Genomic DNA, 115,343 nt, shown 5'->3' with positions numbered 1-115,343 from the left:
CCCTAGCTTTTTTAAAGCGTTCCGAAAAGAAGTCGTGCCTTATTTAAAACAGTATCCGGAAATTCGCATATGGCATGCTGGCTGTGCAACAGGGGAAGAAGTATATTCCATGGCTATTTTGCTAAAAGAAGAGGGACTAATTGATAGAACGGTCATTTACGCAACCGATATGAATGAGCATGTGTTAGAGAAGGCCAAAAAGGGCGCCTTCTCTATAAAAAAAATGCAGGCCTATACAACAAACTATATGCTTGCAGGAGGTAGTCATGCTTTTTCAGAATACTATAAAACAGACTATCAATATGCTTATTTTCATCCGGAACTATTAAAAAACATTATTTTTGCACAGCATAATTTAGTAACGGATCAATCGTTTAATGAATTTCACGTCATTATATGCCGCAATGTATTAATCTATTTTTCACCAGAATTACAAAGCCAAGTACATCATTTGTTTTATGATAGTCTTAGTGAAAATGGCTTTTTAGGCTTAGGAGATAAAGAAACACTTCGCTATGAAGAGATTATTTCGAAGTATAGAGAAGTAGTATGTGTTGAAAAGATTTATCAAAAAATAAATTAATAGGCTCGCTAAAAGCTAATAAAAAATCCGCTATACTTTCGTCGCAGACATTATGTTAACGTATGTCTACGACAAAGGTGTAAGCGGATTTTGTGCTTTACATTGTTATTTAAATAGCCTGTGCCTGAATCATTAATACACACATATCGTCGGATTGGTTTGCTTGTTTTTCTTTAGGAAGCAGATTATCAATAAGACTTTTTGTGTAATCCCATTTGCTAGAAGTGAGCGTTTGTAGATGTTTTTCGGACTCTATTTCACATGGCCCCATTGCCTCTAATACGCCATCTGTATATAACACGATTTGTATATCTTTTTCATACTTGATTAGTTGCTTTTGTACTTTTATTTCATCAAAAAAGCCGACAGCACAGCTTCCTTGATTTAACGGAACTAATGTTGTGTTATCAACAAGGGCGTACCCAGAAGGATGTCCAGCGTTTACGTATTCAACCGTTTTTTGTTCAGTATCAATCACTATGTAAATAGCTGTAAAGTAATGAATATTTTCTTCTTTCGTGTTTTGAAGAATGGCCATATAACGATTAAGTTCTTTTATAACCAATTCGGGTTCTACTAGCTGTTTAACAGCCTCCCTGAGAACGGACGAAATAAACATGCATACAAGTGCTGCAGAAATACCGTGGCCCATCATATCGAGCAAAATAACCGCATAGCGATGATCGTTAATTTTGTACCAATAGTACATATCCCCAGCTAAATTAGAAGAAGGTAGATAGGACACCTCGATTTGAATATGCTCTTCATGTATCGGTGCACTTAATAAACTGCGCTGTACATGTGTAGCTAAATCAAGTTCATATTGGATTTTCGCTTCATGCTCTGTATGCCAATCTAACTCGGCCTTTAGGCGAAGTGCAACACGAATTCTGGCAAGAAGCTCAGTCTTATTGATAGGTTTTGTAATATAATCAACCCCCCCAATATCGAGCGCTTCTGCAAGTTTGTTTTTATCTTCTAATGCCGTTACAAAAATAATTTGAATATCTTTTAATTTGTCATTTTGTTTAATGCGTTTACAAGCTTCTATCCCATCCATTTCAGGCATCATAATGTCTAATAGTATTAAATCTACCGAACTACCTGCGGGATTTTTAGCATCTAACTGAAGGTAATCAAAAAGCTCAAACGCCGATGAGAGAGAAACACAGTTATCATAACCTGCATTTTTTAAAATTTTTTCAATTACGAATAGATTGACTTGGTTGTCATCTACAAGAAGAATTGTCATAGTTTTTACTCCTTATTCTGCTTGAACATTGATGAAATGCAGATTATAAATTGTATTTAAAAATACGCTCACCTTCAATATTATACAAAACATTAAAGATTTACGGTGTTTTAACGATTTTAAGTTATATTGTACTAGGGAATGCGATTCTTTTTTATTAGAGAGGTCTAGGTGCTTCATAGGTGAAAGTGATTAATGAATAGTGAAAAAATGACAAAATAGAGAAAAAGTCTAAATTTATTATTATAACAAGGTATTGCCTTTATTGAACTTTTGCTTTTTTAAAACCACTATAAATATCAAATACACTTGCTCCAATGGTAATAACGATACAGATGAATAGTAGGCGATCTAGAGAAAACATCATTTTTGCTGAGGTCGTCTCCAAAATAGCCGCCATATAAGGAATCGCTGCACTATGAATTAAACTAGGTTGGTTCACCATAAAAATAACAATGCCAAAACATTGAAGGGCCGCACTTGTGATGGCAATGGGCATCGTCCATTTTCTAACCTTCCATTTATAAAGTGTTAAGACCATGCTGACTAGTAGCCAACATAAAATAATCGGTTTAAAGGATAACAGAATATCTTGGTTGAATAGGGGCATGACAAAGCGTAAGCCACTTCTATCATCCGATGAGTATATTCCTATAAGATTGGAAGCATTAAAATAAAAAAATGTAAAAAGTCCGAGCCCTAAAAGACTAAGGACAATATCACTGATTGGTATATGATTTTTTTGACGTACTATTAAATCTTCTGGTGTCCAGTCTTGGTTTTCTTTAATAAAGGGAAGATAAATTTTAGCTTTGTGATAACGTTCCATAATAATAAAAACAATCGTAACCCAGAACAGTACTTGGAATATGACTGCAAACAAGTTGGCAATGGTAATAGCCAATGCTTGAATAATAGTCATGACTAGACTTTCATCCCCTGGATAAAACCAAATACTTTTTACAAGGTGAACTATCAATGTAATAAGTATTGCCCAAGGAATAATTACTTTGATTGTCTGCAAGTAGGAACGGTATACTTGAGGGCCAATTAAATAATTCGGCCCATCTTGATAATTCAAAGCAAGCTGTGCAGGATCACCAAGTTTTAATAGTGCTTCTTTTACCTCTGATTCTGTATAATCAGCCGGTAACATTTCCTCAATTGTCGATTGTAGCTCATGTTTTATAGCATCTCGTTTATTTTTAGCAAGCTTTCTAATCACTTCATAAATATAGGCATTAATCAGATCCACCGTTGTCATCCTCCCTTAGTTATATAGCTCATAAAACGCATTAGATTTGGAATAAGCCTTGTCAATTATTAGTGGTGATGCATGCGCCATGCTCGAGATTTTATTGTGCTTACTTGTATCATACAGTATGTATTGCGTTGTGGTAATATATGTTATTAATAAGCGTTGTAATTAATGTAAATGCAAGCAGACCATTTTGACCAATAGGAGGGTGTAAATGCGAATTGTAAAGAAATTAATGCAGGAAGAAGAAATAGTAAAGTACGTAAATATTGTGATGGCAGCCTATCCCGGGGCAGTAGAAGCGACTCAACAAACACAAGAGCGATTAATATCAGTCTTTGCGCATAACATGAGCAATGAGCCATCTATTAATTATTATGGGTTATGGGAGGACGACAACTTATTGGGGTGTATGCGTATCCATGATTTTGAGATGAACCTATTTTCAAAAATAATCCCCATTGGTGGAGTTGGTCAAGTTGCTGTTGATTTATTACATAAAAAAGAGCGTGTGGCCAAACAACTAATCGATTATTTTTATGAAATTTTTTTAGAGAAAAATGTCCACATTGTTGCATTATATCCCTTTAGACCTGATTTCTATAAAAAGATGGGCTTTGGTTATGGACCGATCATGCATCAATATTTCATAGAACCTTCAAGTTTTCCGAAAGGGCCTACAAAACAGCATATTAAATATTGTAATGCACAACATCAACAACAACTGGCAGACTGTTATAACAGAATTGCACGTAAAAAGCATGGCATGTTTTTGAAAACAACATCCGAGTTATCCACTATTTTTAAAAACCCACAAAACTATATTATTGCAGTTGCAAAGGATGAAACTGTAGAAGGCTATGTAGTGTTTTCATTTAAAAGGCAAAGTGACAGCAATTTTATGCTAAATAATCTCGTGATAAAAGAATTTATATATGAAACACCAGAGGCTTTATTAGAGCTTAGTACGTTTATTAATAGTCAGGCAGATCAGGTGCAACGTATTGAATGGAATACGCAAGATAACAATATCCATTTCTTTTTAGGCGATGTCCGAAATGGCTCCAATCATTTAATTCCAAGTGTCTATCATGCAAGTTCGATTGCAGGTATAGGTTTAATGTATCGGATAATTAATATAAAAGGTTTCCTTCAGGAGCTAAAGACACATAATTTTAATAATAGCCATTTGACCGTTAAACTTACTGTTAGCGATTCGCTAATAGCAGAAAATAATCAGTCTTTTATGCTTAAGGTAGTAGAAGGCTATCTAGAGATACTCGAAATGGAGAGTTATGATGTAGAGATGCTCATTGATATAGCAGAGCTTTCTTCACTGATGATGGGTGTTGTCACGGTTCAAGAGTTATTTATGCTTGGTAAGGTCAAGCTAAGTGATAAACGTTATTTACAAGCATTGCACAAACTATTCTTTGTACATGAGAAACCAATGTGTATGACAGCATTTTAAAAATGGGAAGTGCACGATACTAATCTTTTTTTGTTAGTATCGACGAGCGAACAGGTCTTTCTAATGGGGTAATATTAATAATAAAATAGCTAATGATTAATATTAAAATAATGAGCGCATAGATTAAAGTGTTAATGGGATGATCGTGTTCAACGATAATCAATCGAATCATGGCTGTTATCCCTATATATATAAAGTATCTTAGTGGGAAATGGTAATCCTCTTTAAAATACTTAATAATCATCGTAATAAATTCAAAATACAAAAAGAAAATAAGTATATTGGCGAGGAAAAGTTTGTAATCACTAGTCCCTCCTACTAATAATATGTTTAGAAAATCTATTAGCTCTTTCATCAGTAGGAAAGCTAATATAAAGGCTAACAATACAAGGCATACATTGAGAAATAATTGTAAAGATTTGGGTACAGCTTTTACAAGTTGTAGATACGTGTTTTGCTTTTGACTCATGATATCCCTCCATTTTCTTATTTAACAATAATAATTATTTTATAGGATATGAAGAAAACATTAGAAAGAGAATAGTGACTGCCAAAATAATTGTTACTATTTCGTGTATTTTCAATATAACATGTCAACGTAAACGGGGAATACGCAATACTGTAAATTCCTGTATAGTATTGTAAAAGAAAGTTTTTAAAAAATTTTGGCGTTATGCTAAAATAGATGTGCATGAATATAAAATAAAAGGGGTTTTTTAAATGGCAAATGCAGCAAAAAATGATGCGAAAATTACACCTGAGCGTTTAGAAGAAGCGTTAGATGTTCGTGACCGTCTTATTATTGAATTACTAGTAAAAGTACTTGATGAAAAATTAATCATTGAACGTCCTGTATTACGTGAGCGCTTAGGAAACCTAGTTGAGCTTGCAGATCATGATGCAGAACTAAAAGAAACTTTACATGCAGTAATCAACAAGCTGTAAAAACTATTTAAACCAATACGTACTTTATTACGAGTATGTAAAACTGCAAGCTCCATCACTATGTATTTAGTGTAGGAGCTTGCTTTTTTTGTAGGCAACTTTGGCGATTACAAGTCAAAGCAGACATCAACCCCATCCGACGCATAGAACAAGATATAACTTTAAAAGTGGACAAGGTTGTTAGCCCAACTACTACTATGCATTATTCTAGATTAGAAGCAGGCACTAGTTGATGGTAGTGGAGGCGGTGACTCCTGCAGGAACAGCACATAGCGTAGACGCAACAAGCCCGCGCGACAGCGACGGTTGCGGTTTACGGTATGCCCGCGGAAAGCACCGCCATAGCAAAAAAGTGTTAGATTGATGGCAGTCAATCTAACACTTTTTCTTTTTAACCTATATGGGCTTATTGTTAATTTGTCGAGCGAATAAAACTTAGTAAACTTTATCGCCGTTAAAAATTGAATTTTTAACAATTACGTAATCTACATTACGAATAGCTTCTAGCTTAGTGCCACCTGCATAAGAAATAGAAGATTGAAGGTCTTGTTGCATTTCAGTTAATGTATCTTGTAGGCTACCTTTGTGTTCTACAAACATTTTTTTACCTTCAACATTTTTCTTTTCACCTTTTTGGAATTCAGAAGCAGAGCCGAAGTATTCTTTTACTAGTTTGCCATCGATTTCAATCGTTTGACCCGGTGATTCTTCGTGACCTGCAAATAAAGAGCCGATCATGACCATTGAAGCACCGAAACGTACAGATTTCGCAATATCGCCATTTGTACGAATACCACCATCAGCAATAATTGGCTTAGTTGCTGCTTTTGCGCACCAGCGTAGTGCAGCAAGCTGCCAACCACCTGTACCAAAGCCTGTTTTGATTTTTGTAATACAAACTTTACCTGGTCCAATACCAACCTTCGTTGCATCTGCACCAGCGTTTTCAAGTTCGCGTACAGCTTCAGGTGTACCGACATTACCAGCAATAACAAAGCTATTTGGTAAATGTTTTTTAATATGTTGAATCATACGAATGACAGCGTTTGAATGACCATGTGCAATATCAATTGTAATAAATTCAGGAACTAGATTAGCAGCTGCTAACTCTTCTACAAATGCATATTCCTCTTCTTTAACACCAACACTAATTGAAGCAATTAGGTTACGGCCTTGCATATCTTTAATGAATTGAATACGTGTTTCAGGATTAAAACGGTGCATGATATAGAAGTATCCGTTTTCAGCTAGTTTAGCTGCAATATTTTCATCAATAATAGTCTGCATATTAGCAGGAACTACAGGTAATTTAAATTTATGTCCACCTAAAGTAACAGATGTATCACATTGTGATCGACTTTCTACAATACATTTTGCGGGAATTAGTTGAATATCCTCATAGTCAAATACGTTATCCATTATATACACTCCTAAAATACGAATATTTTTAAATGTTTATTTTAAATTGTTCGCCATTTGGTAATTTACATGATTTTTAATGAAAAGTCAAAGATTTTATCAAAATAAATAAAAAATAAGCATGAGGAGACAGGAAAGTGACTAAAACTAAAGAATAATAATTTTCCTGAAAGTATAATATGTGGGCAATAACGTAAAGCTATACATGATTTGCTATGAATAAAACTAGCGTATCGTTCTGAATGTAACGTACAATATAATTGTTTCACAAACGGCGGAGGAGTGGTGTAAATGGCAGTAGAGGTGTATTTAATTTTTAATGGCAATTGTAGAGATGCAGTAGCATTTTATGAGCAAGTGTTTCATACGGAAAAAGCTGAAATTATGACATTTGGTGATGCACCGCGTGATCCAAATCATCCATTACCAGAAGGTACTGAAAATCTTGTGATGCATACGCGTTTATCAATTTTGGGGAGTACGGTAATGTTTTCAGATACATTCCCAGGCTCACCATATACAATTGGCAACAACGTAACTTTGGCTGTTGTGTCAGACGATGAAGCGCAACTGCGACAAGCATATGAGGGGCTTAAAGAAGGCGGTAAAGTAACAATGGAGCTACAAGAAACATTTTTTAGTAAATGTTACGGTGCTCTTACAGATAAGTTTGGGATTGAGTGGCAGATTAGCTATGAAGAAAAAGCGAAATAATAGAAAGAAGCACGATGAACAGAGGAACCCTTTGATCATCGTGCTTTTTTTAATATTTAAAACGACTGACAAAGTCTTGCAATTCGTCGGCCATATCGAGTAAAGCTTTGGCAGCTGACGTCATTTCCTGCATAGAAGACAATGTTTGTTCAGTTGAAGCAGCCACTTCCTCAGAAGCGGAGGCATTTAATTTTGCATGGTCAGATAGTTCAATCGCAGTAGCAGTCACTTCTTCTACTACGGCTGAAATTTCCTGGGCAGAAGCAGAAATACCTTCCATTTTCGGTGCAATATTACGCAAGCTTTCCGTAATACTAGCGAATTTTTCACTTGTATCTGCAGATAACAGTAAGCCTTCTTGCACATCTGAAGAAGCTTTAACCATTGTCTCAACAGATTTAGCAGTATCTTGTTGAATCCCTGAAATAAGTGAAGAAATTTGCTCAGCCGATTCATGTGATTGTTCAGCTAATTTTCTTACTTCATCAGCCACTACAGCGAAACCTTTGCCATGCTCACCCGCTCTAGCAGCCTCAATCGCAGCATTTAGGGCAAGTAAATTCGTTTGATCTGAAATAGCACTAATAATTTCTAAAATAGAACCAATTTCTTTTGTGCGATCATAAAGAGACTTAATCATTCTGTCTGATTCTGTAACGGATGCATTGATTGAATTCATCTGGTTGACCGTCCGCTCAACAGCTTGTCCACCTTCTTCTGCCTGCACAATTGCGTGGCTAGAAAGATCGGTAACTTGCATGGCGCTATCTGCTACCTCAACAATTCCTTGCGCGATTTCTTCAATAGAAATTGCATTTTGATCACTACCTGTTGTTTGTCTTTCCGCACTAATTGCAACTTGTTGCATCGCTTGTGCCACTTGTTCCGAAGAAGCGATATTTTGTTCTGCATTAGCGGATAAACCATGTGCGGATACTTGCACATGTTGTACACTTCGATCGACATTGCGAATAAGTTTTTTCAGATTAACTTTCATAGAAACGAAAGCCTCGCTAAGTTGACCGATTTCATCGTTTGAATGAATGTCGATAAATTCCGTTAAATCGCCTTCACTAATTGTAATCGCGCTATGTTTCAGTTGATTAATCGGATTGACAATAGATTTTATCATCATCAGCATAAACATCACGCCAATAATAATCGATACGACAATGATGATTAGGTTGATATTAAATGTTGAAGCTGCTGCTTTTGTTGCTTCAGCAGAGAACATTGTACCAACAATCTTCCAACCTGTAATGTCGTTGGTCATAAACTGTAGTTGTTTATCTTCTTCTACAATCGTGCCACTGTCTTGCTCATAGACTTTTGAAATATAACTTTCAGTAGCCTTAGAGCCACTTTCTTTATCATGTTGGGTAATATACGTTTCATTGTTATCCAAAAGGGAAGCAAAGCCTGTTTTTCCGATATGAATATCGTTTGTAATGTCACTTAGTGTAGATATATTAAGATCTAAACCGATGACGCCTGAACCATCTGGTAAAGCTTGTGTAATGGTAATAACCATGTGGCCTGAAGCCTGTGAAGTATAAGGAGCTGTTATCGCTACCTGTCCCTTATTATTTAAGGCTTGTGTATACCAAGGTCTTGTGCGAGGATCAAAATCTTTCGCATATTGTTGTACAGGCTCATCGACAATCTTCCCATCGCTAGTGCCGAGATAGACGAGCTCAACCTCTGGGTGCATATTTACGTATTCTTGTAAAAGTGATTTAAGTTCAGGCACTTTACTGTCTTGTAAATAGGAACGATTAATTTTTTTTGTGAAATATTGAATGTCTTCAATTTTTGGTTTAATAGTACCTGTAATATTCGTATCAAGCATTCGAATACTTTCGGTCGCACTTGCCTGCTGTTCCTTAGAAATTTGCTTCTCCGCACTTTGGTAAGAAATAATACCAATTAACAATGTTGGGATGAGAAGGATTGCTAAGAATGAAAAAATGAGCTTTTTTCGTAAACTTAGTTTTGTCACTTGTGTTATCCTCACTATAATATTATTATTCTATACATTTCCCGAGTAGGTAAATAATAGACGACTAGCTCATTTTAACAAAAATAAATTAAAAGTTAAGTCTTTTAGTTTTTATTTTTAGATAATTAACATAAATATAGTTCGTCACTAGATTTCACTGTAAAAGAAATATTACTAACAGACATATAAATTTATTATTTGTTGTATACTATTGTTCAAAAGAGGAGGGATTTTTCATGATTAAACAAATTGGACAAGTAATGTTATATGTAAACGATCAAGATGCAGCGGTCGCGTTTTGGACTGAAAAGATTGGCTTTGTGGTAGTGGCTGATACGACAGAGGAAGGAATGCGTTGGATTGAAATTGCGCCTACGAAAAATGCGCAAACATCATTCGTACTACACAATAAAGAAATGATTGCAAAAATGCAGCCTGAATTGAATTTAGGAACACCTTCTATTATGTTTTACGCCGATAACATAGCTGAGATGTATCAGGATTTCCAAACGAAAGGAATTAAGGTGGGTGATTTAGTATCGATGCCAATTGGTCAAGTGTTTAATTTTGCCGATCACGAAAACAATTACTTCGCTTTAGTTGAAAAGTAAAAAAGGGGACTTTTAAGCATCCCCTACTAAAATCCGTTTTACTTTTCACTAGAGGAAATGTACGCGGATTTTATTTATTTTTTAGTAAGCACGCAAAAAACTTTTTATGTTAAATCCTCGCCATAGATGGCTACAGTTTGACGGTCAACGACAAATTCTTGACCACTCCATTTTAAAATGTTTTCAACATACCCTAAACCATCCGCATGATATTTGCCCGCGATCTCCTGATAGGCTAATAGTTCATAGGTGCCATCGCGATCATAATCAACAGGATATAATCCACTAATAGGATCAACCCAGCCTTCTATCGGTTGCTTCAATGTACCATCTTTATTATAAATTTCAGCCAAATATTCAGGACCTTTATATTGTAAATCGATAATATATTGTTTTTTAGGGTTTGAGCTTTGAACAGATGCTTTGTAGTTGTTTAAGTAATTGACGGAGTAGGTATGTTTATTATTAAATGACTCGGTATCGAATATTGAACGCATTTTGCCGTTTATTGAGGAAAAGATTTCACCATTAATAATTCCACCACTACCACCAGTATCAGAAATAACAAGAATATCTTCTATATGATTTCCAGTAAAATCACCAAGGAAAATGGTTGGATTATAGCCGACGTTTTCCTTTAACCCAAGTTGTTCAAATTGTCGTGTTTGTCCGTAAAAAATAACGAGCGTTATGTTTTTCCATAGCGGGCTATCTGGTGTTTTCGTGCCCATTAAAAAAACTGTTTCAAACAAGCCATCACCATTAATATCTCCAAATTTTGTTTGAATAATTTGAGGAGTCATCTGTGTGATGTTTAAAGACGGATTTATAGAATTGGTCATTTATACACCTCTTTCTTAGTGTTAGCATATGTTTTGAATACAGCTTGGTGCATAAAGCAAGGCAAAAACTAATACCTATAATACTTACAAAAAAACTTGTAATTAGCCCATTGACAATTCATTATGTTGAAAGTATCATAATGTCAATGAATCAGAAAATTCAGTACGAAAGGTAATCTCGCTACGAATTGTAGGTAGAGATTTTTTTATACCATTAATTCTTAGTAAATATATATGTTTTATATAATTTAGGAAGAAGGAGATTTTTTTGAAAGAGTTATTTATTAAAACTGAACGCCAGCATTACTGGTTGGGGCAGCTTGCATCCATTGCAGATGCTATTAAGGCGGAAGCTGTAGAAGTCGATGAGCAATCGCGCTTCCCGTTTGAGGCACATAAACGACTATTGCAAATTGGCTATCCAAAACTAACATTGCCGAAACAATATGGCGGAGAGGGCTTGTCTGTTTACGATATGGTAGTCGTACAAGAAACACTTGCGAGTTATGATGAAAATGCCTCACTTGCGCTTGGATGGACACTGGGTGTTGTTGGGGAGATATATGACAAGAAACTCTGGGCAGAGGATATTCTCCAACAATTTGCACAAGAAGTACAAAAAGGCGCTATTATCAATCGCGCTGTCAGTGAAGTAGCAACTGGTAGTCCTACACGTGGAGGCCGCCCTGCTACAAATGCTATTTCGACAAAGGATGGTTGGTTATTGAATGGCCGTAAAATATTTACGACCGCATCACCTGTCCTCGATTATTTCTTAACTTCTGCATGGATTGAAGAAAAGGGGCAAATTGGCTTCTTCCTAATTCATAAAGATGTAGCGGGTCTTTCAATTGAAGAAAACTGGGAAATGTCTGCAATGCGAGGTACTAGCAGTCATGATCTAGTGTTAACAAATGTCTTAGTCCCGACAAATTATTTAGTAGAACTGCCGAATCATCCAAGCGGTGGCAAAATTAACGGCTGGATTTTACATATCCCTGCAACATACTTAGGGATTGCGCAGGCAGCAAGAGATTATGCACTGCATTTTGCTAATCATCATCAACCAAATAGCTTAAATGCGCCCATTAGTACATTGCCGAATGTACAGCAGTTACTAGGGGATATTGAATTAAAGCTGCATCAGGCACGTTTTGTACTTTATGGAGTAGCTGAGGCTTATGATGATCCAGCCAGACGCGACACTTTAACAAATGAAATGGCGGTTGCCAAGCATACGGTAACAAATATGGCGATTGATATTGTCGATAAGGCAATGCGTGTCGTTGGCGCAAAAAGTTTACAGCTTACGAATCCATTACAACGCTATTATCGCAATGTTCGTGCAGGGTTACATAACCCGCCAATGGATGATATGACAATAATAAAACTGGCGACAGCTGCGATTGAGCAGCAGAAATTATCAGAACTTTAATAATAAAATCACTTGTGATGAAGGGGAAATGACATATGTTTAAACATCAGAAAAGATTATTTCAATTGGCGGCATTAGGATTGGCTTCACTAGCTTTATTAGCAGGATGCAGCTCTGGTGAAGCAACGAAAAATGAAACAGAAGATGGGGTTAAAGTACGTACTGTAAAGGTTGCATACGATCAAGCATCGAAGCCAATTAGCTATATCGACGATAAAGGCAATGCAACTGGTTATGATGTAGAAGTAATGAAGCTAGTAGATGAATTATTACCAGAATATAAGTTTGAGTATGTTGGAACTACAAGCGACGATTTATTAATCGGTGTAGAGCAAGGAAAGTACCAAGTAGGTGTGAAAAATGCATTCTTTACACAAGAGCGTACAGAGAAGTTCATTTTCCCTAAAGAATTTTTAGGTTTAAGTAGTGCAGGTTTAGTGCTGCGTAAAGAAGATGAAGGTGTAAAATCATTAGCTGATTTTGCCACAAAAGGCTATTCCTTAGCGCCGATAGCAGCAAACAATGCGCAGTATACAATTATCGATGAGTACAACAAAGCTAATCCTAATAACCAAGTAAAATTACAAGCTGGCGATGCATTTACTGTCGATGTTGTGCAATGGGTTAACGAAGGACGCGTTGATGGCGGTGTGATGATTGAAGGTCCGTTTAAACAGCAAGTATTAGCCGATGATGGCGCTTATCATAATTTAAAAGATGAAGTTGTTTACAACGAATTTGCAGTAATTAAAACATGGCCATTGTTCAATAAAAAAGAACAAGAATTTGCAGATGCTTACGATAAAGCAATTGCCCAAATTAAAGAGCAAAAGAAAACAAGTGAATTAAGTAAAGAATTTTATGGCCGTGATTTATTTGAAGTGTTAGAAAACGTAAATCGATAATTTCCTAAAGGCTGCCTGAGTCGTGATACTCAGCAGTCTTTCTTAATAAACGGAGAATAAAGGCATTGTTTTATGGTTGCCTTTAGTAAAGATATTGATAAAGTTGGTGAGGAAAATGGAGAAGTATTTTGATGCATCGTACATTTGGAACGCTATTCCCTTATTATTGCCGTTTTTAAAAATAACTTTTTTAGTTGCCGGTTCTTCCATTGTATTAGGTACATTTTGTGGTTTGCTATTAGCTATTGCTAAATTAAGTTCAATACGAGTGTTACAAAAATTAGCGAATTTATATACGACGATTATGCGTTGTACACCTTCAATCGTCTTATTATTTCTTGTTTATTACGGGGTCCCTGCATTAGCAGAAAACTTTGGTGTAAATCTTCATGCGATTGAAACAGCTTTCTTCGTTATCGTAACGTTCACATTGCAGTTTGCAGCTATTATGTCTGAGGTCATTAGATCAGCGTATTTGGCGATTAACAAGGGACAGTATGAAGCGGCTGTCAGTGTAGGATTAACGCCATTCCAAGCGTACCGACGTATTATTTTCCCCCAAGCACTCGTTATTGCATTGCCGAACTTCGGTAATGGCATGATTGCGCTATTACAAGAGGGGGCATTAGCGTACACAATTGGTCTAATCGATATCGTCGGCAAAGCCAATTTAATTATTGCTAGTAATATTAATGCACATGCACTCGAAATATATATTGCACTGGCGCTTGTCTATTGGGTGCTATCGATTATTATTGAAAAATTCTTTGCTATGGTAGAAAAGTTTTTTGGCAAAGGGAAAAGAACATTAGAAACAACGTAAGGAGGCGTAATCATGAATTATCAGTTTTTAGTGGAGACCTTTTTTATAGCATTATCTGGTGTACCGATTGCACTCCTTGTAACAGTTGTTGCTTTGCTGGTTGCTCTGCCACTAGGTTTTTTATTAGCACTCACACGCATTAATAAAATTCCAGTTATTCATCAACTAGCAAAGGTATATGTATCCTTTGTTCGAGGTACACCGATTATTATTCAAATATTCATTATTTATAGTAGTATTCCACTCATCCTAAAAATGATTTTTGAAAAATACCATATTACCTATGATATTTATAAAATCAATCCAATCTGGTATGCGTTTATTGTCTTTGCTTTTAGTACGACGGCTATTTTAATCGAAGTCTTTCGCTCTGCACTCGGTACGATTGACAAGGGCCAGTTAGAGGCAGCGCATGCGGTCGGGTTATCGACATTTCAAGCCTATCGAAGAATTATTATTCCACAAGCTCTAGTCGTTGCGATGCCGAATATTTGTACAGCTACAGTGAACTTAATCAAAGCGACATCATTGGGATATGCCATGTCTTTACCAGAAATTACTTTGAAGGCGAAAGTGGCGGCCAATGTTGGCTACAATTATGTAGAAGCCTATCTTGATATTTTTATTGTCTATTTAATATTGTGCAGTACGGTAGAATACTTGTTTAAGCGATACGAAAAACATTTGAGCAAATACAAAATGGCACATGCCTAAGGGGTGTATCAACATGTTGAAAATCAAAAATATCCATAAATCATTTGGCAACAATGAAATTTTAAAAGGTGTCGACCTTTCGATTGATAAAGGAGATGTCGTAGTTATTTTAGGGCCGAGTGGCTCCGGTAAAACGACATTATTGCGTTGTATTAACTTTTTAGAAAAGGCTGATCAAGGGCATGCGACATTTGGGAATATTGATGTGGATTTTCAAAATGCCAAGAACAAGGATATCCATGCGATCCGACAACGCGTCGCTTTTGTCTTTCAAAATTACAATCTTTTTACGAATAAAACAGCATTAGAAAATGTTACAGAAGGGCTTATTATTGGGCGGAAAATAGCAAAAGCTGAAGCCATTGAAATCGGCAAAAAAGCACTCGATAAAGTGGGGTTATCCGAAAAATATGATGCTTATCCAAGTCAGTTATCAGGTGGCCAACAGCAGCGTGTTGGTATAGCTCGTGCCGTTGCTTTAAATCCCGATATTATTTTATTCGATGAACCGACCTCTGCGCTTGATCCAGAGTTGGTCGGGGAGGTGCTAGCAGTGATGAAAAACATTGCAAAGGAGGGCACGACAATGCTTGTTGTAACGCATGAGATGAGTTTTGCAAAAGATGTAGCAAACCGTGTGATCTTTATGGATGGTGGTGTTGTTGTGGAAGAGGGGAGTCCTCATGAAATTTTCGTTAGTCCAAAAGAGGAACGGACGAAGAAGTTTTTAAAACGTGTAACGCCAGAGGATTATACATTTTACATTTAGGGTGCATTGTGCTGACATGGCCTTTACATTATAGATAGTTAAGAAAATATTGCTAAGTTCATAGAGAAACTAGAAATCTGCTTTGACGTTGAAGGTCAAGCAGATTTTTATTATTTTCATATATTAAAAATGGGTAGATGGCACAGAATGTGGCAGTAAAAGTTAGTAGTATAAATGTATAAAAATACATATTTATACATTTTATCTATTGTTCATTTATGGTGATGAATGATTTGTATTTAGTTTTAAACAGGTGGATTGCCAAAATAATGAGCCAGTCATTTATTTTTTAAAATAATAGATTTTTAATAAAAATAAATTAATTTTTAAATGATAAAAAACATAAATAGGATGTTCATAGTACTCGAGCTTTATAGTATGTGGGGGAAGAATAATAGATAACTAGGTGATGCATAAGCAATATAATGACGAGATTATAGAAACTGAGCGTCAGAAGTAGGACAATTCTCTAATTGATTAATGTAGTAGATTTTCGCTGTAATGTGTATAAAAAATTTAATACTTTATAAAACAGAATTATCAAAAAATATTGACATTTAAGTTTTAATTTTTTATATTTTTACTAATATATTTCCGTTTATCGGAATATATTTCCGTTTAGCGGAAAAGGGGGTGGAGTAGATTTCTTGTCGCATGTAGCAAGTTTCTACTTTTGAAATGTTTATTTTACTAATGTAAAGGGGAGAGAGAATGGCAAATCTACAAGAAGAAAATAATAATGTTGAAGAGCCGAAAATGAAAGGTATTAATGCGTTCGTTCTAATGTTTATCATTATTTTAGTAATGAGCGCTCTTACCTATATAATTCCTGCGGGCCAGTATGATCGAGTAGAGAATAATGGACGGATGGTTGTGGATCCAGAATCATTTCACTATATTGATTCAAGTCCAGTCGGTTTTCTTCAAATATTTAATAGTGTCCATTTAGGATTGCTAGAAGGTGCCTCCATTATTTTATTTGTATTTCTATTTGGTGGAGCACTTGGTATTATGCAAAAAACAGGCGCAATTGATTCTTTTATTAAAGTAATGGCTTCTAAGTTTGGTAAGAAGGAGTACGTGTTAATTCCTATTCTTATATTAATCTTTGGTAGTTTAGGAACGTTAATTGGTTCTGCGGAGGATACGTTAGTTTATATTGCGATTATTATCCCGTTAACAATGGCGCTTGGAATGGACGCAATTACAGGATTTGCAATCGTAATGCTCGGGACATTAGCAACTGGATTTACATCTGGGATTACCAATCCGTTCAATATCGGGGTTGCCCAAACAATTGCTGAGTTACCAATGTATTCAGGCATGTCGTATCGAATTATCGTATTCTTTGTTTTTTATCTTTTAACGGTTATTTATATTATTAGGCATGCTAAAAAAGTTAAAAATGATCCTTCTAAAGGAATTTACGGTAAATTTAAGCCTGAAGAAAGTGTTGAAATAGACTTAAACTTTAAAATGAGTGGACGCCACTTTTTAGCATTGCTTGTCTTATTGGCGAATTTTGTCGCATTAATTGTTGGCGTTATTAAATTTCAATGGTATATCAGTGAAATTGGTGGCGTGTTCTTATTAAGTAGTATTATTATGTCGATTATTTGTAAAATGAGTCCGAATAAAATGGCTGAAGGCTTTATTTCAGGCGCTCGAGATATGGTTGAGGGTGCTTTAATTATCGGATTCGCACAAACGATTTTAGTTATTACAACAGCTGGTGGTTTAATTGATACGATATTACACTTCGTAGCGAATGCAGTAAGTGTACTACCAGCTTCTATAAATGCGGTAGGTATGTTCTTGCTACAACTGTGCTTGAATTTCTTGGTACCTTCTGGAAGTGGTCAAGCTGCCTTAACGATGCCAATTATGACACCGTTAGCAGACTTAATTGGTGTATCAAGACAAACAGCGGTATTGGCATTCCAGTTTGGAGACGGTATTTCAAACATGGTTATTCCTACAAGTGGTGTATTGTTAGCAGGTCTAGCAATCGCAGGTATTCCATTCTCTAAATGGTTTAAATGGGTGTTCCCATACTTCGCCATTCAAACAGGATTAGCTATAATTTTATTAATTATTGCTCACGTTATGAATTACGGGCCATTTTAACTAAGTAGAATGATAGGAGGATTTGCAAATGATAGAAACGAGCGAGTTAAAACAACAGGTTATTGCCTGGAGACAGCATTTACATATGCATCCAGAGTTATCACATCAAGAATATCAAACAGCGCAATATATTTATGATCAATTAATAACCTTCCCAAATTTAGAGGTGAAACGCTTAACTGAAACGAGTGTTTGTGCATTTTTGAAAGGGACAAAGATGGACGGTCAGGGTCATACGATTTTATTGCGGGCGGATATTGATGCGTTGCCAATTGAAGAAGAGACTGATTTGCCATTTAAATCAAAAAATCCAGGCGTCATGCATGCATGTGGGCATGATGCACACCCAGCTATGTTATTGGGGGCTGCAAAGGCATTAGCAGAGCGGGGAACAGACTTTAATGGTGAAATTCGCTTCGTGTTCCAACATGCAGAGGAAGTAACACCAGGGGGAGCTGCTCAACTTGTTTCTTTAGGTATAGCCGATAATGTAGATTATGCATTTGCCTTACATGTCAGCCCTGATTATCAAGTTGGTCAATTTGCCATGAAGGACGGAAAATTTACAGCTGCCGCAGATGATTTTGAAATTAAGCTTTATGGACGTGGTAGCCACGCATCTATGCCTGAAGTAGCCATTGATCCATTGTTAATTGGTTCTGAAATTGTTGTGGCATTACAAACGATTGTGTCGAGAAAAGTACCAAGCATCCATGCACCTGTCTTAACGGTAGCAAAATTCCATTGTGGTACAGCATTAAATATTATTGCCGATACAGCAGAGCTTGGTGGTACAATTCGTTCACTAGATGCGACAGTGCGTGTCGAGGTACGTCAGCATTTGGAGAAGATTGTAAATGGTATAGCGTCCATGCATGGAGCGACAGCGGAGATTAAGTGGGAGCTTGGCTGTCCTTCTGTAACAAATGATAAGGAGCTAACAGCTTTATCTCGCCGTATTGCCACTGATATTGTTGGAGTGGAGGGTGTGCAAGAATTGCCTGCACCAATGTTCGGCACAGAGGATTTTGCAGATTTTTCGGAGGCTGTCCCTTCTTCTATGCAGTTTATAGGGGTGCATAACGAAGATTTCGGGGAAGCTTATCCTTTACACCATCCTCGCTTTAAAATTGATGAGGATGCCCTTATTTACGGCGTACGCTATTTTGAAAATATCGCACGGACATTATGTCCATAAAAAGAACACCCGCCTTTGTTGGCGGGTGTTTTAGTTTTGTAGATGGTTCCTGCCGTCATTGATTTTCGCAACGTGTGGGCGCTTTCCACGGGCACATCGCTAGCCGCAACTCTCGCTAACGTGCGATCTGTTGCGTTCCGCCGAATTACAGTGGTGAGCTTCTAGCAGCGATAGATGTGGTATACCGGCGATTTTAGGTCCTCTATCGGCGATTGCCCTAGTTTCATTCGTAGGATGTAACCATGCATTTTGTGCTTTGCTTTATATAGAAGCGACTTTCAAAGTTCTTCACGTATATGGTTGATTGGAGCGAAGGGCTGGCGACTCCTGCGGGAACAGCACAGAACGTAAGTCGCAACAAGCGACGCGCCAGCGACGGTTGCGGCTTACGGTGTGCCCGCGGAAAGCGCCTCCCGCAGCGGAAATCAGTGGTAGTAGTCATCTGCAAAGAAAAACGCCCACCTAGTTAGGTGAGCGTTTTTCTCTTATTGCGTATTATTTTGTATAGTTATCGAAATAACCTTGAATGTAGATCATTGGTGTTCCTTTGTCGCCTGAGCCTGAAGTCAGGTCAGAAAGAGAACCGATTAAGTCTGTTAAGCGACGAGGTGTTGTACCTTGAGCGGCCATTTGACCAGTTAAGTCCTCATCTTTATTTTGAATATATTCAGAGATAGCGGCTTTTAATTCTTCTCCACGAAGATCAGCAAAGTCATTATCTGCTAAATATTTTAATTTTACTTCATTTGGTGTACCATCTAAGCCTGCTGTGAAGGCAGGAGATACAACTGGGTCAGCTAGCTCCCAAATTTTACCCACTGGATCTTTAAATGCGCCATCGCCATAAACCATTACTTCTACTGTTTTACCAGTCGCTTCTTTGATTTTTGCTTGGATGCCATCAACGATTGGTTGGCAAGTATGTGGGAATAGTTTTACACTTTCTTCAGTCGCTTTGTTTGAACCAAGTAGACCGTATTCAGCATTGAAGCCTGAACCATTTACAGATACAGCTAAAATGTTATCTAAAGAGAATACTTTTTCAGCACCGTTCGCTGTTAAGATACGTTTCGTACGGAAGCGAGTGTGAATATCACAAGTTAGAATGCTTTTTGTATAGTCTAAAATTGTTTTTGGGTTGTTTGAGAAGATAACTTCACAAGCAGCACCTTCAGCTTCGATTAACTCTTTGTAGTATTCGATATAATCCACACCTGTAAATGTGTGTTTTTTATAACCGAAATGTTCACGGAATTCAGCTTCCGTTAATGTATCAGTCCAAGGGTTGATGCCTTTAACATCTAGTTCATCGATATCAACTAAGTGGTTACCAACTTCATCAGATGGGTAGCTTAGCATTAAAACAACTTTCTTAACGCCTTTTGCAATACCACGTAAGCAGTTTGCGAAGCGATTACGGCTTAAAATTGGGAAAATAACACCAACTGTATCATCGCCAAATTTAGCAGCAACGTCCGCTGCAATATCATCGATTGAAGCATAGTTACCTTGCGCACGAGCAACAACAGATTCTGTTACTGTAACAATATCACGATCTTCAATTGAATAGCCTTCTACTTTAGCAGCGTTTAACACTGTATCGACAACGATTTGTTCGATGTTATCGCCTTCGTTAATGATTGGACCACGAAGACCTCTTACAACTGTACCAACTACACGTTCCAAAATAATCTCTCCTCATAAATAGCTATATGTTAATTTTTAATGATATGAATAAAATCAATATGATTTTACTATACGCTTAGTTAATGATATAAGTAAAATTAATAGTTCATATAATAGCTATAAGGAGTGCTTATATGATAGGGAAATTAGATTTATATCGTGTCTTTAGTGTTGTTGCTAAAAATAGTAGCTTCTCTAGGGCGGCTAAAGATTTATTTATGACTCAGCCAGCCGTTAGCCAAGCCATGATGCAATTGGAAAAAGAACTTGGTACACGACTTTTCAATCGTACACCTAAGGGCGTCACATTAACGACAGAGGGGAAGCTGCTGTATGAATATACAAACTCAGCATTAGGTCTTTTAGATGCTGGCGAGGAAAAGCTTCTGGAATTTAAAAACTTAACGACTGGTCAATTGAAAATAGGTGTAGGAGATACGATTTCGCGTTTCTTTTTAATGCCGTATCTCGAGGCTTTCCATACGATGTACCCAAATATTAAGCTACAGATGCTAAATGGTACGACTTCTGAAATTTGCAACTTCATTAAATCAGGTGAAGTGGATGTAGGGCTTTGTAATTTCCCGCTAGAAGATGTTAGCCTACAATTAACAGTGTGTACGCAAATACAGGATATTTTCGTATGCGGAGAGAAATATAAAACACTGCAATCAAAGAGCTTATGCTATGAAGATTTATTAAAGTTTCCACTTATTTTTCTAGAGAAAAAATCAAACTCACGAAACTATGTAGAAAATTATTTAATGACGCAAGGTATTCAAATTGCACCTGAGTTTGAACTGGGCTCACATGATCTCGTGCTTGAATTTGCCCGTAGTAATTTAGGGATAGCTTGTGTTACAAAAGAATTTTCAATGGACTATTTGCAGCGAGGACTTCTGTATGAGTTGCCCCTAACAGAGAGTATTCCTACACGAAGCATCGGTATGTGTTATTTAAAAAGCGTTCCATTGTCTCGGGCTGCTACGAAGTTTGTAGAAATTATTGAACGTAAACAGGCTAGGAAACCGATAAACCCTAGACCATTAAAATAAGCTTAGCGACTAAATAAAGTCTGCTAAGCTTTTTATGTTTCATTTTTCTTCGTAATAAATTCAATGAGCGCTTCTACATTGCGCTTATTTTTCATTGTAGGCGAGTGCAAATAAGAAAAAGTTCGCATAAAACGTTGCTCTACAAGCGGCAAAATGGCAATATCGCCATTCTTGATGTCCCTTTCAATAACACTGCCTGACAATAATGACAGACCAAGCCCTTCGATAACACTTTCTTTTACGCCCTGGTTGCTACTAATGGTTAGTAGGGAATGGACTTGAAGACCATTTGTTCGTAAAAGATGGTCTAAATAATTTCGTGTACCTGAGCCAACTTCGCGCGCCACCCATTTTTGTCGTTGTAGTTGTGAAATCGTAACAGATGAGCGCTTTGCAAGAGCGTGAGTGCATGCGCTAACAATAAATAATTCATCTTGCATAAATGGTGCAATAATGAGTTCGTTGTCATGTGCTTGCCCTTCAATAAGTCCAATATCTACTTGTAAGAGCTTCGTAATTTGAATAATTTCATCCGTATTGCCAATAATAACTTGAAGCTCTAATTGAGGAAATTGTTGTTGAAGTTTCGACAGAATGGATGGCAAAATATTTTCGCCAATCGTAAAGCTTGCACCAATAACGAGTGTCCCCTGTATGGAGTGATGATAAGCTAAAATATCTTCCTTTGCAGCATCCGCAATAGCCATTATTTGCTTCGCTCTCTTATATAAAATTTCACCCGTTGGTGTGATTTGCACAGCTTTTGGGGAGCGAATAAATAAAGTCGTATGAAACGCTTGTTCAAGGTTCTTTATATGCAGACTTACACTAGGTTGGGAAATATGTAAAATTTCTGAGGCTTTCGTAAAGTTTTTCACTTCAACTAATGTAACGAAAGTTTTTAATGCATCGTACTGCATCATACCACTCCTACTATTAGAAATATTAATGATAGTAATTATATATATGTATTTTACTAATGATTACCTTTTTTATAAAGTAATAATCATAAAGAATGAAAGAAGTGGACAGCATGGATCAACAACAAGGGATGAAAAAATTCCTGGCGCCCCCATTTATAAAGGGTATTATATTGACGTTGGGACTTGCCTTAGTGGCTAAGTATATTTCAACATTTCCTTTCTTCTCAATATTAGGGCAGCTAGTGATAGCCATTATTTTAGGTATGATTTGGAGAGCAACGTTTAGTGTACCAAGTGCATGGCAAACGGGTATATCCTTTTCCAGCAAAAAATTATTGCGATTAGGTATTATTTTTCTTGGGATGCGCTTGAATTTAGCGGATATTTATCACGCAGGGGCTAGTGTATTTCTTATTGCATTTATCAATTTAGTGTTTGCACTATTTGTCGTGTACGGCTTAACAAAAATGTTTCATGTCGATAAAAAGCTTGGCATTTTAACTGCGTGCGGCACAGCAATATGTGGAGCTGCGGCTGTCGTTGCAATTGCTCCTCAAATTAAAGCCAATGAAAAAGAAACAGCAGTAGGTGCTGCGATTGTCGCATTGCTTGGAACGGTATTTACACTTGTTTATACAGTGTTGTACTCCGTATTTGGCTTGGCACCAACGCAATATGGAATTTTTGCTGGAGGAACTTTGCATGAAATAGCGCACGTTATTGCGGCAGCATCAGCTGGTGGGGATGAAGCGGTAGATATGGCGGTCATCGTAAAATTAACGCGTGTAGCATTGCTAGTACCAGTAGCAATTATAATCGGTATTATGTATCAAAGAAGAGATAAAGAACAAGGAAATAAAGCATTTTCACTATCTATTATTCCTTGGTTTATTCTTGGGTTTTTAGTCATGAGCGGTATTAATTCCTTAGGTATTGTGCCACCAGCAGTTGCGCAAGCATTCGTGAACTGTGCATATATTCTCATTGCTATGGCAATGGCTGGCTTAGGATTAAACGTAGAAATTAAAACGTTTAAGCAATTGGGCATTAAAGCATTTGTCGCTGGACTGATCGGTTCGGTATGTTTATCAGTAGTGGGCTATATTTTAGTAGTCGTGTTCCAATAAATTGTGTGAGTGCCTGGCACTCGTTCTTCTTAAGCGTAGCAATCCACTGCGCATTTTTGCGGGTATAACGCACGATGATGCGCAGATTGTGGCGTCTTACATTACGACCGAGTCGCGATGAATTGTTACTTAGATAATTGTTTTGAGTATTCAGAATTGTTTGGGTGCCTGGCACTTTATATTGAAAAAACCATGCATATTTGTAGAAATATGCATGGTTTTTTAGATAGAATCAGAAGATAAATAGGTTTACAATTTGTTATTAATGTTGTGCTTCAATAGAAGAAGCTAACTCAGCAATAACAATTTTACTGCCGATAATTGGGCTATTCTCAGGTTTCGCGCCTTCAGAGCCAGGCTCAGGACGCTGATGAGCTGCCGCAAAAGCATCGCTATTACGCCAAGCTTGGAAATGTTCCTTCGATTCCCAGTACATATTGACGCTCATTTCGTCATATGTAGGATCATCAGTGGAGATGAGTACCTCTACTTTATGAAAGCCCTCGAATTGTTGTAGAGGACCTGGTTTCGTAAAGTTTGGTGCCATTTTCGCTGCGAAACCCGGCTTTACTTGAATACGATTTGTAACAATAATCATACTATTACCCCCTAATCATTTTAATTGATAATAAAAACTACAATCGAATGAATTATCAATGATTATCATTCGCAATCAATGATAAGTGTCACAGGAAGTCATTGTCAACAAAATTGCAAAGGAAAACGATAATTCACTAGAATCTATACTATTTTTATACCTATAAAATATAGCCAAAAGGTAGCTAGCGATTTTGTGTGACTTAATGTTACTCATATGTTGGCAATTATACATATGAGAGTTATAAAGAACTTGCTGACATGTTGTTGACATAAATAGAGACTATAATGAAAACCAAAAAAGCCGGGTCGGGGTGGGAAAGTCATGACAAAAATTTTAGTAGTGGAAGATGAGTTCGCAATTAGCCAAGTATTAAAAGTTTATTTGCAAAAAGTTGGCTATGAAGTTGTCCAGTGCTTTACTGGTGGTCGGGCGCTCGAGCTGTTTATGGAGCATCGACCCGATTTAGTGTTATTGGATATTATGTTACCTGAAAAAAATGGCTGGACGATTTTACGCGAAATTCGCAATGAAAGTACGTGTCCAGTTATTATGCTAACGGCTTTAGGGGATGTAAATTATCGCCTAGATGGTTTCGATCAAGGTGCAGATGATTATATCCCCAAACCATTTATAGCGGATGAAGTTGTGGCGCGTGTAAAAGCAGTTTTAAGACGGGCTGAAGGCAATCAGGATTCTCCATTAAAGAAGCGATTTGGTCAGCTAGAAATTGATACACAGGCGCATCAAGTTTTCCTTAATGGTCAAGAAATTGTGTTAACACCGCGAGATTTATCGGTGCTCTTATTTTTAGCAGAACATCCAAATCAAACATTTACGCGTGATCAACTGATTGAACATGTATGGGGATGGGAATATGACGGGAGCGATCGCGCTGTTGATTTAGCGGTTAAGCGATTGCGTAAAGCACTTATAGACTGGGATGAAGCAGAAGGAGAGATTAAAACTTTACGTGGATTGGGGTATCAATTAAGTGTTCAAAAAAAATAAGCGCATCTCCTTAGTCAATTATTGGACAAGCCGATATTTACTTACACTTTTTATAGGTCTAGCCATTATATCGTTTATTTCCGCTAGTTGGATTCGGCACACTGCGTTAGAGAATCGACTTGATTTAATGAATTTTATAGCGGAGGAGACCGTATACCGTTTGACAGATACAACGGGGACAAATAATGTCCCTACAGACGGATTACCAGGTTTTATTGGGAACCGTGAACGATTTAGTATGAGAGAAATAGATCCAATTTTATACCTAGTCGATGCAAAGGGGAATGTTTTAACAAGCAATCGGCCAATGCCACCGGGCAGTACTGAAAATGTTGCCGACCTATTAAATGATGAAGAAGGCACAAAAAAAATAGTGCTTATATCTGATGGTAAAAAGACGGTTAACTACGTGGTCAAAAAGAAAATTGAAAAAGATAATACGGTAGTCGGATGGTTACTTGTGTTGGAGAAAAAGGAAAATTTGACGAAAGTTCGACAAGAATATGGTCAACTCGCCTTACTTATTGGAGCGCTTGCTGTCCTTGGCTGGGGAGCTATATATTTTTTATCGAAACGCTTAGTGCGTCCTATTAAGCAGGTAGCTGAAGCTGCTAAGCAAGTACAAGAAGGCAACTACGCATTTGATATACCCCAAAATAATAAAGAACAAGAAGTATTTGAGTTGGTTACGTCTTTTAAAGAAATGGCTAACAAACTTGAACAACTAGAGAGAACCCGTACCGAGCTACTTGCAGGTGTGACGCACGAGCTAAAAACCCCCGTTACATCCATTAGTGGGCTATTACAGGCAGTAAGAGATGGGGTTGTAACAGGAAAAGATGCTGAGGAATTTATTCAAATGGCATTGCTGGAAACGACGAAAATGAAAACAATGGTTGGCGATTTATTAGCTTTTAATAGTTTCGCAGTGGACGCTATTCCTGTAAAGCTGGTAGCAGTAAATGTGAATCAACTAGTGCGCGATGCGGTAGCGCAATGGGAAGTATTAGATGATGAACAAAACGTCCGTTTGGAAGTACATTATCTTCCGGAGCCAGTCAGTGTGCAGGCTGATATTGTTCGCATACAGCAAGTTTTCACAAACCTTCTAACAAATGCAAAGCAAGCGATGCAGGAAGGGTGCGTGACCATTACATTAAAGCACAAGCAAGATCGAGTTATCATTGCAGTACAGGATACGGGCAACGGCATATCACAGGAAGATCAGGCATTTATTTTCGAACGATTTTATAGAGGTGAAAATAAAAAATACGCAGTACGAGGGTTGGGCTTAGGATTACCATTAAGCAAAATGATGGCTCAATCAATTGGTGGTGATTTACGTTTAGTTGAAAGCAATGCATCAGGAACATGCTTTGAAATAACATTATTAAAGGCTACTACGTTGTAACGGCGTGGTAGCTTTTTTGTTGTGTTTGCTAAGAGAGAGCGGTTTGTAAAGGCATTATGAAGTTTACTAGAGGTATTTGTAAAAATTTTTGAATGAATTGTAATGCTGACATCTGACTGACACATAAGGTCTATATAGTAAGGATTGTAAACGAGGAAATAAACGAAAGGATGTTATAGAAAATGACTATATATTCAAGGTTTATCAAGATAATTGCTGTTCCTGCTGCATTAGCGATGCTGTTAACGGGCTGTGGTGACAGTAATGATTATGTAGCAACAGTGGACGGCGAAAAGATTCTTCAGACAGAGCTAGATGAGGCATTACGCAGTCAATATGGTGCAGAGATGTTAAATACGCTGATCGACAATAAAATTATCGAGCTTGAGGCCAAGAAAGAAGATATTACGGTATCAGATGATGCGATTAAAGCGGAATATGCTGAACTCGTAGAATCATATGGCGGTGAAGATGCTTTACAAGAAACACTCGATGCAAATGGGCTAACTGAGGATAGTGTCAAAGATAATATTCGCATGTATTTACTGACGAAAAATGTTATAGCAAAAAGCATTGATATTTCTGATGAAGAATTAAAGCAATATTTCGAAGAAAATAAAGATGACTACGGTCAACAGGAACAAGTAGCCGCTAGCCATATTTTCCTTGAAGATGAAGCAACTGCAAAAGAAGTTGCAGCCAAGTTAAAAGCTGGTGAGGATTTTGCAGAGCTAGCAAAGACTTATTCCATTGATACTGACACAAGTGAAGACGGTGGTGATTTAGGTTATATTAGCCGAGGTCAGATGGATGAGCAGTTTGAAGAAGCCGCATTCGCTCTTGAAAAAGGGGAAGTAAGCGACATAGTACAGTCAGCAGAAGGCTATCACATTATTAAAGTAACAGGTAAAGTGCCTGCTGAAGAGGCTGTGTTTGAGGATGTCAAAGATGAAGTTTATGAAACAGTCTTAGAATCACGCATCAATGAAGAATATTCGACTTGGCTAACTGAGAAACAAGAGCAATATAAAATTACAAAGAAATAGTAGGAAGGAGAGTACAGCATGCCTAAACTAACATCTTTTAACCCAAATGGTCGCAAGGAAATTAAACAGGCAATCTCCTATCCAGACTATGCACTCTTAAAAAGTAAAGTTCAGCATTTGATGAAGCTAGATCACAACGCAGGTCCGGATGGGAAATATTTAATTCGCAGCACATATTTCGATAATTTTGCAAACAAAGTTTTAAATGAAAAAAAAGAAGGCTTTATTAATCGAGATAAATACCGGGTTCGGATTTATGGGAAATCGGCCGCTTTGGTGAATTTAGAGCGTAAAAGTAAGCGCAATAATTTAACGTTTAAAACAAAGTGTGTGATTTCACAAGCGGAGTACGAAAAAATGCGCATCGGGGATATTGATTGGATGGAAACTGATGACCGCTTGTTAATCCGGGAATTATTCCATGAGATGAAATATCACCAAATTAAGCCGACGACAGTAGTCGATTATGAGCGTGAGGCGTACATTTACCCTTACGGCAATGTACGTGTAACGTTCGATAGTAAAGTCCAGTCCAGTCTGCGCAATACAGATATGTTCAGTAAAAATCTGCCGATGGTGGATGTACTTGAACCGAACCTCGTAATTTTAGAAGTTAAATACGATGAATATTTGCCGGATATTATTAAATATTTACTACAATCAGTGGATACACGTGCTGAAGCCTATTCAAAATACCAGCTTAGTCGTATGCATGTATAAGAAGGAGAAATAAAAAATGGATAATATGAATTTTAGTGATATTTTTAAATCGAATTTTCTAGAGAAAACAACATCGTTTTCATTAACAGATTCTATCATTGGGCTAGTTGTTGCTTTCTTTGTTGGCTTATTTATTTATGCAGTATATAAGAAAACCTTTAATGGTGTGATTTATTCGCATTCGTTTAATATTTCGTTACTCATTATGACAATGGCTACATCGCTCGTTATTATGGGGATTAGTTCCAACGTCTTGTTGTCACTTGGTATGGTAGGTGCGTTATCAATCGTTCGTTTCCGTACACCTATTAAAGACCCTATGGATTTAGTGTATATTTTCTGGGCAATCGTGTCAGGTATTCTGTGTGGAGCAGGGTTCATCCCACTTGTCATTATTGGCGCAATTTTAATTGGTTTAGTGCTACTAGTATTAGTAAATAAAATTACAATTGAAAATCCTTACTTACTAATTGTCAAATTTGAAGAAGATATAGCTTGTGAAGAAGTGGAGCGTATCATTGCAGCACAGTCTAAAAAGTACGCTTTGAAATCTAAATCAATTATTCACAATGATGAAATCGAAACAACGTATGAAATTCGTGTGAAGCAAAATGATACAAAGTTTATGGACAATTTAACAAACGTACCTGGTGTAAAATCAGCAATTATGCTTAGCTACGATGGTAACTTCACAGCATAATGAAAGTAAACAATAGTTTTCTAACTACGAGCAAGAGAGGTGCAGTCAATGATTAAAAATCGAATTGTCTATACTAGTATGGCGATTCTCCTCCTACTCTTTGGCGTGATGGTTGCTGTGCTTCCAAGCTTAGGCATTGAAACGAAAAATACGGAATTTTCCTATGAGACGCTTGTGTTCAATCACAATAAAGTAACAACAGTTGATATTGAAATACCGCAAGAAGACTGGGAGGACATGCTAGAAAACGCTGCTGATGAGGAGCTAAAGCAAGCCGATGTTACGATTAACGGCAAAAAAATAGAAAATGTAGCGATTCGCACAAAAGGAAATTTATCGTTACGTTCTGTTGTAAATAGTGACTCTGATCGTTATAGCTTAAAAATTGATTTTGACTACTATGATGACAATCAAAGCTTATACGGCTTGAAGAAATTAAATTTAAACAATAATTACAGTGATTCAACGCTAATGCGCGAATATATTTCGTATGAGTTAATGGAAAAAATGGGCTTGCCGACACCTGCACATTCTTATATGTATGTAACAGTAAATGGAGAAGAACGTGGCTTATATTTAGGGGTAGAAGCGGTCGATGAAACATTTTTAGCCAATAATTACGGCTCCAATGATGGATTTTTATTTAAACCAGATGGTACAGGCAGTGATTTAAAATATATTAGTGATAATATTGCTGACTACACGGGCATTGGATTAAAAACGAATGAAGACAATATTGAGGACTCCAAGTTAATTGAAATGCTTGATGCTATTAATAACGGTGGAGATATCGAAAAATATATTGATGTCGATGAAATGCTGCGTTACTTTGCTGTCAATACAGCGCTAGTCAATCTAGATAGCTATCAGGGAAATATGAAGCACAACTACTATTTATATGAGAATAAAGGTGTGTTTTCTATTATACCGTGGGATTATAATATGTCATTCGGTGGCTTTGGTGCTGGCGGTGGAGGAATGGCTGGCGGTAATCCAAATCAAATGCGTGGCAATAGTGATAAGGATTTATCAGCAGGTGAGACAGAAGAGAATGCAAATACAGCAGCTACAAAGCAACCACAAGGTGGCAATGGTGTAGTTCCTCAAAATGGACAACTAAACAGTGAACAGCCACAAGGAGGCCCGTCGAACGAGGAACAAGCTCAAGAAGGGCGAACAAATGATGAGCAAGCTCCAGAGCGACAGTCAAATGATGAGCAGTCACAAGATGGAAAAATAAACGCCAATCGCAATAAAGGTGGCTTTAATATGGGGGGCGGAATGTCTGGAGATTTAATGGCAGATAGTGCAATTAACTTTAGCATCACGACACCTGTATCAGGGACAACTTTAGAAGAGCGCCCACTGTTAAATGCGTTACTGTCTAATGAAACGTATCGTGCAAAATATGAAAGTTATTTGGAAGAACTCGCAACGACTTATTTAACGGAAGATTATATCCAGTCGATTACGAACAATTTGGCAACGCTACTAACAAGCTATGAAGAAGCAGATCCAACAAAATTTTATACGACAGAGCAGTTTTTAGAAGGTGTGTCTGGAGACAATAGTCTGCCTGAATTTGCCAAAAAACGTTCTGAGTCAATTTTAAAGCAACTGTCAGGAGAACTTGTTGTAGAAACAAGTGCAACTACACAAGGTAATGCAGGAATGCCAAATGGCGATACAAATGGTGAAGCCAATGGAAACCCGATGCAAATGCCTGACAATTTTGATCCAAGTCAAATGCCAGAAGACTTTGATCCGAGTCAATTACCAGAAGACTTTGACCCATCGCAAATGCCTGAAGGTGGAATGGGCAATGGACAGGGCGAGGGAGCGAATGGTGGTCGGATGCAACGTCCAGATGGCATGGGTGGTCCTAACCAGGGCAATGGACAGACTGTACAACAAGCAGGAATCGATAAAAGTACAGTGCTAACGGCAACAGCTTCATTTTCATTTTTAGTAGCTGCACTGCTCTTCGTCTTTAGATTTAACCGTAGAGGACGTTAAAAAAAGTGCCAGGCACCGAAACAATTCTGAATGTTCGGATTTATGAAAAACACCCAATCCAAATCTTTTGGATTGGGTGTTTGCTTTTATCCATGCTAAAATAAAGCATTCTTTTTCCGAGGAGTACTTATATGATGAATGAACAACAATTTGATAAATTTTTGCACATTAATACGGTCGGAGAACAATATGGTTTTCCTAAACTGGCTCATTACCACCGCTATGAGCCAACCCCCTACGCTGGCTTAGAACAGTTATTTTCCCAATACGAAATGCCTGATAATCCAGTATTCATTGATATGGGTTGTGGAAAAGGGAGAGTCCCTATTTATATTCATCATAAATTTCATATACCGGCAATTGGCATAGAAATGGACGCAGGTTTTTATGCAGAGGCCGAGCATAATAAGGCGTGCTATTGTCGAAAAAATGGCTCCCAAGATGCCGTTTCATTTGTTCATACTATAGCAGAAAACTACAAAATAATGCCGTGTGATAATGTCTTTTTCTTTTTTAATCCGTTTTCCATTAATATATTTCGTACAGTCATTCATAATATATGGGAGTCCTTTGAGCAAAATATGCGTGATATTCACATTATTTTATATTATCCCCCATATGATTATTTGCAGTTTTTACATCATGGTACACCATTTGAGTTGATACATGAGGTCCATTTAGAAAATGAAACAAACATTAATGAACGTCTTTGTGTATTTGCTTTAAAAAAGGCTTAACTTTTATAGTGGGGTTGATTTTCGTTCAAGAAGCTCCCTTTCCGCAGGCACGGATTTAACTAATTTTTTCAGCACACGCTACAAAAATGGGTTTTCGGTTCGGGCTGCTGTGAGTTGGAGTGTCGCGTATTTCCCTCATCAATTCGAAAAGCAGACTGGCTGCAAAGTATGGTGAATCAAGGTTGATTGGTTAGTTATTCACTATAGTGCAATGCATAGAGCGTAAGTAGCTCTATGCTTTTTTTATGGCGTCATATCGCGCCAATGCCCGCGCTCTTGCCGTTTTATGATCAACAATTGGTAACGGATAGGTGTCACCTAATGTAATACCAGCCTGCTCTAATATAGCGGCAGGTGCTGTATGTGGGGCATGAATATATTTGGAAGGCAGGTGCGCTAATTCTGGTACCCATTTTTTTATATATGTACCATCGGAATCGAACTTCTCTCCTTGTAAGGAAGGATTGAAGATACGGAAATAAGGAGCGGAGTCGATACCAGTGCCGCTTACCCATTGCCAGCCCATGGCATTATTTGCGGCAGTAAAATCGAGCAATGTATACTCAAACCATGCATAACCCTCCTGCCATGGCTGTAGTAAATGTTTTACTAGAAATGATGCTGCTACCATTCTTACGCGATTATGCATATAGCCTGTTTCCCAAAGCTCGCGCATACCTGCATCAACAAGTGGATACCCTGTTTGGCCTTTTTTCCAGGCTTCAAGACGGTGTGCATTAGGCTCCCAATCAAAGTGCTGAAAATTACTGCGTAATGAGACAGTAGGGAATGTTGGATAATGCAACAGTTGATAGATTGAAAACTCTCGCCATATAAGTTGTCTTAAAAAGCTTTCAATTTGTTGACCGAATATAGCGTTGTCTTCCTCTTCCATTAACTCCTGACAAGTAGTCCATAAAGAACGAATGCTTATGTTACCTGCTGCAATAAAAGGAGACATTTTAGAGATTTTTTCTTTGGCAAGATCATCTCGCTTATCTTTGTAATCAAATACGTTGCTTTCGATGAAGAGCGTCCATTGCTCGATAGCTCCATCTTCTCCAGGCTGCCAATAGTTATTGAATTTATCATGCCAATTTCCATGTAATAGCTGTATTTGTGGCAATGCAAGTGAAGATACAGTCATAGGAAAGGCGGTTAACGTAGCAGGACATCCTAATGGTTTTCTAGCGAGTTCTTGTAAACAGCGTTTATAAAATGATGTGAAGATAGCATACGGTTTATTTTGCTGATTGAGAATAGCAGTCAGGTCAAATAATGTATCACCGTAAAACGTTTTGACTTCAATATCATGCGCTTGTAATAGCGTAGTTAGTCGTTCATCTTCAGCACGCTCACTTTGACTAAAACGCTCGTTAAAATAAACAGCATCAGCTTGTGTCTCTAATGCTAACCGAAGTACTTCGGCTATGACTTCGCCCTGTCGTAAAATAAGTGACATGTTATAGTTGTGCAGTGTAGTTTGTAAATTTTGTAGTGAATAGTACGTCCAATAATTTTGAGCCTTGTCATGTGCTTGTAATTGATGGTTATGAATATAGACAGGTAAAACGGCTCCCATATTAGCTGCATGCCATAGAGCAGGGTGATCTTCTAGACGTAAATCGTTGCGAAATAGCACAATTATTTTTTTAGACATATAGCATCATCCTTTTATAATTTAAAAATAAAATAGGTTAGATAAATAATATTTACTTTGGGAGGAACATATGAAAACACTCTTCAATCGCCAAGTAATCATAACGTCTTTCGTTGCAGGTTGTTTATTTGGAGTTCTTTTGAAAGCCGTTGAAAAGCTAACAGACAACCGAGTCTATACATTACTATTAAATGTCGATTATATACCGATTCTAAAAAATTTTCGCTTCCCGGAAATAATAGAATTCGCATTCCATCTCATCATCTCATGGTTTATAACAGCCATAGTATATGCTATTTGCAATAAGTATAAATGGAATCATGCAAAGTTAATGAGAAATAGTGTTTTACTCCAAATTTTTATAGCGTGTATGTTGTTTCCTACAACAATGTTCTCAAAACGGACGCCGATGATAAAGGATTTTTCAGCATTTGGTTGGTGGCTTGCGGGTCATATTGTCTATGGTGTGATGTTAGGTTTTCTGTTGAAAAAAAGAAAATAATGAGAAAGCAATTTTTGCACAATGGACATCGTTAGTTGAAGGTCGTGGAAATTGCCGTAGTAGCTTTCTATTCAATTTGTGTCAAATTAATAGATAATTCACAAATAACTAATTATACTGAAAAATCACTCTAGACTAAATATAAAGAATGTTTTACAATGTAAAAGGCTTAATTGAATATAATCTAGCTTCAAAAATAGATAGTTATAAATAATTATTTTTGCTATTGAGCATTGGCCTCAGATTGTTTATAATTATCAGAAATATCTAACATTTGAGAATTTTCAGGGGGAATTTAATTATGAAAGAGAACAACAAGCTTAAAAAGTTCGGTTCACTTCTAGTAGCTTCTTCACTTCTTGCAGGCGTACTTGCGGGCTGTGGCGCTGGAGACAGTGATACAAATTCAGGAGGCTCTTCATCAGATGGTGGTTCAAAAGGTGGAGATACAATTAAAATCGGTGCAAACCTGGAGCTTTCAGGTAACGTAGCTTCATACGGTTCTTCAATCGGTTTAGGTGCAGAGCTAGCGGTTAAGGAAATTAACGATGCTGGCGGTATTGATGGTAAAAAGATCGAGCTTATTAAAGTAGATAACAAATCAGAAAACTCAGAGGCAACTGCGGCAGCTATTAAACTAGCAACGCAAGATAAAGTAGTAGCGATGCTAGCTCCTGCAACTTCTGGTAATACAGTTGCTACAGTTCAAATTGCGAATGACAACAAAATTCCGATTGTAACTGGTTCTGGTACAGCGCCAAATATTACAGTAAATGATGATGGTAGCATTAATGAATATGCTTTCCGTACTTGTTTCATTGACCCATTCCAAGGGATTGTAGCAGCAAACTTCGCATCAGGTGAAATTGGTGCGAAAAACGTAGCTATTTTTGCGGATAATGCATCTGACTATGCAAAAGGTTTAGCAAAATCATTTAAAGATACAATCTCTAAAAGTGGTGGGAAAGTTGTAAAAGAGGAAGCTTATGTAGCGAAAGATACAGACTTCCGTACGCAATTAACAAACATTAAATCTGCTAACCCAGACTTCATCTTTATCCCTGGATATTATGAAGAAGTTGGCCTAATTGTAAAACAAGCGCGTGAAATGGGTATTACAGTACCACTAATGGGCGCTGATGGTTGGGATTCTCCAACTTTAATTGAGTTAGCTGGAGCTGATGCACTGAATAATACGTACATTACAAACCACTACTCTGCAGAAGACCCAGATCAAAAAATTCAAGACTTTGTAAAATCATTTAAAGCAGCAAATGGAGATAAAGCACCTGATGCATTTAACGCACTTGGTTACGATTCTATTTACTACATTGCAGATGCTATCAAACGTGCTGGCTCTACTGATGGAGAAGCAATTAAAAATGCTTTAGCTGAAACAAAAGATCTTTCTTTAGTAACAGGTACTTTCTCAGTTGATGAAAACCATAACCCAATTAAAACAGCAACAGTTCTTGAATTTAAAGACGGTAAACAAGTGTTCAACTCTAAAGTAAATCCTTAATTTTTAAGCAAGGGGGAGGCGGGCAACCCGTCTTCTCTTTTATTTTTTTAACAGACAACTAGACTAATAAAAAAAGCATAGATTCTAGCATAAGGAATCGGAAATAACTTTTAATGAGGGACACAAGTTTTTCTGCATTCAATTCAACTATGTAGAAATGGGTCCCGTTTTTGCATTCCTCAAAAAATAACAAAGGAGTGAACGCTCATGGAATGGATACAACAGCTTGTGAATGGTGTTTCACTAGGTAGTATCTACGCGTTAATAGCGTTAGGGTATACGATGGTATACGGGATTATTAAGCTCATTAACTTTGCCCACGGTGATGTTTTCATGATTGGGGCATTTATTGGCTTTTACGCTATTGCTAAATGGGAGTTAGGTTTCTTCCCAGCATTATTATTAGCAATGGCAGTTTGTGCAATTTTCGGTGTGTTAATTGAACGTATTGCCTATAAACGGTTACGTAATGCAACGCGTATTGCTGCGCTAATTACAGCAATCGGTGTATCGCTATTAATCGAGTATACGACGATTTTCTTCAGAGGAGCTCAGCCTGCAGCATATCCTGAAGTGATTAAAAATCGAACATTTGATGTTTTTGGTGTTCAAATTAGCAGTACGTCTATTTTAATTTTATCTGTCGCAATCGTACTGATGATTTTATTACAATTCATCGTACATAAAACAAAAATCGGTAAGGCGATGCGTGCGGTTTCACATGATGCGGATGCGGCGCGCCTAATGGGTATTAACGTAGATAATACCATTTCAGCAACGTTTGCAATTGGTTCAGCTTTAGCTGGTGCTGCCGGTGTAATCTTTGGTGTGTATTATACGAAAATCGACCCGTTAATGGGGGTTATTCCAGGGGTTAAAGCCTTTATCGCGGCAGTACTTGGTGGTATTGGTATTATTCCAGGTGCAATGGTTGGCGGTATGTTATTAGGTGTCGTGGAATCCATGGTAAGTGCACTTGGCTTCTCTTTATGGCGCGATGCAGCGGCATTTGTCATTTTAATTTTAATTTTGATTTTCAGACCATCGGGTATTTTCGGTAAAAACGCCCGCGAGAAAGTGTAGGTGAGCGGTAAGATGAAGAAGTCTAAAGTTTTCTGGGGCTACGCCATATTAGCGCTAGTCATCTATGTAGTTGTTCAGGCTCTTATTTCAATGGAAGTAATCGACTTGTATTATAAAAATATGTTAATCACGATGTGTATTAACATTATGCTAGCTGTCAGCTTACACATCGTTATCGGGATTACGGGCCAATTCTCCATAGGGCACGCCGGTTTCCTTGCGGTAGGTGCTTATATTTCAGCTATTATTACAACAAAACTATTGCTACCCTTCCCGCTAGCAATTTTCTTAGGGGCGCTTGCAGCAGCAGTAGCTGGTTTGATCGTAGGTATTCCAACATTACGCTTAAAAGGGGATTATTTAGCCATTGCAACACTTGGTTTCGCGGAGATTATTCGTATTGTCTTTTTAAATACGGATTATGTTGGTGGAGCAGCAGGGATGCAGGTTAAATATTTATCGAACTGGACATATGCATTCATTGGTGTAGTGCTAACAATTGTAGTGATTGCTAACTTTACAAATTCTCGTCATGGGCGTGCTTGTATTTCGATTCGAGAAGATGAAATTGCGGCGGACGCCATGGGTATTAATACAACTTTCTATAAAGTTGTAGCATTCGCGATTGGATCTTTCTTTGCCGGTCTTGCAGGGGCCATTTTTGCACATAACTTTTACATTATTCAGCCGACTACATTCGGTTTCTTAAAATCATTTGATATTTTAATTTACGTTGTTCTAGGGGGCTTAGGAAGTCTGTCGGGTTCTGTTATTGCCGCAGTATTTTTAACGCTAATTTCAACATACTTAGCGAACTTCCCAGAAACACGCATGATTATTTACAGTTTAGTGTTAATCATTGTTATGCTATACCGTCCAACAGGATTAATGGGGACAAAAGAAATTACGGACTTATTTAAGTTTGGTAAAAAAGGAGGTACAAAATAATGACTGGAAACCTTCTTATCAAAGTAGAGAATATGGGCATTCAATTCGGTGGTTTAAAGGCGGTACAGGGCGTGAATATGTACCTCAATCAAGGGGAGTTAGTAGGCTTGATTGGCCCAAATGGTGCAGGTAAAACAACAAGTTTTAACATGTTAACAGGGGTCTATACGCCAACTGAAGGAACGATTACCTTTGATGGTTTGAAAATTAATGGCCTTGCCCCTTATCAAGTAACACAAAAGGGCATTAGCCGTACGTTCCAAAACATTCGTCTCTTTAAAGAATTATCTGTTTTAGATAATGTAAAAGTTGCGAACCATTCGCTAGCTAAACATTCACTATGGTCATCTATTTTCCGTTTGCCGAGCCACTTTAAAGGTGAAGAAGCAATGGCGAAGCAATCAACGGAATTCTTAAAAATATTTGGCTTAGATATTTATAAGGACGAACTTGCAAAAAATTTACCGTACGGGATGCAACGCCGTCTGGAGATTGCACGTGCATTAGCTGCCAATCCGAAGCTTTTATTATTGGATGAACCAGCAGCAGGGATGAACCCGCAAGAAACGCACGATTTAATGGAATTAATTGCATTTATCCGTAAAGAATTTGGTTTAACGATTCTGTTAATTGAACACGATATGAGCTTAGTAATGGGAATTTGCGAACGAATTTACGTACTAGATCACGGACAATTGATTGCTGATGGGACACCAGAGGAAATTCGCAACAATCCAAAGGTAATTGAAGCTTACCTTGGTGAGGAGGTTATCAGCTAATGCTAAAAGTACAAAATATAGATGTATTCTACGGGAATATTCAAGCGTTAAAAGGCGTCTCTTTAGAAGTTAACGAGGGGGAAATTGTGACATTAATCGGTGCCAATGGTGCTGGTAAAAGTACATTATTAAAAACCTTGTCGGGCTTACTAAAACCTAAAGGGGGCATTATTGAATATGAAGGCTTCTCGATTGCAGGTAAGGCTGCCCAAACAATCGTAAAATCAGGTATTTCACATGTGCCAGAAGGACGTCGGGTATTTGCCAATATGTCGGTTGAGGAAAACCTTGAGCTTGGTGCCTACCTTCGTAACGATAAGGCGGGTATTAAAAAGGATATGGAGCATGTCTTTGAGTTATTCCCGCGGTTATTGGAGCGTCGTAAACAACAATCAGGTACTTTATCTGGTGGTGAGCAGCAAATGCTTGCAATGGGGCGTGCACTCATGGCAAAACCAAAGCTATTGTTAATGGATGAGCCGTCGATGGGGCTTGCACCGCTTATGGTAAAAAATATCTTTAATATTATCGAAAAGGTTAATAAAGAAGAAGGTACGACAGTCTTGCTTGTAGAGCAAAATGCCAATATGGCTTTATCTGTAGCTGACCGTGCATATGTGCTTGAAACGGGACGTATTGTGTTATCAGGTACTGCGAAAGAGTTGCAAGAAAGTGAACAAGTAAAGGCCGCTTATTTAGGCGGTTTATAATAGGAAAAAGGTGTCTCGCTCTTGATTCGAGATGCCTTTTTTTATGTTAAAGAATGGAGCAATAATAGATAGCAGTAGCGTTCGGCCTTTACTTTTTGGTAAGGTGGAAAAAAGGAGTGAAGTTAGATGCAATATTCTGCACAATATTTTATTGAAAAATTAGCTTTAGATCAACATCCCGAGGGTGGATACTATATATCTTCGTTTCGCTCAACGGAGGACATAGCCGTAAGGGAAGTAACAAGACCAATTTATACGAGCATTTATTTTTTACTACGCTCTCAAGATATTTCGCATTTGCATCGTTTAAAATCAGATGAACTCTGGTATTATCATGCGGGCAGTCCATTAACTGTGCATATGATTTACCCTGATGGTACATATGAAGCGAAAAAGTTAGGGTTAAATTTAGAGGCGGGTGAAGTACCACAAGTAGCCGTGCCGAAAGGGACAATTTTTGGCTCATCTGTTGATGATGACAACACATTCAGTTTGGTAGGATGTATGGTAGCACCTGGTTTTGATTTTGAGGACTTTGAGTTATTTACTCAAGCTGAGCTGTTAGCAGATTATCCACAGCACGAAGCGGTTATTCGTAAAATGGCTTACGAGACGATTGAATAGCAATAAAAGAAAAGGTGGTAGATTGACTGCGCACTCAATCTACCACTTTTATTGTTATTTGCTTCGACCTTCTATAATTGTTTGAGTGCCTGGCACTTAGACAGTTATTTTGCCGTGTATTGCAGTAGTTCGAATAGTTCTGTGCGCTCTTTATCTGTTAAATCGCGCCATTGCCCAACCTTTAAATTACCGAGTTTAATATTCATAATACGAACTCGTTGTAAACGTTTAACGGAGTAGCCTAATGCTGAACACATACGACGAATTTGTCGATTTAAGCCTTGTTCTAAAATAATTTTAAACACTTTGTCTGAAATTTTTTCAACATGACAAGGCAATGTGGTTGTATCTAAAATATCAACTCCGGCGCCCATTTTTTTAATAAATTGCTCTGTAATCGGCTGATCTACTTGGACGATATATTCTTTTTCATGATGGTTTTCTGCACGTAAAATTTTATTCACAATATCGCCATCATTTGTTAGTAGTAATAAGCCCTCTGATTCTTTATCGAGTCGACCTATGTGGAAAATACGCAGAGGATGATTGACAAAATCCACGACATTTCCTTTAACATGACGCTCTGTCGTACTTGTAATCCCTACTGGTTTATTTAAGGCAATATAAACGAGTTGCTCTTCTTTTTTTACCTCTTTGCCATCAACGCATACTAGGTCACCAGCTTCAACTTGGCTACCGACAGTCGCAAGCACGCCATTAATCGTTACTTTCCCTTCTTCTACCCATTTATCAGCACCGCGGCGTGAGACGATGCCAGTCTCACTTAAATATTTGTTAATTCTCATATTGTTCTCCTATACAGTTATGTTAGCTTAAGTATACCCTATCGTTGGAAATACAGTGTATTCTAGAAGCTTTTCTATTAAAAATAAATATTGTGAAATTTTATTTTTAAAAGTTGAAATAATTATTAATTTCTGACAATATATTGGGTAAGAGGGTTTCTATGAAAATATCGTTATTTCGATATGGAATGACGATTTTTCTAGATATTTTCTCATTATTTTGTGTAAAGGGGAGAAGTAAAATGGTTTATGCATTTCCAAACACTGAAGGATCAGTAGTTCAATTCAAAGAGAGATATGAAAATTACATTGGTGGAGAATGGACACCCCCAGTGAAAGGTCAATACTTTGATAATGTTACTCCTGTTACTGGACAAGTTTTTACACAAGCAGCGCGTTCCTCAGCAGAGGATATTGAACTTGCGCTTGATGCAGCACATGCAGCAAAGGATGCGTGGGGACAAACATCCGCTACAGAGCGTGCAAACATTTTACTTAAAATTGCGGACCGTATTGAACAAAACTTAGAAAAGTTAGCCGTTGCCGAAACATGGGATAACGGTAAAGCGGTTCGTGAAACATTAAATGCTGATATCCCTCTAGCAATTGATCATTTCCGTTATTTTGCAGGGGCTTTACGTGCACAAGAAGGCGCGCTAAGTCAAATTGATAATGATACAGTTGCTTATCATTTCCATGAGCCAATCGGGGTAGTTGGCCAAATCATCCCTTGGAACTTCCCAATATTAATGGCTGTTTGGAAACTAGCTCCTGCGCTTGCTGCTGGAAACTGTGTTGTATTAAAGCCAGCAGAGCAAACGCCAGTTTCTATTATGGTGCTAGTAGAGCTAATTGGTGATTTATTGCCACCAGGCGTACTTAATGTTGTGAATGGTTTCGGTTTAGAAGCAGGAAAACCGCTTGCATCTAACCCACGTATCGGCAAAATTGCCTTTACTGGTGAAACGACAACAGGCCGTTTAATTATGCAATATGCGTCACAAAATCTTATTCCAGTTACATTAGAATTGGGCGGAAAGTCTCCGAATATTTTCTTCGAAGATATTATGGATGAAGATGATGCCTTTTTAGATAAAGCAGTAGAAGGCTTTGTATTATTCGCCCTTAACCAAGGTGAAGTATGTACATGTCCATCACGAGCATTAATTCAAGAATCGATTTACGATAAGTTTATGGAGCGTGTGTTACAACGTGTTGAAGCGATTCAAGTTGGAAATCCACTTGATCCGAACACGATGATGGGTGCACAGGCATCAAGCGAGCAAATGGAAAAAATTCTGTCTTACTTAGATATCGGTAAGCAGGAAGGTGCTGAATGTCTAATTGGAGGCGAGAAAAATAATGTAGGGGCAGGCTTTGAAAATGGCTACTACGTTAAACCAACTGTCTTCAAAGGACATAATAAAATGCGCATTTTCCAAGAGGAAATTTTCGGGCCAGTTGTTGCTGTTACAACATTTAAAACAAAAGAAGAGGCATTAGAAATTGCCAACGACACATTATATGGATTAGGTTCAGGTATTTGGACACGTGATATGAATACAGCGTATCGTTTCGGTCGTGGTATTCAAGCAGGGCGTGTTTGGACAAACTGCTACCATGCCTACCCAGCACATGCGGCATTCGGTGGCTATAAAATGTCAGGAATCGGTCGTGAGACACATAAAATGATGCTATCGCATTACCAACAAACGAAAAACCTATTAGTGAGCTATAACGAAAATAAACTTGGTTTCTTCTAATCAGTGAGGAGGTGCTAACGCGTGGTTGAACGTGTTTTAGCAACGGAAGAAGCGCTGGCACTAATCGAATTATTGAAGGAAAAGCATGGACCGGTTATGTTTCATCAATCAGGTGGATGCTGTGATGGTTCCTCTCCGATGTGTTATCCTGACGGAGATCTAATATTAGGTGAGCAAGATGTCTGCTTAGGAAAAGTAGGGGACGCGCCATTTTATATGCATAAAAACCAATATGATTATTGGAAGCATACACAGATTATTTTAGACGTAGTGGACGGCAGAGGCGGTATGTTCTCTCTTGAAGGCGTAGAAGGTAACCGTTTTTTAACAAGGTCTAGAGCGTTTTCCACAGAAGAACTAAAAGAGTTGGGTTTAATTGAATAATTTAATGACAGCGGCAAAAGCTTCTTTTGTCGCTGTTTTTTATGCTAATTTTTCTGGAATAGAAGTTGTAAGTTTACGTTATTTGGGGAATTTCGCAATAACAAATAATGCTGTATTCGTTCTTGTAGGGTCTGGCTTAATAATAATTTTCTGATTGTCCGCTCAATCATAATATAGCCCCCATTCATCTTGGATACTATTAATTAAACCATATAAAACCTAATGACAAACATTAAATTATGTTTACTTTTTATGTTAATTATTACAAAGTGATTGAATCTTTTCGACATAAATTTACGTAAATTGTGGAAAGGAGTGTGTTGAAGATGGATATTGTTATAATTGAAAACCAATTTACACAAACGGTGGAGGCTGTATCGAAAGTTACAGGCTGGGCAGTTGATCGGAAAATTATCTTAGCTATTGCCAGCACATACGTTGCTACAGGCAAAGTGTTTGATGGGGAAAAATATAAAAATGTTGTTGAAGAAATGAAAAAACGTACATCCTGGATGTCACCATTGCGAACTTCAATAGGGTATAGCCTAGCGGCCAATATGATGGAGCAGGACGATACGGAGCAGGCAATAAAAACTTTGTTAAACAACGAAAAAATATTAAAAGAGGCTAATTTCAAAAGAGGCAACTTTAGCTTTATAGGTGCTCAATTTTTAACGGAAAATGAAAGTGAGAAGAGGGCGCATGCACAGACTGCACGTGCTTTGTATGAAGCTATACGTAAATACCATCGCTTCCTTACGTCATTCGACGATATCCCCTATACCGTGTTACTCAGTAGCCCTAATGATGATGTTGTCTTACGGGCGGAAACTATGAATCGCTATTATAAGGAATTGCGAACATATCAATTTGGCGCAGGCAATGAACTGCAGTGGTTATCACAAATACTAACTTTTTTATCGGCCGATTATGATAGCAATCTTGTAGCAAGCGTGGCGACTATCCGCGATTATTTAAAGAAACAAGATGTAAAAGTAAAATATATGCACTATCCATTGCTTGGGTTTTTAGCCATTCTCCAATTGAATAACGGCCAACTTCAGCAAATTGCTGATTTGTATCATGATTTAAAGGGTATGAAATTATTGAAGTGGCATCGTGAGTTTGTATTATTTATGGCTGTACAAATTATTATTTATGATTTGTCTAAAGTGCAACAATCATTGACAATGGCGATTATGTCTTCGATTGAGTTGCTTATTCAAGCACAACAAGCCATGATGCTATCCGCCGTTACTGCTGCAGCAGTAGCGTCAAATTCCAGCACTTCATGATAAACTAAATGGGAACAGATTATTTCGGAGGTGTATTTGAAGATGAACGAAACAAAGCTTTGGATAAATGGGCAATGGCAAGCAGCAAAAGAAACTTATGAATTAACATCACCCTACAACGGTGAGGTCATTGCAAAGGTTGCAAAGGCATCTGTTGCAGATGTTGAGCAAGCAATAGAAGGTGCCCAAGATGCCTTTCTTTCATTTAAAAAAACTACTGCCTACGAACGTGCCGAAATTTTATATAAAGTAGTCGACATTATGCGACGTCGAAAAGACGAATTGGCAGAAATTTTAGCGCGAGAAGCGGGCAAGCCTATTTCAGCGGGTTTGCCGGAAATCGAACGCACTATAGCCACTTATCAATTTGCAGCTGAAGGAGCTAAGCAGGTAAAAGGTGAGACGGTACCGATGGATGCTGCACCAGGTGCTGGTGATCGTATAGGTTGGACAAAACGTGAGCCATTAGGTGTTATTTCTGCGATTACACCGTTTAATTTTCCGTTTAATTTAGTTGCACATAAATTAGGGCCTGCCTTTGCGGTAGGCAATACAGTCGTGTTAAAGCCGGCAACACAAACACCACTCAGTGCCATTGTGATGGCGGAAATTTTTAAGGAAGCTGGGCTACCGGATGGCGCATTGCAAATCGTTACGGGTAGTGGTGGCGAATTAAGTGATACGCTCGTGACACATCCATTAGTGAAAAAAGTAACTTTTACTGGAAGCGGTAAAGTAGGATTGGGTATTAAAGAAAAAGTAGGTTTACGTAAAGTAACGTTAGAGCTTGGCTCGAATGCAGCGGTTATTGTTGAGCCATCGACACCAATTGATAAAATTATTGCGCGTTGTGTTAGCGGAGCTTTTAGCTTTGCGGGCCAAGTATGTATTTCATTACAACGAATTTATGTCCATGCCTCCATCGTAGATGCCTTTACAAAGGCATTTGTAGAACAAACAGAGAAACTTGTTGTCGGTGATCCACTCGATAAAAGTACTGATGTCAGTGCGATGATTAATCCACATGAAGTAACTCGCATTCGACAATGGATTGAAGAAGCAAAAACACAAGGTGCTGTTGTAGCGACGGGCGGAACCTTTACTGAACGTACATTGACGCCAACAGTGATGACAAATGTGACCGCGGATATGAAAGTCGTTTGTCAGGAAACATTCGCGCCAATCGTGTCAATTGTTTCATATGAAACATTAGACGACGCGATTCGACTAGTGAATGAGTCGGAACTTGGCTTAAATGCAGGGATTTTTACGAATATCTTACCTGATGCATTGCGAGCGGCAGATGAATTACAAGCGGGGGCTGTCATTATTAATGATATACCGACTTTCCGTGTGGATAATATGCCGTATGGTGGCGTGAAAATGAGCGGTTATGGTCGTGAAGGTATTAAATGGGCAATCGAGGAAATGACGGATATGAAGTTTATTACCATGAAAAAATCTTTCTAAATTTGCAACAATGCTTTTTCTACGATACGATGACGAAAGAACATGACATGAAGGGGAGTTACAAGAACTATGACAACCAATGCTGTACCAATGAGCCAATCGCGTACGGTTCAGACGCGTCTCGTATTACCACCGGATACTAATAATCATAATTCTATTTTTGGCGGAAGAGTGTTAGCTTATATTGATGAAATTGCTGCCGTTACTGCGATGAAGCATGCAAAGGGGCATGTTGTAACAGCTTCTATAGATTCAGTAGATTTTCTATCTGCAGCCCATGTAGGTGATATTCTTGAGATAGAAAGTATTGTGTCTTCCACAGGACATTCCTCTATGGAAGTTTATGTCCGTGTGATTTCTCGAAACATTGAAACAGGGGAAGAGAAATTAACAACGGAATCGTTTGTAACAATGGTTGCAGTGGATGATGACGGGAAACCTAAGGCTGTTCCGGCTATTTTCCCTGAAACGGATGCGGAAAAGCGACTGTTTGAAACAGGTCCGGCTCGACGAGAGTTTCGCAAGCAAAAACGTGCTTTGGCACATTAAATACAACAAGGAAATTGACACGATGCGGTCAATTTCCTTTTTCTTTGCGTTAAATATTTAATTCATTCACTACATTAATGAGTGAGTCGGATGATGAGGAAACGAGTGTAGCCCCTTCTGATAGCTCAGTAATTAATGTTGAAATGGCTGAAATATCTCTAGCGGTATTGACATATTGCTGTTGAATGCCTGAAACAGCATCCGCAATAGCATTGAATGATTTAGATAAATTTGTTTGTGTTTCAACGCTATGTTGGATCTTTTGATCAACGTTGGTAACAGAGCTCGCCATTGTTGTAATATTACTTTCTGTTTCTTTGATTAAGTGTGAGACGTTTTGCACAGCATTTTTTGTTTCCTCGGCAAGCTTGCGAACTTCCTCTGCTACGACCGCAAAGCCTTTACCATGTTCGCCAGCTCTAGCAGCTTCAATTGATGCATTAAGTGCTAATAAATTCGTTTGATCAGCAATACCTGTAACAAGCCCCACAATTTCAGAGATTTTTTGTGATGACGAACGTAGCTCATTCATCGTCACTTCAAGGCCATTAACACTTTGCAAAATAACGTGTATTAATTCATTTTGCTCTTGTAATTGCTGTTGCCCACGTTTTGATTTGTCTTGTGTATCTGCAACAAAATTCAAACCTTGTTTTGTTGCTACTGCAATATCATCCGTTTGAGAAGAAATCACTAATAGAGAAGCAGCTGTTTCCTCGCTTATGGCATTTAACTCTTCAGCCGTACTTTGAATTGTTGTAACAAGCGCATGTTTTGTTTGATCTGCAACGTGGCGAATACGATCTTCTTCTTTTTCATATGCCTCAATTACTAGCTGCTGTTCGAAGTTAATGATTTTGCAAAAGGCATTAATAGCACGTATTGCATCGTGCTTGGAAATATCTAAGTCATTCGCAAAGCTTGTAAAGGTCGACGTTAGTGATTGGAATGAAGCGATATACCATTTAGATTGGAGTCCAATTCGAACATGTGTCTCAGCAATAGCTTTTCTTTCTTTAATGTAAGCGTCATTAATATGACTCTCAAAAATATCACTTAAATGCTTATGTAATGTAACTTTTAAACGATCAATTTGTGATGTTCTGTTAATAATATCTAATAAATTTTGGCTCAAGCTAATGGCTGCATAAAATTGATCGACCATTTCAGGAATAACATCCTTAACTAAAGGTTGCAATTGTTTAATAATAGCTAAATCTTCAGTCGTTAAGTCTAATAACTGCAATTGTTTTTCAAGCTTTGGATAATTAGAAACATCTAATTGTACGTGTTGTGTAAATTGTTCAGGTGTTAATGTAATTGAATAACCATTCTTCTTAGTAAACCAACTCATTGTTGTCTGCTCCATTCTTTATAAATCCATAATAATGATTGAAATTGAAGACGCTTTGTGAATATTTTGTTAGGTTTGTAAATTTGGTGAATATATGGTATTTAGTCTATTCTACTATTTTTCGCAGTATATTTGGTTAAAAATTTCAGATATTTCTATATTTTTTTGTTTGTAACATGGAAAGTGGCCTATTGCGCTCGTTAAAACATCTTCATTTATAGACAAAGAGCTATTTGAATTTCATTTAGGAAACCTGTAAAATACGAACTGTTTAGTTTTACAAAATAATGTAGGTGAGAGAAAAATAGTATTGAGGAGGTATTGCATGGAAAAAAAGCGTTTTAAGTTTGTCATTCCTGTAATGGTAATTGTAGCAATTGGATCTGTTTATATGTTAACTAATTATTATGCAGAAGTACCCGACCTAAACCAATTATTTATAACGATTTGTGCAACACTTGTATCGGGTGTACTCGCATACTTTTTATTCCCACAACAAGGTGAAAATAAAGTGGATGATCGAGGACCATATTAAGAAAATCAACAAATTTAAAATCCGCGTTTGGCCTTCAGAGGACAAAGTACGAGTCGCAAATTTTGACCCTCGTACCTTTATTCCCCTCGCGAAGTCAGCGCGGATTTACTTTTGTTTTGATTGCGTATGTTACGGTTTAAATAATTTGAACCAGCCTTTTGATTTAAATAGAGCGAGCATAAATAGGACAAGCAATAGCATAATACCGAGGACGATAAAATAACTGTAGCGGCCATGGAGCTCGGGCATATTATCAAAATTCATGCCATACACACCCGCAATAAATGTTAAAGGAATAAAGATTGTGGAAACAATCGTTAACATCATCATAATGCCGTTCATACGACTAGAGGTCATAGCCATATAACTATCGCGCATATCTGCTGTTAGTTCACGATTAGATTCGACCATTTCAGTAAGCTTGTCTAAATGATCATGGATATCACCGAAATAGGCTCGTTCCGATTTCTTTAGGGCAAAGCGGAATGAGCTAAGTAACCGATATAGGAGATCGCGCATCGGTAAAATGGTGCGACGCAAATGGAGCAAATCGCTTCGGAATTCAAAAACAATTTGCATTGCATTGACATTACTTTGGTAAGTTAATTCATCTTCTAGAGCATTTAAATGATCTTCAATTTTATAAACAAGTGGGAAATAACTATCCACAATTTTATCAATGGTTTGATAGGTTAAGAATACGGTGCCTCTTTCCCAATATTTTGGTTGTTCTTCTAATAGTTTTTGTACTTCATCGATTTCGGGTGTTTCATTTTTATGAAATGTCACAATAAAATGATCGGCAAGGAAGATATTTAATTCCTCAGCTATTAGTGTTTCTTCATTGAATTTATGAATAACAAAGAAATGATAATCATCGTAAAAATCAAGTTTTGGTCGCTGTAAACGCATTAAGCAATCTTCAATCGCGAGTGGATGGAAATGAAAAAATGTATCGAGCAGTAGCTCTTCTTTAGTAGTGGGACAATTAAAATCTACCCAATACCATTCGAAATGGTTGTCTTTAATGTCTTCAAGTGGAAAGTCCTTTATTAATTGTTGATCTTTCGTCATGGCCATCGTGCGGATCACGGCATTCACCTCAAATCTATTTTATCTCATTGTAAGTGGCACGAAGTCTCTTCAGAGGAGATATTTTAACGGAAAGATCATTACGAATGTCTATCCTTACGCTTTATAGCATATCCAACCAGCAAAGAGTGTTGTTGCAAAAAACCTCGATGGCTGTGTAAAGCCTGCCTGTTGTAAAAGCGCAACAATATCCTCTTCACGCATAAACGACAGCGAGCGAATGGACTGCTCCATATTGGCTAAATCAGTAGCTGAAAGTTTTGTATGCTGTTGCCAATAAGCGCGCCATAGGTCAAATTGCAGCTCGGTTTCTACTGAATTCAGTTGTCCGTATTTAGAAACAAGGACAAATGGCGCTCCTGTTTTTAAATGGCTTGCAATGCCTTGTAATGTAGCTAGTTTCTCCTCATAGGATGCAATAAAATGAAGAACGAGTATACAGCTAGCCGCATCAAATTTTTTGTCTGGCATTGTTGCAGTTAGTATGGTTCCTTGTAGTAAAGATATATCATTAGATAATGGTTGAAGTCGATGTTCCGCAATTTCTAGCATTGCTTCAGAAGGATCGATACCGACAAAGGACCAATGAGGACGTTGTTCAGCTAATTGTAATATTTCATTGCCACTGCCAGAGCCAATCACTAAAAAATGTGCTTGCTCTTGTAATGCAGATTGATAAAAAGTTTTCGTTAGTCGAAGCATGGCATCGTAACTTGGCAAAGTTCGTCGAATGCCCTTTTCATATTCATTAGCAAGCGTGCTATTAAATTCCATACTGTCTCACGTACCTTTCAAATAAATTTTAAAAAACAAAAAACATTTGAAACTATTTAGCGTATAGTTCCGTAAATAGGAGTATTACTAATATAAAGACACACTACGAAGGAAGGTTCATATATATGGAAACAAAATGGTCTAAGGTCATCATACATGCCAGTGCGTTTTTTGCGCCATTTTTAGTGCCGATTTTATTTTTCATCTTTAGTTCAGATAAAGAAGTAAAAAGCATTTCATTGCAAGCTTTATTGTTCCAAATTGTGATGGGCGTATTAATTGTAATAGCAGGTATTCTCTCAGTTGTATTAATCGGATTACCGTTCTTACTATTATTCATCGCTATGGTATACATCGTACCAATTATCGGAATTGTCAAGGCTTTATCCGAAATGCCTTGGCGTTACCCAATTGTTGGTCGTTGGGTATAATTTTTAATGACGCAAGTCTATGCTAAAAGCATATGCTTGCGTTTTTTCTATAGGCAAAAAGGGTACATTATAGGCATGAACCACATTCAGCTCATTTGGCTGCCATATGTTAATAACTAATTCCCTTTTTTTCTTGAAATTACGCACAGGTGATTTTCAGCAGGAAAACTGCGAAAGAATGTGCTTTACACAAATCGGTGTGCGAAATAATTGCAATTATTTTCAAGCGTTTTGTATAATATACTCAAAGATAGTCAAAGATAGTCAAAGTCAGTGAGGTAAGCGAGGTGTATTCCTAAAGTGCGTAATATTTCAGACATCATAGAAGGCTACTTAAAGCAAGTACTTGAATTAGGTGGAGAAGGGCATATTGAAATTAAACGGAGTGAAATTGCCGATAAATTCCAATGTGTGCCCTCACAAATAAATTATGTAATTAACACACGATTTACAGCCGAGCGGGGTTACCTTGTTGAAAGTAAACGAGGTGGCGGTGGATATATTCGAATTTTACGTGTCCGTGCAAACTCACAAATTGATTTGATTGATGATGTGCTCCTGCAAATAGAAGGCGGAGCCTCGCAAACGGTTGCAGAAGGTGTAGTATATCGTTTAATTGATGAGCAGGTTATTTCAAAGCGAGAAGCGAAATTAATATTAGCAGCGGTTGACCGTTCAACCTTAGATTTGCAATTACCATTACGGGATAGCATTCGCGCCAAAATTTTGCGGGCGATGTTAACAACCATTAAATATGAAAAGCAAAAATAAAGAGGTGATGGAAATGATTTGCGAACATTGCAAACAGCGCAATGCGACAGTAACTGTGACACAAGTTCAAAATGGGCAAAAGGTGGAGCACCATTATTGCGATGTCTGTGCCTCACAGTTCCATCCGTTCCATGCAGAGTTTAAACAAGAGCCTGTATCGATTCAACAATTATTATCCAATTGGTTTGGCTCACCAACATGGCAAAAAGTTGGTGAAAAACAGCAAGCGCCACCTCAGCAACAAACATGTCCACAGTGTGGATTTACGTATAAGCGTTTTTTGAAAGAGGGTAAATTTGGTTGCCCTAGTTGTTATGACACGTTTAGCGAACATCTGCCAAAGCTGTTTAACCGAATCCAAGCGGGACCACAACATATAGGCAAAATGCCTGGTGCACGCAACAATGTTTTTGTTATAAAAAAACAAATTGAAGATATTCGGAAGCGTATGAAAGCCGCAGTAGACGATGAGCAATTTGAGGAAGCAGCAAAACTTCGGGATGAGGCAAAAGATCTTGAACAACAGCTACAATTCGAAGGTGGTGATGTGTCATGATGATTGAGTCGTTTATAGCGCGTGCTACACCTAGATGGATGGATATGGAGGATGATTATTCAGACATTGTCATTAGTACACGTATTCGCCTTGCGCGAAACTTAGATGGCTACCGTTTCCCTTTAGTGTTTTCGGAAAACGAGGCATTGCAAGTAGAGCAAGCTGTCACCCATGCCATCCAGGATAGCCAAAAGCTTCAAGAAAAATATTCATATTTCTCTATAAAAGATTTAACGCCGTTACAGCGCCAAATATTAGTAGAGAAACATTTGATTAGTCCGCAGCTGGCAAAAAAGGAGCAAGTCGGTTCCATGCTGCTATCGGAAGATGAATCAATTTGCATTATGGTGAACGAAGAAGACCATTTACGCATTCAATGTATGACGGCGAGCTTTCAACTTCAAAAGGCTTATGAGCAGGCAAATCATATCGATCGTGCCTTAGAAGGTGCTTTGCCTTACGCATTTCGTGATAACTTTGGTTATTTAACAAGTTGCCCAACCAATATTGGGACGGGATTGCGTGCCTCTGTTATGATGCATCTCCCAGCACTAACGCTGACAGGTCAGATGAACCAAATCATTAATGCTATGACACGTTTGGGCATGACCGTCAGGGGTATATATGGTGAAGGTAGTGAAAACTTAGGAAATATTTATCAAGTATCCAATCAGATTACGCTAGGAAAAACGGAAGAAGATATTTTAGCTGATATTCAAAGTGTGGCAGAAAAAATTATTCAAAAAGAACGCCAGGCAAGAAGCAAACTCATGGAAAAAGCACAACTTGCCTTAGAAGATCGTGTGTACAGAGCGTTAGGCACATTAACACACGCTCGCATTTTAACAAGTGATGAAGCTGCTACCTGCCTATCGAATGTCCGTTTAGGGGTAGATTTACAGTTGATTCATAATATTAAAGCAACCACTTTAAATGAGTGTGTTGTCAGCATGCAACCAGGATTTTTACAACACTATGCAGGAGAGGTTTTACCGCCTGCTGAGCGAGACAGAGTTCGAGCAAAAATGCTGCGTGAGGCATTATTTTTAGAAACGATGAGTAAGCCTATTATAGGGGGAAAAGGAGAGGATTCATATGATGTTTAATCGTTTTACACAACGCGCACAAAAAGTATTACAGCTTGCACAGGAAGAGGCAATTCGTTGGAAGCACGAATCAATAGGGACAGAGCACATTCTTTTAGGGCTTATTCGTGAAGGCGGTGGTATTGCTGCGAAAGCATTAGAAGCCATCGATATTAGCCCTCAAATGATTGAAGCAGGTATTGAAGAGTTAGTAGGAAAAGGCACGGAGGATGTAGGTCCAATCGTTCACTACACGCCTCGCGCCAAAAAAGTAATTGAACTATCAGTCGATGAGTCACGTAAATTAGGCCATTCTTATATTGGGACGGAACATTTACTATTAGCACTTATTCGTGAAGGTGAAGGAGTAGCAGCTCGCGTATTAAATAATGCAGGTGTAGGTTTAAATAAAGCCCGTCAGCAAGTTTTACTGTTGTTAGGTAACAATGACAATGCACAATCTGGACAACAGGCGACACAGGCTGCCAATACCCCAACTTTAGATAGCTTAGCGCGCGATTTAACACAAATTGCCCGTGAAGGTTCATTAGACCCTGTTATTGGTCGTAGTAAAGAAATTACACGTGTTATTGAAGTTCTATCACGTCGTACAAAAAATAACCCTGTGCTTATTGGTGAACCTGGTGTAGGTAAGACAGCTATTGCTGAAGGTTTAGCACAACAAATTATTAATAATGAAGTGCCAGAAATTTTACGCGACAAACGTGTAATGACGCTTGATATGGGAACAGTAGTAGCCGGTACAAAATACCGTGGTGAATTTGAGGACCGTTTGAAAAAAGTAATGGATGAAATTCGTCAGGCAGGCAATGTTATTTTATTCATTGATGAATTGCATACATTAATCGGTGCAGGTGGAGCAGAAGGTGCCATTGACGCTTCAAATATTTTAAAACCTTCTTTAGCACGTGGTGAATTGCAATGTATTGGTGCGACAACGTTAGATGAATACCGTAAATACATTGAAAAAGATGCCGCGTTAGAGCGCCGCTTCCAACCAATCCAAGTGGATGAGCCAACTGTTGAAGAAGCGATTCAAATTATTCATGGCTTACGTGATCGCTATGAGGCACATCACCGAGTGAAAATTACAGATGAAGCCATTGAGGCAGCTGCAAAAATGGGTGATCGTTATATTTCAGATCGCTTCTTACCGGATAAAGCCATCGACTTAATCGATGAGGCGGGTTCAAAAGTACGCTTACGTTCATTTGCTGTGCCACCAAACTTAAAGGCACTAGAAGATAAACTTGAAAATGTGCGCTCTGAAAAAAATGCAGCGGTGTCTGGTCAGGAATTTGAAAAAGCGGCATCGTTAAGAGACACAGAGCAAAAGCTGAAAGATGAAATTGAAACAACACGTAAAACATGGAAAGAAGAACAAGGCAAAGCTGAATCAAAAGTTACAGTAGATGATGTGGCAGCAGTTGTTTCCATGTGGACGGGAATTCCAGTAGCAAAAATTGCTCATGAAGAATCCGCGAAACTATTACATCTTGAAGAAGAATTACACAAGCGAGTTGTTGGGCAAGGGGAAGCGGTCGAAGCGATTTCTCGTGCGATTCGACGCGCAAGAGCAGGCTTAAAAGATCCTAAACGACCAATCGGTTCATTTATTTTCCTAGGTCCTACAGGGGTCGGTAAAACAGAACTTGCAAGAGCGCTAGCAGAAGTAATGTTCGGTGATGAGGATGCAATGATTCGCGTAGACATGTCGGAATATATGGAGAAACACTCAACTTCACGTTTAGTTGGTTCACCTCCTGGCTATGTAGGCTTTGATGATGGTGGTCAGCTAACAGAAAAAGTACGACGTAAACCATACTCTGTAGTGTTACTTGATGAAATTGAAAAAGCACATCCAGATGTTTTCAATATTTTACTGCAAGTGCTTGAAGATGGTCGTTTAACTGATTCTAAAGGTCGTGTCGTAGATTTCCGTAATACGGTTGTCATTATGACTTCGAACGTTGGTGCGGATGCACTAAAATATCAAAAAAATCTTGGCTTCAGCTTAGGAAGCTCAGAGTCGAAGCACAAAGATATGAAGGGTACAATGCTAGAAGAACTGAAAAAAGCATTCCGTCCTGAATTCCTTAACCGTATCGACGAAATGATTGTGTTCCATTCGTTAGAAAAAGAACACTTAAAAGAAATCATTTCGATGATGGCAAATACGTTAACAAAACGTCTACAAGAACAAGATATTACGTTAGAGTTAACAGATGCGGCGCTTAATAAAATTGCAGAGGAAGGCTATGATCCTCAATATGGTGCGCGTCCACTACGTCGTGCATTGCAAAAACAAGTGGAAGACCGTTTATCGGAAGAACTACTTAAAGGCAATGTGGAAAAAGGAAACCAAGTTGTCATCGATTATGTCAATGAAGACTTTGTCGTGAAGAAAAAAGAAGGCGTTTCGATTTCTAAGTAAGCAGTTAACATGTTGATTAGAGAAGACAGTGAGGCTTATAGTGCCAAGCTGTCTTTTTTTATGTAAAATAAATATAAGAACAAATATTCGAGGTGATACGATGGCGAAGAAAAAAACTAAATTTGTCTGTACAGTGTGTGGCTATGAATCTGCAAAGTGGATGGGGCGCTGTCCAGGATGTGGTGAGTGGAATAAGATGGTGGAAGAAGTCGAGGTCGTAGCGAAAGGACCGCGAGGAGCATTCCAACACTCTGCCACAGTCACGCAAAAGGCAATACCTATTATCCAAGTAGAAGCCGCTGAGGAGTCTCGTGTAGCTACCGAAATGGGTGAGCTCAATCGTGTATTAGGTGGCGGAATTGTCCCTGGCTCGCTTGTCTTAATTGGGGGAGACCCGGGGATCGGGAAATCTACGTTATTATTACAAGTATCTGCGTTACTTTCGAATAAAGGACATCGTGTGCTCTATATTTCAGGAGAGGAATCTATTCGACAAACGAAGCTACGTGCTGAACGTTTAGGTGTAATCTCACAAGAGCTTTATATTTATTCGGAAACCAATTTAGAATTATTAAACCAAACGATTGAAGATGTACAGCCGAAATTTGTTATCGTCGATTCTATCCAAACGGTGTTCCATCCAGAGGTGACGAGTGCACCTGGTAGTGTGTCGCAAGTACGTGAATGTACAGCGGAGCTTATGCGAATTGCTAAAACGAAAGGCATTGCCATTTTCTTAGTTGGACATGTAACGAAGGAAGGGCAAATTGCAGGGCCACGTATTTTAGAGCATATGGTGGATACAGTGCTGTATTTCGAAGGAGAACGTCATCATAATCACCGTATTTTACGGAGTCAGAAAAACCGTTTTGGTTCTACAAATGAAATTGCAATCTTTGAAATGCTTCAGGGAGGCTTAAAGGAAGTATTAAATCCGTCAGAGTTGTTTTTACAGGAACGTTCACAAGGTGCTGCCGGTTCGACCATTGTAGCATCGATGGAGGGGACGAGACCAATCTTAGTAGAAATTCAATCGCTCGTAACGCCAACAAGCTTTAATTATCCAAAACGTATGGCAACCGGCGTAGACCAAAATCGTGTGCAATTGCTAATGGCAGTGCTGGAAAAGCGAATGGGTCTCATGCTACAAGCACAAGATGCATATATTAAAGTTGCTGGTGGTGTAAAGCTTGATGAGCCTGCAATTGACCTAGCGGTGTTGACAAGTATCGTTTCTAGCTTTAAAGATCAGGCAGTGCGTGCCACAGACTGCTTTATTGGTGAAGTAGGTTTAACGGGTGAGGTCCGTCGTGTAACACGCATTGAACAACGTGTTATTGAGGCGGCAAAGCTAGGGTTTAAGCGAGCGTTTATCCCTGCCTCTAATATTGGCGGCTGGGATTTCCCACAAGGGATTGAAATTGTTGGTGTAGAAACAATTAAGGATGCATTGAATGGCTGTTTCAGAGAGTTATAATGAAGGCTATAGCGTGGAACGCTCGTTGCTTAATTTAAAGAAAACATTAGCTCTAGCTTAGTGCTTTCTGAAATGGATTCTAGAGGTAAGTGCATGTTAGGTAATATCCTAGCATGCATTTTTACTCATGGTGGTATCCATGAAAATTGCTTGAAATTGGATAACATTTTTTACGGGAATTATGCATCTCTTAAGGCTTCTATAACGTCCAATAAACTGCAATTAAAATAATAATGTTTTGATGGGCTGAAAAAAGATTTTCTACCGTAAAATATGTATAATCGAAAATAAGAATTGGAGGTGACAGTATGAAAAAATTTATTCAAATTGCTTTTTTACTGATTGGGGGAGCTTTAGGCCTGGTTTTCTTACCGCCATTATACGAATTGCTTCATTTATCATCTAATCCTTGGCTTGATAATCCTTATGTATCAGTTGCTTTAGGGGCGCTTTTACTATTTACATTATCATTTGCATTTTCCGACTATTTCGTTCGGCTTATTAGCTGGATGGAAGAGATGTTATTTAAAGTACCTGTTGGAGATTTATTATTTGGTACGCTTGGGCTAATTGTAGGACTTATCGTAGCCTACTTCCTAGGCTTTGCGATTGATAGCGTTCAAATTCGCGGTATTACAGAAGTGATTCCAATTATCCTGTCATTTGTATTTGGCTATTTGGGATTCCGTGTCGGCTTTAAAAAGCGTGATGAGTTACTACAGTTATTTACATTGCGCGGCCATAATGCGAAGAAAAAAGCGGCTGAAGGTATCGATGCTCCTGAAATTCGCGGCAGTTATAAATTGCTAGATACGAGTGTTATTATTGATGGACGTATTGCGGATATTTCGGAAACAGGCTTTATCGAAGGTGTCTTGGTCGTGCCGCAATTTGTACTAACGGAGCTACAACATATTGCAGATTCCTCAGATACATTAAAACGTACTAGAGGTCGTCGTGGTTTGGATATTTTGAAAAAACTACAAGATGAACGTATGACTAAAGTAGAGATTACCGATGAAGATTTTGAAGATGTGCAAGAAGTCGATTTAAAACTTGTGCGACTTGCTAAGAAAATGGGCAACCATACACAGATAGTAACGAATGACTTCAACTTAAACAAAGTTTGTGAGCTACATCAGGTGCAAGTGCTAAATATCAATGATTTGGCAAATGCGGTGAAGCCGGTTGTGATTCCAGGTGAAGATATGCAGGTTGTCGTCATTAAAGATGGTAAAGAGCATAACCAAGGTGTTGCTTATTTAGATGATGGCACGATGATTGTTGTAGAAGGCGGCCGTAGTTATATAGGACAGGCCATTACAGTAACCGTAACGAGCGTTCTCCAAACATCAGCAGGGCGTATGATTTTTGCTAAGCCAAAGGATGATTAGGAAGTGGGAAATGTGCAGTATGAAGTAGTGCTTCCGGCAGCAGGTAGCGGGAAGCGAATGGGAGCAGGACAAAATAAATTATTTTTAGAGCTTTTAGGGAAACCGATTTTAATACACACATTGGAAGTGTTTGAGCAAGATCAAAACTGCACAGGTATTTGGCTGGCGGTAAAGCCAGAGGAGCGTACGCTTATCCAAGAAATGCTTGTACACTATGGTATTTCGAAGGTCAAAGGGTTGCCTGATGGCGGAGCAGAGCGACAACATTCGGTTCACTCTTGCATGAAGGAAATGGAGCAAGTTGATATCGTTTTAGTGCATGATGCCGCGCGTCCGTTTATCACGCATGATATTATTGCCAACCTTGTGCAAAGTGCGCATAATTTCGGCGCTGCAATCGCAGGGGTTCGAGCAAAAGATACGATGAAAAAAGTACGGGATGGTATTATCGAAGAAACGGTCGATCGTGAAAGCCTATGGATGATTCAAACGCCGCAAGCTTTTCGCTTTGATTTAATTGTAGAAGCGGAAGATGTTGCTGAGAAAGTAGGCTTCCTTGGTACCGATGAGGCGATGCTGGTGGAGCGTCTTGGCCATGCAGTGCATATTGTAGAAAGCACCTATGAAAATGTTAAAATGACCACGAAGGAAGATTTACTTTTTGGCGAGGCCATTTTACGTCGCCGACTAACAGAAACTTTTTAACAATAACTTTGAAATCCCGTCAGTTACTAGTAGCTGATGGGATTTTTTTATCGAAATTGAACAAACTATTAATGCTTTAAGCTGAAAGCTATGTCCACCACAGATGATACGGACAGCTCAATTTCCTAGGAAATATGTTAAACTGTCTATAAATAGAAAATCATAAAGGCAGGTGAATGCTGTTACAATCATTTTCTGTTGTAACGGCAGTATTGTATGTTTCGAGTAGGACAAGGTTTTGACGTACATGCATTTGAGGAAGGGCGTCCACTTATTATAGGTGGTATTACCATTCCACATGAAAAGGGCTTAGTGGGGCATTCGGATGCCGATGTATTGTTACACACTGTAACTGATGCGGCGCTTGGCGCAATTGGTGAAGGTGATATTGGCCGCCATTTTCCAGACACAGATCCTGAATGGAAAGATGCCGATTCAGCAAAGTTACTAGAGTATATTTGGAAAATTGTTGAGGACAAAGGTTATGTGCTAGGTAATGTGGACTGTACCATTATGGCGCAACGTCCTAAAATGGCGCCTTATATTGAGCAAATGAGAAATCGTATTGCAGGGTTACTGCATGCAGATCCTTCACAAGTAAATGTCAAAGCGACAACTACTGAAAGACTGGGCTTTACTGGCCGTGAAGAAGGCATTGCATCGATGGCGACGATTTTATTGATAAAGAAATAAAAAATGGCGCGTGTCCAATTCCTAAGCACGCGCTACTTTTATTTCCTATACTACAGTGGTAAAATGAACAATTAAAAAGGTCGGAATTATATTCAGACGAACATTTTAGGAGGCATTTAATTATGACGAAAGAAGTTCGCGTTCGTTACGCGCCATCACCAACTGGATTCTTACATATTGGCGGTGCACGTACAGCGTTATTCAACTATTTATATGCAAAACATCATAACGGTAAATTTATCGTGCGTATTGAAGATACGGATATTGAGCGTAATGTAGAAGGTGGAGAAGCGTCTCAGCTAGATAACTTAAAATGGTTAGGTATCGACTATGACGAATCGATTGATATTGGTGGTCCGTATGCGCCTTATCGTCAAATGGAGCGCCTTGATATTTATAAAGAGCATGCTGAAAAATTATTACAACAAGGTACTGCCTATAAATGTTTCTGTTCTTCAGAAAAGTTAGAGGCATCACGCGAAGAACAAAAAGCTCGCGGCGTTGCAGCACCAACTTATGATGGAACTTGCCGTCATTTATCAGCAGAAGAAGTTGCGGCTAAAGAAGCGGCTGGCGAACAGTATACAATTCGTATGCGTGTGCCTGAAAACGTAACATATGAGTTTGAAGATTTAGTGCGTGGACAAGTATCGTTCGAATCAAAAGATGTAGGCGACTGGGTACTTGTAAAGGCAAATGGTATTCCAACATATAATTATGCGGTCGTTTTAGACGATCACTTTATGGAAATCTCTCACGTTTTCCGTGGTGAAGAGCATTTATCAAATACACCAAAACAAATGATGATTTTTGATGCTTTTGGTTGGGAATATCCACGCTTTGGACATATGACATTAATCATTAATGAAAACCGTAAAAAACTATCAAAACGTGATGAATCCATTATTCAATTCGTAACGCAATATAAAGACCTTGGTTACCTACCGGAAGCTATGTTTAATTTCTTCGCTTTACTAGGTTGGTCTCCTGAAGGCGAAGAAGAGATTTTCTCGAAAGAAGAATTTATTAAAATCTTCGATGAGAAACGTTTATCGAAATCACCATCTATGTTTGATAAGCAAAAGCTTACATGGATGAACAATCAATATATTAAAAAATTATCTTTAGAAGAAGTTGTGGCATTATCTTTACCACACTTACAAAAAGCTGGCTTATTACCAGAAGAGCTAACGGCAGAAGAACGTGCTTGGGCTACGGATTTAATCGCACTATATCATGAACAAATGAGCTTTGGTGCTGAAATCGTGGAACTATCTCGCCTATTCTTTAACGATCATCTTGAATATGATGAAGAAGCAAAAGCGGTTTTAGCTGGTGAGCAAGTACCAGAGGTAATGGCTGCATTTAAAGCACAACTTGAAAAGTTAGAAGAATTTACACCTGAAACGGTGAAAGCTGCTATTAAAGCTGTGCAAAAGGAAACAGGACATAAAGGTAAAAATTTATTTATGCCAATCCGTGTTGTTACGACTGGTGAAACGCACGGTCCAGAGTTACCGAATGCTATTTGTTTAATTGGTAAAGAGAAAACAATTGACCGTGTAGAAAAATTCGCGAAATAATAGAAATTCATTGACAAACAGTTTCATCGATGTAAAATGAATGTACATTGAGAAAGCGTTGATAAGGAGAAGTACGTGGCGCATGCTCTAAAGAGAGGACCATCACCGGCTGTAAGTGGTCTGAGCCAAGGCAAAACCGAAATGCACCTTTGAGCGTAGAGCTGAACATTGAGTAGGCTTTATCGGTTCGTTCCCGTTATAGGACGTCCAAAGTGGAAGGCTTATGCTTTCAATCAGAGTGGAACCGCGCAAATTTTCAGCGTCTCTGTCATTCCTTTATGGAGTGATAGGGGCGCTTTTTATTTTTTTATAGCTATTCAAGTATTACATGTAAGAGGGCAATCATTACTAGTAACAATAGGTTTGAAAGTGATTTTTGCGCGAGGTTTTTGTAGGCTATTCCAACACATAATGTATCGAAAAGGGGGAGTTTTGATGTTTAAAAGAATGAAGGAAGATGTAGAGACTATTTTTGAAAATGACCCAGCAGCACGCAGTGTACTTGAAGTTGTGTTAACATATTCAGGTCTACATGCTACATGGGCACATCGTATTGCGCATTGGTTTTTTAAAAGACGTTTTTATTTTATCGCACGCGTCATTTCGCAAGTGAGTCGCTTCTTTACAGGAATCGAAATACACCCTGGTGCTAAAATTGGTCGCCGCTTCTTCATTGACCATGGTATGGGTGTTGTTATAGGAGAAACATGTGAGATTGGTGATAATGTGACACTTTATCAAGGTGTGACACTTGGGGGCACAGGGAAAGAAAAAGGCAAGCGCCATCCGACATTACAAGATAATGTATTAGTTGCCACTGGAGCTAAAGTATTAGGTTCTATTACAATTGGTGAGAATAGTAAAATCGGTGCGGGATCAGTCGTATTAAAAGAAGTACCACCCAACGCAACGGTAGTAGGTATTCCGGGTAAAGTGGTGATGAAAGATGGTGTTCGTTTAGAGAAAAAACTAGACCACCAAAATATTCCTGACCCTGTGGAGGAACGCTGTCAAGGTTTCGAAAAGCAAATAGCGAAATTGCAAGAAGAAATCGGACGCTTACAAAAGGAGAGAGAAAGACAATGAGTATTCAAATTTTCAACTCATTAACAAGACAAAAGGAAACATTCGTACCGCTAGAAGAAGGAAAAGTTAAAATGTATGTTTGCGGTCCGACGGTTTATAACTATATTCATATCGGCAATTCACGTCCTGTAATTGTTTATGATACCGTACGACGCTATTTACAATATCAAGGCTACGATGTGAAATTTGTATCAAATTTCACGGATGTAGACGATAAAATTATTAAAGCAGCCAACGAGCTTGGTGAAGAAGTGCATGAACTGACAGATCGTTTTATCGCCGCTTATTTTGAAGATGTAACAGCCTTAGGATGCAAAAAGGCAGATGTTCATCCTCGAGTAACAGATCATATGGATGACATTATTGAATTTATTAAAGTGTTAATCGACAAAGGCTATGCATATGAATCAGCTGGTGATGTTTACTACCGCACGCGAAAATTTAATGGCTACGGTAAGCTGTCGCATCAATCAGTGGATGATTTAAAAATTGGTGCGCGTATTGAAGCGGGTGAGAAAAAAGATGATGCATTAGATTTTGCATTATGGAAAGCGGCAAAACCAGGTGAGATCTATTGGGAAAGTCCTTGGGGCAACGGTCGTCCAGGATGGCATATTGAATGCTCGGTCATGGCACGAGAGCATTTAGGTGATACAATTGATATACATGCAGGTGGTCAAGATTTAACATTCCCGCACCATGAAAATGAAATTGCGCAATCTGAAGCACATAACGATACAACGTTTGCGCGCTACTGGATGCATAATGGATATATTAATATAGATAATGAAAAAATGTCTAAATCCCTTGGTAATTTTGTGCTCGTCAACGATATTCGTCAACAGATTGATCCGCAAATTTTACGTTTCTTTATGTTATCTGTTCATTATCGTCACCCAATTAATTTTGCTAAAGATTTAGTGGATGCTGCCGCTACTGGTTTGGAGCGTATTCGTACGTCTTACAATAACGTTAAATATCGTTTATCTGCTACTACAAGTCTCGGTGATTGCTCAGAGGAATGGCTCCGTCAAATTGCTGCACAAAAAATGCAGTTTGAAGAAGCGATGAATGATGATTTCAATACAGCAAATGCTATATCAGTATTATTTGAACTTGCGCGTATTGCTAATATTTACTTAAATGAAACGAATACTGATGAGAAAGTATTATTAACTTTTGTTGAAACTTTTGAGGTGTTAGGTGACGTCTTAGGTATTGAATTTGCAAAAGAAGCAGAACTACTGGACGAAGAAGTCGAAGCACTTTTACAGGAACGCGTGGAAGCACGTAAAAATCGTGATTTTGCTCGCTCGGATGAAATTCGTGACCATTTACAAGCGCAAGGTATCATTTTAGAAGATACACGCCAAGGGACAAGATGGAAACGAGGGTAAGAAACTTGGATAAACTCCGAAATGAAGATGTTAAGCAATTAAATGCATTAGCGCTGGCATATATGGGAGATGCGGTTTTAGAACAAAAAGTACGTGAGTATTTGTTGCGTAGTGGACGTGTAAAACCGAATACACTCCATAGAGAAGCAACGCGTTATGTTTCAGCAAAGGCACAGTCTACAATTGTACATCGCATGATGGATGAACATTTTTTAACAGAGCAGGAATTGGCTGTGTTCCGACGAGGACGTAATGCTAAGTCCGGATCTGTTCCGAAAAATACCGATGTCCAAACATACCGGAATAGCTCCGGCTTTGAGGCAGTGCTTGGAAGTTTGTACTTACTTGGTGAATTAGAACGCGTTTATGCCATCATTGCATACGCCATTCAAATAATCGAGGAATTAAAAGGAGTGTCAAAATAATGGCAGAACAAAATGGTGAAATTATTGCCGGTAAAAACCCAGTGTTAGAAGCACTTCGTTCAGGCCGCGATATGAATAAAGTATGGATAGCAGAAGGTGTAAAAAAATCAGGGGTCAATGAACTGCTTGATTTAGCGCGTGAACGTGGCATCATTGTGCAATTTGTACCGAAGAAAAAGGTCGATCAATTATCAGATGCTAACCATCAAGGAATTGTTGCCTCTGTTGCAGCTTATAGCTATGCAGAGATAGATGATTTATTTGCTGCGGCGCAAAACAAACAAGAGGATCCATTTTTCCTAATTTTAGATGAATTAGAAGACCCGCATAATTTAGGATCGATTATGCGAACTGCAGATGCCATTGGTGTACATGGTATAATTATTCCAAAGCGTCGCTCAGTAAGTTTGACAGCAGTGGTGGCGAAGGCTTCGACAGGAGCGATTGAGCATGTACCTGTTGTGCGTGTTAATAACCTTGCCCAAACTGTCGATGAATTAAAAGAACGAGGCGTATGGATTGCTGGTACAGATGCCAAAGGTTCTGCTGATTATCGCAAGATGGATGCAACCTTACCACTTGCCATTATCATTGGCAGTGAAGGTAAAGGGATGGGGCGTTTATTAAAAGAGAAATGTGACTTTTTATATCATCTGCCTATGGTAGGGCATGTCACATCATTAAATGCTTCAGTAGCTGCCGCGCTTTTAATGTATGAAGTGTATCGTAAACGTCAAGAAGCGAATGCGTAACGATGAAAAACATTTTGCTTGTTGACGGCTATAATATGATTGGAGCTTGGAAAGAGCTACGTCCATTACGTGACACAAATTTTGAAGACGCACGTAAGCGTTTAATAGAGCTTATGGCTGAATATAAGGCGGCAATAGGTTGGCGCGTCATTGTAGTGTTTGACGCCCATCTTGTGCCGGGTGTGGAGCAATCTTATATAGAAAATGGTGTAGAAATCATTTATACAAGGAAAAATGAAACAGCAGATGAACGCATCGAGAAGATGACGCATGAGCTAAAGGCAAGACATGTACAAATTCACGTGGCGACTTCCGATATGGCAGAGCAAAGTGTTATTTTTGGTAATGGTGCGCTACGCAAATCGGCAAGAGAGCTTGAAATTGATATGAGCATTATACAACATAAAATTTCCCACGATGTAAAACGCAAGCAAGATAGCAAGCCACCTTCGCGCATTGAATTAAAGCCGGATGTGGCACTTGCCTTCGAAAAGTGGCGCCGTGGTTTAAAATGATACATTGACGCATATTTTCCAATTCCGTTATACTGTTCCTAATTATCTGTTGTAGCTGAGGTGATACCATGTTTAAAAATAGTATTGTACAAGTGACACAAGATTTTGAACGATTCAATGATGAAGAGCTTATTGAAATGGTGCATCAAGGTAATACAGATGCGTTAGATTTTTTAATTACAAAATATCGATTGTTAGTAAGGGCAAAGGCGAGATCTTATTTCTTAATTGGTGCTGATAAAGAAGATATTGTGCAAGAAGGTATGATTGGATTGTATAAAGCTGTTCGTGATTTTAAAGAGGACAAGCTAGCTTCTTTTCGTGCTTTTGCGGAGCTATGTATAACAAGACAAATCATAACCGCTATCAAAACAGCAACGAGGCAAAAACATATTCCGCTAAATTCCTATGTTTCATTAGATAAACCTATTTTTGATGAGGAATCGGATCGAACATTAATGGATGTGTTAACAGGCGCTATTATGGATGATCCAGAAGAGTTAATGATTCATAGAGAAGAGTTTGGCTATTTAGAAGAAAAAATGAGCGAGATTTTAAGTGAACTAGAGTTGCAAGTATTAGCTTTATACTTAGATGGCCAATCGTATCATGAAATTTCTGCTAAATTAAATCGCCATGTGAAATCAATTGACAATGCTTTGCAACGAGTGAAGCGGAAATTAGAGCGCCATTTAGTGCTTGAGGAAATGTCCTAGAGGGCACCTACCCTTGTTGACATTGACAATTTTAGGTGTTAGTCTTTAAAAGACAAAGTGCCGAAAAGGTGATTATAATGGCAAAGAAAGTCGTGCTAAATTGTGAAAAATGCGGATCGAGAAATTACACAGTTCCTGCTAAGGGAGATACTACTGTACGCCTCGAATTAAAGAAATATTGTTCGCATTGCAATGAACATACAGTGCATAAACAAACGCTATAAAATATTTTGTAAATAGACAGATATGATTGATTCGGAGGTTAGGCTAGAATGGGTAAGATTAAAAGTTTTTTCAGCGACGTAATGTCGGAAATGCGAAAAACTAGCTGGCCAAAAAGTAAAGAACTGACGAAATATACAGTCGTTGTAATTTCAACTGTAGTAATTATGGCTTTATTTTTTGTGTTAGTAGACTTAGGTATTTCATCATTATTCCGCTGGTACTTAGATTTATAATTTAGAAAAGAGCATGTTAATACTTTTGAAAATAGCCCGTCCTTTACAATAACGGGTTTTTTCGTTTGTTTTATGAAGTGAAGAGCAGTAAAATATTCACATTATGATAAGTGTGCTACTAGGAAAAGTATGTTAGTAGCAATAGATGACTATGCTAATTAGGTGTATATCATCGAGCTTTCGCTTGCTAAGGCGAAAGCTATGTTTTTCTTATGGGAAGTTTGTGAAAAGAATAAAGGATGCATTTTGCATATCGCGATCATTTTCACTTTTATTAGTAAGGGAGGGACGGACGAGTAGTCCTAGCAGTTATGGAGAAAAATTGGTATGTTGTTCATACGTATTCAGGGTATGAGAACCGTGTAAAAGCAAACCTAGAAAAACGTGTTGAAACAATGGGGATGCAAGATAAAATCTTCCGTGTGATCGTGCCTGAGCACGAGGAAACAGAAATGAAGGACGGCAAAAAGAAGACAATGATGCGTAAGGTCTTCCCTGGTTATGTTCTAGTTGAGCTAATTATGACAGATGATTCTTGGTATGTTGTCCGCAATACACCAGGTGTTACTGGATTTATTGGTTCATCAGGTGGCGGAGCGAAACCAACGCCTCTTTTACCAGAAGAAGCGGATCGTCTATTACAACAAATGGGCATGACTGATAAAATTGTGGAAATCGATATTACTGTTGGTGAAGCAGTTGAAGTATTAGAAGGACCATTTGCGCACTTCCAAGGACGTGTTGAAGAAATCGACGCCGAAAAAGGAAAGCTGAAAGTTTCTGTAGATATGTTTGGTCGCGAAACGATTATGGAGCTAGATTTTGAACAAATTCAAAAATTATAGTATTACATTCTAGTACCATATTACGTACGATTGAGCGTATATCGCAGATTTTGTTAATTACTACTTGCTTAAAAAAATTAAAAGTGGTATCATTTCAAAGGTCAGACTGTCATACTTCGGATGACGTCTGTAATGATAATTTTAATGTTATCGGCACTTAGCTGACAGACAGATATTGAGTGGGAGGGGCAACCCAATTACCACATCACGGACTTAAGGAGGTGTGTCTCGTGGCTAAAAAAGTTATTAAAGTTGTTAAACTTCAAATCCCTGCTGGTAAAGCAAACCCAGCTCCACCGGTTGGTCCTGCATTAGGTCAAGCAGGTGTGAACATCATGGGATTCTGTAAAGAATTCAATGCGCGTACTGCTGATCAAGCTGGTCTTATTATTCCAGTTGAAATTTCAGTATTCGAGGACCGTTCATTTACTTTCATTACGAAAACTCCACCTGCAGCAGTTTTACTTAAAGTAGCAGCTGGTATCCAATCTGGATCTGGTGAACCAAACCGTAAAAAAGTTGCAACGGTTAAACGTGATAAAGTTCGCGAAATCGCTGAAACTAAAATGCCAGACCTTAACGCTGCTTCAGTTGAAGCTGCTATGTTAATGGTTGAAGGTACTGCACGAAGCATGGGTATTGTTATCGAAGACTAATCCCAGTTACTTGATGTTTTTGTTTTTTGGAAGGTTGCGGAGTTTCTTTGTGAACGCGCAACCTTTATTCGTGGGAGGTAAAATCCGCTATAACCACAATCAAGGAGGAAATATATAATGGCTAAAAAAGGTAAAAAACTGCAAGATGCAGCTAAATTAATCGACCGTAACAACGTATACGGCGCACAAGAAGCAATCGAACTTGCTCAAAAAACTAGCACAGTAAACTTCGACGCTACTGTAGAAGTTGCTTTCCGTTTAGGAATCGATACTCGTAAAAACGATCAACAAATCCGTGGTGCAGTAGTACTACCAAACGGTACTGGTAAAACTCAACGCGTATTAGTATTCGCTAAAGGTGAAAAACTTAAAGAAGCAGAAGCTGCTGGCGCTGATTATGTAGGCGATGCAGAATACATCCAAAAAATCCAACAAGGTTGGTTTGACTTCGATGTAATCGTAGCAACTCCTGACATGATGGGTGAAGTTGGTAAACTTGGTCGTGTATTAGGACCTAAAGGTTTAATGCCAAACCCTAAAACAGGTACAGTTACATTTGACGTAACAAAAGCTATCGAAGAAATCAAAGCAGGTAAAGTAGAATACCGTGCTGATAAAGCTGGTATCATCCACGCTCCTATCGGTAAAGTTTCTTTCTCTACAGAAAAATTAGTAGAAAACTTCTTAACTGTATTTGACGTTGTTCAAAAAGCAAAACCTGCTGCAGCTAAAGGTACTTACATGAAATCTGTAAACGTTACAACTACAATGGGCCCAGCTATCAAAATTGATGCTGCTAACGTAGTAGTAAAGTAATTTTTATATAAATCGATTGACAGCTATCCGTATCTTTGGTAAGATGGATGCTGTTGTGAATCATCCATTTGTACCGTAGACAGTAGGAGTGACTTGTCACTTAATGATCCTACCGAGGACATCGGAATTCGGATTCTTATTTTAAAGATGATGACTTTCAGCCTCTGTGTCTATATGACTCAGAGGCTTTACTTTTGTCGGTATAAATGACCCATTCTAATAGGAGGTGTCATCATGAGCAAAGCAATCGAAAACAAACAATCACAAGTGCAAGAAATCACTGAAAAATTCCAAGGCGCTGCATCTGTAGTAGTAGTGGATTACCGTGGTCTTAACGTTGCACAAGTGACGGAACTTCGTAAACAACTTCGTGAAGCTGGTGTTGAGTTTAAAGTTTACAAAAACACTTTAACTCGTCGTGCTGCTGAAGCTGCTGGCGTTGAAGGAATCAATGAAGTATTAACTGGTCCTAACGCAATCGCGTTCTCATCTGAAGATGTTGTAGCTCCTGCTAAAATCATCAACGAGTTCGCTAAGAAAAACGAAGCTTTAGAAATTAAAGCGGGTATTATTGAAGGTACGATTTCTTCTGTTGAAGATGTTAAAGCACTTGCAGAACTTCCATCACGCGAAGGTCTTCTTTCAATGCTTTTATCTGTACTTCAAGCTCCAGTGCGCAACTTCGCACTTGCAACAAAAGCTGTTGCAGAACAAAAAGAAGAACAAGGCGCGTAATTCTTTACGTCGCATAACTTCCGCGGCTTGACCGCAAAAAAACTAAAACACATCCAATTAGGAGGAAATTATAATGAACAAAGAGCAAATCTTAGAAGCTATCAAAGCTATGACAGTTCTTGAATTAAACGATTTAGTAAAAGCTATCGAAGAAGAATTCGGTGTAACAGCTGCTGCTCCAGTAGCAGTAGTTGCTGGCGGTGCTGCTGCAGCTGAAGAAAAAACAGAATTCGACGTAGTATTAGCATCTGCTGGTGCAGAAAAAATTAAAGTAATCAAAGTGGTTCGCGAAATCACTGGTTTAGGTCTTAAAGAAGCTAAAGAAGTTGTAGATAACGCTCCTAAAGCTCTTAAAGAAGGCGTATCTAAAGATGAAGCTGAACAAATCAAAGCTAAACTTGAAGAAGTTGGCGCATCTGTAGAAGTTAAGTAATCTCGTATTACTTCTATACAAAAGGAAAGCTCGTCATTGTGGCGAGCTTTTTCTTCATTCTGAGGAGGCGTGAAAATGTCAGATCACTATTATACAAGTAAGCCTCAAACTGAAAGTAAACCTCGTCACTGGACGTTCAAGTTACTTGGGCATACGTTTTCCTTTGAAACGGATGCAGGTGTATTTAGTAAAAGCGAAGTAGATTTTGGATCCCGTGTATTAATAGATGCGTTTCAAATGCCGGATGTCGAGGGAGAGATTTTCGATGTAGGCTGTGGGTATGGACCAATCGGCTTATCTATTGCCAAAGCAAACCCTGAGCGTACCGTTTTAATGATGGATATTAATGAACGAGCAGTTGCGCTTTCTCAAAAAAATGCGCAAGTAAACGGTGTTCAAAATGTACGAATTTTTGTGAGTGACGGACTATCGAATGTTGATGATGAGGCGAAGGCAGCAGCTATTTTAACCAATCCTCCTATTCGTGCAGGAAAGGACACAGTTTTCCGCTTTTACGATGGTGCTTATAATAAACTAGTGACTTCTGGAGAGCTGTGGGTAGTCATTCAGAAAAAGCAAGGTGCGCCATCAACGGTTAGCTATTTAGAAGAAAAATTTTCTGAAGTCGATGTTGTGGAGAAGAAAAAAGGCTACTGGATAGTGCGTGCAAAAAAATAAATGAAATATGTATAAAATATTGACTTGACAAAACGGCTATGATAATATGATACAATGCAAAAATATTATTTTGAGGTCGTGTGCCCTTTTGGTATATGAATGATTTAATATGGGTATACTTGCCAAGATAAGTTTAGTTAACCGAAAATGAGATCTTTTTGAAGACTCGTTTTCTTTTTGTCTTTCGAAATCATACACTATTTGGATGATTTTGCAAAGACCTAATATCGCTTTATTGAGGGGTGAATGAGTTGACAGGTCAACTAGTTCAGTACGGACAACACCGCCAGCGTAGAAGCTTTGCGCGTATTAAAGAGGTGCTTGAGCTTCCAAATCTGATTGAGATTCAAACGGCGTCTTACGAGTGGTTCCTTGAAGAAGGTTTACGTGAAATGTTCCGTGACATTTCGCCGATCGAGGACTTTACAGGTAATCTTTCATTAGAATTCATCGATTATTCATTAGGTGATCCTAAGTATGATGTCGATGAGTGTAAAGAGCGAGATGTTACTTACGCAGCTCCATTACGTGTGAAAGTACGTCTTTACAACAAAGAAACAGACGAAGTGAAAGAACAAGATGTATTTATGGGTGACTTCCCATTAATGACAGAAACAGGTACGTTCATTATCAATGGTGCTGAACGTGTTATCGTTTCACAATTAGTTCGATCACCAAGTGTGTATTTCCATGATAAAACTGATAAAAACGGTAAAAAAGGCTTCGGTGCGACAGTAATTCCAAACCGTGGTGCTTGGTTAGAATATGAAACTGACGCGAAAGATGTAGTATACGTGCGTATTGATCGTACTCGTAAGCTACCAGTAACAGTGTTGCTTCGCGCATTAGGTTTCGGTTCAGATCAAGAAATTATCGATATTATCGGTGATAACGAGTATTTACGTAATACGCTAGAGAAAGATAACTCTGAAAGTACTGAAAAAGCACTTTTAGAAATCTATGAGCGTTTACGTCCAGGTGAGCCACCAACAGTAGAAAGTGCGAAAAGTTTATTATACTCTCGTTTCTTCGATGCTAAACGCTATGATTTAGCGAATGTTGGTCGTTACAAAATGAACAAAAAGCTTCACATTAAAAATCGTTTATTCAACCAAACGATTGCTGAGACGCTTGTTGATCCAGAAACAGGCGAAATTTTAGTAGAGAAGGGTACTGTACTTGATCGTCGTACTTTAGATAAGATTTTACCTTACCTAGAGGATTCTTCTAAAGGTATCGGCTTCCGCACTTTATCACAAGTTGGCGGCGTGCTAGAAGATGACGTAACAATCCAATCTATTAAAATTTATGCACCAAAAGATGAAGCGCAAAAAGAAATCAATGTAATTGGCAATGCCTACATTGACGAAGAAGTGAAGAATATTACGCCTGCTGATGTATTGTCTTCAGTAAGTTATTTCTTCAACCTACTTTACCAAGTAGGCGCAACAGATGATATTGACCATTTAGGTAACCGTCGTCTGCGTTCTGTTGGTGAATTATTACAAAATCAATTCCGTATCGGTTTATCTCGTATGGAACGTGTAGTACGTGAGCGTATGTCTATTAATGATACAGCCGCTATCGTACCACAACAATTAATCAATATTCGTCCAGTAATTGCGTCTATTAAAGAATTCTTTGGTAGTTCTCAATTATCTCAATTCATGGACCAAACAAACCCACTTGCAGAGTTAACGCATAAGCGTCGTCTATCTGCATTAGGGCCTGGTGGTTTAACGCGTGAACGCGCTGGTTTCGAAGTGCGTGACGTTCACTATTCTCACTATGGTCGTATGTGTCCAATTGAGACGCCTGAGGGACCGAACATTGGTTTAATTAACTCATTATCTTCATTCGCGAAGGTAAATAAATTCGGATTCATCGAAACACCATATCGTCGTATCGATCATGAAACTGGTCAAGTAACAGATCAAATTGATTACTTAACAGCTGATGAAGAAGATAACTACTATGTAGCACAAGCGAACTCTCCTTTAAATCCAGATGGAACATTCACTAACGATGAAGTTGTTGGTCGTTTCCGTGGAGATAACACTGTTTTCAGTAAAGCACAAATGGACTATATGGACGTATCACCGAAACAAGTAGTTTCTGCTGCGACTGCATGTATTCCTTTCTTAGAAAACGATGACTCTAACCGTGCACTTATGGGTGCAAACATGCAACGTCAAGCTGTTCCTCTTTTAAATCCAGAAGCTCCGTTTGTCGGTACTGGTATGGAACACGTAGATGCGCGTGACTCAGGTGCGGCTGTAGTAGCGAAATATGATGGAATTGTTGAACATGTTGAAGCTCGTTCAATCCACGTACGTCGCATTGAAACAGTTGACGGTAAAGAAGTTAAAGGCGATTTAACAAAATATAAATTACAAAAATTCATTCGTTCAAACCAAGGTACTTCATACAACCAACGTCCACTTGTAAAAGTTGGCGAACGTGTGAAACCTCGCGATATTTTAGCAGACGGTCCATCAATGGAAAATGGTGAGCTTGCATTAGGTCGTAACGTACTTGTTGCGTTCATGACTTGGAACGGGTTCAACTATGAGGATGCTGTTATCATGAGTGAACGCCTTGTAAAAGACGATGTATATACTTCAGTTCATATTGAAGAATACGAATCTGAATCTCGTGATACAAAATTAGGGCCTGAAGAAATTACACGCGACATTCCAAACGTAGGGGAAGATGCACTTCGTAACTTAGACGAACGTGGTATTATCCGTATCGGTGCGGAAGTACGTGATGGTGATATTCTTGTTGGTAAAGTAACGCCTAAAGGGGTTACGGAATTAACAGCTGAAGAGCGCTTATTACATGCAATCTTTGGTGAAAAGGCACGTGAAGTTCGTGATACTTCATTACGCGTACCACACGGTGCGGGTGGTATCATCCTTGACGTTAAAGTATTTAACCGTGAAGACGGCGATGAGTTACCACCAGGTGTTAACCAATTAGTTCGTGCTTACATTGTTCAAAAACGTAAAATCCGCGTAGGGGACAAAATGGCCGGACGACATGGTAACAAAGGGGTTATCTCTCGTATCTTACCGGAAGAGGATATGCCATTTATGCCAGATGGTACTCCTGTCGATATCATGTTAAACCCATTAGGTGTACCTTCTCGTATGAACATCGGACAAGTTTTAGAGCTACACTTAGGTATGGCTTCTCGCTACTTAGGTGTCCATATGGCAACGCCAGTATTTGATGGTGCCAACGAAGAAGACGTTTGGGAAACGATGGAAGAAGCAGGGATGAACCGTGACGGTAAAACAATCCTGTATGATGGACGTTCTGGTGAACCGTTCGATAACCGTGTATCTGTTGGTATCATGTACATGATCAAACTTGCACACATGGTTGACGATAAACTTCACGCTCGTTCAACTGGTCCTTACTCACTTGTTACGCAACAACCACTTGGTGGTAAAGCGCAGTTCGGTGGACAACGCTTTGGTGAGATGGAGGTATGGGCACTAGAAGCATATGGTGCGGCATACACACTTCAAGAAATTTTAACTGTTAAATCCGATGACGTGGTTGGTCGTGTGAAAACTTACGAAGCAATCGTTAAAGGGGAAAGCGTACCGGAGCCAGGCGTTCCAGAATCATTCAAAGTATTGATCAAAGAACTACAATCTCTTGGTATGGACGTTAAAATGTTAACAATCAATGATGAAGAAGTAGAGCTTCGCGATTTAGACGAAGAAGAAGATCTTCAACCAGCTGACGCACTTAATATTGCGCCACAGCCAGATACAGAAGAAGAGCCAGTAGAGTCTTTTGAATAATGGATAAGGTTAAGTTCACATTCGTGTGAATATGGTCAAACTTATTTTTCAAATTAGTCGGGCAGGATTTAACGCCCTGCCCGACTTTTCTTTACGAATGAAATCAATCTATTTGATCTTTTGTCGAAAATTTATTTTTGCAAACGATTGTCGAGCTGCGTAAAAGAGTCTTTATAAAGACCTATAACTAGAGGGAGGTAGGCTCCTTGATAGACGTTAATGAATTTGAATATATGAAAATTGGTTTAGCTTCTCCTGACAAGATTCGTTCTTGGTCATACGGTGAAGTAAAAAAACCAGAAACAATTAACTATCGTACATTAAAACCAGAAAAAGATGGTTTGTTCTGTGAACGTATTTTCGGTCCTACGAAAGACTGGGAATGTCACTGTGGTAAATACAAACGCGTGCGCTATAAAGGCGTAGTTTGTGACCGTTGTGGTGTTGAAGTAACACGTGCCAAAGTTCGTCGTGAACGTATGGGTCACATCGAATTAGCAGCGCCAGTTTCTCATATTTGGTACTTCAAAGGTATTCCAAGCCGTATGGGTCTTATTTTAGATATGTCTCCACGTGCTTTAGAAGAAGTAATTTACTTCGCATCGTACGTTGTCATCGAACCAGGTGCTACAAACTTAGAAAGCAAGCAATTACTTTCTGAAAAAGAGTACCGTGCATACCGTGAAAAATTCGGTAATACATTCGAAGCAGCGATGGGTGCTGAAGCAATTAAAAGACTTCTTGGTAAAATCGATCTTGAAGATGAAACGCATTCTTTAAAAGAAGAGTTAAAATCTGCACAAGGTCAACGCCGTACACGTGCGATTAAACGTCTTGAAGTGGTAGAATCGTTCCGTAACTCAGGTAACTCTCCAGAGTGGATGATTTTAGATGTACTGCCTGTTATTCCACCGGAGCTTCGTCCAATGGTTCAATTAGACGGTGGTCGTTTTGCAACATCTGACTTAAACGATTTATATCGTCGTGTAATCAACCGTAATAACCGTTTAAAACGTTTATTAGACCTTGGTGCACCAAGCATTATCGTTCAAAACGAAAAACGTATGTTACAAGAAGCAGTTGATGCATTAATTGATAACGGTCGTCGTGGTCGTCCAGTAACTGGACCAGGTAACCGTCCGTTAAAATCACTTTCACATATGTTAAAAGGGAAACAAGGTCGTTTCCGTCAAAACTTACTTGGTAAACGTGTTGACTATTCTGGTCGTTCCGTTATCGTAGTAGGTCCTAACTTAAAAATGTACCAATGCGGTCTACCGAAAGAAATGGCAATTGAGCTATTTAAACCTTTCGTTATGAAAGAGTTAGTAGAACGTGGTCTTGCACATAATATTAAATCTGCTAAACGTAAAATCGAACGTTTAAACAACGACGTATGGGACGTTTTAGAAGATGTTATTCGTGAGCATCCGGTATTATTAAACCGTGCACCAACGCTTCACCGTCTTGGTATCCAAGCATTTGAACCAACACTAGTTGAAGGTCGTGCAATCCGTCTTCACCCATTAGTATGTACAGCATACAACGCTGACTTCGATGGTGACCAAATGGCGGTTCACGTACCATTATCAGCAGAAGCGCAAGCTGAGGCTCGCCTATTAATGCTTGCTGCACAAAACATCCTAAACCCGAAAGATGGTAAACCAGTTGTTACACCATCTCAAGACATGGTATTAGGTAACTATTATTTAACGCTTGAACGTGAAAATGCACGCGGCGAAGGGTCTATTTTCTATGGACCGAACGAAGTGCTAATCGCATATGATACAGGTCATGTTCACTTGCATACTCGTATCGCGATTAAAGCAAGTTCACTAAATAACCCAACATTTACAGAAGAACAAAATAATATGTTCTTATTAACAACTGTTGGTAAAGTAATCTTTAACGAAATCTTGCCTGAATCATTCCCGTATATTAACGAACCGACTGATTTCAACTTAGAGCAAGAAACACCAGATAAATACTTCGCGAATTTAACAATTGACGAAGAAACGTTAGCAGAGCTTGAAGCAGATGCTGCTTACAGCCAATTAGATGAAAAAGGTAAAGTAGATGCACAACGTTCAGCAGTACTTCGCAAATATTTTGCATCAGTACCTGTTGTAAACCCATTCCGCAAGAAATTCTTAGGAAATATCATTGCAGAAGTGTTCAAACGTTTCCACATTACTGAAACATCTAAAATGCTAGACCGAATGAAAAACTTAGGTTTCAAATATTCTACTCGCGCTGGTATCACTGTTGGTGTATCTGACATCGTCGTATTACCAGACAAAGGTGATATTTTAGCAATAGCACAAGAGAAAGTAGATAAAGTTCAAGCGCAATTCCGTCGTGGTTTCATCACAGAAGAAGAGCGTTATGATCGTGTTATCTCTAGCTGGAGTGCAGCGAAAGATGAAATTCAAGCGAAACTGATGAAGTCTCTTGAGAAAACAAACCCAATCTTCATGATGTCTGACTCAGGTGCCCGTGGTAACGCATCTAACTTTACACAGTTAGCAGGTATGCGTGGTCTGATGGCCAACCCGGCTGGTCGTATTATCGAACTTCCAATCAAGTCTTCATTCCGTGAAGGTTTAACAGTATTGGAATACTTCATCTCAACACACGGTGCTCGTAAAGGTCTTGCCGATACAGCCCTAAAAACTGCCGACTCAGGTTACTTAACACGTCGTCTTGTAGACGTTGCACAAGATGTAATCGTTCGTGAAGATGATTGTGGAACTGACCGTGGCTTAACAATCGGTGCGTTAATGGAAGGTACAGAACTAATCGAAGCGTTAGACGAACGTATTGTTGGTCGTCATACGAAGAAAACGATTTTCCATCCAGAAACAGGCGATGTTATTTTAGAAAAAGACGGTTTAATCGATCAAGATATCGCTCGTATTATTACAGAAGCAGGTATCGAAGAAATTACAATCCGTTCTGCATTTACATGTAATACAAAACATGGTGTATGTAAAAAATGTTACGGCATGAACTTAGCAACTGGTGAAAAAGTTGAGGTTGGGGAAGCAGTTGGTATTATTGCGGCTCAATCAATCGGTGAACCAGGTACTCAGTTAACAATGCGTACATTCCATACAGGTGGGGTAGCCGGAGACGATATTACGCAAGGTCTTCCACGTATCCAAGAGATTTTCGAAGCACGTAATCCAAAAGGCCAATCTGTTATTTCTGAGATTGCTGGTACGGTTTCTGATATTACGGAAATTCGTGAAGGTCTAAAAGAAATTACAGTTCAAGGTGATGTAGAAACTCGTAAATACCAAGCACCGTATAATGCACGTCTAAAAGTTGTCGAAGGTGACGCAATTGAGCGTGGTCAAGTATTAACAGAAGGTTCTATCGATCCAAAACAATTATTAAAAGTAAAAGACGTTTCAACAGTTCAAGAATATTTACTAAAAGAAGTGCAAAAAGTATACCGTATGCAAGGGGTAGAAATTGGCGACAAACATATCGAAGTAATGGTACGCCAAATGCTTCGTAAAGTGCGCGTAATTGAAGCTGGTGATACAGAATTATTACCTGGTTCATTACTAGACATTCACCAATTCTCAGAGGCAAACGCAGATGCTGTGATGAACGGCAAAAACCCTGCAACTTGTCGCCCTGTAATTCTAGGTATTACAAAAGCTTCATTAGAAACTGAATCATTCTTATCTGCTGCATCATTCCAAGAAACAACTCGTGTGTTAACAGATGCTGCAATTAAAGGTAAGCGTGATGAACTTCTAGGATTAAAAGAGAACGTAATTATCGGTAAACTTGTTCCTGCAGGTACTGGTATGCAACGTTACCGTCAAATCCGCATTGAAAAAGATGAGCTTGATGCAGAAGATTTAGTTTCTGCTGAATAACTGAAATGAAAGCTCCGAAGAGATGACAAAAGTGCATCTCTTCGGACTTTTTAAAGATATTAGTTGACAGTGGAAATTGATAATGATAATATATTGAAGGTTGATAGTTAACTGTCTGAACTTCGGAGGATATGAAAATGTCTTATGATAAAGTAAAGGCTAGTCAAACAATCATTGGTACAAAGCAAGCAGTAAAAGCAATGCAAGCTGGTTTAGTGAAAGAGCTTTTCGTGGCACTTGATGCAGACAATTGGGTAACCGATTCGGCCATATCTTTCGCGAGAGAAATCGGTATACCAGTTATTCTTGTCGAGTCCAAAAAGGAACTAGGCAAAGCCTGTGGAATCCATGTTGGAGCTGCAGTAGTTGCTATTGCTGTAGATTAGTTTTTGTGTATAAAACACAAAGACTTTGTTTTTACCCAAAAAATGAACCACCTGGATGTGTGGTATTAACAAGGAATAAATGAAGGGAGGAAATACCGATGCCTACAATTAACCAATTAGTACGTAAGCCTCGTCAATCTAAAATCACGAAATCAAAATCACCAGCGTTAAACAAAGGATATAACTCATTTAAAAAATCTTTAACTGATGTTAAATCTCCACAAAAACGTGGTGTTTGTACTCGTGTAGGTACAATGACACCTCGTAAACCAAACTCAGCGTTACGTAAATACGCTCGTGTGCGTTTAACTAACCAAATTGAGGTTACAGCTTATATCCCAGGTGAAGGCCACAACTTACAAGAGCACAGTGTTGTTCTTATCCGTGGCGGACGCGTAAAAGACTTAGCGGGTGTTCGTTACCATATCGTACGTGGTGCTCTTGATACAGCTGGTGTAAACGGTCGTTTACAATCACGTTCTAAATACGGAACAAAACGCCCTAAAGAAAAAAAATAATTTAACACGTTAAGTGTTAATGCTTACTGAGTCTCATGTAGCTATCACTAATTTCTAATCATGCTAGCTGATTTGAAATAAGTGATGTCTACTAGAAGGCAAAGTTACTAAAATAAATCGATAATTATTCGAAAGGAGGAAAACACATGCCTCGTAAAGGTCCTGTTTCCAAACGTGACGTGTTACCAGATCCAATTTATAATTCAAAACTAGTAACTCGTTTAATCAATAAAATGATGGTTGATGGTAAAAGAGGTACTTCTCAAAAGATTTTATACGGTGCGTTCGAATTAGTTAAAGAACGTTCTGGTGAAAATCCAATTGAAGTATTCGAAGCTGCTCTAAACAACGTAATGCCAGTTCTTGAAGTACGCGCTCGCCGTGTGGGTGGTTCTAACTACCAAGTACCGGTTGAAGTACGTCCAGAACGTCGTACAACTTTAGGTCTTCGTTACCTAGTTAACTACTCTCGTCTTCGTGGTGAAAAAACTATGGAAGAGCGTTTAGCTAACGAAATTTTAGATGCTTCTAACAACACTGGTGCATCAGTTAAGAAACGTGAAGATATGCACAAAATGGCAGAAGCGAACAAAGCATTCGCTCACTACCGTTGGTAATCTAAACATAGCATAAGCCCAATATGGAAGGAGAAATACCTAATGAAACGCGAATTCTCTCTAGAGAATACTCGTAATATTGGGATCATGGCTCACATTGATGCTGGTAAAACAACAACAACTGAGCGTATCCTTTATTACACAGGTAAGATTCACAAAATCGGTGAAACTCATGAAGGCGCTTCTCAAATGGACTGGATGGAGCAAGAGCAAGAACGTGGTATCACTATCACTTCTGCTGCGACAACAGCTCAATGGGCAGGCCACCGTGTAAACATCATCGATACTCCTGGACACGTAGACTTCACTGTAGAAGTAGAGCGTTCTTTACGCGTACTTGACGGTGCTGTAACAGTTCTAGATGCTCAATCTGGTGTTGAGCCACAAACTGAAACTGTATGGCGTCAAGCTACAACTTACGGTGTTCCACGTATCGTATTCATTAACAAAATGGATAAAACAGGTGCAGATTTCTTGTATTCAGTAGGTACTCTACATGAACGTTTACAAGCAAACGCTCACCCAATCCAATTACCTATCGGAGCTGAAGATCAGTTCTCTGCTATCATTGACTTAGTTGAAATGAAAGCAACTTTCTACGGCGACGAAAAAGGTACTGCAGTAACTGAAGGTGAAATTCCTGAAGAACACCGCGAAATGGCTGAAGAATACCGTGAAAAATTAATCGATGCTGTTGCAAGTGTTGATGAAGAAATCATGGAAAAATATTTAGAAGGCGAAGAAATCACTGTAGCTGAGCTTAAAGCGGCTATCCGTCGTGCTACAATTGCAGTAGAATTCTACCCAGTAATCTGTGGTACAGCATTCAAACACAAAGGCGTACGCCCAATGTTAAATGCAGTTATCGATTACTTACCATCTCCAGTTGATGTACCAGCAATCAAAGGTACTTCAGTTGATGGTGACGAAGAGTTAGAACGTAAATCTTCTGATGAAGAGCCATTCTCAGCTCTTGCATTCAAAGTTATGACTGACCCATTCGTAGGTAAATTAACTTTCTTCCGTGTGTACTCTGGAACATTAGATGCAGGTTCATACGTACAAAACTCTTCTAAAGGTAAACGTGAACGTGTAGGTCGTATCCTACAAATGCACGCTAACTCTCGTGAAGAGATTTCTAAAGTATTCGCTGGGGATATCGCAGCAGCAGTAGGTCTTAAAGATACTACTACTGGTGATACACTTTGTGACGAGAAACACCTTGTGATTCTTGAATCAATGGAATTCCCTGAACCAGTAATTTCTCTTTCTGTAGAACCAAAATCAAAAGCTGACCAAGATAAAATGGGTCAAGCTTTACAAAAACTTCAAGAAGAGGATCCAACTTTCCGTGCTCACACTGACACAGAAACTGGACAAACAATCATCTCAGGTATGGGTGAGCTTCACCTTGATATCTTAGTTGACCGTATGCGCCGTGAATTTAAAGTAGAAGCTAACGTAGGTGCTCCAATGGTATCTTACCGTGAAACATTCCGTAGCTCTGCAAAAGTTCAAGGTAAATTCACTCGCCAATCTGGTGGTCGTGGACAATATGGTGACGTAACGATTGAGTTCTCTCCAAATGAAGAAGGTAAAGGCTTTGAATTCGAAAACGCTATCGTTGGTGGTGTAGTACCTCGTGAATACATTCCTGCAGTTGAAGCTGGTCTTCGTGACTCTCTTGACCGCGGTGTAGTAGCTGGTTACCCACTAATCGACATTAAAGCGAAATTAGTATTCGGTTCTTACCATGACGTTGACTCGAATGAGATGGCGTTCAAAATCGCAGCTTCTATGGCTCTTAAAGAAGCAGCAAAACAATGTGATGCTGTAATTTTAGAACCAATGATGAAAGTAGAAGTTGTAATTCCTGAAGAGTACCTTGGTGATATCATGGGTAACATTACATCTCGTCGCGGACGTGTTGAGGGTATGGATGCTCGCGGTAACTCTCAAGTTGTTCGTGCAATGGTTCCACTTTCGGAAATGTTTGGTTACGCAACAACTCTTCGTTCAGCAACACAAGGTCGCGGTGTATTCTCTATGACATTTGATCACTATGAAGAAGTACCAAAATCAATTGCTGCTGACATTATCAAAAAAAATAAAGGTGAATAATTGAATTTTCATCTTGCATAAAGTATAACTAATTTGTAAGCTATGATTGCAGGATAGAGGATGGGCCCGTTCTCTATCAGCATTCATTCTATAAATTTTAAAAATAAAACATACAATTTCGAGGAGGCAATCTCTAATGGCTAAAGAAAAATTTGACCGTTCAAAAACGCATGCTAACATTGGTACAATCGGACACGTTGACCATGGTAAAACAACTTTAACTGCTGCAATCGCTACAGTTCTTTCTAAAAAAATGGGTGGTACAGCTAAATCATACGCTGATATCGACAACGCTCCAGAAGAAAAAGAACGTGGTATCACAATCAACACTTCTCACGTTGAATATGAAACAGAAACTCGTCACTATGCACACGTTGACTGCCCAGGACACGCTGACTATGTTAAAAACATGATCACTGGTGCTGCACAAATGGACGGCGGTATCTTAGTAGTATCTGCTGCTGACGGCCCAATGCCACAAACTCGTGAACACATCCTTTTATCTCGTCAAGTAGGTGTTCCATACTTAGTAGTATTCATGAACAAATGTGATATGGTAGACGACGAAGAATTATTAGAATTAGTAGAAATGGAAATCCGTGACCTACTATCTGAATATGACTTCCCAGGCGACGATATTCCTGTAATCAAAGGTTCTGCTCTTAAAGCTCTTGAAGGCGAACCAGAATGGGAAGAAAAAATCGTTGAATTAATGGACGCTGTAGACTCTTACATCCCAACTCCAGAACGTCAAACTGACAAACCATTCATGATGCCAGTAGAGGACGTATTCTCTATCACTGGTCGTGGTACAGTTGCAACTGGCCGTGTTGAACGTGGTCAAGTTAAAGTTGGTGACGTAGTTGAGATCGTAGGTATCGCTGAAGAAGCTAAATCTACAACTGTAACTGGCGTTGAAATGTTCCGTAAATTATTAGACTACGCTGAAGCTGGTGACAACATCGGTGCATTACTTCGTGGTGTAGCTCGTGAAGATATCCAACGTGGTCAAGTATTAGCTAAACCAGGCTCAATCACTCCACACACAAACTTCAAAGCTGAAGTTTACGTTTTATCTAAAGAAGAGGGTGGCCGTCATACTCCATTCTTCTCTAACTACCGTCCTCAGTTCTACTTCCGTACAACTGACGTAACAGGTATCTGTAACTTACCAGAAGGCGTTGAAATGGTAATGCCTGGTGATAACATCGAAATGACAGTAGAACTTATCGCTCCAATCGCTCTTGAAGAAGGTACTAAATTCTCTATCCGTGAGGGTGGCCGTACTGTAGGCGCTGGTGTAGTAGCTACTATCCAAAAATAATTTTTAGCATATGCTAATTGTAAAACCAATCTGTAGGGACGCTTACAGATTGGTTTTTTATGTTAAAATAAAATGGTGAAGGGAGTGTATGCTAATGGAAATGAAGGTTTTGTTGATAGAAGATGATCCATCAATTTTTGCAATGATTCAGGAGCGTTTTGCGCAATGGACACTACAAGTAGTAGGACCTAGAGATTTTCAAAAGGTGATGGATGATTTTATAGGAGAGAAGCCTCAACTAGTATTAATTGATATTCAATTACCAGCCTATGATGGCTTCCATTGGTGCCGTGAAATACGCCATATTTCAAAGGTACCCATTCTCTTTCTATCCTCCCGCGATCATCCAATGGATATGGTGATGGCAATGCAAATGGGGGCGGATGATTTTATCCAAAAACCTTTCCATATGGAAGTATTACTTGCGAAAGTACAAGCCATTTTACGCCGTACCTATGACTATGTAGAAGAAGCAATGGATGTTATCCGCTTTAATGGAGCTGTAGTCGATTATGCACGTAGCGAGATTATGTTTAACGGGCAACTCGTATCATTAACTAAAAATGAATTGTTTATTTTGCGGATTCTATTGGAAAAAGCTAATCAAATCGTTTCAAGAGAAGATTTAATGAGGAAGTTATGGGATGACGAGCGATTCGTCAATGATAATACTTTGTCGGTCAATGTGAACCGTTTACGGACAAAGCTAGAGGATATTGGCTTACAAGAAGTCATTGTGACCAAAAAGGGACTTGGCTATATAGCCGTAACACAGGTGTCGTAAATGAAAATGCCATTATTGTTTTTAAGAGAACGGCTTGCTTGGATTGGCTTTTTTGTTTTCCTTATTCTTATCCTTAACGTTTTATTTTCTTTAGATGTTGGCTTAGTCGGTGTTTCTATTTGGTATTTAAATATCATTATGGTCGTTACGTTTACTTTATTTTTAATGTGGCGCTATATAAGAGAAATTGGTCAGTTGAGAGATTTCCTGGGAAATGTAGATAGTCAACTTGACGAACCCCACACTCGTAGTTTAGCATTATCACCATTTCAAGTGGCATATTACAAAAAAATTGAAGATGTCCTCTATGACAAGGATGCAGAATTAAATAATGCGAAGGTACAGCTGCAGGAATATTCAGATGAGCTCCTTGCTTGGGTACATGAAGTGAAGGCTCCGTTAACGACGATTAATTTAATGTTGGAGCATATTGAAGATCTAACTTTGCGAAGGAAACTCGAGGCGGAATGGTTGAGGCTTCATCTATTAGTTGATCAGCAATTACATCAAACACGCTTAGCTTCCATTGAAAAAGATAATTATTTAACAGAAATTGAGCTACGAACAGTTGTCTATAAAGAAATTCGGGCAATGCAAGCTTGGTGTTTAGAAAAGGATATTGGCTTCGACGTAGGAGAATTAACGGAAGTAGTCCTGACTGATACTAAATGGAGCGCGTTTATAGTAAGGCAACTGCTATCAAATGCTATAAAGTATAGTCCGAAAAACAGTGAGGTTTTTATTTTTACTGAAGTTGATGCATCAGGGGCAACAGTACTACATATTAAGGATAATGGTATAGGTATTCGTAAAGAGGATTTACCGCGAATTTTTCACAAGTCGTATACAGGCACAGCAGGGAGAGAATCTGCACAGTCAACAGGAATGGGCTTGTATTTAGCACAAAAAATTGCACACAAAATCGGCGTTCGTATTAGTGTACAATCTGTTGTAGATGAAGGCTCGATATTTACCCTGCGATTTCCTTTACAAAATGACTATACCAAGCTAACAGGTAGATGACGAAATTGTCACCTACCTTTTTATATTGTCATGTAAATCGCACGAAATGATTCGCTAGACAAGGTACACTTGTAGTATAGAAAGGGGCGTTACATGATGGCAGTGTTAATTGGACGTAAAGTAAAAAAAGTTTATGGAAAAAAGTCAACGGCGCAAGAGGTGCTGAAAGGTATAGATTTAGAAGTAAATGAAGGGGAATTTGTAGGCATTATGGGTCCGTCAGGCTCTGGCAAAACGACACTACTAAATGTTTTATGTTCTATAGATTTTGCAACGGAAGGAGTTATTGAAATAAATGGCCAAAGCTTACGTGGTATGAAGGAGAAGGCATTGGCGAATTTCCGACGTGAGCAGCTCGGATTCATATTCCAAGATTATAATCTATTGGACACATTGACGGTTAAAGAAAATATATTATTGCCGTTAGCGATTGGTATATTACCAAAAGCTGTGGCTGAAAGCCGTGTGAAGGAGCTAACCTATCTACTCGGTATTGCAGATATTTTAAATAAATATCCGAATGAAATATCAGGTGGTCAAAAGCAGCGAACATCTGCTGCTCGAGCGTTAATTACAAATCCATCGATGGTATTTGCCGATGAGCCAACAGGTGCACTTGATTCCAAATCAGCAACAGCACTGCTGAAAAATCTACAAAGTATTAATGAAACAAAAAAAGCGACGATTATGATGGTCACACATGATGCGGTGGCAGCAAGCTTCTGTACGCGTGTGCTGTTTTTAAAAGACGGGTTAATTTATAGTGAGCTGTATAAAGGTGATAAAACAAGACAGGCCTTTTTCCAAGAAATTATGCATACGCAAAGTGTGCTAGGCGGTGATGGTTATGAGTCTTAGTAAGCTTGTATTGCGAAGCATGAAGAAAAATATGAAGCATTATTATTTATACTTTTTCGCACTCATTTTTAGTGTGACACTCTATTTTTCTTTTGTGACATTAGAATATAATGGCGAAGTTTTCGATACTGTTCAAAAGAGTGGTACGGCGTCAGCCGGGTTTAAAGCTGCAACTTATATTTTGTACTTTATCATTTTATTTTTCGTGTTGTATGCAAACCATTTATTTATGAAACGTCGCAGTAAAGAAATTGGCTTATATCAGTTAATAGGTATGACAAAGGGCTTGATTGTACGATTACTGGCTTTAGAAAGCATGTTATTATTTGTAGGCGCTGTTTTGATAGGCATGCTCGTCGGCTTCTTTAGCTCGCGCCTAATCGCAATGATTTTATTACGTATACTTGAAAAAGAAACGCTTGTAACGATGACTTTCAGTACACAAGCATTAAAGCAATCCATGATCGTCTTTGCTATTTTATTAGTAGTAGTGTTAATACAAATGACGTGGATGATTCATCGTGTATCGCTTTTATCGTTATTTAGTGCGGCTAAGCAAGCTGATGAGCGAGTAAAACGATTTAGTCCACTACAAATGATTATTGGCTTTTTAGGGCTTGTCTCCATTGCTTATGGCTATTATGCTTCAACAAAACTGTTTGATATTAATACCGCAGGTAATCTATTTTTAAATATGATGATTATTTTAGCTACTACCATAGGTGGAACGTTCCTCGTTTTCCGTTTCTCCGTAGCGTTTATTATGAATACAGTGCGTTTAAAGAAAAATGGTCATTTATCTGTCCATGATGTCTTAGCCTTAACGCCCATTATGCATCGCATGAAAAGTAATGCTAAATCATTGACGCTTATTACCGTATTAACAGGTGTATCACTTGGCGTAACAACCTTATCATATATTTCGTATTATTCTTCAGCGGCGACAGCCTATAGCCAAGTACCTGGAGATTATATTTTACATGAAGATCAAGGTCAGGACTTTTTAATTAAGTTAAAGGACAATAATATAGCTTTTGACAAGGTAGAGTATCGCTTACAAGGTGTCACAGCTTCCATTGCCCAATTAATGGCTGATGCACATCAAGAAAGCCCTTTTGCGAATCTAGAAGGAACAATTTATACGATTCCGCTTTCGGATTATCAACAACGTTCACCACAAGCATCCATATCGGGTAACGATGTTATATTAACGAACTACGGTGGCTATATGGCTGAGATGTTTCCTTTAAAAAAAGATCGGGATTTAGTAGTATCGGCAGGTGAACTGCAAGAAACATTGCATGTGAAAGCGATTGTTGATGAAAGTATTATTGGTGGAACGATTACGGCTGGAGGTGGGGGACCGATTTTTGTAGTGTCAGATGCATTGTTTAACAAGCTATCTACGCAAGCAAAGCTTTTCCCTTGGCATAAACAAACTGCTATTACGCTAAAATCAAAGTCAGACCTTGCGCTAGCTGAGCAATTATATAAAGAATCAAGCGCAAATGTTGTATCCATTATAGATACAGATGGTACTAGCCAAAATTACAAAGTCGATTCTTTTGAAGCTGAGCGAAAAAATAATATTGAATCACTTGGCTTATCAATTTTTACAACTGCATTTTTAGGGTTAGCATTTTTAACGACTACAGGTAGCATTCTGTACTTCAAACAAATGTCTGAAGCAGAAGAGGAACGTGGAGCATATACGATTTTAAGAAAAATTGGCTTTTCAGAAAGAGATATTATGAAGGGTATCTTTATGAAACAAGCATTTAATTTCGGTGTGCCATTGTTGATTGGACTACTTCATAGTTATTTCGCGGTGAAATCTGGATGGTTTTTATTTGGGTCGGAGTTAGCTGCGCCATTATGGATTGCGATGTGCTGCTATATTGCGTTGTATGCTATTTTTGCAGTCTTGTCAGTTGGCTATTACAAAAAAGTGATCAGAGAATCACTATAGACATTTAAATAGGTAGAAACTCTAAACAGTGTGATCTTATATAGGTCATGCTGTTTTTTTGTAACGCCAAGGGATTGGTGGCAGTTTTTTGAAAACTATATAAACTGCTTGACTTTCGTTTATTAGAATATTAAAGTTTAACATATTAACAATCTAGTGTGTGAAAGTGAAGTGTCTTTATGAATGCGGTAATTGTGGCAGTAGCTGTCATGTTAATATTAAGTTTGCTTCGAATTAATGTAGTGCTTTCGCTAGTGTTAGGTGCCTTTGCTGGGGGCTTAACAAGCGGCATGGGGATTCAAGCGACTGTTGAATCATTTACAGAAGGATTGGGTGCAGGAGCTACTATCGCATTAAGCTACGGCTTACTTGGCGGCTTTGCTATAGCAATCTCCAAAACAGGAATACCGGAGCTCGTGATTTCTCGTATGCTGAACCTATTAAATAAAAATAGCTCAAGTAATAGGAGAGGCTTAGTAAAGGTATTAATATTCCTTCTTATATTTATGATGGCGATTTTCTCTCAAAATTTAATCCCCATCCATATTGCTTTTATTCCATTGCTAATACCACCTATTCTAAAGGTTTTAAATATGCTTGAAGTAGACCGAAGAATAATTGCTACATTAATTGCGGTCGGTTTAATTGGTACGTATAGTTTTGTGCCTGCTGGCTTCGGTGCGATCTTCCAAGAGATCGTGTCAACACAAGTAACAAATGCCGGAATGGTTGCCAAAGCAAGTGATGTGCCAGCAGCAATGGCGATTCCCATCTTCGGTATGCTCGTTGGTTTAGCTATAGCATTCTTTGTATATCGCAAGCCACGCAAATATCAACAAAATGATATTGAAACAACAACATTAAATATCAATGTAAGTAAACCGGTTATTATCGCTACAATAATAGCATTAATTGTGTCGTTAGTAGCGCAAATTGGGACAGATTCCATGATTGTCGGTGCATTTGCCGGCATTATGATAATGTATTTCACAGGGGCTCTCAAATGGCGAGAGGCAGATGAGATTCTATCAGAAGGTATGAAAATGATGGCGTTCATTGGCTTTGTCATGATTGCGGCAAATGGATTTGCATCGGTTATTAATGCAACGGGTGATGTTGATAGTTTAATTACAAACTCTTTATCGTTCCTGCAAGGCAATAAAAGCTTAGCAGTATTCATTATGTTAGTAATCGGTTTAATTGTCACAATGGGCATAGGTTCGTCATTTGCCACAGTACCAATTATCGCAACATTATTTGTTCCATTAGCACAAGGTTTAGGAATGAGCCCATTAGCTATACTTTGTTTAATCGGAACAGCAGGTGCCTTAGGTGATGCAGGGTCACCAGCTTCAGATTCAACGTTAGGGCCAACAGCTGGTTTAAACGTCGATGGTCAACATAATCATATTTGGGATACATGTGTGCCCACATTTACCTTTATCAATATTCCACTTGTTATTTTCGGTTGGATTGCATGTGTGTTCTTCCTATAACGTTAGTAAGCAGTTTCTAAATTTAGAGACTGCTTTTATAATGCAAAAGCAGCCACAGTAATTATTGAAAATGTCAGAAAACGTTGGTGTTATCAGGTTATGTGTTGCAAAATGTTTAGAAATTATATATACTAGTAAACGGCTTAAATAAGCGAGAAATATTAGTAGTAAAGAAAATCTACAACGTTTAAAAGAATTTAGCGAAAAGACTTGCTTATTCTTTTTTTATTGTATATAATGTTGAATGTTGGTCTTTGACTGCGATGAAACGAGAGGTTGCCGACACACCCGGCCGCTTTGCCATGGCGGTGCGTTGGAAAATTTTCGTGGAGAATGTCTAGAAAATAGGCGAGAAGGAGGGAAAATAATGGCAAAACAAAAGATTCGTATTCGTTTAAAAGCGTATGATCACCGTATTTTAGATCAGTCTGCTGAGAAAATTGTGGAGACTGCAAAACGTTCAGGTGCAAGTGTATCAGGTCCGATTCCACTTCCAACTGAGAAGTCTGTGTACACAATTCTACGTGCTGTTCACAAGTACAAAGATTCTCGTGAACAATTCGAGATGCGTACGCATAAACGTCTGATCGATATCGTTAACCCAACACCACAAACTGTTGATGCGTTAATGAAACTTGATTTACCATCTGGCGTTGATATCGAAATCAAACTTTAATGGTAAAAACAATATAACTTTTTAAAACTTACAGGAGGTGTGACAAATGGCTAAAGGAATCTTAGGTAGAAAAATTGGTATGACACAAGTTTTCGCTGAAAACGGAGATTTAATCCCGGTAACAGTTATCGAAGCTACTCCAAACGTAGTTCTTCAAAAGAAAACTGTTGAAACTGACGGCTACGAAGCAATCCAAGTTGGTTTCGAAGATAAGCGCGTTAAGCTTTCTAACAAACCAGAACAAGGTCACGTAGCAAAAGCGAATACTGCTCCTAAGCGCTTCATTCGTGAATTCCGCAACGTGAACGTTGGAGAATACGAAGTTGGTCAAGAAGTCAAAGTAGAAATTTTCGCAGAAGGCGATGTAATTGATGTAACAGGAGTTACTAAAGGTAAAGGTTTCCAAGGTGTTATTAAACGCCACGGACAATCTCGTGGTCCTATGGCCCACGGTTCTCGTTACCACCGTCGTCCTGGTTCAATGGGTCCAGTTGCTCCGAACCGCGTATTCAAACAAAAGAAATTACCTGGTCAAATGGGTGGCACAGTAGTTACAATCCAAAACTTAGAGATCGTTAAAGTTGATGCAGAGCGTAACCTACTACTTGTTAAAGGTAATGTTCCTGGTTCTAAAAAAGCTCTAGTTACAGTTAAAACTGCAATTAAAGCTAACTAATCACTTCAAGAAAGGAGGAAACAGGAATGACAAAAGTATCTGTACTTAGTCAAACAGGTGCTTCAGTTGGTGAAATCGAGTTAAACGAAGCGATCTTCGGAATCGAGCCAAATGAAGCAGTATTATTCGACGCAGTAGTTGCACAACGCGCTTCTCTACGTCAAGGTAATCATAAGGTTAAAAACCGTTCTGAAGTTGCTGGTGGTGGTCGTAAACCATGGCGTCAAAAAGGAACTGGTCGTGCTCGACAAGGTTCTATCCGTTCTCCACAATGGCGCGGCGGTGGTGTGGTATTTGGTCCAACTCCACGCAGCTATTCTTATAAATTACCTAAAAAAGTTCGTCGTTTAGCTCTTAAATCAGCTTTATCAGCTAAAGTTGTAGAACAAAACTTCTTAGTTCTTGATGCTCTTACACTAACAGCACCAAAAACAAAAGAATTCACAAAAATTCTTAAAGATCTTTCTTTAGAGAAAAAATCTTTATTCGTAACTGCTGACCTAGATGAAAACGTAGCATTATCTGCTCGTAACATCCCTGGTGTAACAGTTTTAACTGCAAACGGAATCAACGTTCTTGATCTATTAGGTCACGACAAAGTTGTATTCACTAAGTCTGCAGTAGAAAAAGTTGAGGAGGTGCTTGGATAATGGAAGCACGTGATATTTTAAAACGTCCGGTCATTACTGAGCGTTCTTCAGAACTTATGGCAGAGAAAAAGTATACTTTCGAAGTAGACACTCGCGCTAACAAAACTCAAGTAAAAGACGCTGTAGAAGAAATCTTTGGCGTAAACGTTGAGAAAGTAAACGTTCTTAACTACAAAGGTAAATTCAAACGCGTTGGCCGTTACGGTGGTTACACTAACAAACGTCGTAAAGCGATTGTTAAACTAACTGCGGACAGCAAAGACATCGAATTATTCGAAATGTAATCCTTTAGGGATTTATGATTTGAACAATCAAGAAGGAGGGAAACACAATGGCGATTAAAAAGTATAAACCTACCTCTAATGGTCGTCGTAATATGACGTCTTTAGACTTTGCGGAAATTACAACTAACAAGCCTGAGAAATCATTGCTTGAACCAACTAAACGCAAAGCTGGTCGTAACAACCAAGGTAAAATCACTGTTCGTCATCATGGTGGTGGTCATAAGAAGCAATACCGTGTCATCGATTTCAAACGTATTAAAGATGGCATTCCAGCGAAAGTTGCTACTATTGAATATGATCCAAACCGTTCTGCGAATATCGCATTAATCAACTACGCTGATGGAGCAAAAGCTTACATCTTAGCACCAAAAGGTCTAGAGGTTGGTCAAACAATCGTTTCTGGTCCAGATGCTGATATTAAAGTAGGTAACACATTACCATTAGCAAACATTCCAATGGGTACAACAATCCATAACATCGAGTTAAAACCTGGTAAAGGTGGACAATTAGTACGTTCTGCTGGTACTTCTGCGCAAGTACTTGGTCGTGAAGACAAATACGTAATCGTTCGTCTACAATCTGGTGAAGTACGTTTAGTTCTTGCTACTTGCCGCGCAACAATCGGTCAAGTTGGTAACGAACAACACGAACTAGTACACATCGGTAAAGCAGGTCGTAGCCGTTGGTTAGGTAAACGCCCAACTGTTCGTGGTTCTGTAATGAACCCTAACGATCACCCACACGGTGGTGGTGAAGGACGTTCTCCAATCGGACGTAAATCACCAATGACTCCTTGGGGTAAACCAGCTCTTGGTTACAAAACTCGTAACAAGAAAAACAAATCGGATAAATTCATCATCCGTAGTCGTAAAAAATAAAGTGGTTAAACTACGGTTCTATGGGAGAGCCGTGGTGGAATCACGGAGGGAGGTTCCTACATGGGTCGCAGTTTGAAAAAAGGACCTTTTGTCGATGACCACTTAATGAAAAAAGTGGAAGCGCAAGAGGCTTCTGAGAAGAAACAAGTTATTAAAACTTGGTCTCGCCGTTCTACAATCTTCCCGAACTTCATCGGACTAACAATTGCTGTATATGATGGACGTAAACATGTTCCTGTATACGTAACAGAAGATATGGTAGGCCACAAACTTGGTGAATTCGCGCCGACACGTACTTATAAAGGTCACGGTGCAGACGACAAGAAAACAAGACGCTAATTTTGAGAGGAGGTAAATCCTAATGACACAAGCTAAAGCTATCGCTCGCACAGTACGTATCGCTCCTCGTAAAGTTCGTCTAGTTGTAGACTTAATCCGAGGTAAGCAAGTAGGTGAGGCAGTTGCAATTTTACGTCATACTCCAAAAGCGGCGTCTCCAGTCGTTGAGAAAGTATTAAAATCTGCAGTTGCTAATGCTGAGCACAACTACGATCTTGACATCAACTCTTTAGTAGTTTCTGAAGTATTCGTTGATGAAGGTCCAACATTAAAACGTTTCCGTCCACGTGCACAAGGACGTGCAAGCGCAATTAACAAACGCACAAGCCACATCACTTTAGTGGTATCTGAGAAGAAGGAGGGTTAATCCGTGGGTCAAAAAGTACATCCAATAGGACTGCGCGTTGGTATTATTCGTGACTGGGAGTCAAAATGGTACGCTGAAAAAGACTATGCAACTCTACTTCACGAAGACATCAAAGTGCGTAAATATATTGAAACGGCTCTTAAAGACGCTTCTGTTTCTAAAGTTGAAATCGAACGTGCTGCAAACCGTGTAAACATTACAATTCACACTGCTAAACCAGGGATGGTAATCGGTAAAGGTGGTACTGAAGTTGAAAATCTTCGTAAATACCTTGGCGAATTAACTGGTAAACGTGTACACATCAACATTATCGAAATTAAACGTGCTGATCTTGACGCTCGTCTAGTAGCTGAAAATATCGCTCGTCAATTAGAAAACCGTGTTTCTTTCCGTCGTGCGCAAAAGCAATCGATCCAACGCACAATGCGCGCTGGTGCAAAAGGAATTAAAACACAAGTATCTGGTCGTTTAGGTGGCGCTGATATCGCGCGTGCTGAACACTATAGTGAAGGAACTGTTCCACTTCATACTCTACGTGCTGACATCGACTATGCACACGCAGAAGCTGACACTACTTACGGTAAATTAGGCGTTAAAGTATGGATCTACCGTGGTGAAGTTCTTCCTACGAAGAAATCTGTGGAAGGAGGCAAATAATATGTTATTGCCTAAACGCGTAAAATACCGTCGTGAACACCGCGGAAACATGCGTGGCGAAGCGAAAGGCGGTAAAGAAGTATCTTTCGGCGAATGGGGCTTACAAGCTCAAACAGCTAGCTGGATTACTAACCGTCAAATCGAATCTGCACGTATCGCGATGACTCGTTACATGAAACGTGGCGGTAAAGTTTGGATTAAAATCTTCCCGCACAAACCTTACACGAAAAAACCTCTAGAAGTCCGCATGGGTTCTGGTAAAGGTTCTCCTGAAGGTTGGGTAGCAGTTGTTAAACCAGGAAAAGTTATGTTCGAAATCGCTGGTGTATCTGAAGAGATCGCACGTGAAGCACTTCGTTTAGCATCACATAAGCTTCCTGTGAAATGTAAGATCGTAAAACGTCAAGAAACTGGTGGTGAATCTAATGAAAGCTAATGAAATCCGTGACCTTGCCACTTCTGAAATTGAATTAAAAGTGAAATCACTGAAAGAAGAGCTTTTCAACCTTCGCTTCCAATTGGCGACTGGTCAATTAGAAAACACAGCTCGTATTCGTGAAGTGCGTAAAGCAATCGCGCGTATGAAAACTGTTATTCGTGAAAGAGAAATCAGTGCAAATAACTGATAAAGGAGGTTTTCAAGTATGACTGAGCGTAATCAACGCAAAGTTTACACGGGCCGCGTCGTTTCAGATAAAATGGACAAAACAATTTCTGTTTTAGTTGAAACTCACAAAAAGCACAAGCTTTACGGTAAACGTGTAAAGTACTCTAAAAAGTTTAAAGCTCATGATGAGCAAAACGAAGCGAAAATCGGTGATATCGTACGTATCATGGAAACTCGCCCGCTATCAGCTACTAAACGTTTCCGTCTAGTTGAAGTTGTAGAAAAAGCGGTTATTATTTAATAACTAATTCGGAACAACCAATTTCCGAAGGGAGGTAACCTAAGTGATCCAACAAGAAAGTCGTATGAAAGTTGCTGACAACTCAGGTGCACGTGAAGTTCTTACAATTAAAGTGCTTGGTGGCTCTGGCCGTAAAACTGCTAACATCGGTGATATCGTTGTTTGTACAGTTAAGAAAGCAACACCAGGTGGCGTTGTCAAGAAGGGTGACGTTGTTAAAGCTGTTATCGTTCGTACTAAATCAGGCGTACGTCGTAAAGACGGAACTTACATCAAATTTGATGAAAATGCTTGTGTTATTATTCGTGATGATAAATCACCACGCGGAACTCGTATTTTCGGACCTGTTGCACGTGAATTACGTGACAGCAACTTCATGAAAATCGTTTCTCTAGCTCCAGAAGTTCTTTAATTTCATGACAGTGCCAATCAAGGAGGTGCGACAGCATGCATGTAAAAAAAGGTGACAAGGTTAAGGTTATCACTGGTAAGGACAAAGGCAAAGAAGGAGTAATCCTAGCTGCTTTCCCTAAACAAGACCGCGTTCTTGTTGAAGGTGTTAATATCGTGAAAAAACACGTTAAACCTAACCAATTGAATCCACAAGGTGGGATTGTAAGCCAAGAGGCTGCAATTCACGTTTCGAACGTAATGCTAATCGATCCTAAATCTGGCGAGCCGACTCGTGTAGGTTATAAAATCGAAAACGGTAAAAAAGTTCGTGTTGCAAAAAAATCAGGTGCAGTAATCGACTAACTAGTAAATAAAAGAAGGGAGGTACACACATGAGCCGCCTAAAAGAAAAATATTTAAATGAAGTTTCACCAGCTCTTATGAGCAAATTTGGATATAAATCAGTTATGCAACTTCCTAAAGTTGATAAAATCGTTATCAACATGGGTGTTGGCGATGCAGTTCAAAACTCTAAATCTTTAGATGCAGCAGTTGAAGAATTGACAATTATCACTGGTCAAAAACCAGTAGTAACTAAAGCGAAAAAATCGATCGCAGGTTTCCGTCTACGTGAAGGTATGCCTATCGGTGCTAAAGTTACATTACGCGGTGAGCGTATGTATGAATTCTTGGATAAATTAATCGCAATCGCACTACCTCGTGTACGTGACTTCCGTGGTGTTTCTAAAAAAGCATTCGATGGTCGCGGTAACTACACTCTAGGTGTTAAAGAGCAATTAATTTTCCCAGAAATCGATTACGATAAAGTTTCAAAAGTACGCGGTATGGACATCGTGATCGTAACGACAGCGAACTCTGACGAAGAAGCTCGCGAGTTATTGACACAATTCGGTATGCCGTTCCAAAAGTAATTTAATTAAGGAGGGCGAAAACGTGGCTAAAAAATCTATGATCGTTAAACAACAACGTAAGCAAAAGTTTAAAGTGCAAGAATATACACGTTGTGAACGCTGTGGTCGTCCACACTCAGTATATCGCAAATTCAAACTTTGCCGTATTTGTTTCCGAGAACTTGCATATAAGGGACAAATTCCTGGCGTGAAAAAAGCCAGCTGGTAATCCCCTAATTTGGGAAGGAGGTAAATGTAATGACAATGACTGATCCGATTGCAGATATGCTAACTCGCATTCGTAATGCGAACATGGTTCGTCACGAGAAGTTAGAAGTACCAGCTTCCAACGTGAAAAAAGAAATCGCTGAAATTTTAAAGCGTGAAGGTTTCGTACGTGACGTAGAATACGTGGAAGACAACAAACAAGGTATCATCCGTATCTTCTTAAAATACGGTAAAGATAACGAACGTGTTATCACTGGCCTAAAACGTATTTCTAAACCTGGTCTACGTGTATATGCTAAAACAAATGAAGTTCCTAAAGTACTGAACGGTCTTGGTATCGCTTTAGTGTCAACTTCACAAGGTTTATTAACAGATAAAGAAGCTCGCGCTAAACAAGTTGGCGGCGAAGTTCTAGCATACGTTTGGTAATTAGCAATAAATGAATGGAGGTGCAACTAAATGTCTCGTGTAGGTAAAAAAATTATCGAGGTTCCAGCTAACGTAACAGTTACTGTCGCAGCTGACAACAATGTTACTGTTAAAGGTCCTAAAGGCGAACTTGTTCGTTCTTTCCACCAAGATATGAAAATTGAGCAAGAGGGTAACGTGATCACTGTATCTCGTCCTTCTGATTCAAAAGAACACCGCACAAACCACGGTACAACTCGTGCGCTTTTAGCGAACATGATTACTGGTGTTTCTGCAGGTTTCGAAAAATCATTAGAACTTATCGGTGTCGGTTACCGTGCGCAATTACAAGGTAAAAAGCTTGTACTTAACGTAGGTTACTCTCACCCAGTTGAGTTCACACCAGAAGATGGTCTTGAGGTAGAAGTTCCTTCTAACACAAAAATCATCGTTAAAGGTATCAGCAAAGAACGCGTTGGCGCTCTTGCATCTAATATCCGTGACGTTCGTCCACCAGAGCCGTACAAAGGTAAAGGTATCCGTTACGAAGGCGAATACGTTCGTCGTAAAGAAGGTAAAACAGGTAAATAATGCTGCTTAAGCATTAGAAAGGAGTGACCCTTGTGATTACGAAAAATGATAAAAATCAAGTTCGTAAAAAACGTCATGCGCGAGTTCGTTCTAAAATTTCGGGTACTGCTGAGCGTCCACGCTTAAACGTATTCCGTTCTAACAAGAACATCTACGCTCAACTTATCGATGACGTAGCAGGCGTAACACTTGTTAGCGCATCTTCTCAAGAAAATGGTTTTGAAGGTGCTGGTAACAACGTAGAAGCTGCATCAAAAATCGGTGAAACAATCGCGAAACGCGCTGCGGAAAAAAACATTACTGCTATTGTATTTGACCGTGGTGGTTACTTATATCATGGACGTGTTAAAGCTTTAGCTGAAGCTGCACGTGAGAACGGTTTAGAATTTTAATAAGAAGGAGGGACACATTTCATGAGTCGAATTGACGCAAACAAACTTGGAGAACTTGAAGAACGCGTAGTTACTATTAACCGTGTTGCTAAAGTTGTTAAAGGTGGACGTCGCTTCCGCTTCACAGCATTAGTTGTTGTTGGCGATAGAAACGGACATGTCGGTTTCGGTACTGGTAAAGCTCAAGAGGTGCCAGATGCTATCCGTAAAGCTGTTGAAGATGCGAAGAAAAACTTAATCGAAGTGCCACGTGTTGGTGGAACAACTCCACACTTAGTGCTTGGTCGCTTCGGTGCAGGAGAAATCTTAATTAAACCTGCTGCTCCTGGTACAGGGGTTATCGCTGGTGGTCCAGTACGTGCCGTACTAGAACTTGCTGGTATTACTGATATTCTTTCAAAATCACTTGGATCTAACACACCAATTAACATGGTGCGTGCTACTGTTCAAGGTTTAACTGAATTAAAACGCGTAGAGGACGTTGCAAAATTACGTGGCAAATCAGTGGAAGAAATATTAGGATAAGGGGGGAATAATAATGGCTAACAAATTAGAAATCACCCTTACAAAATCTGTGATCGGTTCTAAACCGGCACAACGTAAAACTATTGAAGCTCTAGGCTTACGTAAATTAAATCAAACTGTTGAGAAAGCTGATAATGCAGCTACTCGCGGTATGATTGATGTAGTAGCTCACTTAGTTACTGTAAAAGAAAATTAATTTTCAATTAATGAACAAGGAGGTGCCACCCACTATGAAACTGCATGAGTTAAAACCAGCAGAAGGTTCTCGTAAACAACGCAACCGCGTTGGTCGTGGTATCGGTTCTGGTAACGGTAAAACAGCAGGTAAAGGTCATAAAGGTCAAAACGCTCGTTCTGGTGGCGGTGTACGCCCAGGCTTTGAGGGCGGTCAAAACCCGTTATTCCGTCGTTTACCTAAACGTGGCTTTACGAACATTAACCGTAAAGAATACGCTATCGTTAACCTTGACACATTAAACCGTTTCGAAGACGGTGCAGAAGTAACAACTGCATTATTACTTGAAACTGGTCTAGTGAGCAATGAGAAAGCTGGAATTAAAGTTCTTGGAAACGGAACACTTAACAAAAAGCTTACTGTAAAAGCTCATAAATTCTCAGCTTCAGCTAAAGAAGCAATCGAGAATGCCGGCGGAACTACTGAGGTGATTTAATGTTTCAGACGATCTCTAACTTTATGCGTGTTCGAGATATAAGAAATAAAATCATTTTCACTCTTTTAATGTTAATCGTATTCCGTATTGGTACATTCATACCAGTACCGAACGTTGACGCAAATGTATTAAAGGCAACTGATGAGTTTAACCTCGTTGGTTTCCTCAATACTTTTGGCGGTGGTGCTTTGAAAAACTTCTCTATCTTCGCGATGGGAATTATGCCATACATCACAGCCTCAATTATTGTTCAATTATTGCAAATGGACGTAGTACCGAAGTTTGCTGAGTGGGCAAAGCAAGGTGAAGTCGGAAGACGTAAACTTGCACAATTCACACGTTACTTTACAATTATCCTTGCCTTTATCCAATCATTCGCCATGTCATTTGGCTTCAACAAAATGTATGGTGGGTCGTTGATTAAAGAAGAGGGAATTCTAACTTACGTTACAATTTCAATTGTATTGACAGCGGGTACAGCTTTCCTTGTATGGCTTGCTGAGCAAATTACTGCACACGGTGTTGGTAATGGTATTTCTGTTGTTATCTTCGGAGGTATCGTTGCAGCATTACCTACAGGAATAAACCAAATTTACGCACAACAAATTGAGGGTGCTGGTGATAAACTGTTTATTAACATTATCATCCTTGCATTACTTGCTTTGATTTTACTTGCAATTGTCGTTGGGGTTATTTACGTGCAACAAGCACTTCGTAAAATTCCAATTCAATATGCAAAACGAGTTACTGGACGTAACCAACAAACTGGTGGTCAACAAACGCACTTACCGTTAAAAGTAAATGCTGCAGGGGTTATTCCGGTAATCTTCTCAGTAGCGTTCCTTGTTACACCTCGTACGTTAGCTGCGTTCTTTGGTCAAAACGATGTAACAGCATTCATTGAAAACACTTTTGATTATCAAAAGCCAGTTGGGATGTTGATTTACGTTGCATTGATCGTCGCGTTCACATATTTCTATGCATTCGTACAAGTGAATCCAGAAAATGTGGCAGACAACTTGAAAAAACAAGGTGCTTACATTCCAGGTATTCGCCCGGGTGAAAACACTCAAACGTATTTAACAAGCGTGTTATATCGTCTAACTTTTGTTGGCGCGATTTTCTTAACTGTAATTGCTGTAATGCCGATTATATTCATCAATCTTATGAATCTACCTGCTTCAGTGCAAATCGGTGGTACTAGTATAATTATCGTAGTCGGCGTAGCGCTAGAAACGATGAAACAGCTAGAATCACAACTTGTTAAACGTCACTACAAAGGCTTTATGAAATAATGTTGATTTTTAGGGAACGTTCTTCGTTTCCTTTAAATCAACAAACCTTTTGTGGGAGGACTATTTCCGATGAATATCGTTTTAATGGGTCTGCCAGGTGCTGGTAAAGGTACACAGGCAGATAAAATTGTTGAGAAGTACGCAATTCCTCATATTTCTACAGGCGATATGTTCCGTGCCGCTATTAAAGATGGTACAGAACTAGGCTTACAGGCTAAATCGTTTATGGATCAAGGTGCTCTTGTACCGGACGAAGTAACGATTGGTATTGTTCGTGAGCGACTTGCTAAACCTGATTGTGAAAAGGGCTTCTTATTAGATGGATTCCCACGTACTGTTCCACAAGCTGAAGCTTTAGATAGCATTTTAGCTGATCTTGGTAAAGCTATTGAGCATACGTTAAACATTCAAGTTGAAAAGGATGAGCTAATTGCTCGTTTATCAGGTCGTCGTATTTGTAAAACTTGTGGCACATCTTATCATTTAATTTTCAATCCACCTGCTGTGGAAGGGAAATGTGATAAAGATGGTGGCGAACTTTACACACGTGCGGATGATAATCCTGAAACGGTTGCAAACCGTCTGGAAGTAAATATGAATCAAGCACAACCATTGCTGAATTTCTATGAAGCAAAAGGTGTGTTAACAAATATAGATGGACAGCAAGATATTAATAAAGTGTTTGCTGATCTTGATGCTCTTTTACAGGGCAGCCGCAGCTGATACCCGGCTCCGGGCGCAGAATACTGCTTCCGCGGGAGGCATGCGGGAGCAACACCGAAACATAATTTTTTTGAGAGTTGCAAAAGCATATTGTGCCCGGTATATATTTCTTTTAAAAAGTGCAACATGACTTTTGAGAGAGTATAATGGGTTTCGTGGAAGCATCTGTGTAACGGGTATGAATATCTCATCAAAGACATTCCGGTATTCGTGTAAACATGGGAGATTCAGTGCCCATACTGGTCCTGTATATTCCGTGGATTGTGTGAAGCGAAACCAGACGAGCGTCTTTCAAACATCTCTCATACAATCCAAACATATGTTGAAACGAGGTTGCTTCTATAGTTGCAGCAGATATCCGTTTGATGTAACGATGAGAACTTTAATTTGCATATAGAGAGGAGAGACAGAGTAGATGGCGAAAGATGATGTAATTGAAGTCGAAGGGACAGTTGTTGAGACTTTGCCAAACGCGATGTTTAAGGTAGAATTAGAAAATGGACATGTGATTTTAGCACACGTATCTGGTAAGATTCGTATGCACTTTATCCGCATTCTACCTGGAGATAAGGTTACTATCGAGTTATCTCCTTATGATTTAACTCGCGGTCGTATCACATACCGTTTTAAATAATCTTTTGCGCTCCGGACTACTAAGGAGGTTAGGTTAGATGAAAGTGAGACCATCTGTGAAACCGATCTGCGAAAAATGTAAAGTAATTCGCCGACGCGGTAAAGTAATGGTAATCTGTGAAAATCCTAAACACAAACAAAAACAAGGTTGATTCTAAAGGAGGTGCACAACGTACATGGCACGTATTGCTGGTGTTGACATTCCTCGCGACAAACGCGTGGTAATTTCATTAACTTACATTTACGGTATTGGTAAAACTACTGCTCAGAAAGTATTAGCAGACGCAGGTATTTCAGAAGATACACGCGTACGCGACTTAACTGAAGATCAGTTAAACCAAATCCGTGAACAATTAGATTCTTACAAACTTGAAGGTGACTTACGTCGCGAAACTTCATTAAACATTAAACGTCTGATGGAAATCGGTTCATTCCGTGGTATCCGTCACCGTCGTGGTTTACCTGTTCGTGGTCAAAATACGAAGAACAATGCGCGTACGCGTAAAGGTCCTCGTAAAACAGTTGCGAACAAGAAAAAATAATACGTAAAGGAGGTTCCTTCTTAACATGGCTCGTAAACAACAAACTCGTAAACGTCGTGTGAAAAAGAATATCGAATCTGGTATTGCACACATCCGTTCTACATTTAACAATACAATTGTAACGATTACAGATATGCAAGGTAACGCTGTATCTTGGTCAAGTGCTGGTGCTCTTGGTTTCCGTGGTTCACGTAAATCTACACCTTTCGCTGCACAAATGGCTGCAGAAACTGCTGCTAAAACATCCCTTGAACATGGTCTGAAAACGTTGGAAGTAACTGTTAAAGGTCCTGGTGCTGGTCGTGAAGCTGCAATTCGTGCACTTCAAGCTGCTGGTTTAGAAGTAACTGCTATTAAAGACGTTACTCCAGTTCCTCACAATGGTTGCCGTCCGCCAAAACGTCGTCGCGTGTAATGGGTGCGTCTCATATTGTATGAGAACATCATTTTTTGTACAGACTGTCTTGTGCAGATAATAAACGATACGTCACTGACGATCGAATCTATGATGGAAAGAACCTATACATTCGATGTTTTGAAGGAGGGTAAATGAAATGATCGAAATTGAAAAACCAAAGATTGAAACGGTGGAGATCAGCGAAGATTCCAAATATGGAAAGTTTGTTGTAGAACCGCTTGAACGCGGATATGGAAACACTTTGGGTAATTCTTTACGTCGTATCCTTCTGTCTTCATTACCAGGAGCTGCAGTCACTTCAATCCAAATTGATGGTGTACTTCACGAGTTCTCAACTGTAGAAGGCGTTGTAGAAGATGTAGCTTCAATTATTTTGAACGTGAAAAAGCTTGCTCTTAAAATCTACTCTGACGAAGAAAAAGTTATTGAGATTGATGTAAAGGGCGATGGAACAGTTACGGCTGCTGACATTACACATGACAGTGACGTAGAAATTTTAAACCCAGATCTATATATTGCAACAATCGCTAAAAACGGTCATTTACGTATGCGTATGTACGCTCAACGCGGCCGTGGTTACACTCCTGCTGATCAAAACAAACGTGAGGATCTTCCTATCGGCGTGATCCCGATCGACTCTATTTACACTCCAGTATCACGCGTCAATTTCCAAGTGGAAAATACTCGTGTAGGTCAGTCTTCTGACTACGATAAACTTTCTCTTGATGTGTGGACAGATGGTAGCATCGGTCCGAAAGAGGCGATTTCGCTCGGAGCAAAAATTTTAACCGAGCATCTAAACATCTTTGTTGGCATGACGGATGAGGCACAAACTGCTGAAATCATGGTCGAAAAAGAAGAAGATCAAAAAGAAAAAGTTTTAGACATGACTAACGAACAACTTGAACTTTCTGTACGTTCTTACAACTGCTTAAAACGCGCTGGTATTAATACAGTACTAGAACTTGCGAATAAGTCAGAAGACGACATGATGAAAGTTCGTAACCTTGGACGTAAGTCATTAGAAGAAGTAAAAGCGAAGTTAGAAGAGCTTGGTTTAGGATTACGCAAAGAAGACTAAGCGATTTAAACAAAACTTATAAGATCAGATATTTTTTATAAAGGAGGGAAACATCCATGGGTTACAGAAAACTTGGTCGTACAAGTTCTCAACGTAAAGCGATGTTACGTGACTTAGCTACTGATTTAATCATCAACGAGCGTATCGAAACTACTGAGGCTCGCGCTAAAGAAGTACGTAAAGCTGTTGAAAAAATGATTACTTTAGGTAAACGCGGAGATTTACATGCACGCCGTCAAGCTGCTGCATTCATCCGTCGTGAACTAGTAACAACTACTGACGAAGAAGGTAACGAAACAACTTCATTTGCGCTACAAAAGCTATTTGATGATGTTGCACCACGTTACGCAGAACGTCAAGGTGGTTACACTCGTATTCTTAAAGTAGGTCCTCGTCGTGGTGACGGTGCACCTGTTGTTGTGATTGAACTAGTTTAATCATAAGAGAACACAAGTGGTGAAGAGGGTGGAACCACCACCCTCTTTTTTATAAAACGATTTATACGACAAATAATTAAGCTGAGCGTTATGATGAGCGGACACTGTTGTGTGGCGTCTCGTTTAGCTCTCCGCACCTCATTCAAAAGAGGCAAGGGCTTGAGCACCCGTGTTTCTTGTAAATGTAACGACTAGCGCATTTCTATCGAATGAGGTGCGCGCTTTTTTATTATTAACAGCGCCAATTGATGGTGCTTTTTTTAATATATAGGAATTAGTGTGGAAGCATTTTTCTTATACCGACATATTGATTGTAGTAGAATTCATACATAAAAAAGTGTAAGTTAGTTAGTATAGCTGAGCATGTAGAGAGGAGTTCTAGAAATGCCTGAAATTTTATCGTTAAATAATGTGACGTTTTCATATACACCTGATCACCCTGAGCTACGAAATGCAGTTGAAAATGTAAGCTTTGCCGTGCAAGAAGGCGAGTGGATTGCTATCGTAGGCCATAATGGATCGGGTAAATCAACGATTGCCAAACTAATGAATGGTTTATTATTCCCACAGCAAGGGGACGTTCGTATACTACGTGAAGTATTAAATGAAGATAATCTTTGGCAATGTCGCTCACAAATGGGGATGGTGTTTCAAAATCCAGACAATCAGTTTGTCGGTGCTACCGTACAAGATGATGTAGCTTTTGCGCTTGAGAACAATGGCATTCCCTTTGAAGAGATGGTGAAACGTGTACATGCGGCACTGGATCAAGTAAAGATGGGGAATTTTTTGGACCATGAGCCACATCATTTATCGGGCGGACAGAAGCAACGTGTCGCGATTGCAGGAGCACTAGCATTAAAGCCGAAATTACTTATTTTAGATGAAGCCACATCGATGTTAGATCCACAAGGTCGTATCGAAGTATTACAAACAGTACAAACATTACGCGCCGAAACAGGGCTAACGGTTCTATCGATTACCCATGATTTAGAAGAAGCAATGTTGGCCGATCGGGTGCTTTTTATGAACGATGGTAAGAAGTTTGCGGAAGGATCACCTGCTGAAATTTTTTCACTAGGGGACAAGCTAACGGAGCTAGGACTTGATCTACCATTTGCCATGAAGTTATCTAAGCTATTGCAAAAGGAAGGTGTTCCGTTAATGGGACAACATATGACAGAAGAAGAGTTGGTGAATGATTTATGGACATCAAACTTCAACAAGTAAGCTATGCCTACGCCCAAGGCACGCCTTTTGAAAAACGTGCCTTATTCGATGTCAACTTTGACATTCCATCACATACGTACCAAGCGATTATTGGTCATACAGGTTCCGGTAAGTCGACAATCCTTCAGCATTTTAATGCGCTGTTAAAGCCTACAACAGGCAAGGTGCAAATTGGCGATCGGACTGTGGAAGCTGGCAAAAAGGCGAAAGATTTAAAAGCGATTCGCCAACGTGTTGGCATTGTTTTTCAATTTCCAGAGCATCAGCTGTTTGAAGAAACGGTATTAAAGGATATTATGTTCGGGCCAATGAATTTCGGTGTCCCAGAGAAAGAGGCAGAGGCGCGTGCAAGAGAGCTTGTTCGTTTAGTGGGCTTGCCTGACAGCGTGCTTGATAAGTCACCGTTTGATTTATCAGGTGGACAAATGCGGCGAGTAGCAATTGCTGGTGTGTTGGCAATGGAGCCCGAGGTCATTGTTCTAGATGAACCAACAGCTGGGCTAGATCCTCGTGGTCAAAAGGAAATTATGGATATGTTTTATGCGTTACATCAGGAGCGTAATTTAACGACGATTCTTGTGACACACAGTATGGAAGATGCCGCTCGTTATGCGGACAACCTTATCATCATGCATGAGGGTAAAAATGTATTGAGTGGTACACCACGTGATATTTTTAAGGATATAGAGGTGTTAAAGCAATTTCGTTTAGAACCTCCTCGTATTGTGCGCTTTCAACAAAAAATTGAAAAGATGATGAATGCATCTTTGGCAAAAGTATGTTTAACAGAGGAAGAGCTAGCGATGGAAGTGGCTCGATTGTTGAGAGAGGAGCGTGCAGAGTCATGATGGAGAAGATGATTTTCGGGCGCTTCCTGCCAGGAGATTCTCCTGTCCATAGGCTTGACCCACGATCTAAACTCATATTCGTATTTGCCTTTATTATTATTGTATTTTTAGCGAATAATACGATAACCTATGCCATACTATTAGCTTTTACATTGCTCATCGTTTTAGTGTCACGAATACGCTTGTACTTTTTAATCAATGGCTTGAAGCCTGTGCTGTTTTTAATGGCATTTACTTTCTTGCTTCATGTTTTTATGACGAAAGAAGGCGACCTATTATGGCATTGGCAGTTTATCTCCGTCTATGAGGGCGGCGTTCGTCAAGGGATCTATATTGCTACACGTTTCCTTGTGCTCGTGTTTATGACGTCTATTTTAACTTTGACAACATCACCAATTTCCATTACAGATGGGATTGAAGTATTGCTCAACCCATTGAAAAAAATAAAAGTACCTGTACATGAGTTAGCGCTAATGATGTCTATTTCATTGCGTTTTATTCCAACGCTAATGGATGAAACAGATAAGATAATGAAGGCGCAAATGGCACGTGGCTCTGATTTATCATCAGGACCAATTAAAGATCGTATTAAAGCGGTTGTACCACTGTTAGTACCACTCTTCGTCAGTGCCTTTAAACGTGCAGAGGACTTGGCGACTGCGATGGAAGTTCGAGGCTATCGAGGCGGCGAAGGACGTACGCGCTATCGCAAGCTCAAATGGGACATGGGAGATACACTAGCACTTGTGCTATTACTAGCAATGGCAGTTTTATTATTTTTCTATAGAAGTTAAAGGAGTAGCTTTATGCGACGATTAAAAGCAATTATTAGTTATGATGGAACGCAATTTTCTGGTTATCAAGTGCAACCAGGAGAGCGTACGGTACAAGCAGAAGTAGAGCGTGTACTTGCTATTATGCATAAAGGTAACAATATTAAAGTAACGGCAAGTGGTCGCACGGATGCGAGAGTACATGCAACTGGACAAACACTACATTTTGATACGCCGCTTGCCATACCGGTCGAAAAGTATATGAAAGCATTGAATGTGCAGCTTCCGAGAGATATCCGTGTACTGTCCGTTGAGGAAGTAGCAGCTGATTTTCATGCGCGCTATAGTGTAACAGGCAAACGCTATCGTTATATATGGTCGTGTGAGCCTGTACAAAGCCCATTCCGTAGACATTACACAGTAGAGACCAATGGGGTGAAACCAGACGTAGATGCGATGCAGGAGGCGGCTAAAGCTATCATTGGAACGCATGACTTCTCCTGCTTCTGTGCGGCCAATACGAGTGTGCAAAATAAAGTGCGAACAGTCAACGCCCTCGAATTTGAATGGCATGGTGAAGAGCTACATATGGTCATTGAAGGAAGTGGCTTCTTATACAATATGGTGCGCATCATTGCCGGCACTTTATGGGAAGTCGGCATAGGGCGTAGAGCAGTAAAAAATGTCGAGACCGTTGTAGCATCGATGGATCGCGATCAAGCTGGCAAAACAGCTCCACCGCAAGGTTTATACCTTGAAAAAGTGTTCTATTAGGGCGAATTGTTTAAAGAACTACTGTATGTTTTATAGGTGTGGGAATTCGCATAAATGGAACAAAATATAAGGGGCAAAATGCCAATGAAAAGGCTAATCGTTACCCTGTACAACTTCACCAGGTGTTTAATGAAATTACTTGACTTTAAAAGCCATTCATTATATGATAACAGATGGTATTTTCATTACCACCACAAATAAGCCCCGAAACTTATAGTGTAGACTAATGAAAAATAACGGTAATCGAATCGATTAGGAGGATATATACATGCGTACAACATTCATGGCTAAAGGTCACGAAGTAGACCGTAAATGGTTAGTAGTTGATGCAGAAGGCCAAACTCTTGGACGTTTAGCTTCTGAAGTAGCTGCAATCTTACGTGGTAAACATAAACCAACATTCACACCAAACGTTGACACAGGTGATCACGTAATCATCATCAACGCTGACAAAATCCATTTAACTGGTAACAAATTAGAGGGTAAACTTTACCGTCACCATACTCAATTTGCGGGTGGTTTAAAAACTCGTACTGCTGGTGAAATGTTAGAAAAGTACCCAACACGTATGATCGAATTAGCTGTAAAAGGGATGCTTCCTAAAAACTCTTTAGGTCGTAAAATGTTCGGTAAACTTAACGTTTACACTGGAACTGAGCACCCACATGCTGCACAAAAACCAGAAGCTTATGAGCTTCGCGGATAATATAATTTAAGAGGAGGATATTACTTTGGCACAAGTTCAATACATCGGCACTGGTCGCCGTAAAAGCTCTGTAGCTCGCGTACGTTTAGTACCAGGTACAGGTAAAATTGTTATCAACAAACGTGAAATCGAAGAGTACGTACCATTCGCTGCATTACGTGAAGTAATTAAACAACCATTAGTAGCTACTGAAACTACAGGAAGCTATGATATCCACGTAAACGTTAACGGTGGTGGATACACTGGTCAAGCTGGAGCTGTACGTCATGGTATCGCTCGTGCTCTACTTCAAGTAGACCCAGATTTCCGTGCTGCACTTAAATCTGCTGGATTACTTACTCGTGATTCACGCATGAAAGAACGTAAAAAACCAGGTCTACGCGGCGCTCGTCGTGCACCTCAGTTCTCAAAACGTTAATCAACCGATTATATATACGTTTTCAAAACCCTTTCCCACTTTTGTGGGGGAGGGTTTTTTTGTACAAGTTGATCTAAATCAGCTTAAACTAAATAAAGAACTTAACAGATTTAAAGCATCAGCATTTTGCTGGTGCTTTTCTTAGCATTTACATAACATCTGTTCCTACAAGATGTATCAAAATCACCTTTGAAACGTCTTCTTCTGCTCTGTTGAACGCCTGCTATTTGTTAAACGAAAGGTCAGTTTCAAATTTTATGTAATAGAATGTTTAAAGTACTTGAAATTGACGTTACGTCATCTTTTATACTGTTATTAAAGCTTTTACTTTAACACTAATTTATAAGGGGAATCCAATTATGAAGAAGGACGATATTATTATTTATGCTTGCGTTATTATTGGAGCGGGAGTCGGTTTACTTTTTAATAATGCTTTTCCAGGGATGCTAATTGGCTTAGGCATTGGTTACATATTAAAAACCATGTTTTTTAAGCAGACAAATGAATGAGAAAGTAGGGTATTAGCTTGTATCATATCAATGAATTTAAAAAACTGAGCGGTGTTTCAGCTAGAACTTTTAGATATTATGACAAAATTGGGCTTTTAAAACCTGTATCTAAAACGGAAGGAGGTCATCGATTATACTCAAACACTGAGTTAAAGAAACTTCAGCAAATCCAATTCTTAAAAACTATAGGATTTCAATTAAGTGAAATCAAAATTATGTTGGAGTCTGAAGAATGGGATTGGTCAGATAGTCTAATGAAACAATTATCTTATGTTATGAATGAAAAGGAACGGCTTTCAGAGATAGAAATTAGTCTAAGGGAGTTAATAAACGGTATAGCGATTGATGGCGAAGAATTTAGGATTAAAAAAATCATTGATCTATATAACAGTAGGGATTCTAAAGAAAATCTAAATATTAATCGAGATAAATTCAATATTAAAAACACGGAAGTACTAGAAAAACTTCCGAAAATGGGTAGTAGCGATCCAGACTCCTTAGAGTGGATTGCTTTAGTAGGACAATTAAAAAAATATATGCAACTTGGTTATAGAAGTACTCGGGTACAAAACATTATTGAGAGAATGGCTGTAAAAAAAGATGAAGACTATCATGACGAAGATGCTTTTTTAGAAAAACTTTGGGACATTAGAATGTCGCCCGAGGAGTCCCAAAAATATAATTTATATCCACTTGATCAGGAAACTCTTAACTTTATGGAAAAGGCATATTTATATTATCTCGGTAATCAATTATAGTTTTTTGAAATATGGAGGGAAAGATGGGAACAGATATTTTACTTTATTTAGGTGGCTTAGCTCTTATAGACACATTTAGCCCTACCATTATTGGTGTTACATTATTTCTCGTTTTAAATGACAATAGAAATTTAACATTGAGATTATTAGTATATCTAGGTACGGTTGGACTACTATATTTTTTATTAGGGGTCATCATGATGGTAGGCATACATTTTATTACGGAAGCATTATCAAATATTTTCCAAAACAAAATAGTTAGTTGGCTAATCTTTTGTGTAGGGATGATATTATTTACTGTTAGCTTTTTTCTCCCAGCAAATAAAAAGGGGAATATTCCGAAGCCTAAAACTCAAAGTGTCTTGTCGGTGATTATTATTGGTGTTACAACATTTGTCATTGAGGCAGGAACAGCTTTACCGTATTTTGCTGCTATTGGCGTATTAACGTCAATAGATATACCTATCTATCATTGGCTTCCAATTATCGCAGCATACAATTTTATTATGGTGTTACCAGCTCTGTTGATATTTCTAGGATATAAATTGTTTGGACAGATGATAAACCCTACTTTAGTTAAACTTCGGAATAAAATATCAAGCAGTAAAAGTACTGCTCTGTCCTGGATTATGTGTATAGTTGGGGTGATATTAATATTTTACACTATAGACTATCTATAATAAGTACTTCAGTGTTTAGGATTTCGTAATGCCTCCCCTTACCTAAAAATTTTAGAATATTCCTAAAAAGAGTTTTGTTTTTTTTCTTTGTTTTATTGATGCCTCCATTTATTAGCCTAATCATGTACAGAATAATACTTTCCAAACTCTCAAGAAGCTTGGGAGTTTTTTTGTTTACTTTCTAGCATAGTTCCATCACTAACTTCGTACACTATATATAAAGGGTGGTGGATATGGGTGAAGCGCTGGCTTGCACTAGGAGTAATTATGCTAATGAGTATAGTGGTCGTGGCATATGAAACGAATGCTTCGGACCGCAACTTCTTCTTACCTGACCCACTTGGTGGCATTAAAATTGTCATTGATGCGGGACATGGTGGTCAGGATGGAGGTGCTTCAAAGGGCGAAGTAATTGAAAAGGATATTACATTGGCAATTGCTCAGCACGTGGAGAAGCAACTAAAGAAGAAAGGCGCAACGGTCGTGATGACACGTACAACAGATGGAGATGTTATTGAAGAACACGCGTCATCTGAAAAGTTTGGCACAATGAGAGAACGAAAAAAGCAGGATATCTTTTTACGAAAAGATATTGTGGCAAAAGAACAACCAGATATGTTCATTACAATTCATGCTAATGCAATTCCTGAAACAAAGTGGCGTGGAGCGCAGGTGTTTTATCATAAAGACGGACATGCTGATGGTGAATTGCTAGCAAAGAGCATTCAGCAATCAATTCGTACAAACTTACAAAATACGGATCGAGAGGCTTTGTCGATCAAGCAAATCTACTTGCTGAAAAAGGCAGAAGTACCTGCTGCATTAGTGGAGACTGGATTTATCAGCAATGATGAGGAACGTGCACTATTAGTGGATAAAAAATATCAAGAAAAAATGGCAAATGCGATAGTTGAAGGTATAGAAAACTATATGCTTGATAAAATTGAATAGAGCAACTGCTACTATGTAAATCAGAGCATTATGATATACTAACATTGACAGAAAATAAGGGGAGTGTTCGTCGTGATAACTGAACAACAAGTACGAGAAATACTGGGACAACTACAAGATCCATTTTTACATAAATCCTTGGCAGAAACTGACGGCATTACGAACGTGGCAATAAAAGAAGAAAAAAATCATGTCAGTGTAAAAATTGCGATTGCTAAAACGAATACGCCTGAACAAATGCAACTTCAAATGAAAATTGTAGATGTATTAAAAGAAGCGGGTGCTAACACAGTAGGTATCCGCTTTGAGGAATTATCAGCAGAAAAATTACAAAGCTTCCGTGGCACAGCAACAGAAGCAGAGGCACAAGATATTTTATCACCACTAAGCACAGTGCAAGTGATTTCAATTGCTTCTGGTAAAGGTGGCGTAGGGAAATCTACAGTATCTGTGAACTTAGCGGTAGCATTAGCGCGTTTAGGGAAAAAAGTAGGCCTTATAGATGCGGACATTTACGGATTCAGTGTGCCAGATATGATGGGTGTTACTGATATGCCGAAGGTAGTAGATAATCGCATTTTCCCAGTTGACCGTTTTGGTGTAAAAGTAATCTCAATGGGATTCTTCGTGGAAAATAACGCACCGATTGTTTGGCGTGGGCCAATGTTAGGGAAGGTATTAGATCAATTCTTTCGTGATGTGGAATGGGGCGAGCTAGATTACCTTCTATTAGATTTACCACCAGGTACAGGCGATGTCGCTTTAGACATTCATCAAATGTTACCATCGTCTAAAGAAATTGTTGTAACAACGCCTCACCCAACAGCAGCATTTGTTGCAGCTCGTGCAGGAGCAATGGCTTTACAAACGGACCATGAAATTCTAGGTGTTATTGAGAACATGGCATGGTTTGAATCAAAATCAGGTGAGCGTGAATTTGTATTTGGCCAAGGTGGCGGTGCAAAATTAACGGAAGAGCTACGTACCGAACTGCTTGGACAAATTCCATTAGGTCAACCAGATTGGACAGATGAGGAATTTGCACCTTCTGTGTATGCCGAAAAGCACCCAACAGGACAAACGTATTTAAATATTGCAACGAAAATCATTAATAAATTAAATAAATAAACAAAAAGATTTCCTCAAGTCGCTGAGGAAATCTTTTTTGTTGTAAGACATTATTTGCTTTTTTCATCCTTACTAGAGCTGCCACTATCGCCACTTGCCTCTTTTTTACTACCACTTTCTGATGAGGCACTTTCACCGCTTTTTTGAATAAGCTCCTGCCATTTTGCCTGCATGAGGGGACTTTCAATCGTTTCCTTTACGACTTCCTCCATTTGCTTGCGAAGATTGGACGATTTTAAAATCGTCTCCATTTGTTTTTGCATATCAGGTTGACCAAAGAATGACTCCATATCCTTTTGGAAAGTAGGGTCTTTCATTAGCTCCTTCATAATATCCTGTTGCTGCTTTTGCATACTTTTGGCTACAGTTTCTTTAAATTTCGGATCTTCGAATGTCTTTTTCCAAAAATCCTCCGCTTCCTTTGAAAGCAAAGTCTCTTCTGTCGCCTTTTTCACTTCATCGTGTTCCAATATTAATAATTCACGAAAACTTGGTTCTTCTAAAAGCTGGCGTAACGCTTTTTTACCATCGTCAGTTTGTAGAGAGTCAATCATAATTTTTTTTATCTCATCATAAGACATGTTAGAGGTTTTATCTTGTGAGCAGGCGGCAAGTAAAAGCGTCAAGAGCAGTAATAAAGTCAATTTTCGCATGAAACATCAGTCCTTTCTATAGATAGACTCTTTCAATTATTGTTCACATTTATGAGGACTTTATGTATAGCTTGCGAAGAGAAATAGCTTTTTTAACAATGCATTGTTAAAATGATTACAGATATATGAAAAAATTGGGGGACTTTGAGTTGTGACGATACGAAATTGGGCAAAGTTTTTCTTCTTTGCAATGCTCGTTGGTGGCGTAGTCAACGGAATTTTTAGTTTATTTATTCGATGGAGCTTCTTTCAACCATATGTAGCAAATGGTCAATGGGGCGAATTTTTCGCAGGGCTTTTATGGATGGTATTTCTAGGATTTACAATGAGTGTTATTGCGCAAGCGGGGTTTTTCGCTTATTTAACACTGCATCAAGTCGGTGTTAACATCTTTAGAACACTAACATTGTGGAATTGGGTACAGCTATTATTAATTGCTTTTACTATTTTTGATATTATCTTCTTCCGCTTTGTACCAGGTATTAAAGATGGACAAAGCTGGCTATTTTATTTAGGGCTGTTAATTGTTTTAATTTTCGGCTCAATTGCTACAGCTGTTCAAAAAGTGAAAATGACAGGGAAAAAACATGTGTTAGTATCTGCGATGTTTTTTATGATTGTCATTACAACATTGGAGTGGACCATTGCATTAATGGGGCGTGATGAAAATATTAATGAATATGTCGCTTTATTATTATTCCCACTACTAGCTGTAAATGCCTATCAATTATTAGTATTACCTAAATACAATGCAAAATCCGATGAAGATCGTAAAAAATTAGAAGCACGTCGAAAAGCGCGATTGAATCAAACAAAAAATGCATAATTAACGCTAAAATGAGTAGCCTCAAAATAATGAGGCTACTTTTATTATGGGGTTTTTTTAGATTGAACAGAGTAACCAAATATATTTTCTTCTATAGACATAAATTTATTCTGCTGTAATAAAGTATTTAATTCTTTAAAAGATACTTTGTTGTCTTGATGCAACGAAATAAATAAAAAATCACCTTTTTGCAATTTTGGTGTTTTTTCTCCTTGCCATATAAGTGAAGGAGAAAGAATGTTTACTTGTTTTTGAAATAAACTTTTTTGTAGCTCTTGAGAGTATTGATGATTCCGTGTAGCAAACCACAGTGGTGTTGTTTTTAAATATTTTTCATAAGTCGTCACATCTTTTTGTATTAACGCAATATCAATTGGTTCTTCTATGGAATCATCAGGACCTAATAATCCAGTAGGGAGTTTTCTTTCTTGTATGACTTTAATATGTTCAGGTGAACGTTCAATCCATGCTGCGTCTAACAGAAGAAGAGGATAAGGACCTTTTACATTTTTTAGCCAATCTAATAAGGCATCATCAGAAAAAGAAATTTCGACAATGAGAGAAGTACCATAATGGCCTTTTGTTACAACAGTTGGTGCATTAGCAATATTGAATACAGAAATCATTGTAGAATTTATTGGTTTGATAAAGACGAACAATATTACTAACAAACCCAATGATATCAACGTTTTACGAACCATAATAAAAACCCCATTTCTATAATTTTAAACGAAAAAATAAACTCCTTAAAAAAACTTATGATTTTGTGTTGACTTTCATGATTAATCGATGTTATTATGTATAAGTCGCCAAGAGATGACGCGACAAACGAAACAAAATGAACCTTGAAAACTGAACAAGCAAAACGTAATCAATATAGTTTCTAAGTTAACTTACGTTAGCGAACGAAACAAAAATTTTGGACATCAAAATTGATGCCAGCAAAACAATTTGAGCTAATCAAATTTCTTTTATGGAGAGTTTGATCCTGG

The 115,343-nt window shown here is 38.8% G+C and carries 128 protein-coding genes, 2 pseudogenes and 2 other annotated features (1 of these 132 running past the window's edge); of the genes and pseudogenes, 113 read left to right on the top strand and 17 right to left on the bottom strand.

The features are described from left to right. A protein-coding gene (locus ACIQXI_RS17670) for a CheR family methyltransferase (RefSeq protein WP_402927402.1) crosses the window boundary here: on the top strand, positions 1–583 show its 3' portion. Its footprint begins 275 nt before the window's first position; 583 of the gene's 858 nt are visible here — the last part of the coding sequence; its start codon lies beyond the left edge, outside the window; it ends in the stop codon at positions 581–583. A 109-nt stretch (positions 584–692) separates the two neighbouring features. Here the strand turns inward: ACIQXI_RS17670 and ACIQXI_RS17665 are convergent, their stop codons facing one another. Next, positions 693–1,835, bottom strand: coding sequence for a SpoIIE family protein phosphatase (locus ACIQXI_RS17665; protein ID WP_402927401.1), 1,143 nt, complete (start codon positions 1,833–1,835; stop codon positions 693–695). Positions 1,836–2,097: 262 nt separating this feature from the next. After that, the gene (locus ACIQXI_RS17660; protein WP_402927400.1) at positions 2,098–3,090 is read right to left on the bottom strand and encodes a hypothetical protein; all 993 of its coding nucleotides are present in this window, start codon (positions 3,088–3,090) and stop codon (positions 2,098–2,100) included. Positions 3,091–3,307: 217 nt separating this feature from the next. On the opposite strand from ACIQXI_RS17660, the gene ACIQXI_RS17655 reads away from it, so the two are divergent. After that, positions 3,308–4,564 (top strand): GNAT family N-acetyltransferase, encoded by a 1,257-nt coding sequence (locus tag ACIQXI_RS17655; protein ID WP_402927399.1) that lies wholly within the window; start codon positions 3,308–3,310, stop codon positions 4,562–4,564. Between the two features lie 19 nt (positions 4,565–4,583). On the opposite strand, the gene psiE is transcribed toward ACIQXI_RS17655, so the two are convergent. After that, a complete protein-coding gene (psiE, locus tag ACIQXI_RS17650; RefSeq protein ID WP_402927398.1) occupies positions 4,584–5,033 on the bottom strand; it encodes a phosphate-starvation-inducible protein PsiE in 450 nt (149 codons plus the stop codon). 251 nt (positions 5,034–5,284) lie between these two features. Between psiE and ACIQXI_RS17645 the strand changes: the two genes are divergently transcribed. Then, complete coding sequence (locus ACIQXI_RS17645; RefSeq protein WP_402927397.1) at positions 5,285–5,509, top strand: phosphate-starvation-inducible protein PsiE; 225 nt, start codon at positions 5,285–5,287, stop codon at positions 5,507–5,509. A 435-nt stretch (positions 5,510–5,944) separates the two neighbouring features. On the opposite strand, the gene guaC is transcribed toward ACIQXI_RS17645, so the two are convergent. Continuing rightward, on the bottom strand, positions 5,945–6,928 hold the full coding sequence (gene guaC, locus ACIQXI_RS17640; protein ID WP_402927396.1) for a GMP reductase: 984 nt from the start codon (positions 6,926–6,928) through the stop codon (positions 5,945–5,947). A 291-nt stretch (positions 6,929–7,219) separates the two neighbouring features. On the opposite strand from guaC, the gene ACIQXI_RS17635 reads away from it, so the two are divergent. Then, positions 7,220–7,642, top strand: coding sequence for a VOC family protein (locus ACIQXI_RS17635; RefSeq protein ID WP_402927394.1), 423 nt, complete (start codon positions 7,220–7,222; stop codon positions 7,640–7,642). 49 nt (positions 7,643–7,691) lie between these two features. Here ACIQXI_RS17635 and ACIQXI_RS17630 read toward each other — a convergent pair whose 3' ends face one another. After that, on the bottom strand, positions 7,692–9,641 hold the full coding sequence (locus ACIQXI_RS17630) for a methyl-accepting chemotaxis protein (protein WP_402927392.1): 1,950 nt from the start codon (positions 9,639–9,641) through the stop codon (positions 7,692–7,694). A 236-nt stretch (positions 9,642–9,877) separates the two neighbouring features. Here ACIQXI_RS17630 and ACIQXI_RS17625 point away from each other — a divergent pair, with 236 nt between their 5' ends. Beyond that, complete coding sequence (locus tag ACIQXI_RS17625; protein ID WP_402927391.1) at positions 9,878–10,252, top strand: VOC family protein; 375 nt, start codon at positions 9,878–9,880, stop codon at positions 10,250–10,252. A 104-nt stretch (positions 10,253–10,356) separates the two neighbouring features. On the opposite strand, the gene ACIQXI_RS17620 is transcribed toward ACIQXI_RS17625, so the two are convergent. Further along, the gene (locus ACIQXI_RS17620) at positions 10,357–11,094 is read right to left on the bottom strand and encodes a hypothetical protein (RefSeq protein ID WP_402927389.1); all 738 of its coding nucleotides are present in this window, start codon (positions 11,092–11,094) and stop codon (positions 10,357–10,359) included. 268 nt (positions 11,095–11,362) lie between these two features. Here ACIQXI_RS17620 and ACIQXI_RS17615 point away from each other — a divergent pair, with 268 nt between their 5' ends. From ACIQXI_RS17615 to ACIQXI_RS17585, 7 genes are all read left to right on the top strand, one after another. Further along, entirely contained in the window at positions 11,363–12,529 is a 1,167-nt protein-coding gene (locus ACIQXI_RS17615) for an acyl-CoA dehydrogenase family protein (RefSeq protein WP_402927387.1), read from the top strand. A gap of 35 nt (positions 12,530–12,564) precedes the next feature. Then, complete coding sequence (locus tag ACIQXI_RS17610) at positions 12,565–13,434, top strand: transporter substrate-binding domain-containing protein (RefSeq protein WP_402927386.1); 870 nt, start codon at positions 12,565–12,567, stop codon at positions 13,432–13,434. 115 nt (positions 13,435–13,549) lie between these two features. After that, a complete protein-coding gene (locus ACIQXI_RS17605) occupies positions 13,550–14,257 on the top strand; it encodes an amino acid ABC transporter permease (RefSeq protein WP_402927385.1) in 708 nt (235 codons plus the stop codon). A gap of 12 nt (positions 14,258–14,269) precedes the next feature. Then, positions 14,270–14,971, top strand: coding sequence for an amino acid ABC transporter permease (locus ACIQXI_RS17600; protein ID WP_402927383.1), 702 nt, complete (start codon positions 14,270–14,272; stop codon positions 14,969–14,971). A gap of 13 nt (positions 14,972–14,984) precedes the next feature. Continuing rightward, positions 14,985–15,740, top strand: a complete 756-nt coding sequence (locus ACIQXI_RS17595; protein WP_402927382.1) for an amino acid ABC transporter ATP-binding protein — start codon at positions 14,985–14,987, stop codon at positions 15,738–15,740. Between the two features lie 711 nt (positions 15,741–16,451). After that, positions 16,452–17,867: a YfcC family protein gene (locus ACIQXI_RS17590; protein ID WP_402927381.1), complete on the top strand. Its 1,416-nt coding sequence runs from the start codon at positions 16,452–16,454 to the stop codon at positions 17,865–17,867. A gap of 28 nt (positions 17,868–17,895) precedes the next feature. Continuing rightward, complete coding sequence (locus ACIQXI_RS17585; protein WP_402927379.1) at positions 17,896–19,065, top strand: M20 metallopeptidase family protein; 1,170 nt, start codon at positions 17,896–17,898, stop codon at positions 19,063–19,065. 495 nt (positions 19,066–19,560) lie between these two features. Here the strand turns inward: ACIQXI_RS17585 and ACIQXI_RS17580 are convergent, their stop codons facing one another. Continuing rightward, positions 19,561–20,751 carry a coenzyme F420-0:L-glutamate ligase gene (locus tag ACIQXI_RS17580; protein ID WP_402927377.1) on the bottom strand — a complete coding sequence of 397 codons (1,191 nt, stop codon included), beginning with the start codon at positions 20,749–20,751 and terminating at the stop codon, positions 19,561–19,563. A 134-nt stretch (positions 20,752–20,885) separates the two neighbouring features. Between ACIQXI_RS17580 and ACIQXI_RS17575 the strand changes: the two genes are divergently transcribed. Continuing rightward, complete coding sequence (locus tag ACIQXI_RS17575) at positions 20,886–21,806, top strand: LysR family transcriptional regulator (protein WP_402927376.1); 921 nt, start codon at positions 20,886–20,888, stop codon at positions 21,804–21,806. 32 nt (positions 21,807–21,838) lie between these two features. On the opposite strand, the gene ACIQXI_RS17570 is transcribed toward ACIQXI_RS17575, so the two are convergent. Further along, positions 21,839–22,726 carry a LysR family transcriptional regulator gene (locus tag ACIQXI_RS17570; RefSeq protein ID WP_402927554.1) on the bottom strand — a complete coding sequence of 296 codons (888 nt, stop codon included), beginning with the start codon at positions 22,724–22,726 and terminating at the stop codon, positions 21,839–21,841. A 113-nt stretch (positions 22,727–22,839) separates the two neighbouring features. Here ACIQXI_RS17570 and ACIQXI_RS17565 point away from each other — a divergent pair, with 113 nt between their 5' ends. Continuing rightward, positions 22,840–23,856, top strand: a complete 1,017-nt coding sequence (locus ACIQXI_RS17565) for a YeiH family protein (RefSeq protein WP_402927374.1) — start codon at positions 22,840–22,842, stop codon at positions 23,854–23,856. A 262-nt stretch (positions 23,857–24,118) separates the two neighbouring features. On the opposite strand, the gene ACIQXI_RS17560 is transcribed toward ACIQXI_RS17565, so the two are convergent. After that, the gene (locus ACIQXI_RS17560; RefSeq protein ID WP_402927373.1) at positions 24,119–24,454 is read right to left on the bottom strand and encodes a heme oxygenase; all 336 of its coding nucleotides are present in this window, start codon (positions 24,452–24,454) and stop codon (positions 24,119–24,121) included. Between the two features lie 324 nt (positions 24,455–24,778). On the opposite strand from ACIQXI_RS17560, the gene ACIQXI_RS17555 reads away from it, so the two are divergent. The 7 genes from ACIQXI_RS17555 (at position 24,779) to ACIQXI_RS17525 (ending at position 32,095) form a co-directional block, all read left to right on the top strand. Continuing rightward, complete coding sequence (locus tag ACIQXI_RS17555; protein ID WP_402927371.1) at positions 24,779–25,465, top strand: response regulator transcription factor; 687 nt, start codon at positions 24,779–24,781, stop codon at positions 25,463–25,465. After that, complete coding sequence (locus ACIQXI_RS17550; RefSeq protein ID WP_402927370.1) at positions 25,449–26,876, top strand: sensor histidine kinase; 1,428 nt, start codon at positions 25,449–25,451, stop codon at positions 26,874–26,876. Before ACIQXI_RS17555 ends, ACIQXI_RS17550 begins: the two co-directional genes overlap by 17 nt. 182 nt (positions 26,877–27,058) lie before the next feature. Further along, entirely contained in the window at positions 27,059–27,922 is an 864-nt protein-coding gene (locus tag ACIQXI_RS17545) for a peptidyl-prolyl cis-trans isomerase (protein WP_402927368.1), read from the top strand. An 18-nt stretch (positions 27,923–27,940) separates the two neighbouring features. Beyond that, positions 27,941–28,642, top strand: a complete 702-nt coding sequence (locus tag ACIQXI_RS17540; protein ID WP_402927366.1) for a polyphosphate polymerase domain-containing protein — start codon at positions 27,941–27,943, stop codon at positions 28,640–28,642. A 16-nt stretch (positions 28,643–28,658) separates the two neighbouring features. Then, positions 28,659–29,342: a DUF4956 domain-containing protein gene (locus ACIQXI_RS17535; protein WP_402927364.1), complete on the top strand. Its 684-nt coding sequence runs from the start codon at positions 28,659–28,661 to the stop codon at positions 29,340–29,342. Positions 29,343–29,390: 48 nt separating this feature from the next. Next, positions 29,391–31,358: a CotH kinase family protein gene (locus ACIQXI_RS17530; RefSeq protein ID WP_402927363.1), complete on the top strand. Its 1,968-nt coding sequence runs from the start codon at positions 29,391–29,393 to the stop codon at positions 31,356–31,358. Positions 31,359–31,492: 134 nt separating this feature from the next. Then, on the top strand, positions 31,493–32,095 hold the full coding sequence (locus tag ACIQXI_RS17525) for a class I SAM-dependent methyltransferase (protein ID WP_402927553.1): 603 nt from the start codon (positions 31,493–31,495) through the stop codon (positions 32,093–32,095). A 232-nt stretch (positions 32,096–32,327) separates the two neighbouring features. On the opposite strand, the gene ACIQXI_RS17520 is transcribed toward ACIQXI_RS17525, so the two are convergent. After that, on the bottom strand, positions 32,328–33,755 hold the full coding sequence (locus ACIQXI_RS17520) for a cryptochrome/photolyase family protein (RefSeq protein WP_402927361.1): 1,428 nt from the start codon (positions 33,753–33,755) through the stop codon (positions 32,328–32,330). A gap of 70 nt (positions 33,756–33,825) precedes the next feature. Here ACIQXI_RS17520 and ACIQXI_RS17515 point away from each other — a divergent pair, with 70 nt between their 5' ends. The 7 genes from ACIQXI_RS17515 to ACIQXI_RS17485 all read left to right on the top strand — a co-directional run bounded on the left by ACIQXI_RS17515 (position 33,826) and on the right by ACIQXI_RS17485 (position 39,923). After that, positions 33,826–34,257: a hypothetical protein gene (locus tag ACIQXI_RS17515; RefSeq protein ID WP_402927360.1), complete on the top strand. Its 432-nt coding sequence runs from the start codon at positions 33,826–33,828 to the stop codon at positions 34,255–34,257. Positions 34,258–34,558: 301 nt separating this feature from the next. Beyond that, a complete protein-coding gene (locus tag ACIQXI_RS17510; RefSeq protein ID WP_402927359.1) occupies positions 34,559–35,779 on the top strand; it encodes an ABC transporter substrate-binding protein in 1,221 nt (406 codons plus the stop codon). 207 nt (positions 35,780–35,986) lie between these two features. Continuing rightward, entirely contained in the window at positions 35,987–36,862 is an 876-nt protein-coding gene (locus tag ACIQXI_RS17505; RefSeq protein ID WP_402927357.1) for a branched-chain amino acid ABC transporter permease, read from the top strand. A 12-nt stretch (positions 36,863–36,874) separates the two neighbouring features. Beyond that, complete coding sequence (locus ACIQXI_RS17500) at positions 36,875–37,810, top strand: branched-chain amino acid ABC transporter permease (protein ID WP_402927356.1); 936 nt, start codon at positions 36,875–36,877, stop codon at positions 37,808–37,810. Continuing rightward, positions 37,810–38,589 (top strand): ABC transporter ATP-binding protein, encoded by a 780-nt coding sequence (locus ACIQXI_RS17495; protein ID WP_402927355.1) that lies wholly within the window; start codon positions 37,810–37,812, stop codon positions 38,587–38,589. Before ACIQXI_RS17500 ends, ACIQXI_RS17495 begins: the two co-directional genes overlap by 1 nt. Continuing rightward, positions 38,589–39,299, top strand: coding sequence for an ABC transporter ATP-binding protein (locus ACIQXI_RS17490; protein ID WP_402927354.1), 711 nt, complete (start codon positions 38,589–38,591; stop codon positions 39,297–39,299). Before ACIQXI_RS17495 ends, ACIQXI_RS17490 begins: the two co-directional genes overlap by 1 nt. Before the next feature lie 126 nt (positions 39,300–39,425). Beyond that, positions 39,426–39,923 carry a cupin domain-containing protein gene (locus ACIQXI_RS17485; protein WP_402927353.1) on the top strand — a complete coding sequence of 166 codons (498 nt, stop codon included), beginning with the start codon at positions 39,426–39,428 and terminating at the stop codon, positions 39,921–39,923. 104 nt (positions 39,924–40,027) lie between these two features. On the opposite strand, the gene rluF is transcribed toward ACIQXI_RS17485, so the two are convergent. Continuing rightward, positions 40,028–40,729, bottom strand: coding sequence for a 23S rRNA pseudouridine(2604) synthase RluF (gene rluF / locus ACIQXI_RS17480; RefSeq protein WP_402927351.1), 702 nt, complete (start codon positions 40,727–40,729; stop codon positions 40,028–40,030). Between the two features lie 242 nt (positions 40,730–40,971). Between rluF and adh the strand changes: the two genes are divergently transcribed. The 6 genes from adh (at position 40,972) to ACIQXI_RS17450 (ending at position 46,190) form a co-directional block, all read left to right on the top strand. Next, the gene (gene adh / locus ACIQXI_RS17475; protein ID WP_402927349.1) at positions 40,972–42,492 is read left to right on the top strand and encodes an aldehyde dehydrogenase; all 1,521 of its coding nucleotides are present in this window, start codon (positions 40,972–40,974) and stop codon (positions 42,490–42,492) included. Positions 42,493–42,513: 21 nt separating this feature from the next. Beyond that, on the top strand, positions 42,514–42,876 hold the full coding sequence (locus ACIQXI_RS17470) for a DUF779 domain-containing protein (RefSeq protein ID WP_402927348.1): 363 nt from the start codon (positions 42,514–42,516) through the stop codon (positions 42,874–42,876). Beyond that, positions 42,869–43,030: a hypothetical protein gene (locus ACIQXI_RS17465; RefSeq protein WP_402927347.1), complete on the top strand. Its 162-nt coding sequence runs from the start codon at positions 42,869–42,871 to the stop codon at positions 43,028–43,030. The genes ACIQXI_RS17470 and ACIQXI_RS17465 overlap by 8 nt, the downstream gene beginning before the upstream one ends. Positions 43,031–43,202: 172 nt before the next feature. Further along, positions 43,203–44,171, top strand: a complete 969-nt coding sequence (locus ACIQXI_RS17460; protein ID WP_402927346.1) for a DUF4003 family protein — start codon at positions 43,203–43,205, stop codon at positions 44,169–44,171. Positions 44,172–44,213: 42 nt separating this feature from the next. Beyond that, on the top strand, positions 44,214–45,641 hold the full coding sequence (locus tag ACIQXI_RS17455; RefSeq protein WP_402927345.1) for an aldehyde dehydrogenase family protein: 1,428 nt from the start codon (positions 44,214–44,216) through the stop codon (positions 45,639–45,641). A 69-nt stretch (positions 45,642–45,710) separates the two neighbouring features. Continuing rightward, positions 45,711–46,190 (top strand): acyl-CoA thioesterase, encoded by a 480-nt coding sequence (locus ACIQXI_RS17450; RefSeq protein ID WP_402927344.1) that lies wholly within the window; start codon positions 45,711–45,713, stop codon positions 46,188–46,190. Between the two features lie 49 nt (positions 46,191–46,239). Here ACIQXI_RS17450 and ACIQXI_RS17445 read toward each other — a convergent pair whose 3' ends face one another. Continuing rightward, positions 46,240–46,728 (bottom strand): methyl-accepting chemotaxis protein, encoded by a 489-nt coding sequence (locus ACIQXI_RS17445; RefSeq protein WP_402927552.1) that lies wholly within the window; start codon positions 46,726–46,728, stop codon positions 46,240–46,242. 276 nt (positions 46,729–47,004) lie between these two features. Next, a pseudogene (locus ACIQXI_RS17440) lies at positions 47,005–47,544 on the bottom strand (protoglobin domain-containing protein); the annotation flags it as partial. Positions 47,545–47,869: 325 nt separating this feature from the next. On the opposite strand from ACIQXI_RS17440, the gene ACIQXI_RS17435 reads away from it, so the two are divergent. Next, on the top strand, positions 47,870–48,079 hold the full coding sequence (locus ACIQXI_RS17435; protein ID WP_402927343.1) for a hypothetical protein: 210 nt from the start codon (positions 47,870–47,872) through the stop codon (positions 48,077–48,079). A gap of 129 nt (positions 48,080–48,208) precedes the next feature. Here ACIQXI_RS17435 and corA read toward each other — a convergent pair whose 3' ends face one another. Together corA and ACIQXI_RS17425 are read right to left on the bottom strand one after the other, a co-directional pair. Further along, positions 48,209–49,171, bottom strand: coding sequence for a magnesium/cobalt transporter CorA (gene corA, locus ACIQXI_RS17430; RefSeq protein WP_402927342.1), 963 nt, complete (start codon positions 49,169–49,171; stop codon positions 48,209–48,211). Positions 49,172–49,267: 96 nt separating this feature from the next. Then, entirely contained in the window at positions 49,268–49,945 is a 678-nt protein-coding gene (locus tag ACIQXI_RS17425; RefSeq protein WP_402927341.1) for a class I SAM-dependent methyltransferase, read from the bottom strand. Between the two features lie 125 nt (positions 49,946–50,070). On the opposite strand from ACIQXI_RS17425, the gene ACIQXI_RS17420 reads away from it, so the two are divergent. From ACIQXI_RS17420 to ACIQXI_RS17040, 77 genes and pseudogenes are all read left to right on the top strand, one after another. After that, on the top strand, positions 50,071–50,376 hold the full coding sequence (locus ACIQXI_RS17420; RefSeq protein WP_402927339.1) for a magnetosome magnetite crystal formation protein family: 306 nt from the start codon (positions 50,071–50,073) through the stop codon (positions 50,374–50,376). Positions 50,377–50,676: 300 nt separating this feature from the next. Beyond that, positions 50,677–51,147: a CtsR family transcriptional regulator gene (locus ACIQXI_RS17415; RefSeq protein ID WP_402927338.1), complete on the top strand. Its 471-nt coding sequence runs from the start codon at positions 50,677–50,679 to the stop codon at positions 51,145–51,147. A gap of 13 nt (positions 51,148–51,160) precedes the next feature. Next, the gene (locus tag ACIQXI_RS17410) at positions 51,161–51,703 is read left to right on the top strand and encodes a UvrB/UvrC motif-containing protein (RefSeq protein WP_402927337.1); all 543 of its coding nucleotides are present in this window, start codon (positions 51,161–51,163) and stop codon (positions 51,701–51,703) included. Continuing rightward, positions 51,700–52,809, top strand: coding sequence for a protein-arginine kinase McsB (gene mcsB, locus ACIQXI_RS17405; protein WP_402927336.1), 1,110 nt, complete (start codon positions 51,700–51,702; stop codon positions 52,807–52,809). The genes ACIQXI_RS17410 and mcsB overlap by 4 nt, the downstream gene beginning before the upstream one ends. Beyond that, entirely contained in the window at positions 52,799–55,243 is a 2,445-nt protein-coding gene (locus ACIQXI_RS17400; RefSeq protein WP_402927334.1) for an ATP-dependent Clp protease ATP-binding subunit, read from the top strand. The genes mcsB and ACIQXI_RS17400 overlap by 11 nt, the downstream gene beginning before the upstream one ends. Positions 55,244–55,343: 100 nt before the next feature. Beyond that, positions 55,344–56,720 (top strand): DNA repair protein RadA, encoded by a 1,377-nt coding sequence (gene radA / locus ACIQXI_RS17395; protein ID WP_402927333.1) that lies wholly within the window; start codon positions 55,344–55,346, stop codon positions 56,718–56,720. Between the two features lie 308 nt (positions 56,721–57,028). Further along, complete coding sequence (locus ACIQXI_RS17390; protein ID WP_402927331.1) at positions 57,029–58,114, top strand: PIN/TRAM domain-containing protein; 1,086 nt, start codon at positions 57,029–57,031, stop codon at positions 58,112–58,114. A 12-nt stretch (positions 58,115–58,126) separates the two neighbouring features. After that, on the top strand, positions 58,127–58,819 hold the full coding sequence (ispD, locus tag ACIQXI_RS17385; RefSeq protein WP_402927329.1) for a 2-C-methyl-D-erythritol 4-phosphate cytidylyltransferase: 693 nt from the start codon (positions 58,127–58,129) through the stop codon (positions 58,817–58,819). A gap of 216 nt (positions 58,820–59,035) precedes the next feature. After that, on the top strand, positions 59,036–59,512 hold the full coding sequence (gene ispF / locus ACIQXI_RS17380) for a 2-C-methyl-D-erythritol 2,4-cyclodiphosphate synthase (protein WP_402927328.1): 477 nt from the start codon (positions 59,036–59,038) through the stop codon (positions 59,510–59,512). A 122-nt stretch (positions 59,513–59,634) separates the two neighbouring features. After that, positions 59,635–61,095 carry a glutamate--tRNA ligase gene (gltX, locus tag ACIQXI_RS17375; protein ID WP_402927326.1) on the top strand — a complete coding sequence of 487 codons (1,461 nt, stop codon included), beginning with the start codon at positions 59,635–59,637 and terminating at the stop codon, positions 61,093–61,095. Between the two features lie 49 nt (positions 61,096–61,144). Then, positions 61,145–61,365, top strand: a binding site (T-box leader). A 165-nt stretch (positions 61,366–61,530) separates the two neighbouring features. Beyond that, positions 61,531–62,181: a serine O-acetyltransferase gene (cysE, locus tag ACIQXI_RS17370; protein ID WP_402927324.1), complete on the top strand. Its 651-nt coding sequence runs from the start codon at positions 61,531–61,533 to the stop codon at positions 62,179–62,181. After that, positions 62,178–63,578: a cysteine--tRNA ligase gene (cysS, locus tag ACIQXI_RS17365; RefSeq protein ID WP_402927322.1), complete on the top strand. Its 1,401-nt coding sequence runs from the start codon at positions 62,178–62,180 to the stop codon at positions 63,576–63,578. The genes cysE and cysS overlap by 4 nt, the downstream gene beginning before the upstream one ends. Positions 63,579–63,583: 5 nt before the next feature. Then, the gene (locus tag ACIQXI_RS17360) at positions 63,584–64,003 is read left to right on the top strand and encodes a Mini-ribonuclease 3 (RefSeq protein ID WP_483869718.1); all 420 of its coding nucleotides are present in this window, start codon (positions 63,584–63,586) and stop codon (positions 64,001–64,003) included. Beyond that, on the top strand, positions 64,003–64,755 hold the full coding sequence (gene rlmB / locus ACIQXI_RS17355; protein WP_402927320.1) for a 23S rRNA (guanosine(2251)-2'-O)-methyltransferase RlmB: 753 nt from the start codon (positions 64,003–64,005) through the stop codon (positions 64,753–64,755). The genes ACIQXI_RS17360 and rlmB overlap by 1 nt, the downstream gene beginning before the upstream one ends. A gap of 2 nt (positions 64,756–64,757) precedes the next feature. Beyond that, positions 64,758–65,270 carry an NYN domain-containing protein gene (locus tag ACIQXI_RS17350; RefSeq protein ID WP_139859441.1) on the top strand — a complete coding sequence of 171 codons (513 nt, stop codon included), beginning with the start codon at positions 64,758–64,760 and terminating at the stop codon, positions 65,268–65,270. Positions 65,271–65,338: 68 nt separating this feature from the next. Further along, positions 65,339–65,986, top strand: coding sequence for an RNA polymerase sporulation sigma factor SigH (gene sigH, locus ACIQXI_RS17345; protein ID WP_402927319.1), 648 nt, complete (start codon positions 65,339–65,341; stop codon positions 65,984–65,986). Positions 65,987–66,063: 77 nt separating this feature from the next. Then, on the top strand, positions 66,064–66,210 hold the full coding sequence (rpmG, locus tag ACIQXI_RS17340) for a 50S ribosomal protein L33 (RefSeq protein ID WP_402927318.1): 147 nt from the start codon (positions 66,064–66,066) through the stop codon (positions 66,208–66,210). A gap of 48 nt (positions 66,211–66,258) precedes the next feature. Then, positions 66,259–66,444, top strand: coding sequence for a preprotein translocase subunit SecE (gene secE, locus ACIQXI_RS17335; protein WP_004233589.1), 186 nt, complete (start codon positions 66,259–66,261; stop codon positions 66,442–66,444). A 311-nt stretch (positions 66,445–66,755) separates the two neighbouring features. Beyond that, positions 66,756–67,289: a transcription termination/antitermination protein NusG gene (nusG, locus tag ACIQXI_RS17330; RefSeq protein ID WP_402927316.1), complete on the top strand. Its 534-nt coding sequence runs from the start codon at positions 66,756–66,758 to the stop codon at positions 67,287–67,289. A 230-nt stretch (positions 67,290–67,519) separates the two neighbouring features. Then, entirely contained in the window at positions 67,520–67,945 is a 426-nt protein-coding gene (rplK, locus tag ACIQXI_RS17325) for a 50S ribosomal protein L11 (protein ID WP_004233593.1), read from the top strand. A 117-nt stretch (positions 67,946–68,062) separates the two neighbouring features. Further along, positions 68,063–68,761: a 50S ribosomal protein L1 gene (rplA, locus tag ACIQXI_RS17320; protein ID WP_402927315.1), complete on the top strand. Its 699-nt coding sequence runs from the start codon at positions 68,063–68,065 to the stop codon at positions 68,759–68,761. Between the two features lie 55 nt (positions 68,762–68,816). Further along, positions 68,817–68,963 (top strand) — a sequence feature (ribosomal protein L10 leader region). A gap of 32 nt (positions 68,964–68,995) precedes the next feature. Beyond that, positions 68,996–69,496, top strand: a complete 501-nt coding sequence (rplJ, locus tag ACIQXI_RS17315; protein WP_173479249.1) for a 50S ribosomal protein L10 — start codon at positions 68,996–68,998, stop codon at positions 69,494–69,496. Positions 69,497–69,569: 73 nt separating this feature from the next. Further along, positions 69,570–69,929 (top strand): 50S ribosomal protein L7/L12, encoded by a 360-nt coding sequence (gene rplL, locus ACIQXI_RS17310; RefSeq protein WP_010860618.1) that lies wholly within the window; start codon positions 69,570–69,572, stop codon positions 69,927–69,929. 75 nt (positions 69,930–70,004) lie between these two features. Next, the gene (locus tag ACIQXI_RS17305) at positions 70,005–70,607 is read left to right on the top strand and encodes a class I SAM-dependent methyltransferase (RefSeq protein ID WP_402927314.1); all 603 of its coding nucleotides are present in this window, start codon (positions 70,005–70,007) and stop codon (positions 70,605–70,607) included. Positions 70,608–70,849: 242 nt separating this feature from the next. Further along, the gene (rpoB, locus tag ACIQXI_RS17300) at positions 70,850–74,425 is read left to right on the top strand and encodes a DNA-directed RNA polymerase subunit beta (RefSeq protein WP_402927313.1); all 3,576 of its coding nucleotides are present in this window, start codon (positions 70,850–70,852) and stop codon (positions 74,423–74,425) included. A gap of 206 nt (positions 74,426–74,631) precedes the next feature. Further along, positions 74,632–78,318 carry a DNA-directed RNA polymerase subunit beta' gene (gene rpoC, locus ACIQXI_RS17295; RefSeq protein WP_402927311.1) on the top strand — a complete coding sequence of 1,229 codons (3,687 nt, stop codon included), beginning with the start codon at positions 74,632–74,634 and terminating at the stop codon, positions 78,316–78,318. Positions 78,319–78,455: 137 nt separating this feature from the next. After that, positions 78,456–78,704: a ribosomal L7Ae/L30e/S12e/Gadd45 family protein gene (locus ACIQXI_RS17290; RefSeq protein ID WP_402927310.1), complete on the top strand. Its 249-nt coding sequence runs from the start codon at positions 78,456–78,458 to the stop codon at positions 78,702–78,704. A gap of 98 nt (positions 78,705–78,802) precedes the next feature. After that, positions 78,803–79,222, top strand: a complete 420-nt coding sequence (gene rpsL / locus ACIQXI_RS17285) for a 30S ribosomal protein S12 (RefSeq protein WP_010860613.1) — start codon at positions 78,803–78,805, stop codon at positions 79,220–79,222. 146 nt (positions 79,223–79,368) lie between these two features. Further along, a complete protein-coding gene (gene rpsG / locus ACIQXI_RS17280) occupies positions 79,369–79,839 on the top strand; it encodes a 30S ribosomal protein S7 (protein ID WP_024364378.1) in 471 nt (156 codons plus the stop codon). A gap of 42 nt (positions 79,840–79,881) precedes the next feature. Next, entirely contained in the window at positions 79,882–81,960 is a 2,079-nt protein-coding gene (gene fusA / locus ACIQXI_RS17275; RefSeq protein WP_402927309.1) for an elongation factor G, read from the top strand. Positions 81,961–82,096: 136 nt separating this feature from the next. Then, positions 82,097–83,284, top strand: coding sequence for an elongation factor Tu (tuf, locus tag ACIQXI_RS17270; RefSeq protein ID WP_401012524.1), 1,188 nt, complete (start codon positions 82,097–82,099; stop codon positions 83,282–83,284). 100 nt (positions 83,285–83,384) lie between these two features. Then, positions 83,385–84,068 carry a response regulator gene (locus ACIQXI_RS17265; protein WP_402927550.1) on the top strand — a complete coding sequence of 228 codons (684 nt, stop codon included), beginning with the start codon at positions 83,385–83,387 and terminating at the stop codon, positions 84,066–84,068. Then, complete coding sequence (locus ACIQXI_RS17260; RefSeq protein WP_402927308.1) at positions 84,069–85,091, top strand: sensor histidine kinase; 1,023 nt, start codon at positions 84,069–84,071, stop codon at positions 85,089–85,091. Positions 85,092–85,187: 96 nt separating this feature from the next. Then, positions 85,188–85,949, top strand: a complete 762-nt coding sequence (locus tag ACIQXI_RS17255) for an ABC transporter ATP-binding protein (protein ID WP_402927306.1) — start codon at positions 85,188–85,190, stop codon at positions 85,947–85,949. Continuing rightward, positions 85,939–87,918: an FtsX-like permease family protein gene (locus ACIQXI_RS17250; protein WP_402927304.1), complete on the top strand. Its 1,980-nt coding sequence runs from the start codon at positions 85,939–85,941 to the stop codon at positions 87,916–87,918. The genes ACIQXI_RS17255 and ACIQXI_RS17250 overlap by 11 nt, the downstream gene beginning before the upstream one ends. A gap of 179 nt (positions 87,919–88,097) precedes the next feature. Then, positions 88,098–89,414, top strand: coding sequence for a Na+/H+ antiporter family protein (locus tag ACIQXI_RS17245; RefSeq protein ID WP_402927303.1), 1,317 nt, complete (start codon positions 88,098–88,100; stop codon positions 89,412–89,414). A gap of 367 nt (positions 89,415–89,781) precedes the next feature. Further along, positions 89,782–90,090: a 30S ribosomal protein S10 gene (gene rpsJ / locus ACIQXI_RS17240; RefSeq protein WP_004233624.1), complete on the top strand. Its 309-nt coding sequence runs from the start codon at positions 89,782–89,784 to the stop codon at positions 90,088–90,090. Between the two features lie 46 nt (positions 90,091–90,136). Then, positions 90,137–90,766 (top strand): 50S ribosomal protein L3, encoded by a 630-nt coding sequence (rplC, locus tag ACIQXI_RS17235; protein WP_402927301.1) that lies wholly within the window; start codon positions 90,137–90,139, stop codon positions 90,764–90,766. A 26-nt stretch (positions 90,767–90,792) separates the two neighbouring features. Next, positions 90,793–91,416, top strand: a complete 624-nt coding sequence (gene rplD / locus ACIQXI_RS17230; RefSeq protein WP_402927299.1) for a 50S ribosomal protein L4 — start codon at positions 90,793–90,795, stop codon at positions 91,414–91,416. Beyond that, positions 91,416–91,700, top strand: a complete 285-nt coding sequence (gene rplW / locus ACIQXI_RS17225) for a 50S ribosomal protein L23 (RefSeq protein ID WP_036205532.1) — start codon at positions 91,416–91,418, stop codon at positions 91,698–91,700. The genes rplD and rplW overlap by 1 nt, the downstream gene beginning before the upstream one ends. Positions 91,701–91,747: 47 nt before the next feature. Then, entirely contained in the window at positions 91,748–92,578 is an 831-nt protein-coding gene (gene rplB / locus ACIQXI_RS17220; protein ID WP_173479256.1) for a 50S ribosomal protein L2, read from the top strand. Positions 92,579–92,638: 60 nt separating this feature from the next. Then, on the top strand, positions 92,639–92,917 hold the full coding sequence (gene rpsS / locus ACIQXI_RS17215; RefSeq protein WP_004233637.1) for a 30S ribosomal protein S19: 279 nt from the start codon (positions 92,639–92,641) through the stop codon (positions 92,915–92,917). Positions 92,918–92,939: 22 nt separating this feature from the next. Continuing rightward, positions 92,940–93,284 carry a 50S ribosomal protein L22 gene (gene rplV, locus ACIQXI_RS17210; protein ID WP_004233639.1) on the top strand — a complete coding sequence of 115 codons (345 nt, stop codon included), beginning with the start codon at positions 92,940–92,942 and terminating at the stop codon, positions 93,282–93,284. Between the two features lie 3 nt (positions 93,285–93,287). Further along, complete coding sequence (gene rpsC, locus ACIQXI_RS17205; protein ID WP_024364367.1) at positions 93,288–93,941, top strand: 30S ribosomal protein S3; 654 nt, start codon at positions 93,288–93,290, stop codon at positions 93,939–93,941. A gap of 1 nt (position 93,942) precedes the next feature. Further along, positions 93,943–94,377 carry a 50S ribosomal protein L16 gene (gene rplP / locus ACIQXI_RS17200; protein WP_010860599.1) on the top strand — a complete coding sequence of 145 codons (435 nt, stop codon included), beginning with the start codon at positions 93,943–93,945 and terminating at the stop codon, positions 94,375–94,377. Continuing rightward, positions 94,367–94,567 (top strand): 50S ribosomal protein L29, encoded by a 201-nt coding sequence (rpmC, locus tag ACIQXI_RS17195; protein WP_004233646.1) that lies wholly within the window; start codon positions 94,367–94,369, stop codon positions 94,565–94,567. The genes rplP and rpmC overlap by 11 nt, the downstream gene beginning before the upstream one ends. An 18-nt stretch (positions 94,568–94,585) precedes the next feature. Next, on the top strand, positions 94,586–94,849 hold the full coding sequence (gene rpsQ / locus ACIQXI_RS17190) for a 30S ribosomal protein S17 (protein WP_402927298.1): 264 nt from the start codon (positions 94,586–94,588) through the stop codon (positions 94,847–94,849). Positions 94,850–94,892: 43 nt separating this feature from the next. Continuing rightward, positions 94,893–95,261 carry a 50S ribosomal protein L14 gene (rplN, locus tag ACIQXI_RS17185; RefSeq protein ID WP_004233650.1) on the top strand — a complete coding sequence of 123 codons (369 nt, stop codon included), beginning with the start codon at positions 94,893–94,895 and terminating at the stop codon, positions 95,259–95,261. A 35-nt stretch (positions 95,262–95,296) separates the two neighbouring features. Continuing rightward, positions 95,297–95,605: a 50S ribosomal protein L24 gene (gene rplX / locus ACIQXI_RS17180; protein ID WP_004233652.1), complete on the top strand. Its 309-nt coding sequence runs from the start codon at positions 95,297–95,299 to the stop codon at positions 95,603–95,605. 29 nt (positions 95,606–95,634) lie between these two features. Next, a complete protein-coding gene (gene rplE / locus ACIQXI_RS17175) occupies positions 95,635–96,174 on the top strand; it encodes a 50S ribosomal protein L5 (RefSeq protein ID WP_402927296.1) in 540 nt (179 codons plus the stop codon). A gap of 22 nt (positions 96,175–96,196) precedes the next feature. Continuing rightward, complete coding sequence (locus ACIQXI_RS17170; protein ID WP_004233656.1) at positions 96,197–96,382, top strand: type Z 30S ribosomal protein S14; 186 nt, start codon at positions 96,197–96,199, stop codon at positions 96,380–96,382. 29 nt (positions 96,383–96,411) lie between these two features. Next, the gene (gene rpsH, locus ACIQXI_RS17165; protein WP_008181717.1) at positions 96,412–96,810 is read left to right on the top strand and encodes a 30S ribosomal protein S8; all 399 of its coding nucleotides are present in this window, start codon (positions 96,412–96,414) and stop codon (positions 96,808–96,810) included. Positions 96,811–96,840: 30 nt separating this feature from the next. Then, positions 96,841–97,380: a 50S ribosomal protein L6 gene (gene rplF, locus ACIQXI_RS17160; RefSeq protein ID WP_402927294.1), complete on the top strand. Its 540-nt coding sequence runs from the start codon at positions 96,841–96,843 to the stop codon at positions 97,378–97,380. 32 nt (positions 97,381–97,412) lie between these two features. Then, positions 97,413–97,772, top strand: coding sequence for a 50S ribosomal protein L18 (rplR, locus tag ACIQXI_RS17155; protein WP_402927292.1), 360 nt, complete (start codon positions 97,413–97,415; stop codon positions 97,770–97,772). 21 nt (positions 97,773–97,793) lie between these two features. Beyond that, the gene (rpsE, locus tag ACIQXI_RS17150; protein ID WP_024364362.1) at positions 97,794–98,297 is read left to right on the top strand and encodes a 30S ribosomal protein S5; all 504 of its coding nucleotides are present in this window, start codon (positions 97,794–97,796) and stop codon (positions 98,295–98,297) included. A 13-nt stretch (positions 98,298–98,310) separates the two neighbouring features. Beyond that, complete coding sequence (gene rpmD / locus ACIQXI_RS17145) at positions 98,311–98,493, top strand: 50S ribosomal protein L30 (RefSeq protein WP_049662869.1); 183 nt, start codon at positions 98,311–98,313, stop codon at positions 98,491–98,493. A gap of 34 nt (positions 98,494–98,527) precedes the next feature. Next, a complete protein-coding gene (gene rplO / locus ACIQXI_RS17140; protein ID WP_054771430.1) occupies positions 98,528–98,968 on the top strand; it encodes a 50S ribosomal protein L15 in 441 nt (146 codons plus the stop codon). Beyond that, on the top strand, positions 98,968–100,263 hold the full coding sequence (gene secY / locus ACIQXI_RS17135; RefSeq protein WP_402927290.1) for a preprotein translocase subunit SecY: 1,296 nt from the start codon (positions 98,968–98,970) through the stop codon (positions 100,261–100,263). The genes rplO and secY overlap by 1 nt, the downstream gene beginning before the upstream one ends. A 69-nt stretch (positions 100,264–100,332) precedes the next feature. Next, positions 100,333–100,986 (top strand): adenylate kinase, encoded by a 654-nt coding sequence (locus tag ACIQXI_RS17130; protein ID WP_402927289.1) that lies wholly within the window; start codon positions 100,333–100,335, stop codon positions 100,984–100,986. Between the two features lie 249 nt (positions 100,987–101,235). After that, positions 101,236–101,313: pseudogene (locus ACIQXI_RS17125) on the top strand (type I methionyl aminopeptidase); the annotation flags it as partial. 88 nt (positions 101,314–101,401) lie between these two features. After that, positions 101,402–101,620 carry a translation initiation factor IF-1 gene (infA, locus tag ACIQXI_RS17120; RefSeq protein WP_004233690.1) on the top strand — a complete coding sequence of 73 codons (219 nt, stop codon included), beginning with the start codon at positions 101,402–101,404 and terminating at the stop codon, positions 101,618–101,620. Positions 101,621–101,657: 37 nt separating this feature from the next. Beyond that, entirely contained in the window at positions 101,658–101,771 is a 114-nt protein-coding gene (gene rpmJ, locus ACIQXI_RS17115) for a 50S ribosomal protein L36 (protein WP_000868344.1), read from the top strand. A 24-nt stretch (positions 101,772–101,795) separates the two neighbouring features. Beyond that, the gene (gene rpsM / locus ACIQXI_RS17110; protein ID WP_402927287.1) at positions 101,796–102,161 is read left to right on the top strand and encodes a 30S ribosomal protein S13; all 366 of its coding nucleotides are present in this window, start codon (positions 101,796–101,798) and stop codon (positions 102,159–102,161) included. A gap of 25 nt (positions 102,162–102,186) precedes the next feature. Beyond that, on the top strand, positions 102,187–102,576 hold the full coding sequence (gene rpsK, locus ACIQXI_RS17105; RefSeq protein WP_004233731.1) for a 30S ribosomal protein S11: 390 nt from the start codon (positions 102,187–102,189) through the stop codon (positions 102,574–102,576). A gap of 139 nt (positions 102,577–102,715) precedes the next feature. Further along, complete coding sequence (locus ACIQXI_RS17100) at positions 102,716–103,660, top strand: DNA-directed RNA polymerase subunit alpha (RefSeq protein WP_402927286.1); 945 nt, start codon at positions 102,716–102,718, stop codon at positions 103,658–103,660. Between the two features lie 56 nt (positions 103,661–103,716). Next, entirely contained in the window at positions 103,717–104,097 is a 381-nt protein-coding gene (gene rplQ, locus ACIQXI_RS17095) for a 50S ribosomal protein L17 (RefSeq protein ID WP_010860588.1), read from the top strand. A gap of 384 nt (positions 104,098–104,481) precedes the next feature. Then, the gene (locus ACIQXI_RS17090; protein ID WP_402927285.1) at positions 104,482–105,327 is read left to right on the top strand and encodes an energy-coupling factor ABC transporter ATP-binding protein; all 846 of its coding nucleotides are present in this window, start codon (positions 104,482–104,484) and stop codon (positions 105,325–105,327) included. Continuing rightward, positions 105,303–106,175, top strand: a complete 873-nt coding sequence (locus ACIQXI_RS17085; protein ID WP_402927284.1) for an energy-coupling factor ABC transporter ATP-binding protein — start codon at positions 105,303–105,305, stop codon at positions 106,173–106,175. The genes ACIQXI_RS17090 and ACIQXI_RS17085 overlap by 25 nt, the downstream gene beginning before the upstream one ends. Beyond that, positions 106,172–106,969, top strand: a complete 798-nt coding sequence (locus tag ACIQXI_RS17080; RefSeq protein ID WP_402927283.1) for an energy-coupling factor transporter transmembrane component T family protein — start codon at positions 106,172–106,174, stop codon at positions 106,967–106,969. The genes ACIQXI_RS17085 and ACIQXI_RS17080 overlap by 4 nt, the downstream gene beginning before the upstream one ends. Before the next feature lie 12 nt (positions 106,970–106,981). After that, a complete protein-coding gene (gene truA, locus ACIQXI_RS17075) occupies positions 106,982–107,722 on the top strand; it encodes a tRNA pseudouridine(38-40) synthase TruA (protein WP_402927281.1) in 741 nt (246 codons plus the stop codon). 268 nt (positions 107,723–107,990) lie between these two features. After that, positions 107,991–108,428 carry a 50S ribosomal protein L13 gene (gene rplM / locus ACIQXI_RS17070; protein ID WP_024364352.1) on the top strand — a complete coding sequence of 146 codons (438 nt, stop codon included), beginning with the start codon at positions 107,991–107,993 and terminating at the stop codon, positions 108,426–108,428. A 25-nt stretch (positions 108,429–108,453) separates the two neighbouring features. Beyond that, complete coding sequence (gene rpsI, locus ACIQXI_RS17065; protein WP_004233744.1) at positions 108,454–108,846, top strand: 30S ribosomal protein S9; 393 nt, start codon at positions 108,454–108,456, stop codon at positions 108,844–108,846. A gap of 359 nt (positions 108,847–109,205) precedes the next feature. Then, positions 109,206–109,355: a hypothetical protein gene (locus tag ACIQXI_RS17060; protein WP_402927280.1), complete on the top strand. Its 150-nt coding sequence runs from the start codon at positions 109,206–109,208 to the stop codon at positions 109,353–109,355. 17 nt (positions 109,356–109,372) lie between these two features. Next, positions 109,373–110,113, top strand: a complete 741-nt coding sequence (locus ACIQXI_RS17055) for a MerR family transcriptional regulator (protein WP_402927278.1) — start codon at positions 109,373–109,375, stop codon at positions 110,111–110,113. Positions 110,114–110,136: 23 nt separating this feature from the next. Continuing rightward, a complete protein-coding gene (locus ACIQXI_RS17050; protein ID WP_402927276.1) occupies positions 110,137–110,793 on the top strand; it encodes a GAP family protein in 657 nt (218 codons plus the stop codon). Between the two features lie 237 nt (positions 110,794–111,030). Then, positions 111,031–111,744 carry an N-acetylmuramoyl-L-alanine amidase gene (locus ACIQXI_RS17045; protein WP_402927274.1) on the top strand — a complete coding sequence of 238 codons (714 nt, stop codon included), beginning with the start codon at positions 111,031–111,033 and terminating at the stop codon, positions 111,742–111,744. 72 nt (positions 111,745–111,816) lie between these two features. Continuing rightward, positions 111,817–112,872: a P-loop NTPase gene (locus tag ACIQXI_RS17040; protein WP_402927273.1), complete on the top strand. Its 1,056-nt coding sequence runs from the start codon at positions 111,817–111,819 to the stop codon at positions 112,870–112,872. A gap of 50 nt (positions 112,873–112,922) precedes the next feature. On the opposite strand, the gene gerD is transcribed toward ACIQXI_RS17040, so the two are convergent. Continuing rightward, positions 112,923–113,525 (bottom strand): spore germination lipoprotein GerD, encoded by a 603-nt coding sequence (gene gerD / locus ACIQXI_RS17035; RefSeq protein ID WP_402927271.1) that lies wholly within the window; start codon positions 113,523–113,525, stop codon positions 112,923–112,925. 151 nt (positions 113,526–113,676) lie between these two features. On the opposite strand from gerD, the gene ACIQXI_RS17030 reads away from it, so the two are divergent. After that, the gene (locus ACIQXI_RS17030; RefSeq protein WP_402927269.1) at positions 113,677–114,351 is read left to right on the top strand and encodes a KinB-signaling pathway activation protein; all 675 of its coding nucleotides are present in this window, start codon (positions 113,677–113,679) and stop codon (positions 114,349–114,351) included. Between the two features lie 44 nt (positions 114,352–114,395). Here ACIQXI_RS17030 and ACIQXI_RS17025 read toward each other — a convergent pair whose 3' ends face one another. Beyond that, positions 114,396–115,052: a hypothetical protein gene (locus ACIQXI_RS17025; protein WP_402927267.1), complete on the bottom strand. Its 657-nt coding sequence runs from the start codon at positions 115,050–115,052 to the stop codon at positions 114,396–114,398. Positions 115,053–115,343: the final 291 nt, after the last annotated feature.

Source organism: Lysinibacillus sp. NPDC097195, from assembly GCF_044762075.1.
GTDB lineage: Bacteria > Bacillota > Bacilli > Bacillales_A > Planococcaceae > Lysinibacillus.
Note: the sequence above shows the minus strand (reverse complement) of the source record. Positions and strands in the feature narration are given on the sequence as shown.

Bases quoted from the DNA above. Each gene is read 5' to 3' on its own strand.
- ACIQXI_RS17060 (WP_402927280.1), top strand. From the start codon at position 109,206: ATGAAGAAGGACGATATTATTATTTATGCTTGCGTTATTATTGGAGCG.
- rpmG (WP_402927318.1), top strand. From the start codon at position 66,064: ATGGCAAAGAAAGTCGTGCTAAATTGTGAAAAATGCGGATCGAGAAAT.
- mcsB (WP_402927336.1), top strand. From the start codon at position 51,700: ATGATGATTGAGTCGTTTATAGCGCGTGCTACACCTAGATGGATGGAT.
- rpsM (WP_402927287.1), top strand. From the start codon at position 101,796: ATGGCACGTATTGCTGGTGTTGACATTCCTCGCGACAAACGCGTGGTA.
- secY (WP_402927290.1), top strand. From the start codon at position 98,968: ATGTTTCAGACGATCTCTAACTTTATGCGTGTTCGAGATATAAGAAAT.
- secE (WP_004233589.1), top strand. From the start codon at position 66,259: ATGGGTAAGATTAAAAGTTTTTTCAGCGACGTAATGTCGGAAATGCGA.
- ACIQXI_RS17505 (WP_402927357.1), top strand. From the start codon at position 35,987: ATGGAATGGATACAACAGCTTGTGAATGGTGTTTCACTAGGTAGTATC.
- rplX (WP_004233652.1), top strand. From the start codon at position 95,297: ATGCATGTAAAAAAAGGTGACAAGGTTAAGGTTATCACTGGTAAGGAC.
- cysS (WP_402927322.1), top strand. From the start codon at position 62,178: ATGAGTATTCAAATTTTCAACTCATTAACAAGACAAAAGGAAACATTC.
- rplM (WP_024364352.1), top strand. From the start codon at position 107,991: ATGCGTACAACATTCATGGCTAAAGGTCACGAAGTAGACCGTAAATGG.
- ACIQXI_RS17455 (WP_402927345.1), top strand. From the start codon at position 44,214: ATGAACGAAACAAAGCTTTGGATAAATGGGCAATGGCAAGCAGCAAAA.
- ACIQXI_RS17600 (WP_402927383.1), top strand. From the start codon at position 14,270: ATGAATTATCAGTTTTTAGTGGAGACCTTTTTTATAGCATTATCTGGT.
- ACIQXI_RS17410 (WP_402927337.1), top strand. From the start codon at position 51,161: ATGATTTGCGAACATTGCAAACAGCGCAATGCGACAGTAACTGTGACA.
- ACIQXI_RS17255 (WP_402927306.1), top strand. From the start codon at position 85,188: ATGGCAGTGTTAATTGGACGTAAAGTAAAAAAAGTTTATGGAAAAAAG.
- ACIQXI_RS17520 (WP_402927361.1), bottom strand. From the start codon at position 33,755: ATGTCTAAAAAAATAATTGTGCTATTTCGCAACGATTTACGTCTAGAA.
- ACIQXI_RS17605 (WP_402927385.1), top strand. From the start codon at position 13,550: ATGGAGAAGTATTTTGATGCATCGTACATTTGGAACGCTATTCCCTTA.
- ACIQXI_RS17420 (WP_402927339.1), top strand. From the start codon at position 50,071: ATGGAAACAAAATGGTCTAAGGTCATCATACATGCCAGTGCGTTTTTT.
- ACIQXI_RS17390 (WP_402927331.1), top strand. From the start codon at position 57,029: ATGAAAAAATTTATTCAAATTGCTTTTTTACTGATTGGGGGAGCTTTA.
- ACIQXI_RS17085 (WP_402927284.1), top strand. From the start codon at position 105,303: ATGGACATCAAACTTCAACAAGTAAGCTATGCCTACGCCCAAGGCACG.
- rpmD (WP_049662869.1), top strand. From the start codon at position 98,311: ATGGCTAACAAATTAGAAATCACCCTTACAAAATCTGTGATCGGTTCT.
- ACIQXI_RS17555 (WP_402927371.1), top strand. From the start codon at position 24,779: ATGACAAAAATTTTAGTAGTGGAAGATGAGTTCGCAATTAGCCAAGTA.
- psiE (WP_402927398.1), bottom strand. From the start codon at position 5,033: ATGAGTCAAAAGCAAAACACGTATCTACAACTTGTAAAAGCTGTACCC.
- ACIQXI_RS17565 (WP_402927374.1), top strand. From the start codon at position 22,840: ATGGATCAACAACAAGGGATGAAAAAATTCCTGGCGCCCCCATTTATA.
- ACIQXI_RS17260 (WP_402927308.1), top strand. From the start codon at position 84,069: ATGAAAATGCCATTATTGTTTTTAAGAGAACGGCTTGCTTGGATTGGC.
- truA (WP_402927281.1), top strand. From the start codon at position 106,982: ATGCGACGATTAAAAGCAATTATTAGTTATGATGGAACGCAATTTTCT.
- ACIQXI_RS17665 (WP_402927401.1), bottom strand. From the start codon at position 1,835: ATGACAATTCTTCTTGTAGATGACAACCAAGTCAATCTATTCGTAATT.
- rplB (WP_173479256.1), top strand. From the start codon at position 91,748: ATGGCGATTAAAAAGTATAAACCTACCTCTAATGGTCGTCGTAATATG.
- ACIQXI_RS17305 (WP_402927314.1), top strand. From the start codon at position 70,005: ATGTCAGATCACTATTATACAAGTAAGCCTCAAACTGAAAGTAAACCT.
- rlmB (WP_402927320.1), top strand. From the start codon at position 64,003: ATGGCAGAACAAAATGGTGAAATTATTGCCGGTAAAAACCCAGTGTTA.
- ACIQXI_RS17485 (WP_402927353.1), top strand. From the start codon at position 39,426: ATGCAATATTCTGCACAATATTTTATTGAAAAATTAGCTTTAGATCAA.
- ACIQXI_RS17250 (WP_402927304.1), top strand. From the start codon at position 85,939: ATGAGTCTTAGTAAGCTTGTATTGCGAAGCATGAAGAAAAATATGAAG.
- guaC (WP_402927396.1), bottom strand. From the start codon at position 6,928: ATGGATAACGTATTTGACTATGAGGATATTCAACTAATTCCCGCAAAA.
- ACIQXI_RS17515 (WP_402927360.1), top strand. From the start codon at position 33,826: ATGAAAACACTCTTCAATCGCCAAGTAATCATAACGTCTTTCGTTGCA.
- ACIQXI_RS17575 (WP_402927376.1), top strand. From the start codon at position 20,886: ATGATAGGGAAATTAGATTTATATCGTGTCTTTAGTGTTGTTGCTAAA.
- ACIQXI_RS17635 (WP_402927394.1), top strand. From the start codon at position 7,220: ATGGCAGTAGAGGTGTATTTAATTTTTAATGGCAATTGTAGAGATGCA.
- radA (WP_402927333.1), top strand. From the start codon at position 55,344: ATGGCGAAGAAAAAAACTAAATTTGTCTGTACAGTGTGTGGCTATGAA.
- ACIQXI_RS17530 (WP_402927363.1), top strand. From the start codon at position 29,391: ATGATTAAAAATCGAATTGTCTATACTAGTATGGCGATTCTCCTCCTA.
- rplP (WP_010860599.1), top strand. From the start codon at position 93,943: ATGTTATTGCCTAAACGCGTAAAATACCGTCGTGAACACCGCGGAAAC.
- gerD (WP_402927271.1), bottom strand. From the start codon at position 113,525: ATGCGAAAATTGACTTTATTACTGCTCTTGACGCTTTTACTTGCCGCC.
- rpmJ (WP_000868344.1), top strand. From the start codon at position 101,658: ATGAAAGTGAGACCATCTGTGAAACCGATCTGCGAAAAATGTAAAGTA.
- adh (WP_402927349.1), top strand. From the start codon at position 40,972: ATGGTTTATGCATTTCCAAACACTGAAGGATCAGTAGTTCAATTCAAA.
- rpsJ (WP_004233624.1), top strand. From the start codon at position 89,782: ATGGCAAAACAAAAGATTCGTATTCGTTTAAAAGCGTATGATCACCGT.
- ACIQXI_RS17025 (WP_402927267.1), bottom strand. From the start codon at position 115,052: ATGGTTCGTAAAACGTTGATATCATTGGGTTTGTTAGTAATATTGTTC.
- ACIQXI_RS17265 (WP_402927550.1), top strand. From the start codon at position 83,385: ATGAAGGTTTTGTTGATAGAAGATGATCCATCAATTTTTGCAATGATT.
- ACIQXI_RS17655 (WP_402927399.1), top strand. From the start codon at position 3,308: ATGCGAATTGTAAAGAAATTAATGCAGGAAGAAGAAATAGTAAAGTAC.
- rplJ (WP_173479249.1), top strand. From the start codon at position 68,996: ATGAGCAAAGCAATCGAAAACAAACAATCACAAGTGCAAGAAATCACT.
- infA (WP_004233690.1), top strand. From the start codon at position 101,402: ATGGCGAAAGATGATGTAATTGAAGTCGAAGGGACAGTTGTTGAGACT.
- ACIQXI_RS17535 (WP_402927364.1), top strand. From the start codon at position 28,659: ATGGATAATATGAATTTTAGTGATATTTTTAAATCGAATTTTCTAGAG.
- ACIQXI_RS17245 (WP_402927303.1), top strand. From the start codon at position 88,098: ATGAATGCGGTAATTGTGGCAGTAGCTGTCATGTTAATATTAAGTTTG.
- ACIQXI_RS17500 (WP_402927356.1), top strand. From the start codon at position 36,875: ATGAAGAAGTCTAAAGTTTTCTGGGGCTACGCCATATTAGCGCTAGTC.
- nusG (WP_402927316.1), top strand. From the start codon at position 66,756: ATGGAGAAAAATTGGTATGTTGTTCATACGTATTCAGGGTATGAGAAC.
- rplD (WP_402927299.1), top strand. From the start codon at position 90,793: ATGACAAAAGTATCTGTACTTAGTCAAACAGGTGCTTCAGTTGGTGAA.
- sigH (WP_402927319.1), top strand. From the start codon at position 65,339: ATGTTTAAAAATAGTATTGTACAAGTGACACAAGATTTTGAACGATTC.
- ACIQXI_RS17590 (WP_402927381.1), top strand. From the start codon at position 16,452: ATGGCAAATCTACAAGAAGAAAATAATAATGTTGAAGAGCCGAAAATG.
- ACIQXI_RS17350 (WP_139859441.1), top strand. From the start codon at position 64,758: ATGAAAAACATTTTGCTTGTTGACGGCTATAATATGATTGGAGCTTGG.
- ACIQXI_RS17610 (WP_402927386.1), top strand. From the start codon at position 12,565: ATGTTTAAACATCAGAAAAGATTATTTCAATTGGCGGCATTAGGATTG.
- ACIQXI_RS17560 (WP_402927373.1), bottom strand. From the start codon at position 24,454: ATGATTATTGTTACAAATCGTATTCAAGTAAAGCCGGGTTTCGCAGCG.
- rplW (WP_036205532.1), top strand. From the start codon at position 91,416: ATGGAAGCACGTGATATTTTAAAACGTCCGGTCATTACTGAGCGTTCT.
- rplQ (WP_010860588.1), top strand. From the start codon at position 103,717: ATGGGTTACAGAAAACTTGGTCGTACAAGTTCTCAACGTAAAGCGATG.
- ACIQXI_RS17620 (WP_402927389.1), bottom strand. From the start codon at position 11,094: ATGACCAATTCTATAAATCCGTCTTTAAACATCACACAGATGACTCCT.
- rpmC (WP_004233646.1), top strand. From the start codon at position 94,367: ATGAAAGCTAATGAAATCCGTGACCTTGCCACTTCTGAAATTGAATTA.
- rpsL (WP_010860613.1), top strand. From the start codon at position 78,803: ATGCCTACAATTAACCAATTAGTACGTAAGCCTCGTCAATCTAAAATC.
- rplE (WP_402927296.1), top strand. From the start codon at position 95,635: ATGAGCCGCCTAAAAGAAAAATATTTAAATGAAGTTTCACCAGCTCTT.
- rplO (WP_054771430.1), top strand. From the start codon at position 98,528: ATGAAACTGCATGAGTTAAAACCAGCAGAAGGTTCTCGTAAACAACGC.
- rplC (WP_402927301.1), top strand. From the start codon at position 90,137: ATGGCTAAAGGAATCTTAGGTAGAAAAATTGGTATGACACAAGTTTTC.
- ACIQXI_RS17290 (WP_402927310.1), top strand. From the start codon at position 78,456: ATGTCTTATGATAAAGTAAAGGCTAGTCAAACAATCATTGGTACAAAG.
- ACIQXI_RS17050 (WP_402927276.1), top strand. From the start codon at position 110,137: ATGGGAACAGATATTTTACTTTATTTAGGTGGCTTAGCTCTTATAGAC.
- ACIQXI_RS17625 (WP_402927391.1), top strand. From the start codon at position 9,878: ATGATTAAACAAATTGGACAAGTAATGTTATATGTAAACGATCAAGAT.
- rpsE (WP_024364362.1), top strand. From the start codon at position 97,794: ATGAGTCGAATTGACGCAAACAAACTTGGAGAACTTGAAGAACGCGTA.
- ACIQXI_RS17545 (WP_402927368.1), top strand. From the start codon at position 27,059: ATGACTATATATTCAAGGTTTATCAAGATAATTGCTGTTCCTGCTGCA.
- ACIQXI_RS17450 (WP_402927344.1), top strand. From the start codon at position 45,711: ATGACAACCAATGCTGTACCAATGAGCCAATCGCGTACGGTTCAGACG.
- ACIQXI_RS17495 (WP_402927355.1), top strand. From the start codon at position 37,810: ATGACTGGAAACCTTCTTATCAAAGTAGAGAATATGGGCATTCAATTC.
- ACIQXI_RS17525 (WP_402927553.1), top strand. From the start codon at position 31,493: ATGAATGAACAACAATTTGATAAATTTTTGCACATTAATACGGTCGGA.
- ACIQXI_RS17585 (WP_402927379.1), top strand. From the start codon at position 17,896: ATGATAGAAACGAGCGAGTTAAAACAACAGGTTATTGCCTGGAGACAG.
- rplF (WP_402927294.1), top strand. From the start codon at position 96,841: ATGTCTCGTGTAGGTAAAAAAATTATCGAGGTTCCAGCTAACGTAACA.
- ACIQXI_RS17460 (WP_402927346.1), top strand. From the start codon at position 43,203: ATGGATATTGTTATAATTGAAAACCAATTTACACAAACGGTGGAGGCT.
- ACIQXI_RS17570 (WP_402927554.1), bottom strand. From the start codon at position 22,726: ATGCAGTACGATGCATTAAAAACTTTCGTTACATTAGTTGAAGTGAAA.
- ACIQXI_RS17080 (WP_402927283.1), top strand. From the start codon at position 106,172: ATGATGGAGAAGATGATTTTCGGGCGCTTCCTGCCAGGAGATTCTCCT.
- tuf (WP_401012524.1), top strand. From the start codon at position 82,097: ATGGCTAAAGAAAAATTTGACCGTTCAAAAACGCATGCTAACATTGGT.
- ACIQXI_RS17435 (WP_402927343.1), top strand. From the start codon at position 47,870: ATGGAAAAAAAGCGTTTTAAGTTTGTCATTCCTGTAATGGTAATTGTA.
- ACIQXI_RS17645 (WP_402927397.1), top strand. From the start codon at position 5,285: ATGGCAAATGCAGCAAAAAATGATGCGAAAATTACACCTGAGCGTTTA.
- rpsH (WP_008181717.1), top strand. From the start codon at position 96,412: ATGACAATGACTGATCCGATTGCAGATATGCTAACTCGCATTCGTAAT.
- rplV (WP_004233639.1), top strand. From the start codon at position 92,940: ATGACACAAGCTAAAGCTATCGCTCGCACAGTACGTATCGCTCCTCGT.
- rplA (WP_402927315.1), top strand. From the start codon at position 68,063: ATGGCTAAAAAAGGTAAAAAACTGCAAGATGCAGCTAAATTAATCGAC.
- fusA (WP_402927309.1), top strand. From the start codon at position 79,882: ATGAAACGCGAATTCTCTCTAGAGAATACTCGTAATATTGGGATCATG.
- rpsK (WP_004233731.1), top strand. From the start codon at position 102,187: ATGGCTCGTAAACAACAAACTCGTAAACGTCGTGTGAAAAAGAATATC.
- ACIQXI_RS17595 (WP_402927382.1), top strand. From the start codon at position 14,985: ATGTTGAAAATCAAAAATATCCATAAATCATTTGGCAACAATGAAATT.
- ACIQXI_RS17490 (WP_402927354.1), top strand. From the start codon at position 38,589: ATGCTAAAAGTACAAAATATAGATGTATTCTACGGGAATATTCAAGCG.
- ACIQXI_RS17510 (WP_402927359.1), top strand. From the start codon at position 34,559: ATGAAAGAGAACAACAAGCTTAAAAAGTTCGGTTCACTTCTAGTAGCT.
- ACIQXI_RS17090 (WP_402927285.1), top strand. From the start codon at position 104,482: ATGCCTGAAATTTTATCGTTAAATAATGTGACGTTTTCATATACACCT.
- ispF (WP_402927328.1), top strand. From the start codon at position 59,036: ATGTTTCGAGTAGGACAAGGTTTTGACGTACATGCATTTGAGGAAGGG.
- rplL (WP_010860618.1), top strand. From the start codon at position 69,570: ATGAACAAAGAGCAAATCTTAGAAGCTATCAAAGCTATGACAGTTCTT.
- ACIQXI_RS17100 (WP_402927286.1), top strand. From the start codon at position 102,716: ATGATCGAAATTGAAAAACCAAAGATTGAAACGGTGGAGATCAGCGAA.
- rpsQ (WP_402927298.1), top strand. From the start codon at position 94,586: ATGACTGAGCGTAATCAACGCAAAGTTTACACGGGCCGCGTCGTTTCA.
- rpsS (WP_004233637.1), top strand. From the start codon at position 92,639: ATGGGTCGCAGTTTGAAAAAAGGACCTTTTGTCGATGACCACTTAATG.
- rpsG (WP_024364378.1), top strand. From the start codon at position 79,369: ATGCCTCGTAAAGGTCCTGTTTCCAAACGTGACGTGTTACCAGATCCA.
- ACIQXI_RS17540 (WP_402927366.1), top strand. From the start codon at position 27,941: ATGCCTAAACTAACATCTTTTAACCCAAATGGTCGCAAGGAAATTAAA.
- gltX (WP_402927326.1), top strand. From the start codon at position 59,635: ATGACGAAAGAAGTTCGCGTTCGTTACGCGCCATCACCAACTGGATTC.
- ACIQXI_RS17400 (WP_402927334.1), top strand. From the start codon at position 52,799: ATGATGTTTAATCGTTTTACACAACGCGCACAAAAAGTATTACAGCTT.
- ACIQXI_RS17425 (WP_402927341.1), bottom strand. From the start codon at position 49,945: ATGGAATTTAATAGCACGCTTGCTAATGAATATGAAAAGGGCATTCGA.
- ACIQXI_RS17130 (WP_402927289.1), top strand. From the start codon at position 100,333: ATGAATATCGTTTTAATGGGTCTGCCAGGTGCTGGTAAAGGTACACAG.
- cysE (WP_402927324.1), top strand. From the start codon at position 61,531: ATGTTTAAAAGAATGAAGGAAGATGTAGAGACTATTTTTGAAAATGAC.
- rluF (WP_402927351.1), bottom strand. From the start codon at position 40,729: ATGAGAATTAACAAATATTTAAGTGAGACTGGCATCGTCTCACGCCGC.